The sequence below is a fragment of the Pseudomonas baltica genome (genome assembly GCF_031880315.1).
Taxonomy (GTDB): domain Bacteria; phylum Pseudomonadota; class Gammaproteobacteria; order Pseudomonadales; family Pseudomonadaceae; genus Aquipseudomonas.
This window is the reverse complement of record NZ_CP134771.1, coordinates 228,738-344,080: the sequence shown is the minus strand read 5'-3', so window position 1 is coordinate 344,080 and position 115,343 is coordinate 228,738. Positions and strand designations below refer to the sequence as shown.

Here is a 115,343-nt window from a genome sequence, read left to right as displayed (position 1 = left end):
TCGTTGATATCGATCGGCCGGGTGTCCAGTGGCTGCTGGCGGGCGAAGGCGAGCATGCGATGGGTGAGGGCGGCAGCGCTGGTGGCGGAACTCAAGGCGGCATCGGCATAGCGCAGCACCGAATCGGTTCGTGAGGCTTCGACGCGCTTCTTGATCAATTCAATGCCGGTGATGATGCCGGTCAGCAGGTTGTTGAAGTCATGAGCGATGCCGCCGGTGAGCTTGCCCAGAGCGTCCATCTTTTGCACCTGCAACAACTGCGCTTCAGTGCGCACGCGCTCGGCCACTTCCACGGCCAGCAGGGTGTTGGCCGTGGCCAGTTGCTTGCGCTGCTGGCGTTCGCGTTGCCGATGCTCGGTGACGTCTTCGATGAACACCAGGCTGTGCCCAGGCGTGCGATAGGGCGATACCTGCCATTCGGTTTCGCGCATCTGACCATCGACCTGCACAGCCAGGTTGCCACGCCAGCGTTCGTTGCTTTGCAGGCGCAGGCACAGGTCGTCGATCACCGCGTCCTGATGGGCCGCAAAGCGCTCGCGCAGGCGAATGGACTTGAGGTCATCCTGAAACAGCTGGCTGAAGGCGTAGTTGCATTCGATCACCTGCAGGTCTTCATCGATGACGGCGATGGGCGCCGCGATGTTGACGAAAATCTCGCGAAAGCGTGCCTCGCTGTCGCGCAGTGCCGACTCGGTATCGCGCACCCGCAACAGGGTCTTGAGCGTGGCCATCAGCACATCCGGATCGACCGGATGGATCAGATAAGCATCGGCGCCCGCCTCAAGGCCAGTGATGATGTCGCCGCTCTGGATCGAAGCCGCCGACACGTGGATGATCGGCAGCAGCGCAGTGGCCGGTGCCGCACGCAACTGGCGCACGATATCGAAGCCGCTCATGTCCGGCAGGTTGACGTCGAGGATCAGCGCATCGAGCGCCTCGACGGCGATCAGCTGCAGGCCATCGAGCCCGGTGCCGGCTTCGAGGATCTGGATGCCATGGCGTTCGAGACGGCGGCGCAGGGCGTAACGGGTGGCCGCGTTATCGTCGACGATGAGGACACGGGTGTCACGCATCATGGTCAGGCTCCAGAGCAAGCGCCAAGGGAATCACTACATAGAACACCGACCCCACGCCAGGGGTGCTTTCGACGCCCACGCGCCCGCCCAGCAACATCGCGAAGCGCTTGCACAGCGACAGGCCCAGGCCGGTGCCGCGCAGGCGCTTTTGCAGCGGTGAATCGATCTGGGAGAAATCCTCGAACAGGGTATTGTGCAATTCACCGGGGATGCCGATACCGGTGTCGCTGACCGCGAAGCGGATCTCCCGGTCGTTCTCCAGGCGCGCCGACACGCGCACCTCGCCGGCCTGGGTGAACTTCAGCGAGTTGGAAATGAAATTGCGCAGGATCTGCGCTACTTTCTTGTCGTCGGTGTAGAGCCGTGGCAGGCCCACGGGTTCTTCGAAGATCAGGTCCACCGCGCCGGCATCGACGATAGGCCGGAACATCCCGCGCAGGGCGGCGAACAGGTCGAGCATGTCGAACCAGGCCGGCGAAATGGAGATGCGCCCGGCCTCGATCTTGGCCAGATCGAGCAGGTCGTCGACCATGTCGCTGAGCTCGCGCGCCGAGGTGCTGATAAAGCCTACCTGCTTGTGCTGCTCGGGGCCCAGCGGGCCGTCCAGCTCATCGGCGAGCAGACTGGTGATGCTGAGGATCGACCCCAATGGGGTACGAAACTCGTGGCTCATGTACGACAGGAAGCGGCTCTTGAGGTCCGACGCCTGGCGCAGTTCTTCGGCCTGGTTGTCGAGCTCGGCATACAGCGCCAGCACGCCCTGGTTGGTTTCGTCGAGCTCGGCGCGAAGGGCCTCGGCCTCTGCCTGCAAGCGCTTGATGAGGGCGGCACTGGCGACTGGATCGAGTTCGGGAGTGTCAGACATCGGGTGCCTCCAGCGCAATAACCAAGACCGTCACGTCGTCGCGTCCCCGACAGAAGTCGCGGTGCAGGACGGTGGCGATGACGGCCGGGTGACGGTGCACCAGGCCGGGATAGTCCAAAAGATTCCAGCGCGATTGCAGACCGTCGCTGAACAGGATCAGCAGTTGACCCGCCGCGTGCGGAAAGTCGAAAGTTTGCGCACGCCGAAACTGCGCGCCAACGATGCCCGGATGCGATGCCATGCCGCGGCTCTTGTCAGGCGAGACCAGGCAGGCGCCGATATTGCCGATGCCGGTGAAGCGCAGCTTGCCGTCGTGCGCATCGAACTGGGCCACCGCCACAGCACCACCGCGGGTGCCGTTCATGGCCTGGTGCATGTCGTCGAACAGCAGCGCCGGGTTGCCGTGAGGGGCGCGGGCGAAGGCCTTGCAACCGGCCTGCGCGGCCAACTCGGCTTCCGGGCCGTGGCCCAGGCCATCGACCACCAGCGCGCTGAGCAGCGAACCATGGCGGCAGATCTGCCAGGCGTCACCGCAGGCCGGATCGTCGTGCAGCGAATGTTGACTGATGCCCACCGGCCAGTCGCCGCCGCGTTCGCGCTTGGCGAACAGACGCACCAGCACCACCGAGCCACGGGCATCGGCATAAACGTCGAATACCTCGGATTGGCGTAGCAGCGCCCCCAGGCCGATGCCTTGGGTGCCGCGGCTGGAAACACCGTCGGGCAGGCAGTCATGCAGGTCGAAACCCGGGCCGCGATCCACGGCGATCAGCTCGATCCCTGCCAGCGCAGGCAGCGCGCGCAGGTGAAGCTGGCCGTGGCCCGCGTGTTTGAGGGTATTGCTGGCCAGCTCGGTGGCGACCAGCGCCACACGCCCGCAGTCATGGGTGTCGAAGCCGGCGAGCTCGGCGAGCTTTTGCGCGGTACGGCGGGCTTCGCCGACCTGGGTCTCATCTTCCAGGGCCACGACCTGGGTCAGCGCGCTGTAAAGGGTCAAGTCCATCGGGCGATCGTCACACGAGTACCTTTGCCGGGAGCGGTGTCCAGCTCGAAGTCTTCGACCAGCCGGCGCGCACCGGTCAGGCCCAGGCCCAGACCACCGCCGGAGGTCCAGCCATCGGTCAGCGCCAGCTTGATGTCGGGGATGCCAGGGCCTTCGTCGCGAAACGTCAGGCGCAGGCCGACGCGCGGGCCGTCCTCGAGGATCTGCCAGTCCATGTCGCCACCGCCGCCGTAGACCACGGTGTTGCGGGCCAGCTCACTGACCGCCGTCACCAGCTTGGTCAGGTCGATCAGGCGCATGCCGCATTCCGTTGCCAGCTTGCGCGCGGTCTGGCGGGCCAGCACCACGTCCTGCTCGATGCGCACGGGCTGGGTGCCGCTGCTGCGTACATTCATGATTGCGCCACGCGTTCTTGCAGCAAGCGCATGCCGCGCTCGACGTTGAGCGCCGTGCTCACGCCAGGCAGCGTCATGCCCAGCTCCACCAGCGTGATGGCCACCGCCGGCTGCATGCCTACCAGCACGGTCTCGGCGTCCATGATCCGTGACAAGCCAGAGATGGTGCCGATCATGCGGCCAATGAACGAGTCGACCATGTCCAGCGCCGAGATATCGATCAGCACACCACGGGCCGAGGTCTTGCTGATGCGCTCGGACAGATCGTCCTGCAGTGTCAGCGCCAGCTGGTCATGCATGTCGACCTGGATGGTCACCAGCAGGTAAGCCCCCATTTGTAGAATCGGGATGCGGTCCATGGGCTCAGACCGCCTTGCTGACGGTCACGCCCAGGCGGCGCAGGGCAAGCGCCAGGGCGTCAGCGAGGTTGGCCTTGGTGACGACGCCTTGCAGGTCGAGGCCCAGGTGCACGATGGTCTGGGCGATCTGAGGGCGCACGCCGCTGATGATGCAGTCGGCGCCCATCAGGCGAATGGCGGTGACGGTCTTGAGCAGGTGCTGGGCCACTAGGGTGTCGACGGTCGGCACGCCAGTGATGTCGATGATGGCGATTTCCGAGCCGGTATCGACGATGCGCTGCAGCAGGGATTCCATCACCACTTGGGTACGCTGCGAGTCGAGCGTGCCGATCATCGGCAGCGCCAACACGCCGTCCCAGAGCTTGACCACCGGGGTGGAGAGCTCGAGCAGTTCTTCCTGCTGACGTTTGATCACCGCTTCGCGGGATTTCTGGAAGGTGCGGATAGTGTGCAGGCCCAGCGCGTCCAGCAGATCGGAAACTTGCAGCAGTTGGCTGGCCAGGGACGCAGGGTCGGCCTCGTATTCACGTTGCAGCGCTTCGAACAGCGGGCCCTTGAGCGCGAAGATGAAGTTGGCGGTCTGGTGGGAATCATGGCCCAGCAGTGCACGGCTATTGGAAAGCTTCTCGAGGAACGAACGGGCCTCGTCCCAGTTGCTGCTGGCTACGTTCAGAGACTCGCCATGCTCCAGGCCGCTGACCAGGGCGTGGAGGAAATCCCGGGTCTGCTGCTTGACCTCTTCTTCCTTGACGTTGCGCAGCGCACCACCGGCTTCTAGACCGGTCAGCCAGACGCTGGCAATCGCTGGTTGCTGTTTCTTGAAAGTGTCGACTGTACGGGCGTGCAGCGCAGCCATGGGTGAGCTCCTGGGCTTTCTGAATAGAGGTGGGCAACGTGGTGCGGAGTATCAAGCAAATTGACGGTGCCGTCGATTTGCACTTTTCAATTTGCCAAACGGTGCCTGATCGCTTATTTGGCAATTGAGGATAGCGCCCAGAAATCGTTCCGTTGGCAGCCGATAAAATCCATCGCTGAAGGCATGCTAATCTCGCCAGCAGATACCTGGCGCGGCTACAACTCTGTTGCGCTGCATGCGTGAACCCGCCCCACCGGGGCGCTATAAAAAGGACACCCCATGAGCTGGTCTGCCAAGCAATATACGATGTTCGAACAGCAACGCACGCGCCCGGTCCGCGATCTGGTCGCAGCCATCGCCACCCAGCACGTGCGCCAGGCGGTAGACCTGGGCTGCGGCCCCGGCAATTCGACCGAGGTGCTGGCCCAGCGTTTCCCTGGCGCGCAGGTCAGCGGCCTGGACAGTTCCGCCGACATGCTTGGCGATGCGCGCAAGCGCTTGCCGGCGCTGACGTTCGAGCTGGCGGACATTGCCGATTGGACAGCGCCCGAGCCAGTCGATGTGATTCTCGCCAACGCCTCGCTGCAATGGCTGCCCGACCACGCCACGCTTTATCCTCGGCTGGTGGGGCAGTTGGCGCCGGGCGGCACTCTCGCGGTGCAGACCCCGGACAACCTCGAAGAACCCTCCCATCGCCTGGCGCGGCAAGTGGCCGCCGAAGGGCCATGGGCTAGCAAGATCGGCAGCGTCAAACACCCCGATCGCCATGCGCCCAGCTTTTACTACCAACTGCTGGCCAGCCATTGCAGCAGCGTCGACGTCTGGCGCACGACCTACCTGCACCCCTTGGCCGGCGGCCATCAGGCCGTGGTGGATTGGTTCACGGGATCGGCGTTGCGCCCTTATCTGCAAAGGCTGGAGGAGGGCGAGCAGGTAGCCTTTCTCGAGGCCTACCTGACGCAGATCAAAGCCGCGTATCCAGCGCTGCCGGACGGTACGGTACTGTTGCCGTTTCCGCGGTTGTTTATCGTGGCGACGCGTTAAGTGCAGCGCGCGAGGGGTCGCAGTAGTGCTCCGAACGCATTGCGCTGGTGCGCTTGAACGCAGATGCGCAGATTAATGGCTGTTTTCGTCGGTCATGCGCGCCGCAATAAGGCGACTACGCAACTGGCGAAGATCGCTATAGCCTGTGGACGTATCATTAATTAGAATGTTTCTCATTCATATTCGATTGGTGCGCGTCCCCTCCATGAGCCACTCAGCTGCCGCCCTCGCTATTTTGTACCGCGACCACCACAGCTGGCTCGAAGGCTGGCTGCGGCGCCGGCTCGACAACCGCTGGGATGCCGCCGACCTCAGCCACGATACGTTCCTGCGCCTGCACGCCAGCGATCAGCCGCTCCACGAACTGCGCGAGCCACGCGCCTATCTGCTGACGCTGGGCAAACGTCTGCTGATCAACTTCTACCAACGGCGCAGCCTCGAGCGGGCCTATCTGGATGCCTTGGCCTTGCTGCCTGAGACCTGTGCGCCGTCGCCGGAGCAGCGCTGGCTCCTGCTCGAAGCGCTGCAAGCCCTGGATGCCTTGCTCGACGGCCTGCCTGGCGCCGTCCGCCGGGCGTTTCTGCTGGCGCAGCTCGAGGGCCTCAGCTACCGCGACATCGCCGCGCGACTGCGGGTCAGTGAGCGCACCATCAAACGCTACATGGCGCAGGCCTATGAGCACTGCCTGATGGCCGAGCTGTGAGTAGCCTCGCGCCCAGCACCGAGGCACGCCAGGTGGCCCGCGCCGCGGCGCAGTGGCTGGCATTGCTGGAATCGGGCGGGGCCAATGCGGGCGATCACGCGCGGTTGCAGCATTGGCGTGACAGCGACACCCGCCACGAACACGCCTGGCAAAAAGCCCAGCAATTGCGCGAGCGCTTCGCCGGATTGCCGCCGGCCCTGGCGTTGGCCAGCCTCGATCGGCCGGCGCTCGACCGCCGCCAACTGCTCAAGCGCACTTTGGCGGTGGCCGCTGTGGTGCCCAGCGCCTGGCTGGTAGCGCGGCAGATGCCTTGGGACAGCTGGACTGCCGATGTGCGCACCGCCACCGGCGAGCGGCGCTCGATTGCCTTGCTCGATGGCGCCAGCCTGCAGCTCAACACTGCCACGGCGGTCGATCTCGACCTCGCGGCGCGCTCGATCCGCCTCCTTGAAGGCGAAGTAGCGCTCAGCGTCCCGGGCCCGCAGACCACCACCGTGCTCACCTCGGCCGGTCAGGTGCGGGTCGATCAGGGTGACATCTGCGTGCGCCAGCTGGCGCACGGCTGCGAGGTCGCGGTGGTGCGCGGCAGCGCGCAATTAATGCCCTTGCACGGCGCATCGATGCTGCTCCAGGCCGGTGAACAAGTGCGCCTGCTGCCTCAGGGCGTCGGCCCGCTGAGCGCCTTCGATGGCCTGCAACTGGGCTGGCGCGACGGCGTGCTGACAGCCATGGACCAGCCACTCGGGGACTTCCTTGAGGAACTGAACCGCTATCGTCCCGGCGTACTACGCTGGTCACCGCCTGTCGCGGCGCTGCGGGTCACCGGCAGCTTCCGGCTGGACGATACCGATCGCATCCTGCGTCTGCTCAGCGCCAGCCTGCCTATCGAGGTGCAATCGCGCACCCGCTATTGGGTCACGGTGCAGATGCGCAACCCGGTGAGCTGATAGCGGTTAGCAACCTGCACTGCGCGCTCGCTTGACTGCCCGCCGGTCAGCGAACGGCGGTCCGATAATCGCACCGATTTCGCCGTAGATATTTTCCTCCGGCCTCAACTTGCGGCACGCTATGGGGCAAGACGACAAGCGCGCCCACCCGGCCGCCTGCCGTCGCTGCCGACACCCGCTCGGCTACGCTGATAACAAGAGCTGAAGACGTGGCCGAGTCTTGTTCATGGCCTGCGCCTCGATCCATTCATACTCCAGGAAAACCAGGAGCTCGCTTTGATCAATAAAACCTTTGAGTCCGTCGCTGCCGCGGTGGAAGGGATCGCCGACGGTTCGGTCATCATGGTGGGTGGCTTCGGCACCGCCGGGATGCCTTCGGAGCTGGTCGATGGCGTCATCGCCAGCGGCGCGCGCGACTTGACCATCATCAGCAACAATGCCGGCAACGGCGACCTGGGGCTGGCCGCGCTGCTCAAGGCCGGCAGCGTACGCAAGGTCATCTGCTCGTTCCCGCGCCAATCCGACTCTTATGTCTTCGACGAACTGTACCGTGCCGGCAAGGTAGAACTCGAAGTCGTGCCGCAGGGCAACCTGGCCGAGCGCATCCGGGCCGCCGGTTCGGGCATTGGTGCGTTCTTTTCGCCCACCGGCTTCGGCACCCTGCTGGCTGAAGGCAAGGAGACCCGCGTGATCGATGGTCGCAACTATGTGCTGGAAATGCCGTTGCACGCCGATGTGGCGCTGATCAAGGCCTACAAGGGCGACCGTTGGGGCAACCTGGTGTACCGCAAGGCAGCACGCAATTTCGGCCCGATCATGGCCATGGCGGCGAAGACCGCGATCGCCCAGGTCAACGAAATCGTCGAACTGGGTGAGCTGGATCCGGAGCACATCATCACTCCGGGCATCTTTGTCCAGCGTGTGGTAGCGGTGCAGAGCTACCCCACTTCTTCGTCCGCCAACGCTGTCTGAGGCCTGCCATGACTGTCACCAAGAAACTCTCGCGTAACGAAATGGCCCAGCGAGTGGCCGAAGACATCCTTGAAGGCGCCTACGTCAACCTCGGTATCGGTGTGCCGACGCTGGTGGCCAACTATCTGGGCGACAAGGAAGTGTTCCTGCACAGTGAAAACGGCGTGCTGGGCATGGGCCCCAGCCCGGCCGAAGGGCAAGAGGACGACGACCTGATCAACGCCGGCAAACAGCACGTGACGCTGCTGACCGGAGGTGCGTTTTTCCACCACGCCGACTCGTTCTCGATGATGCGCGGCGGCCATATCGACATCGCCGTGCTGGGCGCTTTTCAGGTGTCGGTCAAAGGTGATCTGGCCAACTGGCACACCGGCGCCGAAGGCTCGATCCCGGCAGTGGGCGGGGCGATGGATCTGGCCACCGGCGCGCGCCAGGTGTTCGTGATGATGGACCACCTGACCAAGACCGGCGAAAGCAAGCTGGTGCCCGAGTGTACCTATCCCCTGACCGGAATCGGCTGCGTGAGTCGTATCTATACCGATCTGGCGATTCTGGACGTGACCTCGGATGGCCTGAAGGTGCGCGAGATCGTCGCGGATATCAGCTTTGAAGCGCTACAAGAACTCAGTGGCGTGCCGTTGATCAAGTAACCGCAAAAACGCCGCTGCGTGGGCCCGCACTACTCCCTATGGGGCTGGGCTCGGTCCACGAAGCGGTCGCTGCGGTGTTGCGCGGCGGTCACAACCCCGCAAAAAAACGCTGCACCTGATCCGCCTTCAGCTCCGCCATCCCCCGATGACGCCACCTCGGCAGCTTGTCCTTGTCCACCAGCAGCGCGCGAATCCCTTCGACCAGGTCGCCGTGGTCAAACCACTGCTGGCCCAGATGCTGCTCCATATCGAAGCAGCCCTCGATCGACAGCCCGCGCCCGCGGCGCAGCATCTCCAGGGTCACCGCCATCGCCAAAGGGGAGCGAGTTTCCATCAGCGAGGCGATGCCATCGGCCCATTTGTGGCTATTGGCGACCGTCACTTGATGCAGCTGCTCGATCATGCTGCCGACATTCGGCTGCGAAAAGAAGTGGTCGATGGCCGGCCGCAGACGATCCAGCGGCGCATCGGGCAGGGTTTGCACGCCGAGCTTGCTCAGCACGTTCTGCAGGTCCTTGAGCGGCATGTCGGACCAACTGATGCGGTCCAGTCGGTCCTCCAGCATTTCCAGTTGATGCTGCGGCAAATACCAGTCGGCCAGCCCGCAGTACAAGGCATCCGCAGCTTCGATCTGCACGCCAGTGACGCCCAGATAGATGCCCAGCTCGCCGCAGATACGCGGCAGGAAATAACTGGCGCCCACATCCGGGAAGTAGCCGATGGCGACCTCTGGCATGCCCAGCCGACTGCTGTCGGTGACGATGCGCAGATCGCACCCTTGGGCCAGGCCCATGCCGCCCCCCAAGGTGTAGCCATGCATCACGCACAGCACCGGTTTGCGATAGTGATGCAGGGTCAGGTCGAGGGCGTATTCTTCCTGGAAAAAACTCACGTGCTGGGTGTCGCCCTGCAGGTGGCTGTCGTACAGCGCACGGATGTCGCCGCCAGCGCAGAACGCCTTGTCGCCTGAGCCCCGGAGCACCACCGCCTGAATATGACTGTCGAGGGCCCATGCGTCGAGAATGCCCTGCAGACTGCGCACCATCGCCAACGTCAGGGTGTTGAGCCCCTGCGGCCGATTGAGCGTCAGATAGCCGATATGATTGCGCACCTCACTGGTCACTTGCGCGTCCAGCAGGCTGGGGGCATTACCCAGAAGCGATGAAACCGGTGCCGTCATGACTGACTCCCTGTTTGTTATTGGATGGCTGCACGGTGGCTATCGATGCTAACAGGGGATTTTTGCCCCTATCAATCGGTAAACGTGCAGCGCGCCAAAGCGTTTATACCGTGTGCTCGGCCGGTATAAATCGGTAGACATGAGGGGCGCGGCGTTGGTTCGAAGAAATACGGTATGTTGGAGCACCTCCTCGCGGCTCGATCTGTTCGGCGGCGAAGAGGCCGGTGCGGCTATCGTCGAGCCTCAGGCCAGACTATTGCCTTTGGCCTCGGCCAGGTAGGTACCGGCCGGCGGATTGCGCCCGAAGTAGCCGCTCACGCCGTCGAAGATCGCCGTGGCGACGCTCTGCCGGTGGCGCATGTCCATCAGCCGTTGGCAGTCGCGGGCGTTGGAGATAAAGCCGGTCTCTACCAGAATCGAAGGGATGTCCGGCGATTTGAGCACCGCAAAGCCTGCCTGCTCGACACGCTCGCCATGCACCCCGGCGACCTTGCCGACGCTGTCGAGCACGATGCCGCCCAGGTCGAGGCTGGCGCTGATGGTGGAGTTGAGCGACATGTCGAGGATCACGTTGGCGACCATCGGGTCCTTGTCCTTGAGATTGAGCAGCTGTTTGCTGCCGATCAGATCGGCGCTGTTCTCCTGGTCGGCCATCCAGCGCGCCATGGTCGAGGTAGCGCCGTGTTCCGACAACGCGAACACCGAAGCACCCGAGGCGGTGCGGCGTGGTGCGGCGTCGGCATGCACCGACACGAACATGTCGGCGTTGTATTTGCGGGCCACGTCGACGCGCTTGCGCAGCGGAATGAAGATATCGTCGTTGCGCACCAGGCGGGCCTTGTAGCCTTTCTGGCGGTTGATGCGCGCGGCCAGCATCTGCGCGATCGACAGCGCTACGTGTTTTTCCTGCTCGCCGTTGGCCCCTAGCGCGCCGGGGTCCTTGCCGCCATGGCCGGCGTCGACCACCACGATGATGTCCCGCTGGCCGGGCCGGCGGTTGATCTCGGGCTGCGTGGTCTGCGCGACCACGGCTGGGGCGGCCGGCTCGGTCACGGCTGCGACGGTAGCCGGCGCGGACTTGGGCTTGAAGTCCAGCACCAGGCGGTGGCCCGCTTCGCCGGAAGGCGGCAGCACAAAGCTGCTGCTGTCCACCGGCTCGACGAACTCCAGCACCAGCCGCGTATCGCCGTTACCGCGGTCGCTGCTGCGGATGGCCTTGAGGGGCGCCCCGACCAACGAGGCATCGTTGAGCGCCTTGGCCAGGCGGGTGCCGTGCAGATCGATGATCATCCGCGGCGGGGCATCCAGGTCGAAAGTTTGATAGCGCACGTCGCCGCTGAGATCCAGCACCAGGCGCATCTTGCCGTCGTGTCGCCAGCCGCGGGCCGCCAACACGGTTTGCGCCGCCTGGGCAAGAAAAGGAGCGGGCAGGGTGACACCCGCAAGCAGGAAAGTCAGCAATCGGCGCCGGTGCATGGAGAAACCTTCCATAAGCATTATTTCGAGCTTTGAATATTAGCGGTAACAAAGAGTTAAGAGACAAAGCTGAGAGAAATTTCATGTTGCGGGGTTAAAGGCGGTTTGTTGCGCGGCTGAGGGCGAAAACTTCAGGTAGCGGGGGGGCGCTATGGTGCCCGGCGCAGGGGCCGGGCACCCTTGACTACATCGTCTGCGCGGCATTGACCCCCGCCGCCGAGAGCTTGATGGGATAGTTGACCGTCGGCGCGCCGCTTTCCTTGGCGCTGACATGCCCGTGCTGGATCAGACCGCGGTTCTGCAGGGCGTCGAGGGTTTCGAACACCGCCGTCTCGCCGCGATAATTGTCGAGGATCTCCTTGCCCAGGCCTTGTGGATGAGCGTGCAGGAGTCGAGTGAGCACTTCTTTCTCAAGCTCTTTATCAATGGTCATGTCTACCTCTGATGCAGTGATTGAATACATGCAATGCCTGCCAGCGCCGTGTGCCATCAAGCAGCGGCGACTGCAGGTTGCATGACAGCTGTGACTGGCTGGCGGCGCGAGGATTCCATCGGTCTGCTCGACGGTTCCCCCATGACCACTCATCCCATTGCCGGGCACCCTGACGATTCGGCTGGCTCCAAAGCGAACAGGCCCGATACGTGCGGCCGGCAAGCGAGGTGTGTATGGACATCAATCCCCATTACAAAAGCGGTATCCAGTCAGCCGATTCGGCAGTGCCGCTGGCAGACGACCTTTACCCGGTGATCGGCCCGGCAGACAGCGCCGAGCGTACCGGCGAGAAGCAGCCGATCAGCAGCGAAGCGGTGCGGGTGTTGCGTATCGACTACCTGCTCAAGCACGAGCCCCATCACCACGACGTGCAATGGGAGGCGACCTCGATGACCACAGCGGAGGCGGCCTTGCATCTGTTGATGCTGCATTTTGGTGACGGCGAAAACAGCCTGCTGATGCCCAACGCCGAAGCTAGCGCCGAGCAGGTGCTGGCCCAGGCTGCGGTGATGGGCATCACCGATGTGCGCGTGCACGCGTTGTAAGGGCGCCCTTGTAGCGCGGGGCCTCGCCCCCGAAGTCGGCACTCCTGCCGGCGCCATCGGGGCAAGCGCCCTCGCGACACAGTGGGTCAGGGAATCAACCGCGCCTCACGCAACTGAGTGAAGACATCGAAGAAGGCATCATCGGTGGCCTGGTAATCCAGAAAGCCCAGCTTGCGGCTCTTGGACATGTCAGTGACCACTTCGATCGGCCGGCCGAGGTCAGCGTCGGTGTGCCAAGGCGAGATCAAACGAGTGATATCCGCTTCCTGCAGTCCGTACTGGCTGGCCATGGTCTTCCACACCTCGGCGTCGTTGGCCATCTGCTGCTCCAACGGTTGGGTTTCGCTAGGCAGGGCCGCCGGGTGAATATCGAACCACTGCGCGATACGGCCCCACATCCATTGCCAGCGGAACACGTCGCCATTGACGATGTTGAAGGCCTGATTGGCGGCGGCCGGCGTCGTCGCCGCCCATAGCAGTTGCCGGGCGAGCTGCCGGGCATCGGTCATGTCGGTCAGGCTGTTCCACTGCGCTGCAGATCCGGGGAACACGAACGGCCGGCCGGTGTGCTTGCAGATCGAGGCATGCACGGCCAGCGTCGTGGCCATGTTCATGGCATTGCCTACCGCCACGCCGATGATGGTGTGGGGCCGATGCACGCTCCAGGTAAAACCGTCACGCGCGGCCGCCGCGAAGACTTCGTCCTCCTGCGCGTAGTAGAAATTCTCGACGTCGAGGCGGCCCTGTTCTTCGCGAAACGGCGTCTGCGGCAGGGCGCCTTTGCCGTAGGCCTCGAACGGGCCAAGGTAGTGCTTGAGACCGGTCACCAGCGCTACGTGGCGCACCGAGCCGTCCACCGCCAGGGCGTCCAGCACATTGCGTATGTGAGCGGCGTTGACGCGGATATTCTCGGCTTCGGTAGCCTGGCGCGACCAGGTCGCCAGGTACACGTAAGTCGGCGCCAGGCCCTTGAGTGCGGATTTGAGGGCTTCGGGATCGTTGAGGTCGGCGACCACCGGGGTCACACCTTGCTGCTCGGTGGGCGTGCGCGAAAGCCCGGCCACCTGCCAGCCGCGATCGAGCAACAAACGGGAAATGGCGCTGCCGACGATGCCGGTGACGCCGACGACCAATGCTGATTCAGACATACACAAAACCTCCGTGGCGACGAGGGTGGCCGTTGCAGGCCCACCGCGCCGCGGGGTGCAAAAAAAGGGGATAAAGCTTACAGGCCCATGTCGATGGTTTCTGGATCAGGCCCCAGGCGGCCGGTCTGGCGAATACCGTCGATGGCCTTGAGCTCTTCGCTGCTGAGCTCGAAATCGAACACGTCGATATTGGCCGCGATGCGCTCGGCATTCGACGACCGCGGGATTACCACATGGCCATGCTGCAAGTGCCAGCGCAGAACAACGTGGGCTGGTGTCTTGCCGTGGCGCTTGGCGATGTCGGCGAACAGCGGCAGCTTGAGCAGCTCGCCGCCTTGACCCAACGGGCTCCAGGATTCACTGACGATGCCCTTGGCGCGGCACCAGGCGTGCAGGTCGGTCTGGGCGAAGTCGGGGTGAGTCTCGATCTGGTTCACCGAGGGCGTGACGCCAGTGTCTTCGATGATGTGTTCCAGGTGATCGACATTGAAGTTGGACACGCCGATCGAGCGTACGCGGCCTTCTTCCTGCAGCCGCACAAAGGCCTTCCAGGTGTCGCGGTAGGTGCCTTTTTTCGGGATGGCCCAGTGGATCAGGTACAGGTCCAGGGTCTCGAGGCCCAGGCGCTCAAGGCTGGCGTCGAAGGCGCGCAGGGTGTTGTCGTAGCCCTGATCCTCGTTCCACAGCTTGGTGGTGATAAAGATCTGCTCGCGGGGCAGGCCGCTTTCAGCCACCGCGCGGCCGACGCCGGCTTCGTTGCCGTAGATTTTCGCGGTGTCGATGTGCCGATAACCCGCCTTGAGCGCGGCGGTGGACGACGCATAAGCCTGATCGTCGTCGAGCTGCCAGACGCCAAGGCCGAGCTGGGGGATTTTCACGCCGTCGTTGAGGGTAATCAGGGGGGCGGATGCCATGGGAGTCTCCTCGATGAATAAAGGGTGCCCAGTGTTCGAGGGGGCTGACACGATAAAGTTGCGAAAAGCTCGACGCAGAGGCTCGGCGTTTGTCATGGGCATGGCCGCTATGAATAAACTGCACTGGCTCGCCTTAATCCCCGCTGGCAAACCGATAGCCATTGCGCCCCCGACGCTTGGCTTCGTACATCGCGTTATCCGCCTGGGTGAGCAAGGATGCCGCGGCAACGCCCCCGGTTGGAGGGCTCAGGGCGATGCCCAGGCTGGTGCCGATCTTCACGGCGCCCAGGCTCAACGCGAAAGGTGTCGCGATCGCCTCGCACAGGTTTTCGGCAATGCGCCCGGCAGTCTCCGGATTCGGCACCCCGTGGGCCACCACCACGAACTCGTCGCCCGCCAGACGGCAGACGAAATCGCCTTTGCGCACTGTCTGCTCGAGGCGCGTGGCGACCTGCTTGAGCAGCTCGTCACCGGCGTCGTGGCCGTGCTGGTCGTTAACCGCCTTGAAGCCATCGAGATCGAGAAAGAACAGCGCGAACGGTTCGGGCGAACGGACAGCGTTGCCGATCGCGTGCTCCAGGTGCTCATGCAAGGCACGTCGATTGGGCAGTTCAGTGAGCGGGTCGAGCATGGCCTTGTCGCGCAGGTTGCGCTCCACCCGCGTGCGGTCGGTGACGTCCTGCGACATCACGTAAAAGCCCACCACTTCACCGTTGCGCACATCTGGCACGTAGGTCGCGGTCCAGATTCGACCCTGCTCAAGGTTGTAGATAAGGCCGTCATGGACCACCCGCTCGCCGGCCAGGGCGCGCTGGAAGTTCGGCAGCAGCTCGCTGAACAGTTCCGGATCCAGCACCTCCTTGACGTACTTGCCACGCAGCGTCGCCGGATCGATACCGAATACCTGGCGATACACGTCGTTGTTGAACAGGTAGCGCAGGTCGCGGTCGACGTGGGCGATCAGGATCGGCATGTTATCGGCGATCGCCTGCAGGGTCTCGCGGCTGGCGGTAAGTTCGCGGGTGCGCTCGACAACCTTGCTTTCCAACTCCTCCTGGTAATTGTGCAAGACTTCTTCGCCGCGTTTGCGATCGGTGATGTCGAGGATGACCGCGATGAAGTGGTCAGGCTCACCTTGCTCGGTACGCACCAGCGAGACGTTGATCTCGACCCAGACCAGTGAGCCATCACGGCGGATATAGCGCTTTTCCATGGCATAGGTGGTGTTTCGGCCGAACAATAGATCGGCCACGTGAAGCAGGTCTTTTTCGAGGTCGTCCGGGTGGGTGATTGCTGCGAAGGTGAGCTTGAGCAGCTCGTCTTCCGAGTAACCAGTGATGGCGCACAGCTTGGGGTTGACTGCATTGAAGCGCCCCTGCAGATCGACGATCGCCTTGCCGCTGGGCGTCTGCTGGAACACCAGGGCGAAGCGCGTCTCGCTGAGCACCTTGGCCTGGCGGTCGCCCTCCCAGGCCGCGCGCATATCCAGGGCTGCGCTGCGGTGCAACAGGTCGCGTTCCACCACCCTGGCCAGGTCCTTGAACGCGGCCAGGGCCTTGGCCGTCAGGTCGCGAGGGCGGGTGTCGATCGCACACAAGGTGCCCAGCACCAGGCCGTCGTCACTGCGCAGCGGTACCCCGGCATAAAAGCGGATATGCGGGGAACCGACCACCAGCGGGTTGTCGCTGAAGCGCGGGTCCTGGGTGGCGTCTTTGATCAGCAGGATGTCCTGGACATGCAGGGCGTGGGCGCAGAACGCCACGTCCCGCGAGGTTTCGCACACCTCCAGGCCGATCTTGGACTTGAACCACTGGCAATTCTCGTCCACCAGCGACACCAACGTGATGGGCACCTGCAGCAGTTCGGCGCAAACCCGGGTAATGCGATCGAAGTCTTCCTCCGGCGGCGTATCCAGCACCCCGAGGCTGCGCAGCAGGCGCAAGCGGGCTTCTTCATTGGTCGGATGGGGCGCGATCAACATGTTCGGTCTCGGCGGCGATGCCAGTGGTTTTTGGCGGTTATCTACAAGGTATCGGAAAGTACTCCGCAAGCTGAAGGCCCTGCGGGAAATTGCCGGAAAATACGTTGCAACCGCTGCCACGTGAGTGCCATTGGTCGGGAACTGGCGCAGCCGACTGAATTATTTTTCATCTGCCTTGACGGGTTTCAGCCAAAAGCTTGGCGGTACCGCTGCCCGCAAAGGCGCGGCGGGATTGAGTTGGCTTTTCAGGCCCGGAATAGGCCCTTGATAGCGCAATAATGGCCCTTACAGAATTCGCCAAATTAACGGCGTCATCTTTATGGCCGTACCGTTTCAGCTCCAGTCAGGAGCGCCGATAACAGCATTGACCAAGCGGTGGGCACCTCAGCCTGACCGTTCAACGGCTAATCGCGCCCCCTTTGGAGTCAAGCATGATCACTCTCGATACCTGGAACCTGAGCATCCCCGTCGGCACCCCCTCGGTGACCATCAATACCCCGCAGCTGGTCAGTGGTTACACCGACGGTTACTTCAAGTCGGGCGACACGTTGTTCTTCTGGGCACCGGTGACCGGCAGCAAGACCGCCAACGCCGTGTACCCACGTACCGAACTGCGTGAAACCAAAGCCGATGGCAGCGTCAACAACTGGCAATACGGCGCCGCCGACAACATGCTGCGCGCTGCGGTAGCCGTCAATCAGGTGCCTTCGACCGGCAAGATCGTCATCGGCCAGATCCACTGCTTCGGCAGCACCGAGCCGATGCTCAAACTCGAATACCAGTACAAGGATGCCAAGCGCCTGGGCAACCTGGTGGTCAAGTACCGTGTCACCCCAACCGCGGAGCCTGAAGTGATTACCGTCGCGCAGATGGTGCCGATGAACCAGCGCTTCACCTACACCATCCACCTGACGCCTGCGGGCAACCTGACGGTCAACGCCTTCAATTACCAGTGGAGCACCAAGGTCGACAGCACCTGGGCACCCAAAGCCCTGTATTTCAAGGCCGGCGTGTATACCCAGGACAACACCGGCTACGCCACTGAAGGCGGCGCGGCGACGTTCTACAAATTGACTGCAGAGCACGCCAAGAAGAGCTGATGCCACCCCATGTAGCGAGGGGGCTTGCCCCCGATTGGCCGAGCCGGCGTAGCAAGGGCTGAATGATCGGTTTTTTCGGGGGCAAGCGCCCTCGCTACAGTTGCTGGCGGGGGATACGCTCTGATCGGGTTATCATGCCCGAGCCTGACTTGACCCCGGAGCCGTCCCCCTGATGTACAGCCTCAACCATTACCGCACCACCCCGGCCGAACCGATCAAAAGCCAGATCCTGCAGTTGGTGGTCGACAACCTCACCGACATCAGCAGCGTCGCCATCGCGCCAAGCAACCCGCTGTACAACCTCTATCAATACGGTGTGGGCTTCGAGGTCCACCTGTACCTCGACGGCATGGATGGCGCCAAGGGCATCCCCGCCGAGCTGATCACCGCCTGCGACCCCGACGACCCGGACACCGTGCTCGGCTTCGCCCTGTACCTGCCGGTCAAGGACGACGCCGATGCCTGCGCGCTGGCCTACCTGGCCGTGAGCAAGGGCCATCGCCGCCGCGGTATCGCGCGCCGCCTGCTCGCGGCCATGACCGCCCGCTATCCCCATGCCGAACTGGCCTGCCATCCGGGCAAAGTCCTGACGTTTGAAGCATTGGGCTTCGAGGTGCTCGGCGCGCGCGGCCCGCAAGTGCTGATGAACACCCGCGACCACGCGACCCACGGGCTGGTCCCACAGCTGGACATCGCGCCGATCTACCGCAGCGTCGAGGTCCAGCAGATTCATGCCTACCTGCTCAAGCAGCACGGCAAGCGCGCCATGGCCGATGCCGAGAAGCAACGTGACCGGTATCTGGACCAGCTGACGCGGCAGGCGGTGTTGTGCGTGCAGCAGCGGTCTGCGCAGTAGCGAGGGGGCTTGTTCCGATAATCGTTCGGGGGAATTGAGTTGTCCTGGCGGGCCAATGAGGGGTATGCGAGCTCGGTACAGTGCGTGCTAGACGCCTCTTGACCATTCGTCGGCGTCAAGTAACGTTTTCGACATGATTTGATACAAAACGTTGACGCCAGAATTGTGGCTCAATAATATCGCCGCCGTGATATTAAAGAGCCACTCAAGGACGTCTCGTGGATTTTGCCTCTGCCAGGATTGCATTGCTGCTTGTGCTGTCCGCTGCCCCCTTTACCGTCGATGCCGCGCCCACCCCTGGCGACCAAGACCTGATCCGCGACCGTCAGGACCGTCTGCTGCAAGACCAACAGCGGCGCCTCGAAGAGCTGCGTGACCTGCCCGGTAAAACCACCGCCCCGGTCGCCCCCGCAGCACCGGCCAGCAGCCGCTGCTTCACCATCCAAAGCATCGAACTCAGAGGCGCAGACGCGCTGTCTGCCGGTGAGCGCGAGACGCTCACCAAGCCCTACATCGGCCAGTGCCTGGGCGTCGCCCAGCTCAACGAGCTGCTCAAGGTCATCACCAACCTGTATATCGACAAAGGCCTGGTCACCTCCCGCGCCTACCTGCCGCAGCAGGACCTCGCCACTGGCCACCTGCAAGTCCTGATCGTCGAAGGCAAGCTCGAACACCTGCGCAGCGAGGCGGGCAGTGGTCTGTCGCCGCGCGAGCTGACCATGGCGTTCCCCGGCCACGAGGGCCAACGCCTCAATCTGCGCGAAGTCGAACAACTGCTGGATCAGGTCAACCGCTTGCCCTCCAACCAGGCGCAGATGGAGCTGGCGCCCGGCACCGAGGTCGGCGGCAGCGACGTACTGGTCAAAAACACCGAGCAGAAGCCCTGGCGCGCCAACCTGTCACGCAACAACGACGGCCAGAAGAGCACCGGCGAGCAGCAGTGGAACACCGGTTTCGAATGGGACAGCCCCTTGGGGCTGATGGATCAGCTGGCCCTGCGCGGCGGCCACGATGCGGTCAGCGATCACCAGCAACTGTCGAAAAACGCCATGCTCAACTACAGCCTGCCGCTGGGCTGGTGGACCTTCAACTACAGCTACAGCCAGAGCGACTACCGCTCCGTTGCGCAAGCCAACGGCTACTCGTTCGAGCAAAGCGGGGACAGCGAAACTCACACCCTGCATGCCGAACGGGTGATCCATCGCGACGCGGTGAGCAAGACCTCCCTGAGTGTCGGCTTCTCCCACATGCGCACCCGCAATTACGTCGAAGACAGCCTGCTCGGCGGCAGCAGCCCCAGCCTCAGCGAAGTGCAGTACGGCTTCAACCACGGCCGGCGCATCGGCTCGGCCTTCGTCAACCTCGACCTCGGCATGCAGCAAGGCGTCGGCGGCTTCGGCGCACAGAGCGAGGATCATTCCGGCCCCGGCGCACCCGATTCGCGCTACCGCAAATACACTGGCACCCTCAGCTACCTGCAGCCGTTCACCCTCTGGGGCGAGCGCCTCAGCTTCAGCAGCCTGGCCACCGGGCAGCGCAGCGAAGACGTGCTGTTCAGTGCCCAGCGCACCAGCCTCGGCGGCTCGTCCTCGGTGCGCGGCTACAAGGATCAATTCCTCAGTGGCGACAGCGGCGGTTACTGGCGCAATGACCTGCGCCTGACCCGCCCGGTCAACCTCGACTGGCTGCGCCCGGCCTTCAGCGAATACGGCGCCGCCATCGGCTACGACCAGGGCGTGATCCGCCACGACCGCTACAACGGCGACCAGCATGGGCGCCTGTCGAGCAACGCCTTCGAGCTGTTCGCGCGCGGCCAGCACGTTGCCGTCAGCGCGACCTACGCCCACTCCCTGGAACGCCCTGCGGGACTGATCGAGCGCGAATCGCCGATCTACTTTCGCCTCGATTTCTTCCTTTAACGCTGTTCGGAAACTTTCAACATGGACGTTAACCAATTCGACCTGCTCGCCCGCCAGCCCTCGGCCGCCCTGATCGAGCGCGAGCGCTTCTGGGGCCTGCCCAAGCGCGGGCTGGCGTTCTTGCTGGCCAACGCCATGTTCTGGCAACCGCTGTGGGCGCAGGCCGAGGGCATCGTCGTCGCCACCCCCAACACGACCCTGGGCCAGGCCGGCAACGGTGTGCCGATCGTCAACATCGCCGCGCCCAACGCCAGCGGCCTGTCGCATAACCAATACCAGCAGTACAACGTCGGCAGTCAGGGGGTGATCCTCAACAACGCCAGCGGCCGTACCCAGAGCACCCAACTGGGCGGCATCATCGTCGGCAACCCCAACTTCAAGGGGCAGGCCGCCAGCACCATCCTCAACGAAGTGACCGGTGCCAACGCCAGCCAGCTCAATGGCTACACCGAAGTCGCCGGTCAGGCAGCGCGCGTCATCGTCGCCAACCCCTACGGCGTCACCTGCAACGGCTGCGGCTTCATCAACACCCCGCGCGTGACCCTGACCACCGGCAAGCCGGTGCTGAGCAATGGCGCGCTGGACCACTTCAACGTGCAGAACGGCAGCGTCACGGTCGAAGGCGCCGGGCTCAACGCCGACAACGTCGATCAGTTCGAGATCATCACCCGCAGCGCCAAAATCAACGCCGAGCTGCACGCCAAGAACCTCACCCTCGTCACCGGGCGCAACGACGTCAACGCGCAGACCCTCAACCCCACCGCGCTGGCCGACGACGGCAGCGACGCGCCACAATTGGCCATCGACAGTTCAGCGCTGGGCGGCATGTACGCCGGTGCGATCAAACTGGTGGGCACCGAGAAGGGCGTGGGCGTGCGTCTGGCCGGCAATCTGGCGGCCAGCGCCGAGGACATTCAGATCGACGCCAACGGCCACCTGAGCATGGCCCAGGCCTCGGCCAATGGCGCCGTCAAGGTGCAAGCGGCAAGCCTGGAGGCCCAGGGGGCGATCTACGGACAGAACGTCGAGGTGCAAACGGTCGGCGCGCTGGCGGTGCAGCAGAACGTGGCGGCGCGCGATCGCATCAGCCTCAGCAGTGGCGGGCAGCTGACTAACAACGCTATCGTCGAAGCCGGTGTCAATGCCGACAACAGCCGCAATGCCAACGGCGATGTGGTGCTCAGGGCGCAGAATCTGCGCAACGCCGGGAGTGTGGTGGCCAGTCGGGACCTGACTGCGACGCTCACCCAGGCGCTGGACAACAGCGGCCACCAGCTGAACGCCGGGCGCACGCTGAACGCAAGCGCTGGTGCTGCCTTGAATAACCAGAACGGCACGTTGAGCGGCAACGCCCTGCAACTGGACGCTGGCGACCTCAATAACGCCGACGGCGTGATTGCCAGCCAGGCCGACCTCAACGCCACCGTCGCTGCGCTGAACAACCAGCAAGGCCGAGTCACCGCCCAGGGCAACCTGACGCTCAAAGCCAGCGACCTCGATAACCGCACTGGCGGCCTGGTAGGTGCGACAAAAGCGCTGAGCCTGGCTATCACTAACGGCATCGATAACCGCGCCGGGGAAATCTCCAGCCAGGCGGGCGTGACAGTCAAAGCCAGCCAATTGACCAACAGCGATGCCGGCAAGCTGCTTTCCGGCACCGCGCTGGCCCTCGACATCGCCCGTGTGATCAACCAGAACAACGGTTTGATCTACGCCGGCACCGCGTTGCGCCTAGACGGCGGGCAGCTGGACAACAGCCACGGCACACTGAGCGGACAGACCGATGTGGTCGTCCACCTGACCGGCGCGCTGGACAACGGCAACGGCCTGATCAGCAGCGAAGGCGCGCTGAACGCCGCTGCCAGTCACGTGAACAACGCCGCCGGCAAACTCTCCAGTGCCGGCGCACTCAGCGTCGCCAGCGATGGCGATGTGAACAACCAGCAAGGCTCGATCAGCACCGACAGCGGCCTGACCCTCAGCAGCGCCAGCCTCGACAACCGCAACAGCGGCATGATCTCCGGCAAGGGCGCGACCGCCGTCACCACCGGGGCCTTCGATAACAGCCACAGCGGCAAGCTGACCAGCAGCGATCGCCTCGACCTCACTGCCGGCCAGGTCACCAATCAGGATCAAGGCCGCATCGCCGCCGCCAAGGCACTCCAGGCCAGCGTCACCGGCCTCGATCAGCGCGGCGGTCAACTGTTCAGCAATACCCGCCTGACGCTCGACCTCAACCATGGCCAGCTCGACAACCAGAACGGCCTGATCAACGCGCCTGGCGCCTTGCTGCTCAACAACCTGGCAGCGGTCAACAACCAGAACGGCGAAATCTCCAGTGCGTCGGCGTTCCAGTTCAATGCCGACAGCCTGGATAACAGCGCTGGCAAGCTGCTGAGCAATCAAGCGCTCGTGGTGCGAGTCGCCCGGGCACTCAGCAACGTCAAAGGGGTGATCTCGGCGGCGGCGCTGGATGCCAAGGCCGCCAGCCTGGACAACACCGAGGGTGAACTCAGCAGCCGCAGCGGCCTGGACCTGGATGTCACCGGCACCCTGACCAACCGCACTGCGACCCTGATCGCCGACGGCGACCTGCGCCTCCATGCCGCCCGCGTCGACAACAGCAACGGCCAGATCGCCAGCCAAAAAAGTCTGTCTGCAACCATCGGCGCGCTGCAGCAGCCCGGTGGTCAGCTGATCGCCTTGACCACCCTGAGCCTCACCGGTACGAGCCTCGACAACACCCAGGCCGGCCTGATCGGCGCCCACGGCGCGATGGTGCTCAACGTCGCCAGCATCGACAACCGCGGCGGCGAGATCTCCAGCCAGGGCGACATCAGCCTGACCGGCGAACAGCTCGACAACAGCGATGCCGGCCGCATCATCGCCCAGCAAGGCCTGGCGCTGGCTATCGACCAAACCCTTAACCGCAATGCCGGGGTGTTGTCCGGCAGCACCGGCCTGACAGTGACGGGTACCCGCCTGGACAACAGCGGCGCCAGCTTGCTGAGCCAACACGGCATTGATGTGCGCCTCGACGGCGATCTGCTCAACACGCTTGGCCTGATCAGCAGTGAAGGCACGCTGCAGGTGCGCGCCGGCACGCTGGCCAACAATGGCGGCAGCCTGTCCAGCGCGGACGCATTGACCGTCGACAGCACCGGCGCGATCACCAACCAAGGCGGCCGGCTGGTGACCGATGCCACGCTGGTGCTCAGCAGCACGCGCTTGGACAACACGCAAAAAGGCCTGGTGAGCGCTAAAGGTGCGGTGTCGATCGACACCGGTGATTTTGACAACAGCCATGACGGCCGGGTGAGCAGTGCCGATGGCCTGCAACTGCACGCAGCGCAGTTGACCAACCGCGATGGCGGTAGCATTGGTGCCGACAAATCGCTGCGCGCTGACGTCATCGGCCTTGATCAACAAGGCGGCGAACTGTTCAGCAATGCCGACCTGACCCTCGACCTCAACCACGGCCAACTCGACAACCGCAGCGGCCTGATCAACGCCACCGGCGCGTTACTGCTGAACAACCTCGCCGACGTCAACAACCAGAACGGCGAGATCTCCAGCGGCCAGGCCTATACCTTCAGCGCCGACAGCCTCGACAACGGCAACGGCAAACTGCTCAGCAACCAGGCGCTGACGGTGCGCGTGGCGCACGCGCTGGCCAACGTCAGAGGCATGATCGCCGCCGCCAGTGTCGATGCCGCTGCTGGCAGCCTCGACAACAGCGCCGGTACCCTGACCAGCCGCAGCGACCTGACCCTCAACGTCACCGGCCTGCTCGGCAACCAGAACGACGGCCTGATCAACGCCACCCAAGCGCTCACCGTCAAAGCCACCGGCATCGACAACGCCGGCGGCTCCTTGCTCGGCGCCACCGCACTGAACCTCGATTTCAACGGCGCCGACCTCGACAACCGCAACGGCCTCATCACCACCCGCAGCCCGCTGACCCTCAGCCACCTGCGCGACCTGAAAAATGCTAATGGCGAAATCTCCAGCAGCCAAAGCTTCAGCCTCAGCGGCCGTACCCTGGATAACAGCAGCGGCAAGTTGATCAGCAATCAGGTGCTGACCGTGAGTGCCGATTCGGTGCTCAACGCGCTGGGCTTGATCTCCGGTTGGCAAGGGCTGAGCGTCAGCGGTGGCAGCCTCGACAACCGCAACAGCGGGACCCTGTCGAGCCGCAACGCCGAGGTAAATGTCAGCCTTGCCGGCGCGCTGCTCAACGGCAACTCGGGGGCGCTGGTCAGCCAGCAAGCAATGAGCGTCAGCGCGGTCAGCGTCGACAACCAAGGCGGGATTCTGTCCAGTGGAGCAGGGCAGACCTTGACCGTCAGCGGCCTGTTGAACAACGGCCAGAACGGCCTGATCGACAGTGGCGCGGGGTTGCTGATCAACGCCGGTAATGTGAGCAACGCCGCTGGCACGATCAACGCGCAACAGGACTTGAGCCTGGCCGCGACCGACTTCGACAACAGCGCAGGCAGCCTCGCCAGCAACGGCGGCGTGACCCTCGACTTGCTCGGCAAACTGATCAACACCAATGCCAAGCTCGCCAGCGCTGGCAACCTGTTGCTCAAGCGCGCTACCCAGGTCGATAACCAAGGCGGCGAACTGACCAGCCAACGGGCGATTACCCTGTTTACCGGCGGGCTGGACAACAGCAACCGCGGCACGCTGGCCGCCAACGACGCGTTGCTGATCACCGCCAGCGGCGCGCTGCAAAACGCCAATGACGGCCTGATCTACAGCAAGAATGCCAACCTCAAACTGCAAGCCGCCAGCCTGGCCAACGGCAAAGGCACACTGCAAAGCCAAGGCGCGCTGGACCTCACGGTTACCGGCGATGTCGACAGCCTCAGCGGCAAGATTCTCGCGCAAAGCGGAGCGTTGAACGTCACCGCCACTAACGTCGACAACCGCGGTGGGGTGCTGGCCAGCCTGCAGCAAGCTTTTACGGCGCGCATTACCGGCGTGCTGAAAAACGGTTATGACCTTGATCACAAGGGCGGCATCACTCAGGCGCAGAGCCTGGATATTCGGGCGCTGGCGGGTTTCAACAATTACGGCGGGCGGGTGTCGGCGCAATCCGGTGATGCGCTGATCAATACCGGTGATTTTGATAACCGTAATGGCGGGTTGTATGCCAAGCAGCGGGTCAGCGTTACCGGCAACAACTTTGATAACAGCGGCGACAATGACGGGCAGATTGGCGGGCAGCAGATTGATTTGAGTTTGAGCGGGGCGCTGAACAATCGGCTGGGGGTAATTGAAAGCGACAGTACGCTGAGCATTGTTGCGGCGAGCATTGATAACCAGACTGGCAAGCTGCGAGCGTTGGGCGCCAGCGGTACCACGCTGTTGAATGTCAGCGGCCTGCTGAACAACAGCAACGGCACCCTAGAGACGGTCAACAGCAACCTGGCGCTCAACGTCGGCGCTCTGCAAAACGTCGGCGGTTCCATCCTGCACAGCGGCACCGGCACCTTTGGCCTGGGCCTCAATCTGTTGCAGAACGCGGGCGGCAACCTGGTCAGCAACGGCAGCCTGAGCATCAGCGGCGACAGCTGGACCAACACCAGCGTGCTGCAAGTCGGCGACCTCAACCTCAACGTAGGCACCTTCAACCAGTCTGCCACCGGCCAACTGTTGACCAACCGCACCTTTGTCGGCCGCGGTGGCAACTGGAACAACGACGGCCTGATCGCCAGCAATGGCAGCGCCGATCTGCAAATCGCGGGTACTTACAGCGGCGCGGGGAGCCTGACCAGCGTCGGCGACCTGACGTTCTCCGCCAATCAGGCCGACCTCAACGCCGCTACCTCGCGACTGAGTGGCGGCGGTAAAGGTGTGTTCTCGGTAGCCGGGACCCTGCGCAATCTCGGGCGCATCACCGCCGGAGGTGATTTGACCGCCAGCGCCGGTGCCATCAATAACTACGGGACTCTGGGCGGCGGCCAGAACGTCAGCCTGAGCACGCCCACATTGCTCAACGAGGGCGGGTTGATCTTCGCGGGTGGCGACCTGGCGTTGCACGCCAATGCACTCACCAACCACGCGGCCAATGTGTACGGCTTGGGTAATGTGAGCATTGGTGGGTACAACGGCGTGACGCGCTCGGCGAGTGTGTTGAATATCTCGGGTGGGATGGAGAGTGCCGGGGCGTTCGGGATTGATGCGGATGCGTTTGAGAACAGGACTGAGGGTGGGACTGGAACGGGCGAGCGGACGCTGACGTCGGGGCTTATTGCCGTCAGATGTGAAGATTGTGTGGGCGATAACTACGACCTGACGATCATCGCCCGGGAAACGTTTGAAGGTGCTGACGCCGACACCAGTGCGTCCTCGACGCTGTCTGTAGGCAGAGACTTCGTCTTTCACGGTGGAACCTTCCTCAATAGCAAAAGCACGATTGCAGCCAGCGGCAATATCACTATCCAGGCCGATAGCCTGCAGAACGTCGGTTCGGTAGGTGGCAGCATTGAGCGCACACGCACCTATAAAACGCCGGATATCACGGATGGCACGGCCAATCGGCTGATGTCCAGTGTGGTGTTGCCGTATAACCAGCGCAACAATCCAGATTTTCCGGTCGTGTATTACATCGACGATTCCGGCGCGCTACGTACTGCGAATGCAGTATCCCGAAAAGTTCGTCTGGGCGGGCGGGACAATGGCTGGGTTGAAAATGTCGCGCTTACCGACACCGTAACCGGGACAGCAGTTCGTGCCATTCAAGGGCCTGGGGGGGCCGGAGGCTACGGACTGGCAATGTCTGGCCTTAGCTATGGTTTCGAGGGCAAGATCCCCTCGCAATACGACGCCAACAATCTGCTGGCACTTCCCACCGCCATCACCCAATACACCTTGGTCAGCGACGTAGAAGTCGCCAAAGACAGCACCGGTGCCGCCAGCACCGGCACCGTGCGCAACGCCGTCATCCAGGCCGGCGGCAAGGTGGCCATCACCGCCAGCCAGAACCTCACCAACAGCGTGATCCACGAGGATTACGGTTACAGCGTAGGCACCAATCAAGTCCAGAACACCCAAGCCGCCGCTGGCGCGCGGGTGGTCATCAGGGTCAACGCACAGCTGCCCCCCGACCTGGCACAACAACAGATCGACCCCACCGCGTTGCCCGGCTTCAGCCTGCCCACCGGTCAGAACGGCCTGTTCCGCCTCAGCGGCCAGACCAGCACCCAGCCAGGCGCAGCGGCAAACGACTGGTCCATAGGCGGGGCAAGCATCACCACCGCGCAACGTGATCAAGCCATCCCTGGCCTGCAGTCCCGCGACATTCGCATCAGCGCTACCGATGACACCGTCGTGGGCGGCTATCAACTTGCGGCTGTCGACCGTGAGGGCTCCGCCGTCGCGGGCAGCGCCACCCACATCCAAACGGCCTCAAGTTCGGCGCAGAACATCGCGCGCGTCCAAGGCCTGCCCAGCTCCGCCGCCAAACCAAGCACCGGCAAATACCTGATCGAAACCAACCCCGCGCTCACCGACCTCAAGCAATTCATGAGCTCGGACTACCTGCTCGCGGCTCTCGGCTACGACCCCGACACCAGCGCCAAACGCCTGGGCGACGGCCTCTACGAGCAACGCCTGATCCAGCAAGCCGTCACCGCACGCACCGGCCAAGCCTTTATCGACGGCCAGACCTCCAACGAGGCGATGTACCAATACCTGATGAACAACGCCGTCGCCGAAAAGGACGCCCTCAACCTGTCCATCGGCGTCGGCCTCAGCAGCGCCCAAGTCGCGTCCCTGACCCACGACATCGTCTGGCTCGAAGAGCACGAAGTGAACGGCGAAAAGGTCCTGGTGCCCGTGGTCTATCTGGCCCAGGCCGACGGCCGCCTCGGGCCGACCGGCGCACTCATCGCCGGTAGCGACGTCAGCCTCACCGCCGGCCAGAACCTCGATAACGCCGGCACCCTGAAAGCCACCGGCAACCTCAGCGCCACCGCTGGCCAGGACCTGGTCAACAGCGGCCTGATCGACGCTGGCGGCCGCCTGGATGCCCTGGCGATCAACAACGTCACCAACAAGGCCGGCGGCATCATTGCTGGGCGCGACGTGGCGGTCACCGCCGTCACCGGTGATGTGGTCAACGAACGGACCGTGGTCGCGCTGGACAGCACCGCCCGCGGCCAACTGCACAAGGACTATGTCGACAGCGCCTCGCGTATCGAGGCGGCCAATGATCTGAGCATTTCTGCTGGGCGAGACATCAACAACGTCGGCAGCGCCCTGCAAAGCGGCCGTGATCTGACCCTGACCGCCGGGCGCGATGTGAATATCGCCGCTACGCAGGTCACCAACAGCCAGGTGTTGAACAGCAAGCACACCAGCAGTGATATCACGCGGCTCGGCTCGACCGTAGACGCGGGCCGCGATGTGGCTGTGCAGGGCGGCCGGGATATCAATGTGATCGCCAGTCAGGTGGCCGCGAAGGGTGATGTGGCGATGACGGCCACCGAGAACTTGACGGTGAGTTCGGCGGCGGATGAGGAGCATGCGTACAGCAAATCGAAAAAGGTAACTAGTCAGCGCGATCAAGTGACTCAAGTATCAAGCGATATCAGCGCTGGAAGCGATGTTGTCCTGAGTGCAGGTACCGACCTGGGCATCGTTGCCAGCCACGTCACTGCGGGCAAAGCGGTCGATATCGACGCGGGCCAGGACGTGACCATCGCGTCGGCCATGGACGAGAAGTCTTCGTTCTACTTCAAGAAGAAAAAAGGGTCGTTTGGCCGCAGCAGCAGCCAGCAAAAGGAAAGCTACGACAGTACCAATGTCGCCTCGGTCATCACCGCGGGCAGCGATCTGACCATCAACACATCGGGTACCGCTGATGGCGGCGTCAGCCTCGATGGCGGCCGTGACGTCAGCGTCATCGGCAGCCAGCTCAAGGCCGGTCACGATGTGATGGTCGGTGGCACCGGTGACGTGGCGATTCTGTCCGGTACTGAAGAGCATGGCTCGTACAACAAGAAGACCAAATCGGGCTTCCTGGGCCTCTCGAAGAGTGGCAAGAGCCAGCTGAAAACCACGGCTTCGCAAGTGGCCAGTGATGTGGACGGCGGCAACGACGTGGTCGTGGTTGCCGGCAACGATGTGCGCGTGCGCGCCAGTAATGTCACCGCTGCCAATGATGCCGAGCTGCACGCCGGTCTGATCAACAGCAGCGGTGATATCAACTTGGTGGCCGCCAGCGATACGGCCTATAGCAAGAGTGAGCAGTACAGTACACGCACCGGCATCATGGGTACAAAGGGGGGTATCAGCTTCAGCGCTGCTCAGAAGGCCGGCGCTTTGGCCCAGAGCACAACCAATGTAGGAAGCCAGGTCAGCGCCGAGCAGGATGCGACCCTCAACGCCGCTCGGGACATCAACATCGTCGGTAGCGGCGTCAGCGCCGGGCGCAACATCACCTTGGGCGCGGGGCAGGACGTCAATGTCATCGCGGGTATCTCGACGGCGCAGAGCGACACTTGGGAGAAGACCAAGTCCGTCGGCGTCAAGGTCAGTGCGGACCGCAACGGCTTCACCGCCTTCGCTGGCCAGCAAGCCATAAAGGAAACTGCGAACGGTGCCCAACAAACCGCAGCCGCCAGCCAACTAAGTGCCGGTCAGGACCTGAGCGTGAGCGCCGGCCGCGACATCCTGCAGCAGGGCTCCGATGCCTATGCCGGGAATGACATTGCCTACCAGGCTGGTCGCAACATCGTCATCGATGCCGCCAGCGAACACAGCGAGCAAACCGCCAGTAAAAGCGTCAGTACCAACGGCATCTCCGGCACCATCAACCACAACCTGGGCAACACTCGCGATGCGTTGAGCGGCGCAGGCAAAGGTGAAGACGGTGTCAGCAAAGCGTCGAGCACGCTTAAGGCAGTGGACGCCATATCGCAGTTCCTCAACGGCCCGACCATGGACGGCCATATTGGCAACACCAGCCAGAGCCAGACCGTCACCCAGACCATCGACAGCCAACGCGGCTCGATCGTGCAGGCGGGCAACGATGTGTCGATGGTCGCTGGCAATGACGTGACCGTGCGCGGCAGTGGTCTCAACGCCGGTCGTGATATCAGCATCGGTGGCCGCGACGTGACCATTGATGTCGCCAAAGGTGCGCAAGGGACCGACAGCGAAGAGACCCAGAGCAAAGGCGGTGTCATCGGTGGCACCACTGGCGGCTTCAAGATCGGGGTGGGCGGTAGTACCGGCATCGCTACCGGCAACTCTAGCCAAGGTACTTCGACGCCGAGCGCCCTGAACGCCGTCCGCGACATCAACCTAGTTGCCAGCAACGACCTGAGTTTGATCGGCGCCCAGGTGCAAGCACAGCGTGACATCAACCTCAACGCGGGCAACGACCTGACCATCAAGGCTGCGCAGAACGATTCCAGCAGCCAGGATGCCCGCCACAACGGCGGCGGCAGCGCCGGTATCGCCGTCGGCCAGCAAGGCATCGGCGTTTACGCCAGTGTCGATATCGGCCGCGGCAACCTCGACCGTGAAGGCGCGCAACAGCAGGAAGCCCACCTCAATGCTGGCGACCAGCTGAACTTCACCAGCGGCCGCGACACCACCATCAGCGGTGCGACCCTGCGTGGCGATAGCGTCAACGGGGACGTGGGCCGCAACCTGACCGTCAGTTCGGCGCTGGACACCGGCAAGGTCAGCGGCAAGAAGTTCGACGTGAGTGCCACCGTCGTGGTGGGACTGGGAGGTGGCAGTGCCAGTGGCTCTGTGGGCTATGGCCAAACAACGGGCTCGACCAAATGGGTCGAGCAGCAGACGTCCATAACCGCTGCCAATGATGTGAACATCCGTACCCAGGATCACACCCAGCTTGATGGAGCATTGATCGCATCGGATGCCGGGAAGCTGTTGCTCGATACCGGCACCCTGGGCTTCAGCGATATCGCGGGCAAGGATACCGAGCACGCCTATTACCTGAATGTTGGCGGGAGCTATGCCACTGGTGGCGCGAGCGCCCAGCAGGACAGCAGTCAGGTCGGCAAGGGTAAAACCGGCGAAGCCGGCTGGAGTGCCTCGGGTTACAAGTACGACAAGGATCGCCAGCAGATCGTCCGCGCGACGGTAGGTGCGGGGAATGTTGTGGTGCGTGGGGATGAGCAGACTGGGGCGGATTCTACGGCTGGGCTGAATCGGGATGTCAGTAAGGCGTATGAGATTACCAAGGATGAAGAACACCGCACTGATTTATATGTGACGAAGTCTTCAGTTGATGCGGTGATGGATGTGCCGGGGACTTTGAAGCGGTGGGAAGATGATGCCAAGAATTATGGTTCGGCGCAAATCAATGAGCTTCTTGGTAATCTGAATCGACTGCGTGCGCCGCTGGTGACGATAGATGATGTTCCTCAGCAAGCAAAAGCAGCTCTAGGAAATGAAAAGGCACTGGCGCTGACAAAAAAATTACTGGAAAACGGTTTGTCCAGTTCTGTCCTAGGCACCTGGCGCCCAGAGGTTTACTCATCGCTGGACGCGGTCTTCACAAGCTTTGGCAAGCTGCAGCAATGTGCTGGAAAGTGCCCAGAAGCCGTGGATCCACTGCCAGGAACATCAACATCCACCACAGTTTTGGATAAAAACGGGAATCCGTCGATTCAACTGGATAACACCTACATACATAACAACCTTTATCAAGATGCACTGATAAATGTTGCCAAATTCAGTGTCATGGTGCCAAAAGAGCAAATTGCAGCTGGGATGTTGGCGGTCCAAGTCGCCCTGGGACCGGTAACAGCCGCTGCTGGATATCTGGGTTCCGTCGTATTCGAACATACGCTAGGCCCAACCGCCGAGCGGTTGGTGGAGAATGGAGCGACGAAGATTGTAAACGTGCTGACGGATCAGGACGTTGAGCTGGTAGTCGAGAATAACGAAGAGGGGAAACAGGAATACGCCAAGTCAGGCAACGATGGTATGAATGGCTCGGCGGAAGTGATCGGCGCAAAATTTTTGATATCAGGCGCCATTGCTGCGGTCGCTGGTATGGCCGCAGCAGGGATTGGTGCGCTTTGGGCGAAGAGCGGAGCGGGGAAAACCGTGACGATTTCGCCCGAGATGAAGGCAGACCCTTATCATCCGGATTGGAAGGAGTATAATGGCTCCGATCGTGGGGTAGGGGCGGATGTTGTTGGTGCAAAAGAGGTAGCAAGCCCAGATGCGACGGGCGGGAAGAAAGTTGGTCCAGAGACCGACCTAGCCCCCGAAGTAAATCTGCATTCAGATGGAAGCTATCGAACCCCTGACGGAAAATTTGCTAGCCCGAAGGGTCTAGCTCCTCCGGGAACAGTTAAGGCAGATGAGTTTGCTAAGCATTTAGAAGCAAATGGAATGGAAGTTGTAGGCACTGAGATGGTCGTTAAAGGGCCTCTCGGTGATCGTAGGTATGACATTGTAGTCCGTGACGCAAATGGTAAATTACACGGTCTTGAGGTGAAAAGCGGAACTGCTAGTAAGACCAGCTATCAAGAATTCACCGATTATTTTGTCAATCAGTTTGGGGCGCAAGGGAAGGGACGGCTAAAAGGCGAAGTCATCGAAAGCGCTACAACAGTTTATGTGCCGTGAAGGTGAGGAATATGAAGCTCGAAGCCGAAAATAGTCCCGTATTAATTGACGTCAACCAGGCGCAGCTTGTAAAAGTGTTAAAAAAATTAAAAAGCTACGGTCCAAGCTCATACGCATGCATAACTGACGACGACGGTAATTATGTGCAAGTGGCAGGAGGCAGATTCACTTGCTTTATTGAAAGATATGACGCAAAAAGTAAAGCTCTGTTTAGAGGATATCATTCAAATTCTAGCACGAACTTTGAAGATGGGAGCTTGCTGTCGTTTGGTGCAGGGCGTGTTCAATTAAAGAAAGATGAGTGGTTTAATATTGACGATGTGATCGAAGTTTTCTCCCGATTCAATCAGAATCAGCCTTTACCAGAAAATATTTACTGGCGCGAGGTAAAGATTTTGAATCAGAGCGACAGTTGATGAGTTGGTGCAAAAGGCATTCCAAGCATAACCCGCAGTACCGAAATAACGGAGCTGTTTAGCTCTTCCAGTACTAGGAGCGGTATTCAAATTGGAGACCGCTCGCTCATTGAGGTTCCAAACACAGGAAATGCAAAAATATTTTCTGGTGCAACAGATGTGGAAGTTAAGCAGTATTTTTCGGAATTGACAGGCTCGACAGGCTTGCCTTCTCCTCGTACTATTCCTGGGAAAGGGGATATATATGTTGTTAATACGCCTGAAGGAAATTTCACGCTTCGGAATTTTTCCTCTTCATCTGGTCAGACTGGTCCAGCCTGGACTATCGATGTGCCTAAAGCCGCCACAGGCACGACGTATAATCCAGAAATAAAATTCCTGATTGGAAATCCATAATGGATACTAAGTTTGTTGAAGAAATAGTGCGTGATTCATTTGGTCTGTGGATATCGGCACTTTTCAGCGCCATTGGTTCATGGAATCCTGAGCTATCGTTCTCTCAGCAAAAAGATGCTTTTTTTTCTGTGATCGAATATCTGCTTGTTACCGGAAAAATAAAATTTATCGCGCCAAATGCGGATTGCTATATTTCTTCGGATAATCCGCACCCCAGGTTTTCGATTAATGATGAAGAGTCTCACTGGAGTTTGGATGCGAAGCAGATCGTGTCTTACTTGAAAGATAAGTGGCCGGAAGGTGTTGTGAGTGAAAGTGACGAAGCACTCACACTGTATTTTTATGAAGTGCCAGGCATCATTTGGGTGGACGAAAACGGCTGTTTGTTTGCTTCATAATTTGTTGGTGCAAAAGCAACTGGCGCTGCCGGTAAGGTAGATGATCTTGCGTCAACTAAGGTCAAGTGGGTTGATGAGAATGCAGGTATGAGTTCGCGTGCCCGTGATTACAATGACTCAGCAACGGGTGCTCGCTCCAATCCTGCAACCCAATCTGGCCAAGCTCCTGCGCTAGAAAGAACAATGCCGGATGGATCAATAAGGTTGGTTAAATTCGATGGTGTGGATGGTGAAGTTTTAGTTGATCGCAAGATTTCGGTTGTAACGACGAGCAAATAGAAGGACCAGGCGCTTAGGCAGTCTGACGTGTTAAGTCAGAATGCTTTAACTGCGCGCTGGGAAGTACCTACACAGGCTCAAGCAAATAGAGCTCAGAAAATGTTTGATGAGCTGGGCATTAAAAATATTTCAGTGAAGGTGATTCGTGAGCCAGGAAATCAATAAGCACGTTGCGCGAGCCATTGTTGAGCTTGCTATATTTCTTGAGTTTTCGGGGGATGATGCATTAAATCCAGATGCTGCAATGCAGGGGCTTGAACAATTAGCTTCGACATTGCAAATGATGGACTTGGAATCTAAATCATCTTTGTGCTCACAGTTTAAAAGCATCGCAATAGAGTATTCAGATGAGCAGGCAGAGTTTGTGGAAAGCTTGGGCGAAGCGCTGGGGTTGATCGAGGAGTAGTTTGCTCATCAGTAAAAGCCCCAGATTTTACTGACATGCAATGAGTTTGTATCACACTGACACCGGCCTTGCGCCGGTGTTTTTGCACCCTATATGTACCCTGATTGCACTCTTTTCCAGGATCACACCCAGCTTGATGGAGCATTGATCGCATCGGATGCCGGGAAGCTGTTGCTCGATACCGGCACGCTGGGCTTCAGCGATATCGCGGGCAAGGATACCGAGCACGCCTATTACCTGAATGTTGGCGGGAGCTATGCCACTGGTGGCGCGAGCGCCCAGCAGGACAGCAGTCAGGTCGGCAAGGGTAAAACCGGCGAAGCCGGCTGGAGTGCCTCGGGTTACAAGTACGACAAGGATCGCCAGCAGATCGTCCGCGCGACGGTAGGTGCGGGGAATGTTGTGGTGCGTGGGGGTGACGATTTCGCCCGAGATGAAGGCAGACCCTTATCATCCGGGTTGGAAGGAGTATAATGGCTCCGATCGTGGGGTAGGGGCGGATGTTGTTGGGGCAAAAGGCGCAGGTGAAGTTGCCTCTATAGGTGGAAAGACCTGTGTTTATAACTGTGTTGTTGATGGCGTGACTCGTTATGTCGGAATAACCGACGACATAGCTAAGCGCGGTCAAGCTCACCTCAGAGAAAAAGGCATCACGATTGACAGAATAGAGGGTTTACAGAACCTTTCACGTGCTGACGCACGGGCAGTAGAGCAAACACTGATCGACTACCATGGCCTTGGTAAAGATGGCGGCACGTTGATCAATAAGATTAACTCTATATCGTCTGTCAAAAACCCGACTAATTATGAGCAGGGTTTGATTCGCGGCGCCGAGCTGCTGAAAAGAGCTGGATATGAAGGATTTTAAATGGCTAAGAAGGTAAAGCTGGGCGACATTTTGCAGGTGTTAACCTCGCAGGGTGTCGCATATGCCCAGGTTACTCATAAGCATCCGGAATTTGGTTTTTTAATACGTATTTTCCCCGGGTTTCATAATGAAAAACCAAAAGATTTTTCGGTTGTTGTTGATGGTGAACCACAATTTTCCGCATTTTTTGTTGTTCAAAGTGCGGTAAATCAGGGCCTTCTATCCGTTGTGGCAAATGTTCCGGTTCCCGAAAAGTTACAAGTGTTTCCTACGTTCCGTTCCAGGAATGGCGGGCCGGGAGGCTCTATTTGGCTATGGAATGGAAGCGAAGCGCTTCGGCTGGAGAGAGAGATTAGCTCGGAAGAACTGAAGCATTCCACAAGAGGAATTATCAGTGCGCCATTGCTTGTTGAGCGTATTGAAAAGAATTACAGAGCCGAGACCCATGAGGTTTGGTGAGTTGTAGAAGTTTCAACTTGATCTGACACTTTCGACACCGGCCTTGTGCCGGTGTTTTTGCACCTTATATGTACCCGAATCGTCGTAGGAAAAGGCGGCGAAATGTATTACACAGCTGACCACTACAAAACCTTCATCCCGATAAAAATTGAGGCCTGTCGAAAATGTTGCCATTCAAGTTTGTGGACATCCCGCCTTCATATGACGCGGCCGAGGTTTTTTATGTGCGGATTGACCCGTCCATTGGGATTGCAGAGGAATTGATAAGAGCGCTGTATTACCTACTTTGGTTGCCAGGGTATTTTGGATTTAACTGGGATGCCTTATACGATTGCTTAAGAGATCTTAGCTGGATTCCATGCCACAAAATCGTCCTTGTACATGTGACTCTTCCAGAATTGCCAAGAGATGATCTACAGGTATACCTTGAGATTTTACGTGACGCGGTCTCTAATTGGGTTGGTGACCAAGGGCACGAGATAGAAGTAGTCTTCAGAGAAATTGATAGGCTTACGGTCGAGGATCTGCTGGAAAAATAGCTTAAGCCACTTGTGCAAAAGAGGCCGCCGCCGCCTATGAATAGCAAGATTATCTGAACGTGCGATGTAAGTTCGCTGGGAGCTAAACGTTGGTAGCGGTAGGAATATTGCTGTTGCTGAGTATTCAATTGATGGACAAAGCGCTGAGCTTGTAGGGGTAAGCGGGCTAGCGAAGCGCCTTGGAACGGTCGATGTCCCTGAAAAACAGGTCTTCGACACAATACAAACTGGTAAAGATCCAAGGATAATGGACTCAGAGTATAAAAATTGTCGAGTTTGGCAGATAAGCTAACCCCCTCGTCACAAGGGGTCGTAAATATTTACTCAGACCTCCCAGTTTGCGTTTCGTGCAGCGGGGTTATAAGTCAGTTTCAACAAAGGTTCCCCGGTGTGATTGTTAACGTAGAAACAGGAAAGCCAAGATGAAAAACGTTCGGGACATTTTTCATGAGTTAGTGCTGCGGGGAGTAATTTTAAATTCTACTCTTGTTGGTTGCTCAGAAGTGGAGATTGCATCAATCGAGCAAAATTTTGGTTGTAAAGTTCCTTTGGCATATCGTGAGTTTTTGACGATTGCGGGGCGTTCGGCTGGTAAGATTTTTTGTGGTGTTGATATATTTTATCCGAGATTACTTAGCCTAAAGGTTGAGGCGGATGAGTTGCTTGATGAGTTAGGTCTGTCCGATTTGCTGCCTACGGATGCTAAGGTATTCTGCATGCATCAAGGATATGAAATTAATTATTTCCTACCGATTTCTGACGATCCGCCAGTATTTCAGTTTTTTGAAGGCCAGAATTCGATGACTAAAACTTGGGATGGCTTTTCAAGCTTCTTAATTGCATCAATAGGCAATCATCTTTTACAATGGCCAGACTTAAATTAACAAGGTTCAAGGTGTTATTTAGAATGCGATAAAGTGCAAAAGCAACATCGATTGAGTTTTTGCCGAAAGTTACGCGGAATAGTGCGGGGCAGATAGAGGCCAACATTACTTAGGGCCGCGCTATAAAGACCCTTGATTCTAATGGTTATAAAAAGACAATTTCTCAGGATGGCTCAGTTACTGTGTTAACTAATGGAGAGAAGTCCTATCGATTCTATGCATCTTCAACGTCCACAGGGCAGCCCTCCGCGTCGTTGACTATAGAAGGGGGGCAAACTATCAGGACTACAAAAGGCTCAAGGAACAGCAGCGATTACTAGAACATTCCTGATTGTCGCATTCGTTACTACACACACGAGGTTCATGCTAGGACAGCAGGACCGACTTGAGGTGCTTATTTCGCCACGGAGTTTGATTCTAGAACGGGCAGTACGAGGCAGTGGATGGAGAGCTACGACCATTCAGGAGAAATAATTCGTGTCCACCTGAAAAGTATTAATGGGCAGTCGGTTGATGCTCAACACCGCCCTCCGACCGGAGCAGAGCTAAAGAGTTGGGAGCAGCTATGAGTATGGAAGACTTGGTGGCTGATAGGCTTGGAAGAATAGCTGCTGATGGGTTTGATATTTTTAAGATAGCAAAAGAGGCGCTTAAAATTTATCAAGATCCGAATTTTTCTCTCACGAAGAATTTAGATACTGCGTTGTTGTCACTAATGGCAATGGTCGAAGGGCCAGAGTTTGAGATGGCAGAAAACGAGTTTCATGAATTTTTATCTGATATTCGACGGATGTAATTTTCAATATACCTATTTTGATCAGGCACTATCTACACCGGCCTTGGCCGGTGTTTTTGCACCCCAGGCGCCATTGCTGCGGTCGCTGGTACGGCCGCAGCAGGGATTGGTGCGCTTTGGGCGAAGAGCGGAGCGGGGAAAACCGTCACGGTTTCGCCCGAGATGAAGGCAGACCCTTATCATCCGGGTTGGAAGGAGTATAATAGTTCCGATCGTGGTGTAGGGGCGGATGTCGTTGGTGCAAAAGCGACAGGAAGCGGAGCGAATTTTGCCGACCAAGCCAAGCTTGATGACCAGTTTGCACGTCATGGCAGTGACTTTGGCGCGAAAAATAAGCTTGAGTACCAAGCACAAGCTGATAAGTTCTTAACAGCCCCGAAGCCTGCGGGCGTGCTTGAAAAAGCAAGACCTAATGGAGATATCGTACGCTACAACCCTGGCACCGATGAATTTGGGGTCGTATCAAGTGGGGGAAGTATTCGCACGTACTAAAAACCTAACCCAGCAGTGCATGGTAAGGGTTCAAACTTGACTATTTTAATGCTCAATAGTAATCAAAAATATGTATGTCCGGTATGCCAATATCCTGATCTTAATGAGCCGGCGTATGACAGTTTTGGCTGTGCCTCGTACAATATTTGCCCATGCTGCGGGACTGAATTTGGGTATGATGACTCGACAGCCGCTCATTCCGATTTACGTGGAAAGTGGGTTTCTGAGGGGATGCAGTGGTGGAGCAAGCATCAACTCAAACCTAATGATTGGGATCCGATCAGGCAGCTAAAAAATAATTAACTGCTTTATTTTTGGTGCAAAAGTAATTTCAATTACGATTGAACCAAAGATTGCCGACCAATGGGTAAACGGGGTTGGACGGAAAGCTCTATATAGTCTGTAATCGATAAACCAGTCAAAACGGTTGTTACGAAAGATACTCGCTTTGGTACTGTGTCGGGGAGCCGCCTTAACGATCCAGCTACTGGGTATATCGCTAAGGATGGTTCTTGTGTGGTAAGAAATGATCGCACGGGAGCGATTGTCCAAGTCTCCAATAAAAAAGATCCTGAGTGGGTTGCACCATGGGACTGATTGCAGTTGAAGTGTCCGTTGAGGATTTAACTATTACACCTACATTGATGTGGAGTGGCATTCCTTTGTTTGATGTTGGCGATGGAATTAGGCTGGTCGAATACTGCAAAAATAACAATATTGCAATTCTTGGTATTGAGGGTTTTAAAGTCAAGGGAAACAAGAGGATTCCAGACATGGATTGTGTTGTTGACTTTTCTTCGTCATTAAATGAAATGAATTTCGCTTTGAAGTCGATAGGCGCGAGTCGAGCAATTATTGAAAGTATGAGTGGTAGTGATATTTTGATGGAGTTTGCGTTCGTTAGAGTTTAGATGGTGCAAAGGGCGCAATTGATCTAAGTGCACAAGCCTCTCTATCCGTAAGTAAGATTGCTGCTGGCAATGGTGATGCTGCGAAAGCATATAGAGAACAACAAAAAGCGTTGCTTCAACAAGGAAAGTTGCAAGAGGCAGTTGATATGGATATTAATGATATAAGAAGAAAGTTTGGGACTAAGTACGACGAGGCTATAGAACAAATGCAAGATCATGTAAAAGCTCTCAATCCTAACGACTTCATGCCAAAATAGGAGCTATTATGGATTTCGTTTTCAAAATTGGTTACGGCTTAGAAATATTCCAAAAAAAATACGATAGAGGCTACGTAAGGAAAGCTATAGGAGGTCAATGGAAAACCCATCCCAAAAGTGAGTTTACGGAAAACTCAATAGATACCTTCGGTGACATCGTCGCGAGAGCTTTTTATGATGCAAGTGATATTCTGACCGGTATAGAATTTAGTGCTTTAAAGGCAAAGTTCTGGATTAACAATTGTCAGTTTCTAGGGAAAACAATTGGGCAAGTAAAGTCTAGATTGTCCATTATGGAAATAGATTTTGAAGAGGAGGAGGATGAGACGGGAATTAACATATTAAACAATGCGGTCAGATTTTATGCCCCAGAAATGGATGATTTGGTGGATTTAGCTAAAATAGTATCTATCTATGTATGCATTGAGACTATCGACGGAGAATAGAGTATGCACGGGCCCCACGTAAAATTAGTGCAACATCTTGATCTCCGGTAAGGTGCTGCAATAGCTTATACAGGACTCAGCATTACAAACCAAGGAAGATCCTGATGATCACGCTGTTCTGCAAATCCGCTGCATTCCTTCTTAATCGCCCTCATTTACGGCGGTGCATCACCGCCCACAGACAAGATGCAGACCGAGCTCGCGAACTACCCCCTTCCTAAGCCAGCTGTCGCTGACAAAGGACTGGTCTATGTCATACGACCCAGCAACGTCGGGATGGCGGTGCGCTTCTACGTGTTCCTCGATAACAAGGAACCGGCTTCGCAAATGGGCTACAACCGTCGCAACCAATACATTTATTTTTACGTCGCCCCGGGCCAGCACGTTATCAGTTCCAAAGCCGAGAACTGGTCGGACCTGACTGTTTCGGTCAAAGCGGGGCAAATCGTTTACCTCAAGCAGGAAGTCGACATGGGCTCCGTGATGTCTCGCAATACCCTGAAGATGTCGAGGGCCGGTATTTGATCAAGGATGCGGCGCTGGCGACAATTGCCAAAGAAGACAAGTAAACCGCTTTATTGATGAGCGCCTTTTAGCAGCGAGTCAGGAGCCTGTACCCCCAGCCACGCTCCTTGCCGCCTACAGATGGCCGGCAAACCCCCAGTCTGCATGGCCGCACTTGGATCGCCAATACGATCTTTGTGCTCGGCAGCCAATGTGTTGGGATGGGCCGGCAGAACGCTCCTGATTCACGCCTAAAAAAGCCGGCATCGATGCCGGTTTATCGTAAGCGATCCACCACCTACACCTTCAAGACCTTTGGTTAACACCTGATGCTGTGCTCCCGGTTTCTTTCAGGAGCCAGCACCATGATGCGACCCAACGCCAAAGTCGAAAAGGTATACCTCTATCCCAAACCTGTGGATTTTCGAAATCCTCGATGGCCCATCGCAAAGCGCTCGAACCCAACGCCCATCGGCTAGTAGTACGCGTCTTCCGCTTTCATCCGACTGATCTGGCAAATAGTCAGCAAGGAGATTCCCATCAACAACAGAGCCACAATCAAAGCCCCCGTCATCATGTAGAACCCCGGAACCAAGCCAGGCAACTGATCCACAGTGCTGCTGATCGATGGTAGCCAACGGCAATACCGCAGCTGAATGGGGCTGCCGACATCGTATTGAATGCCAGTGCTGTAGCGTGGATCGAAGTATTCCCCTTCGTGCGACCTTGCCGAGTCGTCGCTATACCGATACTGGACAATGCCCGTCTGCGAGTTTCCTGGAGGCAGTTCCACCAACGTCACCATGCCCGTGGTTTCGGAGGCGTCTACCAGCAGTGCGGCATAACGAATGCCATCATTTTTGGCCATTACGGCGATGAACAGCGCGACGATACAAGCGATGGTGAGCATCAGGACACGGTTATAGAGATGGTCGCGCGCGGCTTCACGGGGATAGAACATGTGACGATCCTTCGTAGCTGAGAATTGATATTTAACCGATATAGATCGACTGGGGTATCAAAATCTTGAGAGCCCCTCGCATCGCCGATTGCTTGTAGGCCCATAAACCTCATCTAGCCAAAGATGGGCGGCGCGTTTACGAATGCAGTTGCGGCAGTTCCACGGCAGCAAGGCTTCGTAATCTTCAGCCGATGTCGCCAGTGGCAGCCGTTCTAATGCGTGGCGCAGCCACGCATATGGCTCTTGGCGGTTGGCTTTAGCCGTCTCGACCAAGCTGTAAAGTTGAGCACTGGCGGTCGCGCCCTTGTGCGTGTCGCTAAACAGCCAGTTCTTTCTTCCGATCACGAAGGGGCGGATCGCGCGTTCAGCGGCGTTGTTGTCGAGCGGCAGGTAGCCTTCCTCGACGTATCGCTCCAGCTTGCTTCAGTTACTGGTGAGGTAACTGATGGCTTTGCCCAGGGCATTCTGAGCGGTGACCTGTGGCTGCGTCTTTTCGATCCAACTTTTCAACTGAGCCAGTATCGGCAGGCTTTGTTCGTGACGACCGATCTTACGTTCAGTGTCGCCGAAAGCTTTTAGGTCGCGTTCGATGCCGTAAAGCTTGTTGATCAGATTCAGAGCAATATCTGCGCGCCCCGTTTTACCTTTGGGCTGCACTTTCTGTGCTTCAACGAATTTGCGACGCGCATGAGCCCAGCATCCTAAACGCTCAACTCCAGCTTGAGCGCCCAGTGCGTTGTAACCGGCATAATCATCGGTCATGCCGTAACCGCGATAGCCTTCGAGCAGGCGCGTCGGTACCTCCTGCGCTCGACTGGTGGAGTAGTCAAAAAGGATCACCGGCTTATCCGGTGGGCCGCCGGTTTGCACCCACATCCATGACTGGCTGCTTGGCTCGCGGTCAGGCTCATTCAACACTTGTACCCGCGTTTCATCACAGTGGATGACGCGGCTGGCCAACAGACTATCGCGCATCAGATTCAGTAGCGGCTGTAAGTGCGCGCCGCACTGGATGACCCAGCGAGCCAAGGTTTGGCGCGGGATATCGATGCCGTGGCGACCTAATACTTTTTCAAACCGATGAAGCGGCAAGCCATCTACATATTTGGTGGTCAGCAACATCGCCAGAACGCTCGGGCTGGCCATACTTTTTTCAATCAATTGAGCTGGCTTGTCCGCAGTGACCGGAGCGGCTTCGCAGTCGCGGCAACCATAGACTTTGCGGACGTATTTGATGACACGGATCTGCATCGGGACGATTTCAAGCTGCTCGCTGATCTCCTCGCCGATGGCGTGCTTGCGGCAGCCGCAAGTGCAAGTCAGCTCATGTTCGGGCAGTTCGTGGATGACCTCGATGCGCGCAAGGTCAGCGGGCAACGGCTTGCGCTTGCCACGGCGCTTGGCGGGTGCGACGACCTCTTCTTCAGTGGTCTCGCACGCCAACTCAACCTCGTGCTCCGCTTCATTGAACAACGCCATTTGAGGCGTTGCCGGATCCACGGCCTGCTCTGATTTTCGGCCAAACAGGCGCTGCCTTAGCAGTGCAACTTGTTCTTCGAGCACGCCCATCCTGGATTGCATCTTCGCAAGCATCTGCTTGAGCAACTCGGGATCATCAGGAGGGTTGTCGGGCACGAAATTCATGCCCTGGATTATACCGAATCAGGCCACGAATCGTGGCGTCAAAACCTGATGAGGACGGTTACGCCAGAGGTCAAAGCCGTCGAGCATCCAGTTGAGTTCCTGAACAGTCAGGACAATCGCTTCGTCCGTAAGCGTCCAGCCCAGCCACCTATGATTCCCCTCCGCCTCTCGCCACGCTGTGCCCTTCCACGAAGGAGCACACATGAAACCACCCGCCGGACTCACCGCACGGCGCGCATTCTGGGCCGAACATGTCCAGGCATGGCGCAACAGCGGCATGACCCAAGTTGCCTACTGCGAGCGGCACAAGATCAACACCAAATCATTTGGCTATTGGTTTCGAAGTCGCGAGCTGGAAAACGAGACCCTGACGATAGTGCCCATCGCCGTACGTGAAGTTGCCACGGCAAGCGAGCTGAAGCTAAGACATCCAAGCGGCTGGGAGCTGATATTGCCGTGCACGATAGATCCGGCGTGGCTGGCCCATCTGCTCCAGGAGATGCGCTGATGCTATTGCCTGCACAGGTCTGGCTGATTCTTGAACCGATGGACATGCGCCTTGGCATCGATGGTCTTTCGTCGCGCGTCCAACACGCGCTGGGAAGATCGCCGTGCGACGGCACCGCTTATGCTTTTCGTAATCGCCGAGGCAACCGCCTCAAGCTTCTTCAATGGGACGGCACCGGTGTCTGGCTTAGCCAGCGCCGTCTGCATGAAGGCACTTTTGTATGGCCTGTCCCTGGCGAAACAGTCTTCACATTGACCCAGGCGCAATGGCAGTGGCTGATCACTGGCGTTGACTGGCAACGATTGGAAGCTCGTCCGATGAGTGACTGGAGAGTGTAGAGAAATACTCTTTCATATCGTTCGCAGATAACGATAGTGTGGATTTTTTCAGTAAAATCCACGGATGCCAGTCGCCGATGAAATCGCCGCCCTCAATCTTGATCCCGCCCTGCGGGAGAGGATCATGGCCGCGCTTTCACAGCAGGTCGATGTCGATAAGCTACGTGCCCAGGCTCAACATGACGCGTTGAAAATCCAGGCATTGACCCTCGAACTTGCTCATTACAAGCGTATTCGGTTCGGCGTCAGAAACGAGGCGTTGTCGCCCGAGCAGCGAGACTTATTTCAAGAAACCGCCGATGCCGACTGCGCCGCCATTGAAGTAGAAGTCGAGGCACTCGTGCCTCAACAGCGAGCGCAGCGCTCTCGCGCCGGCCGTCAACCACTGCCGGAACATCTGCCACGTATTGAACATCGCCACAAGCCCGAGGCCTGCCGTTGCCCTGAATGCGGTGGTGAATGGGTAAAAGTGGGCGAAGACATCACCGAGCAACTGGATGTCGAGCCTGCCAAGTTCTTCGTGCATCGCCATATCCGTAGCAAATACGCCTGCCGACCCTGCGAACGTATTGTTTCAGCACAAGTGCCTCCCGCCATCATCGACGGCGGCCTGGCGGCTCCGGGACTGATTACCTGGGTGTTGATCAGCAAGTACCTCGATCATCTCCCGTTGTATCGCCTTGAACAGATCGCCCAGCGTGCGGGCGTCACACTGGCACGATCAACCTTGGCCGACTGGGTTGGCCGCTATGGATTTGCGCTGCAACCGCTGGCGGATCGATTGGCCGAGTTGTTGCGCCAACGCCTGATCCTGCATGCTGACGAAACACCGGTACAGCAACTTGACCCTGGCAAAGGCAAAACCAAGCGAGCCTATTTGTGGGTTTATCGCAGTAACGACCTGGATCCCGGGCCGGGGATTACCGTATTTGATTACCAGACCGGGCGCAGCGGTGCGCATGCACGCGCTTTTCTGGATGACTGGAAAGGTCATTTGGTCGTTGACGATTATGCGGGCTACAAAGCGCTATTTACTCAGGGCGTTACCGAAGTGGGTTGTATGGCACATGCACGGCGCAAGTTTTTTGAATTGCATGCGGCCAATCAAAGCGCGGTGGCTGCCGAGGCTTTACTACGGATCGCTCAATTGTACGAAATCGAATCACGGGGAAAAATGTTGACCTGTGATGCACGCAAACATCTGCGCACCAGCGAGGCGCTGGCCAAGCTGCAAGACATGCATGAGTGGATGCTATCGACCCGCCAAGGGGTAGCGAACGGCAGCAGCTTGGCCAAGGCGATGGACTACAGCCTCAAGCGCTGGGTGGCGTTGTCACGCTATGCCCGCAGCGGTGATTTACCTATCGATAACAACGCAGTTGAAAATGTGATCAGGCCTATAGCGGTGGGTAAGAAGAACTGGTTGTTTACTGGCTCTGAGCGAGCGGGATGCCGCGCAGCTGCGATCCAGAGCTTGCTGGCGACGGCGAAACTTAATGGGCTTGCCCCGTCGGCATGGCTGCGCGATACGTTGGAAAAGCTCCCGACATGGCCCAACAGCAGGATTGATGAGTTGTTGCCGTTGCGATGAGCGGCTGTTTGCAAGGAGGCTGGGCTGGACGCTTACCTTCGTCCGTCACGTCGGGCGACGTTTTGAAGCGTTCGGACTCAAGGCGCTTGAGCCAAAGGCAGAAGCCGTTTCGCTCCCAGTACAAGATCTTCACGCGGTTACGCGGCTTGTTGAGGAAAACAAAAAGGACTGGGTCAAAGACCGCGACCTTGATATCCAGCTCGACTAACGCAGCCAGGCCATCGATGGATTTTCGAAAGTCGACGGGCTTGGGGTAGAGATAGACTTTTTCGACTTTTGCATCGGGTCGCATCATGGCGAACGGGCTCCTGAGAGAATCGGGAGCACAGCATCGAGCATCAGATAAGCGCTTGGAATGTGGGGTTCATGGAGCGCTTACGGTTTATCAATCTAGGGAGCTGTTCAATCTGTGCCTTGATCCCTCGGAGCAGCGACCACATTACGTGCGTTAGCAAACCACCCCAACGCCGCCGCTCCAATCATCGTCATCACCACCGCCAGCAGCAAAATCACCCACTGCACCCCCAACGGCGCAGCGAGTACAGCCACCAGCAACCCGGCCAGCGGTTGCGAAAGATTATTCAGCAAGGTGATCACTCCCACCGTCTTGCCGAAATCCCGGGTTGGAATCACTCGCTGTCGAATGGTGCGTATATACACGTTGAACATCTTGTCGAACCCGACGATCAGCACAAACCCCACCACATAGCCCCCCAAGCTCGGGCTCAGTGCGGTGATGAATGCGCCTGCGGCAATCATCGAATAGGCGACCGCACCCATTACTCGCTGGGGCAACGCGACTCGGGCGAGGAGGAACAGAATCACGATGGTCGTCACCGCACCTGCCGCTTGCAGCACCGCGTAATCACCTTGCGCGGCGTCGTAGTGCCCGACCACCATCGCCGCTGAAGTGGTCAGGGTGACGCCGACGATCAAGTTGACCCCTACGGCCAGGGTGATGATCTTCTGCAGTTCGGCCAACGAGCGAATATGCCCGATAGAAATCCGCAGGGGCTGCAGCCAGATGTCCCGATGCTGCTCGAATACCTCCAGGCGGATGCGGCTGAGGCGTTGCCATACCCACATGCTCGCGTCGGCCAGCAGAAACAGCCCCGCCACCCACAGCACCACCCAGTGCCAGGCCCATACCTCGAGCAGCAGCGCTGCCAAGAGCGGTCCGAGCACCAGGCCGGTCTGGTCGGCGATCTGCGAGTAGGAGAGTGTTTTGGTGTAGCTGTAGTGCTGGAAAATATGCGGCATCAGCACTTCACGGGCCATGATGCCTTGGGTGGTCAGTACCCCGCACAGTGCCGACAGCGCGACCAGCCAGGCGATGCCGCCCAAGCATGCAAAAAGGATCAGCGTGAGCACGCAGAGCAACGCGCGGTAGACCTGGCTGATGTGGAGGAGCCTGATCGGTGAGAACTTGTCGCACAGCGCTCCGCACAAGGGAAACGCGAGGAAGCGTGGCAGCGATTCGGCGAAAAACGCCAGCCCTGCCCAGGCCGCGCTTTGGGTGCTCTGGAACACTACGAGCGGCACGATGAACAGCAGGATCTGATCGGCCAGCCGCGAGAGAAACAGCGAGGTGAAAAAAGCGAGGTAATCCTTGCGCATGCCTGCTTCCTGTCAGGGGGGAGAGCATCTATTCATCGTGAGCGAACGCTGCCTGGCTGTGCAGCTTAGCCATGATTGGGCGACAGGGGCACAGTGCGAGCCTTCAGGCTCGAGCGTACGGTGTGGCAAGGGCCGGTTTCATCTTCCCGGCCGGGGGTTATACCCGGTTTTCCATCGCTGCGAGCAAGTCGCAGGCTTCTTCGAGCAGCAGGTCGAACACTTCGCAGGTGCGGGAGAGGTCGGCGGGGTCGGCGCTGGTGAACGTGCCGGTGGTCAGCAGGCGCGCGAGGTGGTGAGCAGCCTGGACGCGGCGGGTGGCGTCTTCGTACAGTTCGACGACGGGGAGGGCGGTGTTGGAAGCGATGTGCGGGTTGTAGGCGGCCATGGTCACTCCATACGGATAAACAATGCCACACCTAGGAAGGGTGGCAGTTGTGAGAGGGTTCGCGGACCGGACACACCTAAGCAAAAACCGGCACACCCGAGGGTGTCCTTCTCACAACCGCCATAACACGATTGCACGTTCGCAGCAGCGCCATCCGAAGATGGCGCCGATGGACTTAGGGTAGTGTTCGGACCGCGACGTCCGTTCGCTGATTTGGCAGCGAGCGGCGACTATAGAGGCCCAAGTCACATCGGCAAAGAACGCAATCGCTACAAAATATTAGCAATATTTACCACTCGGTCCAGAATCCCGCGCCTTACTCGGCCACCATCAAATCCGGCCGACTGGTCTCCAGCGCCGCCTCGCTGATCTTGCCCTGCATCGAACCCGTCAACATGCCCTGGCTGGCAGCCTGCATCTCCTTGAGCGCCGGCTCTTCGGCAACACTCGCTCGGAGGTATCCAGCACCCGCTTGCCGGCGGCCGCATCGCTGCTTTCCGGCTGCCAGGCAGCGTGTTGCGCGTTCCAATAGCTGCGGCCGGACGTAGATGCCGTTGGCGTGCTCCAGTTCGATCGCAGGGTCCCGCTGCAACGTCTGCGCCAGCTGCTGCGGTGTCTGATGCAGGCTCTTTGGCGCTAATGCGCCGTAGGGAGCTCGGCGGCCTGGGCAATAACGTCAAGCCGATAGTGACTGAAAATAATCCATGCAAAGGTGGCTGTTTAATGGCACTTGGGCGACAATTGCCGTCCGCTTCAACCCCCCGACACTCACGTTACTGGTCGGATCGCCATCAAGCCCCGCCTGCCTTGGCCGATACATCTTTTTGAGTGGAACCTGCGATTCCGCGTCGGCGCGTGTCCGCCGTTTTACCCGAGACTGCCTTCATGACTAGCCTTTCCGACGACGACCGCGCCCAGGTGCTTTATGAGGCCACGGTGCAGTATTGGCAGCACATCCTCACGATTGTCCGGTTCGCCTTCTCGATCCATGTGGTGCTGTTGGTGCTGTTCCTGTTCATACAGGTGCCCGTGATGTTCCTGGGCAATGCCGTGAGTGTGCTGGTGTACGTGTGGTGTTTTCGGGAGATCAAGCGCAAGCGCTTTCAGCTGGCGGGCTTGTTGATGGGCATCGAGATCGTTGGCCACGCCATGCTGGCGACCTGGGTGCTGGGCTGGGAGAGCAATTTTTTTCTGTTCGTGTTCTGTGTGGTGCCGGTGGTCGCCTTCAGCTTCCAGCGGGCCAGGGCGCGGCGGGTGTGTTTGAACCTGGCGATCATGCTGGTGGTGGTCGGCGGCTTTGCCGGGCGTCGGCATATGGGCGGCGGCGCGCAGATCAGCCCGCAGCTCATGGACACCTTCGGGGTGCTCAATGCCTTGGCGGCCACGGCGTTGTTACTGCGCTCGGCGGCGCTGTCGGTGAGTTTCAGTTTGCAGATGCAGATGAGCCTGTTCCAGACCGCGCACTGCGACAGCCTGACCAACCTCTATACCCGTCGGCGGATCATGCAGCGCGTGCGGCAGTTGGGCGCGCAGCGGCATCAGCAGGAGGTGTCGGTGCTGATGCTCGATATCGACCACTTCAAGCTGATCAACGATGCTCATGGCCACGACGTCGGCGACGTGGTGCTGCAGCGCGTGGCACAGGCGATCACCGCCAGTGTGCGCACCACTGACATGGCGGCGCGCTGGGGCGGCGAGGAGTTTCTGGTGTTGATGCCGGGCACTTCGACTGCGGACGCGCAAGGGGTGGCCGAACGCGTGCTGGCCTGCATCCGAGCCGACGCCGGCGAGGTCACGGAGATGGGCGAGGGGCTGGCGCAGCCGTTGCAGGTGACGGCCACCTTGGCGGTGGCGACCCTGCAGCCCGGCGAGACGTTTCGCGAGGCGTTGAGTCGGGTCGATCACTTGTTGTATGAAGGCAAGCGGGCGGGCAGGGACCGGGTGATGGTGGCGGCGTGAGCAAGGAATGTGCAGACAATAAGGAGATTGCCCCCGCAGGGTGTTCAGCCCCATCCGCATCAGGCTAAATACCGGTTTGCCCGGCATCGCTCGGGCCCACCTGTCAGAGGCGTGTGTGTCGCTCCCAGAAAACCCTGCTGTCGTTTCCTCTGCCATCTCCTCCCCGGCGCCCAGTCGGCTGTGGCTGATGCTGTCGTTGATGGTGGCGATGGTGCTCGCCGCATTGGACCAGAGCATCGTGGCCACTGCGCTGCCGCGTATCGCGCGGGAAATGGACGGCCTCGAGGCGATGAGCTGGGTGGTGACGATCTTCCTGCTGACCTCGACCATCAGTACGCCGTTGTACGGAAAGCTGTCGGACCTCTATGGCCAGCGCCGATTGTTCTTGATCAGCATCGGTGTGTTCGTCGGCGCCTCGGCCCTGTGCGGGCTGGCCAGCAGCATGGGCCAGTTGATTGCGTTTCGCGGTTTGCAGGGGCTGGGCGCCGGCGGGTTGATGACGTTGTCACAGATCGTCCTCGGGCGGGCTGTGGAGCCGTCTCAGCGCGGACGCTATCAGGGGCTGTTTTCGGCGGCGTTCGCCATCAGCAGTGCGGCGGGGCCGTTGCTGGGCGGGTTTATCACTGCGCATTTCACTTGGCGCTGGGTGTTCTATATCAATGTGCCGCTGGGCGCGCTGGCCATGCTCGGGTTGATGCTCAATGTGCCGGCGTTGGCGCGCCAGGCCCGCGCGGCCATCGACTACAAGGGTGCCTTGGTGCTGTGCGTGGCGACTTCGGCGCTGTTGCTGCTGACCCACGCCTCGTCGCTGGCCCAGCAATTGGGCAACGCGGTGATGGTGTTGCTGGGGGTGATCGCCTTTGTCGGCTTCGGCCTGCTGTATCGCATCGAGCGCCGCGCTGAAGAACCGATCATCGACCCCGCGCTGTTCGCCAACCGCCGTTACAGCGTGGCGGTGGCGGCCATGGCGGGGATGTCGTTCGCGATGATGGGCTCGCTGGTGTTCATGCCGCTGTACTTCCAGGCGGTGCTGCACCAAACGCCGACCGAATCCGGTTTCATGACCTTGCCCCAAGTGGCGATGCTGCTGATCAGTTCGTTGATCGGCGGCTGGCTGTCGTCCAAACGGCAGAATTTCGTGCAGTTGCTGGTGGCGGGCGTTGCCCTCGAGTGCCTGGGCCTGACCTTGCTGCTGGTGTGGGCGCATCTGCAGATGGGCGCGGCGTATTTTTTCGTGACCATGGGGGTGCTCGGCATCGGCATGGGCATCGGCATGCCCAACGCCACGGTAATCGTGCAGAACTCGGTGCCCACGGCGGTGATGGGCGCGGCAACGGCGGGCATGTCGTTTTGCCGGTCGCTGGGCGGCGCGTTGGGCGTGGCGGCTGCCGGCGGCATCATGAGCTTTACCCTCAATCGCGAACTGGCGTTGCTGCCGGAGCAGTTTCAGCACATCAACCTGCTGGAAGGGCTGGGCGAAGTCAGTGGCTCGCCGACGCAGATGGCGCAGTTGACCGAGCTCTACCGGGGCGCGATCGAGGCGAGTCTGGGGACGGGTGGTGTGGTGATGTTCGTGGCACTGTTGTTGACCATCGGTTTGCTGCGAGCCAAACCGGCGAGTGCAACTGCTCACCGGTAGCGCAGCCCGCACGCTATAGAAGATGTGTACGCTTGAAATAGGGGCCTTGATCGGTAATGGTAGCGGGCACTGATCGCCTAGGGCCGCGCTGCCATGCTTATCGAACCTGTCACTCTGGATTTCCCCCAAGCCGATCTGGATGACCTGCGCGAGCGTCTGGCGCGCACGCGTTTGCCGGGGACCTTGCCGGGGCAGGGCTGGAGCGAGGGCATGGACCTCGATGTGCTGAGCGACCTGCTCGGCTATTGGGCGACCACATTCGATTGGCCGGCGCAGCAGGCGCGGCTCAATGAGTTGCCGCACTATCAGGCGACTATCGGCGAGCAGCGCATTCATTTTATCCATCAACCAGGCACCGGTCCCGCACCCTTGCCGCTGGTGCTCAGCCATGGCTGGCCGGGTTCGTTCCTGGAGATGGGCACTTCGCCGCGTTGGAGCAGCCGCAGTTGCTGGCGGAGGATATCCGCGCATTTTTCCGCCCGCTGCGCTAAGGGCGGAATTTGTTCTGCTGATCGTTGAAGTGGTGGCGTATTGCCTGCAAGCGTGCGATGGTTCAGGCCCCTAAATTTGCCATCAAGAGCAGGTTCAACCATGGGCTACCCCGCCAGCGTGCTGTGTTTCGTCGTTTTATCGATCGCTTCATCCTTCGCCGTTGCTACCGACCCCACCGCCGATCCGGGCAAGGCCTTGCAGAAGGCCGAGACCCTGGAGCAAAACGCTGCTTCACCCGAGCCCGCAGCGCCAGTGCCGAAGGCGCAAAGCCTGACCAAGGCCGAGGTGCAGGCGGTGGACCCCAAGGGCAAGGAATCGGTGGACGATGCCATTACCTGCCTGTCGCGCACCCTTTATTGGGAGGCCAAGGGCGGTAGCCCAGCGGATATGGAAGCCGTGGCCGAGGTGGTGCTCAATCGCCTGGGCCATGAAGGGTTCGCCGACACCGTGTGCGGTGTGGTCAAGCAGGATGCGCACAAGAAGAACTGCCAATTCTCGTGGTGGTGCGATGGCCGCCCTGATCAGGTCGTGGAGGAGGATCAGTACGTGGATGCCAAGGAGGTGGCGCGCAGGGCGTTGAATCAGCAGTTGAAGGACCGCACCAACGGCGCGCTGTATTTTCACGACAAGCGCCTGTCGCCCGAGAGCTTCAAGCGCTATGTGCGCACGGCGCAGACCGACAAGTTCGTGTTTTACAAGCCGCGCAAGGACGATGGGAAGTAAGTGACGCGACAATGAGCGCTTGCGGTGGTAGTGCCAGGTGCCGCGGGTGCTCCTAGGGTTTTGGGCCGGTGCAGCCAACCCAACAGGCAGCGGCTGATCACAACCCAGCGAGCGCATCCTTGAGATTGATCTCAGGCGCGAGGGTGTCTTGCAGGGTGAGTTGCGCTTCGAGTTCATCGAGATGTTCGAGCATTACCGCGATGGCCTGGGCCTGATCGCCGGCTTCCAGCGCCGTGATGATGTGCTGATGCTCGTCCGAGGCACAGGACGGCACGTCGTTGCGTTGATACAAGGCGACGATCAGCGAGCTGCGGACCATCAGGTTGGCGAGGATTTCACCGAGCACGCTGTTGCCGCAGATTTCCCCGAGCAGCAGGTGGAATTCACTGAGCACGCGCACGATCGCCCGACGATCGGTGGCGCTGGTGGCCTTGCGCTCATCTCTCATGTGCCGTGCGACGCGCTCGCGCTGCGCATGCATGATCGCCGGGGTGATGCACTCGACGATCGCCCGCTCGATGGCCCGACGCGCCGCGAAGACTTCTCGCGCCTCTCGGGCGCTGGGCTGCGACACCATCGCGCCGCGGTTGGGCTCTATGGTGACGATGCGTTGCATGGCCAGGCGCTGCAAGGCGACCTGAACGTGATTGCGGTTGGCGTGCAGCGTTTCGACGATCTGCGCCTCCACCAGTCGGGTGCCTGGGCGCAGTCGGTGCTGGGCGATGGCCTTGGACAGGACATCGACGATGCGCTGGACTTCGAGCTGCTTGGCGGTAACGATCGGGGAACTCATGTTTTCCTCTGGGACGGCCTTCACAACGAGCCGGCGGCGTGCAATCGCGCATTATCCGTCAGGCGTAGCTGGAGGCTCAAGTTCCACGCCCATGGCGCTGGCCACAAGCATGGGATCAATGGCGGTACCAGCGTCTTCGCCCCCATTCAGTGCGCCACTGCTCAGCCAAGGCTTTGCATCTGCACCGGATGAGGGCACAATCGCGGCCCTTATTTTCTTGCCGGGATCTATTTCCCTGCCCAGGCACACTTGCCGTCTCGCGATTGGAGTTGTACCGGATGCATGAACAGGCCCCCAGCGTTGAGCAACGCTACGAATCGACCCCGACCACACTGAGTCGCTGGGACCGTCAGGACACGACCTGGATGCTCGGCCTGTTCGGCACTGCCATCGGCGCGGGGACCTTGTTCCTGCCGATCAACGCCGGCCTGGGGGGCTTCTGGCCGTTGCTGATCCTGACGGTGCTGGCATTGCCGATGACCTTCTACGCGCACCGCGGGTTGACGCGCTTCGTGTTGTCCGGGCGCGAAGGCGGGGATATCACCGCAGTGGTCGAAGAGCACTTCGGGCTCAAGGCCGGCGCCTTGATCACGCTGCTGTATTTTTGCGCGATCTTCCCGATCCTGCTGATCTATAGCGTGGCCCTGACCAATACCGTAGGCAGCTTTCTGGAGCACCAGTTGCATATCGCGCCGCCGCCACGCGCGGTGCTGGCGTTGGTGCTGATCCTCGGTCTGCTGGCCATCGTGCGGTGCGGCGAGCAGGCCACGGTCAAGGTCATGAGCCTGTTGGTTTACCCATTTATCGTGGCCTTGGCGCTGCTGGCGCTGTTTTTGGTGCCGCACTGGACCGGCGGCATTCTCGCCACTGCCGGCGAACTGCCCTCAGGCTCCGCCTTTTTGCACACCTTGTGGCTGGCGATTCCGGTGATGGTGTTCTCGTTCAACCATTCACCGATCATCTCCTCGTTCGCCGTCGACCAGAAGCGCCGTCACGGCCAGCATGCCGATGAGCGCAGCGGCCAGATCCTCGGCCGCGCGCACGTATTGATGGTGGCGATGGTGATGTTCTTCGTGTTCAGCTGCGTGCTGACCCTGAACCCGGCGCAGCTGGCCGAAGCCAAGGCGCAGAACCTGTCGATCCTGTCGTACCTGGCCAATCACTTCAACAACCCGACCATTGAGTTCGCGGCGCCGCTGATTGCCTTCGTGGCCATCGCCAAGTCGTTCCTGGGGCACTACATTGGCGCCAGTGAAGGCTTCAAGGGCTTGATCCACAAGAGCGGCCGCCGCCCGGGCGCCAAGGCGCTGGACCGCATGACGGCGGCGTTCATGCTGGTGGTGTGCTGGATCGTGGCCACGCTGAACCCGAGCATCCTCGGCATGATCGAGACCTTGGGCGGCCCGGTGATTGCGGCGATCCTGTTCCTGATGCCGATGTACGCGATCCGCAAGGTGCCGGCGATGCGGCAGTACAGCGGGGCGATGTCCAATGTGTTTGTAGTCGCGGTCGGGTTGGTGGCGATTTCGGCTTTGGTGTATTCGTTGTTGTCTTGATAGCGCCTGGCTCGAGATCGCTTTCGCGGGCAAGCCTTGCTCCCATAGGTGCAGGCCTCCGATCTACTGTGGGAGACTCGCTGGCCTCTTCGCGGGCGAGTTCAGCTCAATCCTGAGGATGCGGCGCATGCAGATGCATCGCCGCCGCCTTGAGCAACTCCTTGGTATATGGATGCTGCGGCGCGTCGAACAGGTCATGGCTGGCGCCTTGCTCCACCACCTTGCCGTCCTTGATCACGATCACGTCGTGGGCCAGGGCGCGGACCACCGCCAGGTCGTGGCTGATGAACAGATAGGTCAGGCCGTGGCGTTCCTGCAACTGGCGCAGCAGCGCGACCACTTGTTTCTGCACCGTGCGATCCAGCGCTGAAGTCGGCTCGTCGAGCAATATCAGCGCTGGCTTGAGCACCAGTGCCCGGGCGATCGCGATGCGCTGGCGTTGCCCACCGGAGAATTCATGGGGGTAGCGGTGGCGGGTTTCGGGATCGAGCCCGACCTCGCGCAGCACCTGCACCACTTGCGCGTCACAGGCACCGGCCTTCATGTCACTGTGCACTTCGAGGCCCTCGCTGATGATCTGCGCCACCGACATGCGTGGGCTGAGGCTGCCGAACGGGTCTTGAAACACCACCTGCATCTTTTTGCGCCATGGCCGCATCTGCTTCTGATCAAGGCTGTGCAGGGCCTGGCCCTGGAAGTAGATCTCGCCCTCGGCATCCAGCAGTCGCAGGATCGCCTGACCCAGGGTCGATTTGCCCGAACCGGACTCGCCGACGATGCCCAGTGTCTTGCCGCGCTGGACGCTGAGGCTGATGCCGTCGACCGCCTTGACGTGTTGCCAGGGCTTGCGAAACAGCCCGCCGCCGAGCGCGTACCAGACCTTCAGATGATTGACCTGCAGCACCACCTCGCGCTCATCGCGCGGCAGCGCTTCGCCAGCAGGCTCGGCATCGATGAGCATGCGGCTGTAAGGGTGCTGGGGATGCTCGAACAAGGTGTGGCACTCGGCCTGCTCGACGATCTCGCCGGCCTTCATCACGCACACCCGCTGGGCGATGCTGCGCACCAGATTGAGATCGTGGCTGATCAGCAGCAGGGACATGCCCAGACGCCGCTGCAGGGCCTTGAGCAGGTGCAGGATCTTGCGCTGCACGGTCACGTCGAGGGCGGTGGTGGGCTCGTCGGCGATCAGCAGGTCCGGCTCGCAGGCCAGTGCCATGGCGATCATGACCCGTTGCCGCTGGCCTCCGGACAGTTCGTGGGGATAGGCCTTGAGGCGCTGCTCGGGGTTGTGGATGCCTACCAGTTCCAATAGCTCGAGGATCCGTGCGCGAGCGGCTTTGCCGGCCAGGCCGCGGTGAACCAGCAGCGTTTCGCCGATCTGCTTTTGCACGCTGTGCAAGGGGTTGAGCGAGGTCATGGGCTCCTGAAAGATCATCGCCACGCGGTTGCCGCGGATCTCCTGCAGAGTACGGGCGCTGGCGCCGAGCAGCTCCTGCCCGCGGTAACGGATGCTGCCGGTGCTGTGCTGGCCATTTTCAGCCAACAGCTGGAGGATCGAGTTAGCCGTTACCGACTTGCCCGAACCCGATTCGCCCACCAGCGCCAGGCACTCGCCGGCGTGGATATCCAGGCACAGATTGCGCACCACGGTGTGGCCGTTGAAGGCCACGCACAGGTCGCGGATCTCGATGAGATTGGCGCTCGGGTCGGTGTTGGCGTGCTGTTTCACGAGGGCGATATCCTGATCTAGGCGCGGGGGTCGAAGGCGTCGCGCAACGCCTCGCCGATAAATACCAATAGCGACAACAGCACCGCCAGGGTAAAGAACGCAGTGAACCCCAGCCACGGCGCCTGCAGGTTGTTCTTGCCTTGGGCGATCAACTCGCCGAGCGACGCGCTGCCGGCGGGCATGCCGAAGCCGAGAAAATCCAGCGCGGTGAGGGTCGAGATCGCGCCGGTCAGAATGAACGGCAGGTAGCTCAGCGTGGCGTTCATGGCGTTGGGCAAGATATGCCGCACGATGATCTTGCGATTGCTCAGCCCCAGCGCGCGCGCCGCCTTGACGTACTCCAGGTTGCGCCCGCGCAGGAACTCGGCGCGCACCACGTCCACCAGGGTCAACCAGCTGAACAGTGCCATGATCCCCAGCAACCACCAGAAGTCCGGCTCCACGAAACCGGACAGGATGATGAGCAGATACAGCACCGGCAGCCCCGACCAGACTTCCAGCACGCGCTGGCCGAACAGGTCGACCCAACCGCCATAGAAGCCTTGCAGAGCACCGGCGGCAATGCCGATCAGCGAGCTGATCACGGTCAGGGCGATGGCGAACAGAATCGACACCCGCGCGCCATAGATCACCCGGGCCAGCACGTCACGGGCCTGATCGTCGGTGCCCAGCCAGTTCACCGCAGTGGGTGGGCTCGGGGAGGGGCGGCTCAGCTCGTAGTTGGGCGTGTCGGCACTGAACGGAATCGGTGGGAATACCATCCAGCCGCCGCCCTGGGTGACCAGTTGGCGCACGTAGTCGCTGCGGTAATCGGGTTGAAACGGCAACAGGCCACCGATCTCCTGCTCGGTGTAGCGTTTGAAGACGGGAAAGTAATAGGTGTCGTGGAGCTTCATCACCAGCGGCTTGTCGTTGGCGACGAGCTCGCCGCCCAGGCTCACGCCGAACAGGAGGACGAACAGCCACAGCGACCACCAACCGCGACGGTTGTGCTTGAAACGCTCGAGGCGCCGGCGCGCCAGCGGGGAGAGCTGGAACAAAGAGGGGCGCGACATCAGGCGTTCCTCGCGGCGAAGTCGATACGCGGATCGACCAGGGTGTAGCAGATGTCGCCCACCAGTTTGATCAGCAGCCCGAACAGGGTGAAGATGAACAACGTGCCGAACACCACGGGGTAATCCCGGGCGACGGCCGCCTCGTAGCTCAGGCGGCCGAGGCCGTCGAGGGAAAAGATCACCTCGATCAGCAGGGAGCCGGCGAAGAACACGCTGATGAACGCCTGGGGCAGGCCGGCGACCACCAGCAGCATGGCGTTGCGCAAGACGTGGCCATACAGCACGCGCTGTTCGCTCACGCCCTTGGCGCGGGCAGTGACCACGTACTGGCGGGTGATCTCGTTGAGGAAGGAGTTCTTGGTCAGAATGGTCAAGGCCGCGAAGCCGCCGATCACCAGCGAGGTCACCGGCAGCACCAGGTGCCAGAAATAATCGGCGATTTTGCCCAGCAGGGTCAGTTGCTCGAAGTTGTCCGAGACCAGCCCACGCACCGGGAACCAATCGACCCCGGTGCCACCGCAGAACACCACGATCAACAGCATGGCGAACAGAAACGCCGGCATGGCGTAGCCGATGATGATCGCCGAGCTGGTCCACACGTCGAAGTGGCTGCCGTGGCGCACCGCCTTGCGAATCCCCAGGGGAATCGACACCAGATAGGTGATCAGCGTGGCCCAGAACCCCAGCGACAGGGTCACCGGCATCTTGTCGAGGATCAATTGGGTGACCGTGGCGCCGCGAAAGAAACTCTTGCCGAAATCCAGCACCGCGTAGTGCTTGAGCATCAGCCACAGGCGTTCGGGTGCGGGCTTGTCGAAGCCGTATTGACGTTCGATATCGGCGATCAGTTTCGGGTCGAGGCCGCGACTGGCCCGTGACGTTTGCGCGCTATCACCGCCGCTGCTGCCGACGCTCGTGCCGCCCAGGCCCTGCAAGCGGGCGATGGCCTGTTCGACCGGGCCGCCAGGTGCTGCCTGAATGATGACGAAATTGACCAGCAGGATGATCAGCAACGTCGGGATGATGAGCAGCAGCCGGCGCAGGATGTAGTTCAGCATCAGCGTGCTCCTTTTGTGCGTTCGGCCATCTGTGCATTGCTCAGCGGCGTGGGGCTGACCTCCCACCAGGTTTCTGGCGCGGCATCGTTACTGGCCTGGATTTTTGGAATGCCGAAGCGGTTCCACCACACCGTCGAGGTGCCTGGCGGGTAATAGTTGGGAATCCAGTAGTAATTCCATTGCAGCACCCGATCGAGCGCGTGGGCGTAGGTGGCCATGACCGGTTGAGTGGTAGCGCTGACCAGGCCCTTGAGCAATTGATCGACCGCTGGGTCCTGCAGTGCCATGTAGTTGCTCGAACCGGGATCGTTGGCGCCCTGCGAGCCATAGTAGTTGAGCAGCTCCATGCCCGGCGAGGACGACACCGGATAGCCGGTGACGATCATGTCGTAGTCGCGCGCCATCAGGCGGTTGAGGTATTGCGACGGGTCGATCCGGCGGATCTCGAACGTGATGCCGATCTGCGCGAGGATGCGCTTGTACGGTAACAACAGGCGCTCCATGCCGCCTTGGGCATTGAGAAAGGTAAAGCTCAATGGTTCGCCCTGGGCGTTGACCAGCTTGTCGCCCTTGGGCTGCCAGCCGGCATCTTCGAGCAGCTTGAGGGCTTGGAGCTGCTTGTCGCGGATAAATCCGGTGCCATCGGTTTTTGGCGCCTGGAACACCTGGCTGAAGACCTCATCGGGGACCTTGCCGCGCAGCGGTTCGAGAATTTTCAACTCGTCGGCGCTCGGCGGCGCGCTGGCGGCCAGCGCGCTGTTGGAGAAGAAACTCTGCTGGCGCAGGTACATATTGCGCATCATCTGGCGGTTGCTCCACTCGAAATCCCAGAGCATGGCCAGCGCCTGGCGCACCCGGCGGTCCTTGAACAGCGGGCGGTTGAGGTTGAACACGTAGCCTTGGGCCGATTGCAGGCCCTTGGTTGCCAGATGCGCGCGTTGCAGGCGACCGTCGTCGAGCGCGTCGCTGTTGTAGCCGATGGTGTAGCCGGTGGCGGAAAACTCGCGGTTGTAGTCATAGCCGCCGCCGCGCAGGACCTGGCGGGCGACGTCGATATCGCCGAAGAACTCCACCCCGAAATGGTCGAAGTTGTACATGCCGCGGCTGACGGGCAGGTCCTTGCCCCACCAGTCCGGGTTGCGCTCGAACGTGATGCTGCGGCCGTTGTCGACCTTGCCGACCCGATACGGGCCGCTGCCCAGCGGCGCCTCGAAGCCGCCGCCACCGGCGAAGTCGCGGTCTTTCCACCAATGCTCGGGGAGCACCGGCAGGGTCGCGAGGTCCAGGGGCAGGGTGCGGCTGTCGTTGTTCTTGAGGTCGAAACGCACTTGCCGATCGCTCTCGACCACCACGGCTTTGACGTCGGCGAACTGCGTGCGGTAGCGCAGGCTACCTTGGGTGATCAACAGATTGAAGGTGTAGCGCACGTCTTCGGCGGTGATCGGCGTGCCGTCGGCAAATGTTGCCCGTGGGTCGAGGATGAAGCGCAGCCACAGGCCGTCTTTGTCACGTTCGATGCCCTGGGCCACCAGGCCATAGACGGTATAGGGCTCGTCGAGGGAGCGCACCGCGAGGGGGGAATAGACCAGGCCGTCGATTTCGCTGACGCCGATGCCTTTGTCCAGATAGGGCAGCAGATGGTCGAACTGGCCGATTTCCATGGCCGAACGGCGCAGGCTGCCGCCCTTCGGCGCATTGGGATTGACGTAGTCGAAATGATCGAAGCCTGCGGGGTATTTGGCCGGCTCGCCGTAGACGGTCAAGGCGTGCAGGGGAGCGGCGATGGCAGGCGTCAGGGCCAGCAGGAGGACGGTGAACAGTGTGTGGGTAAAAACCGATCGCATTGTCTGCCTTGATTGGACGTTGACGGTGGCTGCCGGACACATCCGGACACAGAAGCTGCGACACCCATCATGCACGTCTAAGGCGACAAACGAAACGGCCCGCATCGAGGCGGGCCGTTTTTATTGCCAGTGCAGGATCAGTCCTGACGGCTGGTCACTTCCAGCAGGTGGTAACCGAACTGGGTCTTGACCGGGCCTTGCACGACGTTGATCGGCGCGCTGAAGACCACGGTGTCGAATTCCTTGACCATCTGGCCTGGGCCGAACGAACCCAGGTCACCGCCTTGGCGGCTGGAGGGGCAGGAGGAATTGGCTTTGGCGATTTCGGCGAAATCGGCACCGCCTTCGATCTGGCTTTTCAGCTCGTTGCATTTGTCTTCGGTGGAAACCAGGATGTGGCGGGCAGTGGCTTTGGCCATGGGGAGTTACTCCTTTCAGTTAAGGGGACAAGCCTACCGGATCGGGCGGCTGAATTACAGCCGCGAGAGAGCATGGTGTCTGTGCGAGATGGGTTGCTGCGCATGGCGCAATTGCAGACAAGCCTTGCTCCCACCGTGCACATAGCGCCACCGCCGTACATTTGTGGGAGCGAGCCTTGCCCGTGAAGAGGCCGGCCCGTCCAGCAAAGATCCCGCAGGCATCACGCCATCCGGATCACTGCCTGATCAACCAGCGATAGCCGTTCAGCGGCCTGGCGCAACAGCACTTCAGTCGCCTCCCAGCCCAGGCAGCCGTCGGTGATCGAGACGCCGTAGCGCAGATTTGCACTGAGCGGCTGGCATCCTTCAAACAGATTGCTTTCGAGCATCGTGCCGACCAGCGAACGATCGCCTTGCAGGCGTTGCGCCAGTACTTCGTTGAACACCTGCGGTTGGCGCAGCGGGTCTTTACCACTGTTGGCGTGGCTGCAGTCGACCACCATGCGGACCGGCAGCTTGGCCTTGATCAGCGCTTCGCGCACTGTGCCGACACTGTGGGCATCGTAGTTGGGGCCGCGATGGCCGCCGCGCAATACCACGTGGCCATCGCCATTGCCGTGGGTTTCGATGATCGCCGGATGGCCGCTGGCATCGACGCCAAAATGGCGGTGCGCATGAGCGGCGCTGCGAATTGCATCACAGGCAACGGCAATCCCGCCGTCGGTGCCGTTCTTGAAGCCTACCGGCATGCTCAGGCCGCTGGCCATTTCCCGGTGGATTTGCGATTCGGTGGTGCGCGCGCCGATGGCGACCCAGCTCAGCAGATCTTCGAAATAGGCCGCCGCCATGGGTTGCAGCAGCTCGGTGGCGATCGGCAGACCGAGGCGCAGCATGTCGAGCATCAGTTCGCGCGACAGGCTGAGGCCGCCGACCATGTCGTCACTGCCGTCCAGGCGCGGGTCGTAGGCCAGGCCTTTCCAGCCGACAGTGGTGCGCGGCTTTTCGACGTAGGCGCGCATCACCAGCAACAGTTGATCGTCGACCTCGCGGGCCAGCTTCGCCAGATGGCGGGCGTATTCGCGGGTGGCTTCAGGGTCGTGCAGAGAGCAGGGGCCGACGATCACCAGCAGGCGCGAGTCGCGGCCTTCAAGTATCGCGCGTACCGCGTCGCGATGGCGGGTGACCTGGCTGGACAGGTGCGAGTCCAGTGGCAGTTGCTGCTTGAGGCTCTGCGCAGTGGGCAGACGCTGGCTCAGGCTGGTGTTGGCGGCCACGGCAGGGGCCTGGGGGTGCAGCTGGGTAGTGAGGGTATGCATGTTCGGTCCTTCGGCTGGCGGCAGGCGGGTGGGCCTGCGTGCAGCGCTTATCGGGTTGTTCGACACATCTGTGCCATATGTTCCGGGTTGCCGCCCGATGAGGTGCGTTCGCTGGCGGCGAGTTGGGCCGAACGCAGGGTGCTAAATCGCCAGGCGGTCGAGGTGCAGTAACGGTGGCAGGTGGTGTAGTTCATGGTGAATCTCCGTAATCGACAGGTATGAAAGGCTGTAAAAAACAAAACCCCCAGTCGGGTGGCCGACTGGGGGTTGAGGGGTTCTCAATGTCCGGCGGCCCTGGGGAGGTGCGCGCCGATGGGTATCAGTCGCGCAAGTGGCTAAACCAATACCCATAATAATAAGAAGCGCAGCCGACCTGAGCGCCCACAGCCACGCCCGTCACCACGCCAGCGGCGTTGCGTACGGTGTGCATGGAATGTGCGTGGGGAGTCGTCATTGGGGCTGCATCTCGTTGATTGCAGCCGAGCTTACTGCAGTGCGGGGCGTCGAAGCAATAGTGGCTTGCAACGGCCCGCGCGGCGACAAACAATGATTGCCAAGCGGGCTCGGCCTGCTGCCTTGAATAAAACTGCCATCATGGGCTAAAGAGGTGCCATGAGCCTGCAATTGATCCCGGCCACATCGCTGGCCGACCTGGCATTCGCGCGAGCGCTGGCGCGGCGCAACATGCTGCCGTATTACGGCGAGTTCGGCCTGTTGTGGGTCGACGATGCCTTCGATGAATGTTGGCAATGGCGGGACAATCGCCTGATCGAGGACGACACCGGGCTGCTGGGTTTCATCAGCCTCAGCGTCGATCAGCGTGCGCTGTTCATCCGCGAATTGCAGATGGTCGAGTCGGCGCGCGGGCGCGGGGTGGGCGGGCTGGTGCTCGAATGGGTGCATGCATTGGCCGTGCAGCGAGGTTTGCCATTGGTGCGCTTGACAGTGTTCAAGAGCAATCCGGCGCAACGGCTCTATCGTCGGCATGGTTTCGAGCAGGTCGGCGAAGATGAGTGCTTCCTGCGCATGGAGCGCCAGGTCGCCGCCAAGGCCGGTGCGCGTCGACCGTGACTGCTGTCCCGTGGCGCGGTGTGGCGCGTCACGGGACAGCCGTTGCCTTCACCCCTCAGGGCGGTAGGGCGATTCAGGGGGGATGACGCCATGCTTCATCCCCAGCAGCACGGCGACCTTGTGCGCTTCACCACGCCTGCCTTTCTTGCGTCCGGCCAGTACCTGATAGGTGGTAGCCGGGTCGACCCCGTGTTCCCTGGCAAATGCCTGTACCGATTTACCCTGGTACTCCAGCCAAGCCTTTGCTTGTGCAGCAGTCCGTATACCGTGCATAGTTCAAATCCGTTTATATCGATTTATTTGTGTTTAGATTTTCACCCTTTTGGGGTGGTCGATAAGGGATTATACATTCAAATGATTGGAATTGGTTCCCGTCTCAGGGAAGAACGCGAGAGGCTCAAGTTGACCCAGCGTGCGTTCGGCGACATCGGTGGCGTGGAGCCGAACGCTCAGGGCAAGTATGAAAGTGGCGAGCGAGCCCCCAAGGCCGACTATCTGGCGGCCGTTGCGGCTCAGGGGGTCGATGTGCTGTACGTCCTCACCGGCCGCCGCGAGCCGCTCGCCGCCGACCGCCACGACCCCAGCGAAAGCCAGTTGCTGACAGCCTATCGACTGATGCCCAACCAGGCCCGCAGCGGTCTGGTGCTGTTGGCGGGCAGCGTGATGGAACTCGCGACAGCGGACAGGCACAAAGCCTGAATGCATGTCCGACATGCATTTTTCTGGCTGGGCAGCAGGGCGCCATTAGCGACTTTCGTGACGCTTTCAGCTAGGTCTAACGACAGATGTTTGTTAATGTAGCGGTCTGATTGCGAAAGCGTAACGAGGAGTGTCTGCTTGATTAGGGTCCTGGTGGTCGACGATCACGATCTGGTTCGCACAGGCATCACTCGGATGCTGGCGGACATAGACGGATTGCAGGTAGTGGGGCAGGCCGAATCCGGTGAGGAAGCCCTGCGCCATGCGCGCGAGCTCAAGCCCGACGTGGTGCTGATGGACGTCAAGATGCCTGGCATCGGCGGCCTCGAAGCCACCCGCAAGCTGCAGCGTAGCTACCCTGACATCAAAGTGGTTGCGGTGACCGTCTGCGAGGAAGATCCATTCCCCACGCGGCTGCTGCAAGCGGGTGCTGCCGGCTACCTGACCAAAGGCGCCGGGCTCGACGAGATGATCCAGGCCATTCGTCTGGTGTTCGCCGGCCAGCGCTATATCAGCCCGCAGATCGCCCAGCAATTGGCGCTCAAGTCATTCCAGCCGCAGACCACGGCGTCGCCTTTCGACCTGCTGTCGGAGCGCGAGATCCAGATCGCGCTGATGATCGTCGGCTGCCAGAAGGTGCAGATCATCTCGGACAAGCTCAACCTGTCGCCCAAGACCGTGAATACCTACCGTTATCGGATTTTCGAAAAGCTCTCGGTGACCAGTGACGTGGAGCTGACCCTGCTGGCCGTGCGACACGGCATGGTCGACGCCAGCGCCTGACTCTATGACAACGCCATTCGATCCCAGCGCCTTTCTGGCCACTTGCAGCGGGCGCCCGGGCGTCTACCAGATGTTCGATGCCGACGCGCGTCTGCTCTACGTCGGCAAGGCCAAGAACCTCAAGAAGCGCCTCGCCAGCTATTTTCGCAAGGCTGGCCTGGCGCCCAAGACGGCAGCCTTGGTCGGGCATATCGCTCAGGTCGACACGACCATCGTCGCCAACGAGACCGAGGCGCTGCTGCTCGAACAGACACTCATCAAAGAGTGGCGACCGCCCTATAACATCCTGCTGCGTGACGATAAGTCCTATCCCTATGTGTTTCTCTCGGATGGGGCCTTCCCGCGGCTGAGCATCCATCGCGGCGCGAAGAAGGCCAAGGGTCGCTATTTCGGGCCTTACCCTAGCGCGGGCGCGATCCGTGAAAGCCTCAGCCTGTTGCAAAAGACCTTTTTCGTCCGGCAGTGCGAAGACAGCTACTACAAGAACCGCACGCGACCTTGTCTGCAATATCAGATCAAACGCTGCAAGGCGCCTTGCGTAGGCCTGGCCGAACCTGCCGATTACGCCGAAGATGTGCGTCACTCGGTGATGTTCCTCGAAGGTCGCAGCCATCAGTTGACCAATGAACTGGTGGTCGACATGGAAAAGGCTTCCATGGCTCTGGATTTCGAGAAGGCCGCCGAGTTGCGCGATCAGGTCGCCCAGTTGCGGCGCATCCAGGATCAGCAGACCATGGAGGGCGGCACCGGCGATATCGACGTGGTCGCCGCCTTCGTCAACCCGGGCGGCGCTTGTGTGCATTTGATCAGCGTGCGCGGCGGGCGCGTATTGGGCAGCAAGAACTTCTTCCCGCAGGTGGGCATCGAGGAGGAGGTGGCCGAGGTCATGTCCGCCTTTTTGGCCCAGTATTATCTGGGCAATGCCGAGCGCGAGCTGCCCAGCGAATTGATCGTCAACGTGGTGCACGAAGACTTCGAGGCGCTGGTGACAGCCATCGACACCCTGCGCGGACGCGAGCTGAGCATCAGTCATCGGGTGCGCGGCACTCGGGCGCGCTGGCAGCAACTGGCAGTGACCAACGCCGAACAGGCGCTGGGCGCACGCCTTGCCAACCGGCAGCACGTTGCCGCGCGCTTCGAGGCCTTGGCTGAAGTGCTCGATCTGGATGAGCCGCCACAGCGGCTTGAATGCTATGACATCAGTCATTCCAGTGGGGAGGCGACAGTGGCGTCTTGCGTGGTATTTGGTCCCGAAGGGCCGATCAAGGCCGATTATCGCCGCTACAATATCGAAGGTGTCACGCCCGGCGATGACTACGCAGCGATGCACCAGGCGCTCACGCGCCGCTTCAAGCGCGCCAAGGAAGGCGAGGGCAAGCTGCCCGATGTACTGCTGGTCGACGGTGGCAAAGGCCAGCTCAACATGGCGCGTGATGTACTTCGAGAACTCGACGTGCCAGACCTGATCCTGCTGGGCGTGGCCAAGGGCACCACTCGCAAGGCCGGCTTCGAAACCCTGTACCTCAATGATGTGGCGCACGAATTCACCTTGAAGGGTGATTCGCCCGCCTTGCACCTGATCCAACAGATTCGCGATGAAGCACACCGATTTGCCATCACTGGCCACCGTGCCCGGCGCGGCAAGACCCGCCGTACCTCCACCCTGGAAGGAGTGGCTGGGGTAGGGCCAAAGCGCCGCCGCGATCTGCTCAAGCATTTCGGCGGATTGCAGGAGCTGAGCCGTGCCAGTATCGAGGAAATCGCTAAAGCGCCAGGAATCAGTAAAAAGCTCGCAGAGTCGATTTATGCAAACCTGCACAGCGAGTAGAATGCCCTCTCACCTTGTAGCCAATTGTGCCAATGAATATCCCCAACCTGATTACCGTGCTGCGCGTCGTCCTGATCCCGATCTTCATTCTGTTGTTCTACATGCCTTACCACTGGAGCTACGCTGCTGCGAGTTCGGTGTTCGCCTTTGCTGCCGCCACCGACTGGCTGGATGGCTATCTGGCCCGCCGGCTGGAGCAAAGCACGCCGTTCGGTGCCTTTCTCGACCCGGTGGCAGACAAGCTCATGGTTGCCGTGGCCCTGGTATTGCTGGTGCAGGCCCATGCCAACGTATGGCTGACGCTGCCAGCGGCGGTGATCATCGGTCGCGAGATCGTGGTCTCGGCATTGCGTGAGTGGATGGCAGAAATCGGGGCGCGGGCGCACGTCGCCGTGTCCAACCTGGGCAAGTGGAAGACTGCGGCGCAGATGGGCGCTCTAGTGATTCTGCTGGCCAATCCGCCCGCGTTCAGCTTCTGGGTGGTGGCCGGTTATGCGCTGTTGCTCGTCGCGGCAGGGCTGACGATCTGGTCCATGCTCAAGTACTTGCGAGCGGCCTGGCCGCATCTGCGCACCACCACGGAAAATAATTAAAACTATTTTGAATCAAGGGGTTGACGCGCTCCTCCGATTCGATAGAATGGCGCCCGTCAACACGACGCGGGAATAGCTCAGTTGGTAGAGCACGACCTTGCCAAGGTCGGGGTCGCGAGTTCGAGTCTCGTTTCCCGCTCCAAATTATGATCTGCAGAGTTCCATTGAAGTCTGTAAGTCATTGAAATCAGGACCTTCGGGTCCTTTTTTCGTTCCAGCGAAATCTGCTGAAAACCACCGCCAGCAAGTCTTTTTAAGTCCATTTTTGAGTCCAGAGTAAAAACGGCGGATTTCACATCGGTTTTTTGCTGGAGGAGCGCACGCGGCGAGCGAAACATCAGGTCCTGACCCTACGTTCAGGAGTTCGATCATGGCGCTTTCAGACCTCACTATTCGGCAAGCTAAAGCCACTGGCAGCCACTACACCATCAATGATATCGATGGACTGTCCCTTGCGGTTTCCGGCGTGGGCGGTAAGTCCTGGCACTTTCGCTACTATTGGGCCGATAAGCAAAAGCGGATGTCTCTCGGAAGCTATCCCGAGGTGAGCCTGCGGGAGGCTCGCGCGCTACGCGATGGTGCACGTGTGCTGCTGAGCAAGGGCGTCAACCCGCGGCTTGATCGCAAACAGAAACGTCAGGCCGTCCAGCTCGCCGATCAGAACATCTTCAAAATCGTTTACGAGAAATGGCTCGATCATCGAGGCCTGGTGCTCAAGGAAGGCCGCCAGAGCACCCTGTCGCAGATTCGTCGCATCTTTACCAAGGATGTTCTGCCCATGATCGGCCGCAGGTCGATCTACGAGCTGCAGCGTCCCGACCTTCTTGATGTTGTCGCACAGATTGAGCGCCGTGGTGCGCTGACTGCGGCGGAGAAGGTCCGCACCTGGTTTCGCCAGCTGTTCCGCTATGCGCTCGTCGTTGTGCCAGGCCTGCAGCAAAATCCTGCGTTTGATCTGGATGTGGTGGCGCTGCCCCAGCCACCCGTTCGACATAATCCGTTTTTGCGGATGGAAGAATTGCCGAGCATGCTGCAGCAGCTGCGCAACTACCCGGGCAGGCTGCAGACGCAATTGGGACTTCGACTCCTGCTGTTGACCGGCGTGCGTACTGGGGAGCTCCGACTTGCCACGCCGGATCAGTTTGATCTGTCGGCGGCTCTGTGGATCATCCCGCCGGAGGTGGTGAAGCAGCTGCAACTTGGGATGCGTAAGGCTGGCAAGCGAGCTAGTGATATCCCTCCATATCTCGTCCCACTATCTGAACAGGCCCTGGAGGTGGTGCGCTATCTTCTGGATCATCTGAGGCCGGCACAGCGATACCTGCTGGCGCATAACAGCAATCTGACCAAGCGCATCAGCGAGAACACGCTAAACGCGGCGCTAAAGCGGATTGGCTATGCGGATCAACTGACGGGGCATGGCATTCGCGGAACCCTCTCGACGGCACTGAACGAAATCGGGTACCCGAAGATTTGGGTGGATGCACAGTTGTCACACACGGACCCCAACAAAGTGAGCTCTGCCTACAATCACGCCGAGTATGTCAGCCAGCGGCGTCGCATGATGCAGGATTGGGCTGATCGGCTCGATCTGTTCGAGCAGAACCGATTTGAGGTCGCGAGCAAGCATCTGACGGTTCGAATCGAGGCGGTACCGCGGACTGCAGCAGGAGAGGGCAATCTAGCCTCGGCCGCAGAAGCTGGAGAGATGCTCGTGCCGGCCAATTCCGAGGCCGCTCCCGTGCCGAAACTGGTTGCGGGGAAACAACGTATCTCGGCTATCACAGGGCCGATGGCGAGCAATCTAGGTACGATTTCGGATCAACGGGAGAAGCTTGAGATCTACAACTCACCACACAACTTGCCGGCCGGAGTTTTCGCTAAGCTATCGGGCAGGTCGCGCCGCTGGATCAGTTACGAGATCAAAGCGAAAAGGGTGTTGGCCCTGGCTTTTGGTAATCTAGGCCACCGGATTCCCGACTGGCACCTGGACCCTACCAAGCATAAGCTCGTGCAAAAGGTCTTGAGCAAATTTCCCCAGGCTGACGCGTGGGAGTTGTACAAAGCTCTTACGAGGTCGGAGGATGCTCTCGAGGGACAGTCGGCTGTCAGTAAGGTGGCCGCAGCGACTATCGAAGAGGTATTTGCAGTCCTCTCTCAAAGCCTAGGAGAATCGCCAGGTCTGCATTAGATAAGGGTTTTCGCTCGACCTCATGTATGGGGTGCAAGGGGTCGAGTGTTCGAATCACTCCGTCCCGACCATTTATTCTGAAGAAATCCAAGCGCTTAGCTGTTCTTGGGTTTTTTTACGTGCGGGAGTTATGTCCCTCCCGCGATTTTGCCCCCACTTTTTGCCCCACCCAGATTTTCGGCCTTTAAACGGCATCCGTGGCTGTTACTCGCAGCGGCCACTTTCGACCTACCGCGAGCGGCTCCGAAAAGCAGCATCCGGCGATCAGGTCGACAGCTACTCCCCACCCACGCCAGGCTAGCCACTAGGAAAGTCCGTGTGACGTGACCATCAGTCACGTCGAACCCTTCACACAAAATCCCCGTGACTGTGCCCGATTCATCGAGCAGGGGCTCGTAAATGAAGTCCAAAAATCGCTGCCCGGAGGCGGCTCCTAGGTAGCTAAGCGAGATGGGGGCGCAGATAAAACCAAGCGCTGTCCTGTCTGGTAAACCTGATCGAGCCATTCATAAAAGCCTTGGCCGGCAAGCTCAGGAAATGCCTCGTAGATCGTTTTGTAGTGGTCAACTGATCCCGGACACTGAATTGAGTTTTTCCTCAGCGACCGCAGGCGCTAGCCCTTCGTTGAACTGATGCGGTCGCCGCCAGTTGTATCGCCCCATTAGGAATCGGCCGATATCCTGTTGCGCTAGCGCAGCGCTCATGTAGCCCACCGTCGGTATCCATTCTGTTTTCAGACTGCGAAACAGCCGCTCCATCGGCGCGTTATCGTGGCAGTTGCCGCGCCGACTCATGCTCTGTGTGAAGCGGTATCGCCATAGTCTTTGGCGGAAACTTCGGCTGCCATATTGGCTGCCCTGGTCGCTATGAAACAGTACGTTTTGCGGCCTGCCACGCTGCTCGTAAGCCATGTCCAGTGCCTTGATTACCAGGTCGGCGTCGGGCTTGGGTGAGAACGCCCAACCCACAACACGGCGGGCACAAAGGTCGATGACAGCTGCTAGATAGTGCCATCGACCTTCGGCCCAAACGTATGTGATGTCACCGCACCAGACCTTGTTTGGGGATGCGACGGTGAATCCTCGATCAAGCACGTTCGGAATATCAGGTCGCTCCACGGTCGCCTTTTTATAGGCATGCGAACCGGGCTGTTTGCTGATCAGGTTCATCTCGCGCATCAACTCGCGCACCTTGAATCGCCCGATCTGCATGCCGTCCTCTTTCATCATCAGCATGATGCTCCGGCTGCCCGCAGCGCTTCGGCTTTGCGTAAACAGCTCGTTCACGCGGCTGCGCAAAACCACCCGTTCGGCATCTGGATACCGGCGTTTTCGGCAGTACGCGTAGTAGCAAGATCGGGTTACTTCAAATACCGAGCACAACAGATCAATCGGCTCTTGAGCCCGCAATTGATCGATTAACGCGAACGCTCGTGTTCCTCGGCCATCAAGAGCGCGGTGGCCTTTTTTAAAATCGATTTCTCTCGTTCTAGCCGATTGATACGGGCTTCGAGTTCCTGGATTTTTTGCTGCTCAGGTGTCAACGCCTTGCTGGTCGGCGTGACGCCGCCACGTTCTTGCTGGAGCTGGTTCACCCAACGACGCAAGGCCGACTCAACCAGCCCAAGCGAACGGGATGCCTCGTTATGGCTGTAGCCTTGGTCGAGCACCAGGCACGCAGCCTCGCGCTTGAACTCAGGGGTAAAGGTACGACGTTGCTTGGTCATCAGACACCTCTCTGTGGCGAGCATTCTCACCTAAATGGGTGTCCGGAATCATTAGACCACTACAAGTTGACCACTACACTGGATACCCAGTCGGTCAACCATATTTCGGTAGCGAGCAAACTCCTCACGCATGCGTGCATCAATTTTTTCCGGCGTCAGGGGCCTGGCGATAAGCATTAGGCCTTTCATGACGTCTGAATATTGTGCAGAGGCCTGCATTCTTGTGACGGCCGTCCGTAATGTCGTCAGTGCCGACTCAGGGGTTGCGCTCTGAGTGAACCATCCGAACCAGGCCGTCAAATCCATGGAGGAAATACCCTGCTCTGCCAGAGGGACGACTTCGGGCCAGTAGGTAAACCGTTGAGCGCTGGTAATGCCGATCGTCCTTATCGGAGCTTCAAGCCTCGGGCTTATGCCCGGATTAGGGACGACAAATGCTGCAGCCAGCGTTTCGCTTCGAAGATCATTCAGCAAGTCCCCAGTCCCTTGATAAGAAACACTGCTCAAAGACGCCCCGGTGCTGTTCGCCAAGGCTGCGACGGCCAGCTGACCAATCGATCCATTAATGGATATGCCAATACTGCGAAAATCGGGGTTGTCATTTACCCATATCAAGTACTTCGCCAGATTTGTCACTGTTTTGGGGACGATAGGTCCTACCACCATTAGGTAAGGGAAATCACCCAGGCTGGCGATGGGTTTGAGATCATGGAGGGGATCGAAGCCTACGTCACTGTGAAGGCTGGGCATAAGGGTCAAAGATGCAGAGATGGCTTGCAGCAGGACAGTCCCATCTGGAATGGCTTTGACGGCGGCAATACTTGCGGTGCGGGTGCTACGGCCTTCAAGGTTGGTCAAAATGTACCGCAGGCCGCCCTGAGCGGCGACTAATGGTAGCAAAGCGTTGGCCAGCTTGCTTCCGGAGGCTCCTGGGGGATAGCCGTAAAGCAGTCGGCCTGTGGGATTGATCGCATTACTCATTACCCGACCGCTGATGCCTGCACTCAGAATTACGCCGGCGGATCCTGCGATAAATGACCTTCGACTGATCAAGGGAGCCCCCTTATATTTGTATTGTAGGTGGTATTAACCAATGCTATCGGCCGCCGATGCTATATCTGGAGGTCGGGTCCATACAGGGTAAGCGGATGGCGAACACACCTTCCGAACTACTGCATTAAGGGCGATTGTGTCCGCGTAAATTTAAGCGGACGCAATTACCCTTAATGTCAGGATCGTCATGCGCCAACGTAAGTCTTATCCGAAATCCTTCAAGTCTCAGGTCGTCAAAGAATGTCAGCAGCCCGGTGTTTCGGTCGCGGCCATTGCGATGAGCCACGGCATCAACGCCAATGTAGTTCGTCGATGGCTGCCCCTTTTTAGCGATCAGCAAGCCAGCACGCTGCCTGCGTTCATTCCGTTGAAAGTGGAACCAAAGCGAAAGGTCGAAGCGCTAGCGACCGTCGAGCTATCACTGGGTCAGCAAACCCTCACCGTCAAATGGCCCATCTCCGATCCTGAAGGCTGTGCCCGTTTTGTCCGTGGTCTCACTCAATGATCCGTATCGACGCCATCTGGCTCTCCACCGAGCCCATGGATATGCGCGCCGGTACCGAGACCGCATTGGCCAGAGTAATTGCGGTGTTCGGTGCGGCGAAGCCGCACTGCGCTTATTTGTTTTCCAATCGTCGGGCCAATCGCATGAAAGTGCTGGTGCATGATGGGATTGGTGTTTGGCTGGCGGCACGCCGGTTGAACCAGGGGAAGTTCCAGTGGCCAGGCATTCGACAAGGTTGCGAGCTGGAACTTGATAGCGAGCAACTTCAGGCCCTGGTACTTGGGCTTGCGTGGCAGCGTGTTGGCGCTGGCGGTGCAATCACGATACTTTAAAAAGGCTGTAATTAACGTCTGAGCCTGCTGCCGCAGGCGGTCTGCTTTGATAAAATCCACGGCATGACTTCCTTGCCCAATCTCGACCAAATGCCCCCCGACCAACTGCGTGCACTCGCTGCGCAGTTGATGTCGCAGGTCGACACCATGGGCAGAAAGAGCCACCGCGATGACACCATCATCGAGCAGTTGACCCACGAGATCACAATCCTCAAACGGCATCGATTTGCCAAGCGCAGCGAGCAGATCAGTCCTGAGCAAGGCAGCTTGCTCGACGACCTGCTTAACACCGACCTTGAGGCTATCGACGCTGAGCTGACGGCACTGCTTCCGGCTTCTGCTCCAGAAGAGCCGCGCCAGAAACCCAAGCGCGCACCGCTGCCGCCGCAGTTCCCACGCACCGTCATTCATCATGAACCAGAAAGCATGCAGTGCACTTGCGGTTGCCACCTTCAGCGCGTCGGCGAGGATGTCAGCGAAAAGCTGGATTACACACCGGGCGTGTTCACCGTTGAACAGCATGTGCGTGGGAAATGGGCCTGCCGTCAGTGCGAAACGCTGATCCAGGCACCGGTGCCGGCCCAAGTGATCGATAAGGGCATCCCAACAGCAGGCCTGCTGGCTCATGTGATGGTGGCGAAGTTCGCTGACCACTTGCCGCTGTATCGGCAGGAGAAAATCTTCGGGCGCGCAGGTTTAGCGATCCCGCGCTCTACACTGGCCCAATGGGTCGGACAGACCGGCGTACAGCTTCAACCCCTGGTTGATGCCTTGCGAGAAGGCGTTTTGGCGCAGCGAGTTGTTCACGCCGACGAAACGCCGGTGCAGATGCTTTCGCCCGGGCTGAAGAAAACGCACCGCGCTTATGTCTGGGCTTACTGCACCACACCGTTTTCGGCGCTCAAGGCTGTGGTTTATGACTTCAGCCCGAGCCGCGCAGGTGAGCATGCGCGTGACTTCCTCGGCGCGTGGAACGGCAAGCTGGTATGCGATGACTTTGCTGGCTACAAGGCTGGATTCGAGAAGGGCATGACCGAAATCGGCTGCATGGCTCACGCCCGACGCAAGTTTTTCGATCTGCACGTGGCGAATAAAAGCCAGTTGGCCGAACAGGCGCTGCACTCGATTGGCGGCTTGTACGAAGTTGAACGCCAAGCGCGAAACATGAGTGACGAGGAGCGCTGTCGAATACGACAGGAAAAAGCAGCGCCATTGGCGAAAGCACTGCAAGACTGGATGCTGACCCAGCGCGATCTTGTGCCCAACGGATCAGCGACGGCCAAAGCCCTGGATTACAGCCTTAAACGCTGGGTAGCGCTGACGCGCTACCTGGAAGATGGGGCCGTCCCCATAGACAACAACCCAGTCGAAAACCAGATCAGACCGTGGGCACTTGGGCGCTCCAACTGGTTGTTTGCCGGATCGCTTCGCAGCGGCAAACGGGCGGCAGCAATCATGAGCTTGATCCAGTCAGCACGGATGAATGGGCATGATCCGTATGCCTATCTCAAAGATGTGCTGACGCGCTTGCCGACGCAGCGGGCGAGCGAGATTGAGCAGCTACTTCCGCATCAGTGGACACCTGCCTGATATGCGCAAGGTGTGTTCCCATCCGCTTATCCCGAGCTGTCTGTGAGTGGAAGGTGGATTTTCTAAAATGGCACGTGGCGGGATGACTACGAAATTCCTACCAGTGGACAGCTGTTAGAAAAATCAGGCGGGTACGCCAAGCACGATATGGGAAGCTTTGATCACTGCGGTCGCGCTGGCTCCCGGCTTGAGGCCCAACTCCTCTACAGCTTCGCGAGTGACGATAGAAAACACTTCAGCGCCGCCTGGGAGTTGAACTACCACCTCAGAATTGACCGCGCCTTCACTGACTCGGATGACCATCCCTTCCAGGCAATTACGCGCTGACAGACGAATATCACTGGAATCGGTCATCAGCATTACCCAGGGAGCTTTGATCAAAGCGACCGCTTCCTTCCCCACCGCTATACCCATGCTCTTGACGCTGGCCATAGTGATGACCGCCACCAATTGCTCACCACCCGCGAGGGTCAGCACTACTTCAGCATTGACGGCACCTTCCTGGAGTTCACTCACCGTACCTTTGAACACGTTGCGTGCACTGACTTTCATCGAACGACTTCCTTTTATCTGGGGGATTAAAAACTGTCGCTCATGATCGGAACTTGCGCTGTGTGAATACAACCATAGCGCGCAGAGAAAATTTACGCCTGAACGTATACCCAAGCCGTCAATCCTGATGCCAGCGCAACCGACACGCGTTTGTAATCTGCGACTTCATAGGCATCGGCAGCGGCAAGCTCTTGTTCGTCGATCTGGAAGACAGTGCCTGCTACTTTGTCTGCGTCGTTGTGGCTTGGGGTGATAATCGGGTGATGAGTCTTCCCGCTTGCTGCAAGCACGTCGGGGTCGGTGATCTCGACCCATGATTGCGAGTACCCAAGCATTTGATCAGCTTCACCAGTCAGTTCCCGGCCAAAATTTGCCCGTTGCACTGCTTTGTCTTGCAAAGTGCCGTACGAAAAGAGCAGCACGGGGAATTCGGTAGACGCTTTCATTACGTTCTCTTCAGTAAGGTTTAGATGTTCAAGCCAGTAAATCTTCATAGAACGCGCCGTAAGGCTTACTTGGATGGGCGATCTGGATCTCCAGAATCCACAGCCCGGCATTCGGACACTGCTCGAAGTCTCCAAGGTCACCGCCACGGTGAACTGCGTGCGGAAAATCGCTTACCCGATGGCCTTTGATATTGAGGTTCAACCGCCAGCCCATGGCGTTGGCCTGATCTTCGGCGTAGCGATACAGCTCAAGCCCGGCAACGCGTTCATTTTTCCAGAGTGCTTGAACCCGCTCAAACAGAGTCTTGGCTGCAATCGCACATGCCTTCATATCCGGATCTGCGCCCGTGACGAAGGTCTCGCCCGCATCCCCTTCGTGGCCCTGCCACACAGCACCCATGTCGATGAAAAAAATATCGTCTTCGCCGAGTACCGGGTCACCCTCAGACCGCTCTTTGAAAGTCTTCAGCGTGTTAGCGCCAAAGCGGATCAGCAATGGATGCCAGATTCGTTGCATCTCCAGCCCCGCCAGCACCTGCTTTCCAAGCTCTCTGGCCTCGGATTCCAGCATGCCAGGCTGAATCTGTTGCGATAGCAATCGGATCGCACGCCATGTCATTGATTGAGCGTGACGCATGGAGTCGATGCTGTAGGTCGTGCCGACGGCCTCTTTGGGTTGTGCGTTCAACGAGTTTCTCCTTGGATCTAAGGAGACGCTGAACAATTAACCCCGTTCGCACCGCCCCCGTTTCCAAGTCGTTTTTTTCAACCTGCCAACCTTGTTTTACGTTTCCGGGGCAGGTTTCTCCCCTCATTTTGCTGATCTACGGGCCAGTCCCGTCTTTCAGACGGATTTATCCCGCCGCCCGTTGCAAATACCGCTTGGCCAGCATCAGATTGGCCAACCCAAACAAACTGAACAACTGCGCCGTATTCTTTTCCAGCCCACGGTAGCGAACCTTGCGATGATTGAAGCGCACCTTGATTACCTGGAAGGGGTGCTCGACCTTGGCACGCAGTTGCGCCTTGGCATATTCAATTTTGCGCTTGACCCGATAGAGCACGCTGCCTTCGCCGTGCTGCTTGTAACTGCTTGGCCGTGCTGCAATCGACCAGATAACGTCCCGTTCAGCATGCTCCGGTCGCTTGGCCGCACCGGTGTATCCAGCGTCACCCGAAACATAGGTTTCGTCACCGTGCAGCAACTGATCAACCTGGGTGACATCCGCCACGTTAGCAGCCGTACCTATTACGCTGTGCACCAGCCCCGACGTGGCGTCGACACCAATGTGGGCCTTCATCCCAAAGTGCCACTGATTACCTTTTTTAGCCTGATGCATCTCGGGATCACGCTTGCCTTCTCGATTCTTGACCGAGGGCGGCGCGGCGATCAGGGTAGCGTCGACGATAGTGCCTTCCTTGAGCAGCAGACCTCGGCTGGCCAGATGCTGGTTAATCGTTTCAAACAGCACTCGTGTCAGCTGATGGGTTTCCAGCAAGCGACGAAATCGCAGTAGGGTGGTGGCATCCGGTGCCGACTCACGGCCCAGGTCGATGCCGATAAAACCACGAATGGCCTGGCTGTCGTAGACGGCATCTTCGGTACCTTCATCGGAGAAACCAAAACACTGCTGCACGACATACATGCGCAGCATGCGCGACAACCCGATCGCCGGGCGCCCGCGCTTGCCTGTGGTGTCGCTATAGAATGGAGCCACTTGCGCCTCAAGTTGTGCCCAGGGCACCAGCTGTTCAAGGTCAGCCAAGAAGCGGTCGCGACGAGTCTGCTTTTTCTTGCCGGTGTATTCGAGTTCGGAGAAGGTCTTCTGCACGCGCGTAACAGGCTCACGGAGAGGGGGGTGGTTGAAGGTGCTCAGTGTGCCAAGGCTACGGGCTGTTGGCTATTTTTGCAGCGGCTCCCTAAGTCTATCGTTATATTGATAACTATATAGCGATACGCGCGGTAACAGAAAGCAGCAGGCCTGTACGAAATGGAAACGCCTTGGTGGATCTGATCGGTGCAAGCGCAGCCATCGACCAAGGCGTCTAGGAATTCAACGCATTGCGCCTATGCCGATCAAGTGATCAACGTGTCGACTGAAGATTGCTCAACGCTGTCATTCGCTCCGTCAAGTCACCCAGCGCTAAAAGCGCGGCTCTGGAAAGCTGGCGATGGGACGCAACGCAGACTGACAACACCGGATGGCTGACGTGTATCCCGGTAAGCGGCACGAAAGCGATAGTGTTTTCCGCTACCTCACTGGCGACATCGAGCCATGAAAGAATACCAATCCCCACCCCTTGACGGATAAGCGAACGCATCATGCGCAAGTCATTGCAGGCCACTCGCTGCCTGACATCGAGTTGCAATTGGTTGTGCAACGCGCGTACGTGTTTGTGCACGACTAAAGGCTCGGCTGGGAAAATGACGGTCTCGTTCTGGGTTTCACTGAGTCGAACGCTCGACTTACGGGCCAGCGAATGGGAGATCGGCATAGCGATGCCCATTTTGATCTCCGTGCTGGCGCTTATGCTTAGATCTGCGCTGGCCACTGCATCCAGTACAAAGCCGAAATCGACCTCAGCTGCCGCGATCATTTGCGCGACTTTCTGGTTATCCGCCACTTTCATCCCGAAGGTCAGGCCGGGATATTCCTTCATCAACGCGGCCACCGCTTCGACAACGATGCCCTCACTGAGCGCATCGATTAGCCCAATGTCTACATGACCTCTTCGCAAACCCTGCATTTCGTCGATCTGCTCCCTTGTGCGGGCATAGTCCTTCTGCCAGCGGCGTGCATTGGTCAACAACAGCTCGCCTGCCGAGGTTAGTCTCAACCCGCTTGGCAGCCGCTCGAATAACGGGACGCCGAGTTCTTCTTCAGCCTTCAGGATCTGTCTGTCGATGGCCGATGCAGACACGTGCAGAACCTCCGCCGCGCGGCGGATGCTGCGGTGGTTGGCGACTTCCACGAAATACCGGGTGAAACGTGAGAACGGGAACATGTGTTGCCTTTTTTGCAACGCGATGATGAAAAAACGGTGTTTGAGTTCATCACGCCACAATTCTAAAGTCCATCGCAAATGCGCCTGAGAGCGCTTGGAATCGGGCCGTACCCCACAGCTGATGAGACTCTTCGATATGATCAAAGACCGCACACTCCCACTCAATTGCACCTTCATCGAAAGCGACTGGCGCATTCTGGCGGCACACTGGTATCCCATCGCGCAAAGCCTTGCCGTGCAAGCAGAGCCAATCAAGGCCATGCTGCTGGACGAGCCGTTGGTGATCTACCGAATCGACGATGATCTGGTGGTGGCACGAGACGTTTGCCCGCATCGTGGCGTGCCGCTGAGCATGGGCAAAAGCGATGGCCAGGGCGTGGTCTGTGCTTACCACGGCTTGCGCTTCGGTCATGGCGGTCGATGCAACAAAGTCCCTGCCAGTCCCAGCGCTGCTATCCCCTCTCGCATGCAGCTTTTTACCTACCCGGCAGTTGAACGCTATGGTCTAGTCTGGACGTGTCTCGATCCACAAGAAGACACCGTAGATATCCCGAAAATGCCACATTGGGATGAGCCCGAGTTTCAACAAATCGTATGCCCAAGCATCGACATCCAGGCGTTTGCCGGACGCCAGGTAGAAGGATTCCTGGATGTCGCGCATTTTGGCTTCGTTCACACCGAGACGTTTGGTGATCCTAACAACACGGAAATCACGCCATACCGTCCAGTCGAAACGCCAAAAGGCTTTGAAACCCATTATCGCAGCACCGTGGGCAACTACCCCATTGGGGTCGATGGCAGAGCACCTGACGGTTTTAACTGGTTGCGACATTTCGAAGTTCATCTACCGTTTACAGCCACGCTGACGGTGCATTTTCCGGATGACGGGCGCCTGGTTATCATGAATGCTGCGTCTCCAGTCTCGGCAAAGGTCACACGGATGTTTGCGCCTATTGCCCGTAATTTTGACAAAGATCTGCCTGTGGAGGATACGCACGCCTTCAACTTGCGGGTGTTCGAAGAAGACCGGCTGATTGTCGAATCGCAAAAACCCGAACGCCTTCCGCTGGATCCTGCGCTGGAGGTTCACATACCCGCCGACATGAGTTCGATTGCCTACCGCAGAGGGCTACGCAGTCAGGGTCTTAGCCAGTTCTTTTTGAGCTGAGGAATAGGCCATGACACGATTGAAGGTCAAAGTGACTGAAATGGCGGCGCAAGGCGCTTCAAACATCAGTATTCGTCTGGAGCCGATCTACGGCCAGACACTGCCCGGCTTCGAAGCCGGTGCGCATGTCGATGTCTTCCTGGCCAACGGATTGATTCGGCAATACTCAATCGCCAGTGCCCCGTTCATGGACGATCACTACGAGCTTTGCGTAAAACTTGATTCGGCATCGCGTGGTGGCTCGCGATTCGTACATGAGCATCTGGCGGTGGGGGACGAGCTTGAAATATCCCTACCGCGCAATCTGTTCGCGTTGCAACCAGCCCGGCACTACATATTAATCGCGGCAGGAATTGGTATTACGCCGTTAATTTCGATGGCGGCAGAGCTAGACCGAAAGCAGCTGTCCTTTTCACTGCATTACTACACACGCACCTTGGCGGATGTGGCATTCGGCGAGAGGCTGGCAAGCTATCTGGGTACGTCACAAGTGCATCTTCATCAAAGCTATGCCGGACGTAGTCCACGACAATATCTACCAGAGGATCTGCAACGTCCTAGCGCTGAGCAACTCGTATATCTCTGTGGCCCCGCTGAGTTCATGGTGCATGTGGAACAAAGTGCGAAGCTGTCTGGATGGGCCCCTGAGCGCATTATCAAGGAGGCATTTTCACCCACCGCTGTAATAGCTGACGTGGGGGCCGACACATTTGAAATCGAACTGAAGTCGACCGGTGCCGTGTACACGGTACATGGTGAACAATCCATCGCCCGCGTATTGCTCGATGCAGGTGTGGATGTGCCAGTTTCCTGCGAGCAGGGGATGTGCGGCGCATGCCTGACTGGCGTACTTTCTGGGGAGCCCGAACACCTAGACATGGTGATGACTGATGAGGAACATGCGTTGAACAACCGGATGACGCTTTGTTGTTCGAGAAGCCGCTCAGATCGCTTGGTGCTGGATTTGTAGCTTTTTCATTAGCTATCCGGACGTGGGTTTGACGAATGTCTTTGTAGTGTTGGGAGTGACCTGCGTAAGTCGGTACAGCTCGTTGTAGCAGGTTGCCTCATCGTGCCTTGCGGGTTCCTGCGGTGACAACCAGATCAGATCGTTGACAAGGAACGGTTGCGGAAAATTCATTTCATGTGTGCGTTGTCTCTGTGCTGCGCGTCGTTCCTAGCGACCAGGGCACTAGCGGGCGAGCCCTCCACTAGCCTGAATGTGTCGGGAGCGGAGGATATCGATTCGACCCACCATCTAATATGGGCAAGTATCCAGAGAGTAAACCTGCGCCGTAGTTCCGATTCATTGCTGGTTAAGTCGAATGCAAACGACTGGTCAAGTCATGCAATTACGCAAAAGGTTAGGTGTGGTCGCCATCCGCTTACCATACAGGAGCGCGTCGAGGAGGTCTGACCTGCTGGGCGATCCTGTTCGCCAAGGTCGACACGAAAACTATTAACCGGCACAACGTTGCCTGAGCGACAGATATTGATCATAGATCTTCAATATCTTGGCTGAGCGCAAAGCGCTGCGCTGCGCCATCTTGCGCCAGCCATTGCATCAGCTCTTGGCCGGTCAGGGGATGCGCTATGAAGAAACCTTGGCCTTCACTGCAACCCCACGCTTTAACGGTGTCGAAGTTCGCCTGATTTTCGATTCCCTCGACCACCACTTTGTAACCCAGGCGTTGAGCCAAATCGATGAGTGTAGTCACCAGTCGCCGATCTTTCTCTTGGCTCTGAATGTCCTTTATCAAGGATCTGTCTAGTTTTACCGCAGTGGCAGGCAGCTCCTTTAAATAGGTCCAGTTGCTGTAACCGGTGCCGAAATCGTCGATTGAGATATCGATACCTAATGCGCGCAAGCGCTCCAGTTGGAGCCGGACCTCGGCGAGGTTCTTGATCAGCGCACCTTCGGTAAATTCGATTTCCAATGCCGAACCTTCCAGTTGGAAGCGTTCAAGGAATTCGAACAGCTTGTCGGTAAAAGCCGGGCCCTCAAGATCGCTGGGGCTGATATTGATAGCCACCTTGAAGTGATAGCCGTTTTCCCGCCACTGCTTGGCTTGTTTGATTGCGGCCTCGACGACCCAGAGGCTCAAGAGCCGTATAAGCTCGGTTTTTTCCGCCAGGGGCACAAACTCGGCAGGCCCGATCGGCCCCAGGGTCGGGTGCGTCCAGCGCAATAATGCCTCTACGGCGCAGCATGTACCCGTCTCGAAGTTGATCCTGGGCTGGAAGACTAGATTCAGTTGCTCCCGGTCCTCTAGCGCAGAGGACAGAGAACTTAGCAGCCTGAATGCCCTTTGCTGGGCAACATCGAGTTCACCCTGATACATGGACCAACCGATACCGAGGTCTCGGGCGTTGTCGGCTGCGCTCACCGCCAGCCGGACCCAGTCGCGCTCATTGAGGCTGATCGTATCTAGTTGCAATGCGCCCATGCCCATCTGAGTTCGGATCGGTATGCCGTTGTGTATGACCGGCATCGCAAAGGCCGCCGATAACATGGAGAACAAAGTCGATAGGCACTCTTCGCGTGATTTGATGAACGCGAATCGCGTCAAGCCGATTCTGTACAGTACGCAATCCTGACCGATCAACGCGCTCAGGCGGCGGCCTATTTCTTTGACCAGATGTTGAGGAAACGAATAACCCAGCGCCTTCACGATATCGTTCAGAAATAGCGGCGAGAGGAAATCCACTGCAATCAGCAGGGGCTCTTCACCTGCGCTTAAGTGCCTATGGATGTCGTCTTCCAGGCGAACTCTGTTCATCAGGCCGGTGGGCCGATCAATAAACGATGTAGTGCGCAGTTCATGCAGCCTGTAGACCACCAATTCGCCCAGTTGATGCAAGGTCGCCCGTTGTCTGGCAGACATGGGGTCGCGCGGTTGCCTGTCGATGATGCACAGGCTCCCAAGTGCAAGACCATCGGGGGTGCGTAATGGCACTCCCGCGTAATATCTGATCTCCGGCTCGCCCGTCACCAGCACGTTATGCCTGAACCTAGGGTCAAGGAGAGCGTTCGGTACCTCAAGAAACTCATCGACCAATATGGTGTGGCCGCAGAATGAAATATCTCGAGGGGTCGAGGAAACAGCAATGCCCACCTTGGCCAGGAACCATTGTTGCTGTTCTTCGAGTATGGAAATCAGCGATATCGGTACGCCGAAGCTTTCGGCGGCCAAGGCCACGATACGGTCCAGTACTTCGTCTTGGACCGTGTCGAGGTAGCACAGCTCAGTTACCCGCTGGGCACGGGGTATCTCGTTGTCAGGGTAGGGGGCGGCAAAATGTGTAATCACTGATCTTCACCCAGCGAGTTGTTCGCCACGAGGGGAGCCTTGCGCGCAGTGGAAAGCAAATTAAAGATAGGTCACCGTGAGCCTTCGGGCATCACAGATTGTCTGGACGCCCTGTGTGAATGATCAGTCGGTAGCCTGTCGAGAAAATTGTTCTACTGCAGCTACTACGCTATTAGCACCTCGCTGTATCTCTTTGATTACCCCGTCAGCATCGCTGGCCAGGGATAACGCGGTCTCTGCCTGCTGTTTACTGTGCCCAATAACGCTCACCGCGCTGGATGCCAAGCTCTGGTTCTTGTTGACCACGTCTACAATTTCAGCAGTTGCTTTAGAGGTGCGTGAGGCCAGCTGTCTAACCTCATCGGCCACCACGGCGAATCCTCGACCTAGCTCCCCGGCACGTGCCGCTTCGATGGCGGCATTCAGGGCTAGGAGGTTGGTCTGGTCTGCGATGCCACTAATGGTTTTGACGATGGTCCCGATCACCTGGCTTTGAGCGTCCAATGCTTGAATGCCGTGTGTTGCATCCTCCATCAAACCCGACAGCTGATTCAAAACACTTACGGTATTTTGGATCACCTCGAGGCCCTGCCGCGCACTGATACCTGTGCGAACTGATGTGTCATGGGCCATATCAGCGGCTTCAGCCACTGCGTTCTCGCGTTTAACCTGGTCGCTAACGATCGTAGCAAGCTTAACGATCTTGTATAGCTTGCCATTGGCGTCCAAGACAGGGTTATAGGAAGCTTCCAACCAGACTTCCCGCCCATGGTTGTCTATTCGGCAAAATCGGCCAGCTACATAGGTGCCGCGTCGCAGAGTTTCCCAGAAGTCCTCATACTCGGCCGACTGAGCGTAGCCTGCCAGGCAAAACATCTGGTGATGCTTGCCTTGAATTTTTGCGAGCGTATAACCCATGCCATCAAGGAAATGTTGGTTAGCGGTTTGCACCATTCCCTCCAGTGAAAACTCAATCACGGCAGTGGAGCGCATCAAGGCGCCTACCAGTGCTTCATTTTCGCGTGACGCCTCGATGGTTCGCGTCAGGACGCTGGAGTAGATGGCGATACCTTCTAGCTGCCCTTTTTCATCCGAGAACGGCATTACCATCGTTCTCAGCCAAACGTCGAGGCCTTCGCGACTACGCAGCCGCAGGGAGCCGCTAAAATGCTTGCCATTGGCGATGGCGGCGAGAGCCCGCCGCTGATGGACATCGTTAGCAAGCTCTGGAGGACTCAAGTCGCGCAATAGGCGTCCATTCAACTGCGCTTGGGTAAACCCCAGCTCCGTTTCGAACAAGGCATTCGCCTGTAGAACAACGCCTTTTGCATCCAATGTGACTGCAACGGTCTCCCGATCAAGGGTTTCCTTGACATGCTCCAACACTGCGAGCCGTTGCTCTAAATGCCGAACTTTTTCTTTCAGTCGAGTGTTGAACATCATAGTGTCCACGAGGAGATTGACAAGCTATCGGCTTGGAAACCGACAGCTTGAGGCATGACTCGTCGTTGGAGGCTTCACAAAGGGCGATGCTAGAAATACCCGCCTCTGCATGCATAATTCCTTTACTTTCAAGCAACAGGGATCAGGTGTGAAGCGATGGCAGCTTGCCCGACCCCATCCAAACCTTGAATCAGTCGACCCTCTACTCGGTTGCGTCCGTCGGATTTAGCGCAGTAAAGAAGTCGATCTGCCTCTGCTAAGGCGTAGCTACGGCCATCCTTGATAGGCGCGCTAATCGCCACAACGCCCGAACTGATGGTCACATTGCCCACCGGGCTTGCCGAGTGGTCTATGAGTGCATTTACAATAGACAACCTGACTTTTTCGGCGACGCTCAAAGCGCCGGCCAGATCCGTTTCAGGCAACACGTTGTATTGCTTGAACCAGTCAATGTCCAACAAGATGATTGCGATGACTGAGTTATTTCGGCTAGCCCGCCCCCACTCCTTTTCAAAAGCGGTATCGAAGCAGCGTCGGTTGGCTAGATGCGTCAAGCTATCAGTCTGGGCGATGACCTCCAGCTCGTTTCTTGCAGTATTGAGTCCAGCTTCCGCAGTGATCAACTGCTGGATTTGCCGATACAACAGAGCGCCCAGCGAAGCCAGGGCCAGGATGATCATGCCGATTAGAGCCATGGATCGATAGGCGTAGGCCCACCAAGGTGCGAAGACAGGCTGGCAGGACACACCAGCAGCCGCGACTATGGGCAGTCCGGATACCCGGCGATACGCGTAAATGCGTTCCACCCCGTCTACCACCGATTTGATCACGGCGGTGCCGCTATCGCCGTGTGGAAGATAGCGGGTGAAAATATCGCCTTTGGCCACATTCGTTGTCGTCAGTGCGCTAAGGGTAGGCCGTCTAGCCAGCAGGTCACCGTTGTTCAGGGCGAGGAAAATAACGCCCTTGTCATCCACATCCATGCGTTCGAAGAATGCTTGAAAATAGGCAACAGGCACCGTCGCCAAAGCCACGCCCGCGAACGTGCCATCAGGAGCATTGATACGCCGGCTGATCGGGATGACCATATCTCCTGTACTACGGCTTTCCACAATGGATCCGATGTGAATGGCTTCATCAGCATTGTCGCGGTGATAGAGGAAGTACGCGCGGTCACTGTTGTTTTTCGACTGTATGCCTTCAGAAAAGGAATTCGCGACCCAGTTGCCTTGAGCATCGTAGATGAAAAGCCCCTGAATGCCCTCTACGTTCAATAGGTCTTGAGCCATCAGCTTCGCCAATCGAACTTGCTGATCACCCGCTACGCCATCATGTTCCACGCGCTCGACGAGATCACGCAGCGTATTATCTGCTTGGCGTACAGTGTCCTGAGCTTGCTGTTCAGCAGCTCGAACGATATTGGATACTGAAATCTTAGCAGTAGCGACCCGTTCACGCCTGGACTGGTTCATCTGCCATGTGGTTGCCAGAATCAACGATAGGCAGACCAGGGCAATGAAGCCAATCACTGTCCTTGTAAGCACTGACGGGGCGAGCCTCGTTGACATAAGGTAGAGGGGCTTCATAAAGTCGTCATCAATTTGGCGGTTGGATGACTAATGCAGTTTTCGTACCCGTACCCCAATGTAGCTACCGTAAATACAAGGTCTCGATGAGTTCTGATCCAAAAAAGGATTGATTCAGATAAAAAATACCGGCGGCAAGCAGGACCGTACGATGTGACCATCAACTCAACTAGGTACAGTTTTGAGGTCATCGCGGCTGATGAGGCTGCACGTAGCCGCGTGATCGATGACTCTCAAATTATGGGTGTGGCGGGCCGGAATTTTTTGTGTGGGACATCATCAACTATTCTCATGCGCCGGCGTTCATTACCCTGACCAAAGACGGCGAACCGTATCACCCAGCGGGTTGAATAGAGCAGTGGTGGCCTGTTCAAGGAAAAAGGGCGTCGTGTCCCTGGTGCATTTAGCTAGGCAGCCCCAAAAAAAGCCACCTTTTCGGTAAGGCGATTGGCTAACTGCGATAGCTCTGTACTTGCCGCTGCCACTTGCCGCGACCCAGTGGCTGACTGTACTGTTGATTCGTGAATTCGATTAATATTTTGAGCCACGTCATCAGCAACAGTGGTCTGTTGCACCGAAGCGCTAGCGATTTGAGCATTCATATGGTTGATAGCCCCTACCTGTTCTCTGATCTTGGCCAAAGCATTTTGGGCATTCCGTGTTTTGACTACGGTCTCAGTGACGAGGTCGCAACTGCTGCGCATAGTTTGCGCGGCGGTATCGGTCCCGGATTGAAGCGTGCTGATCATCTCTCGAATTTCTTCAGTCGACTCTTGAGTACGGTTTGCCAATGAACGCACTTCATCGGCTACGACTGCGAATCCGCGTCCATGTTCGCCTGCCCTGGCCGCTTCAATGGCGGCGTTCAAGGCTAGTAGGTTCGTTTGGGTGGCAATGGAGTTGATGACGCCTATTACCGACTCGATTTGTTCACCATGCTTGGACACTTGGTCAACGGTGTCCGTGGTTTGCTGCAAAGCCACAGCCAGCTTCTCTATTGATAGCGTAGTGCTGGCAACCAATTGGTTACCCCTCTCCACCTCGATATCAGCCTGGAGTGAGGCCTCTGCCGCTTGCGCGGCGTAGCCGGACACCTCGTTCACAGTGGCAGCCATTTGAGTAATAGCCGCAGCCACTTGCTCCGCTTCGCGCGTTTGCAGGCCGATGTGGTCATTATTGGCGGATGAGGTTACGGACAATTGGACTGAAGAGTGGTTGACCTCCTGCGCTGCCATTCGAACCTGCTGTATTGTCTCTGCCAAATGGATCAGTGCGTTTTTCAACACGCCCATAACGCTGTTAGGGTAAGCCGTGGTAATGGATTGGTTAAGATCGCCCGCCGCCAACCGCTCGATGGCCAATGCCACCTCGGTAGGCTCCCCACCGAGAGTGGATTTAACGAAGCGAATAATCACGACCGATAGAACGATACTAAGCAACAGCGCGATGCCGGTCGCGACGATCATCAAGGTGCTGAATTGGCTCGCGGTGGCCTGAACCGCTCCGAGCTTACCGTTGATAGACGCCTCCTCGTAGTCGATTAGGGAATTGACCCGTTTAAGCCACTCAGTGTAATCCTCGGATGTTTCTTGCAATAGAAAAGCTTGGGCACCCGGAATGTCACCCGATACGCGCAGTGCAATCAAGGCTTGGGTGGATTTGAGAGTTTTTTGCTCAATGACCTTTATAGCGCTCAACAGCTGTTGCTCCGACGTCGTCATGCTTGAGCTCTTGAACAGTTGGTCCATTGGGGCCGCCGAGTCGGTGTAGGCAACCTCCAAGGCTTTCACCTCGGCCAGATGCTTCGTTAGGGCAACCTCATTAGTGACCAGTACGGCATCGCGGATCGCAATCGCACGGTTATGCACGCTGCCCCGAAAATTGATGGCGTAACGTTGGACCTTTGCCGCATTTTGGCTCACGTCGCTTAGCGTGGAGTCGATAAAAGAAACGCGCTGGATACCGATGGCGGTTATGACCACGAGCAGTGCCAGAATCATAGTAAAGCTAAGGCCAATGCGCGTGGCTAGCGAAAGCGGAGTTTTCATCGGAAGCTCGCAATATGCCCATACTGGTAGTGGGCAAAGTGGTGGTCGAATGCAGAAATCACGTTGGAGACCTAGTTCAAGCAGCGGTGAGGTTAGTCGCCAAGGTATAATGGCTATATGCCATTTCTTGGTATCTAGGTCTTTATGTTATATCGGCCAAACGTCCACGACCTTTAAGCCCCTTCCGGAGACTGTAGCAGTCCGGATACGGTGCTGTTGAAGCCGATCATGGCACCGCCAAGGCCCACCAGCTAAGCGCACCCGCATCGTCGAACTGAAGCGTAACTACGAGCTCAAGTGAGCCCTCGCAATCACCACGGAAAAGTTGCTGCACCCACAAGTCCGCCCACTCGCGGGCTTTGGCAGTACCAGGGCGCTGGTTCCACGTCAGTGCTATCCGAGGACGATATGAAGAACACCATCACTGCTCTGCTCGCGTTTCAGGATTTTTAGCCTTACGTACAACTGACGAAGCTCAACTGTAAGCGTCCAGCCCAACCACCTATGATTCCCATCCGCCCCTCGCCACGCTGTGCCCTTCCACGAAGGAGCACCCATGAAACCACCCGCCGGACTCACCGCACGCCGCGCATTCTGGGCTGAACATGTTCAAGCATGGCGCCACAGCGGTATGACCCAAGTTGCCTACTGCTTGCAGCATCAGATCAACACCAAATCATTCGGCTACTGGTTTCGAAGTCGCGAGCCGGAAAGCGAGACTTTGACGATGGTGCCCATCGCCGTACGTGAAGTTGCCCCGATAGGCGAGCTGAAACTAAGGCACCCCGGCGGCTGGGAGCTGTTATTGCCGTGCACTATAGATCCGGCGTGGCTGGCCCATCTGCTTCAGGAGATGCGCTGATGCTATTGCCTGCACAGGTCTGGCTGATTCTTGAACCAATGGACATGCGCCTTGGCATCGATGGTCTTTCGTCGCGCGTCCAACACGCGCTGGGAAGATCGCCGTGCGACGGCACCGCTTATGCTTTTCGTAATCGCCGAGGCAACCGCCTCAAACTTCTTCAATGGGATGGTACCGGTGTCTGGCTCAGCCAGCGCCGGCTGCATGAAGGCGCGTTTGTATGGCCTGCCCCCGGCGAAACGGTCTTCACACTGACCCAGGCGCAATGGCAGTGGCTGATCACTGGCGTTGACTGGCAACGCCTGGAAGCTCGCCCAATGAGTGACTGGAAAGTGTAGAAAAACTTTCGTTTCTATCGTTCGCAGATAACGATCGAGTGGATTTTTTCAGTAAAATCCACGGATGCCAATCGCCGATGAAATCGCCGCCCTCAATCTTGATCCCGCCCTGCGGGATCAGATCATGGCCGCGTTTTCGCAACAGGCCAATGTCGATAGGCTAAGGGCCCAGACTCAGCATGACGCCTTGAGAATCCAGGCACTGACCCTCGAACTTGCGCACTACAAGCGTATCCGGTTCGGCGTCAGAAACGAGGCGTTGTCACCCGAGCAGCGCGATCTTTTTCAAGAAACTGCCGATGCCGACTGCGCAGCCATTGAAGTGGAAGTCGACGCCCTGGTGCCTCAACCACGAGCGCAGCGTGCTCGTGCCGGTCGTCAACCACTGCCAGAACATCTGCCACGTATTGAACATCGCCACGAGCCGGAAGCCTGCCATTGCCCTGAATGCGGTGGTGAATGGGTAAAAGCGGGCGAAGACATCACCGAGCAACTGGATGTCGAGCCTGCCAAGTTCTTCGTGCATCGCCATATTCGTAGCAAATATGCTTGCCGCCCCTGCGAACGTATTGTTTCAGCAGAAGTGCCCCCCGCTATCATCGACGGCGGCCTCGCGGCGCCGGGCCTGGTTACCTGGGTGTTGATCAGCAAGTACCTCGACCATCTCCCGTTGTATCGTCTTGAACAGATCGCTCAGCGCGCGGGCGTCACACTGGCACGATCAACCTTGGCCGACTGGGTTGGCCGCTATGGATCTGCACTGCAACCACTGGCGGATCGACTGGCCGAGTTGTTGCGCCAACGCCTGATCCTGCATGCTGACGAAACACCGGTACAGCAACTTGATCCTGGCAAAGGCAAAACCAAGCGAGCCTATTTGTGGGTCTATCGCAGCAACGACCTGGAACCCGGGCCGGGGATTACCGTTTTTGATTACCAGACCGGACGCAGCGGAGCGCATGCACGCGCTTTTCTGGATGACTGGAAAGGTCACTTGGTCGTTGACGACTACGCAGGTTACAAAGCGCTATTTACTCAGGGCGTGACCGAAGTGGGCTGTATGGCCCATGCACGTCGCAAGTTTTTTGAATTGCATGCGGCCAACCAAAGTACAGTCGCGGCAGAGGCCTTGCAACGAATCGCTCAGCTGTACGAAATCGAATCGCGGGGAAAAATGTTGACCTGTGATGCACGCCAGCACCTGCGCACCCGCGAGGCTCTGGCCAAGCTGCAAGATATGCATGAGTGGTTGCTATCAACCCGCACAGGGGTAGCGAACGGCAGCAGCTTGGCCAAGGCGATGGACTACAGCCTCAAGCGCTGGGTGGCATTGTCACGCTATGCCCGCAGCGGTGACTTACCCATCGATAACAATGCGGTCGAAAACGTTATCAGGCCCATAGCAGTGGGTAAGAAAAACTGGTTGTTTACTGGCTCTGAGCGAGCGGGATGCCGTGCAGCTGCGATCCAGAGCTTGCTGGCGACGGCGAAACTTAATGGGCTAGAGCCGTCAGCATGGCTGCGCGATACATTGGAAAAGCTCCCGACATGGCCCAACAGTAGGATTGATGAGTTGTTGCCGTTGGGGTGACCGGCTCGATGCAAGTGGCTGGGCTGGACGCTTACGCTCAACTTCACCAATAATCTGGCTTGTATGCAGGTTTTTTCAGGGTAGGCACACGCTCTGGGAACTGGTGGTTGGCAAGCTCATCGTTCGTAATGACGTGTCGCATCCAGTGTGCGTGTTGCTTCAGCGATCCAGGGACCGTTCTTTTTACACCTTCACGATGGGGCAAGATCACTCCAAGGCGTAGCTCGGGAAAATCATCACGCAACGCACGCAGAGCCGGCGTCATATCGGTGTCAGCGGATACAAGGACGATCTGTTGAATCCGTTTTTCCTCGGGGAGCGTCATTTGCCGGACGGCGAGCCGATACATGCTTATCGCAATATGGACATCAGTTTGCTTCTCTTCGAGCTTCCAGATCTCGACCTGCTCAGCACGTGAGGGAGGGGTTTTTTTGTCAATGAAACGCGGTGCCTTACCGGATTCGATCTGGTGCAACCCCATTAGCACCTCCACGCCTTTTGCTTTCAAAGCGCGGATGTAGGTGTCCTGAGCGTGCTGCGAAGCGATGCCACGGGTTGCCAGTGCAGGCTTTACGCCAGATGTGAAGAAGCTTATGCCATGCAGCGTGTTGGCTGGATCTTCGACATGAAGGATATGGGCTAGAAGGGAAGGGAGGTTGAGCCATTTGTACGGACTGTTTGCAAGCAGCCCGTAAAAGAGGTTATAGCCGTCGACAAAGCAAGCTGTACGCAAGATTTCCTGTCCTTGAAAACGAAAAAACCGGCACTAGGCCGGTTTCTTCACCCTAACGGCCAGCGTAACTTAATCGCTGCGTACAGGGCTGAGTAGTCGAATGATTATGTCGAAAGATGACAGATGCGTCAACCGAAAGGTCATCCGAATCGCGTTACGAACAAGGGGAGAAAGACTGAAATGAATGCGCTCATCAGTATTTCACCTTGTAGGTTGGTGAATCCTCCGGCCGGTTCTGCCGCCGATCGTAGATCTTGGTCGTGCTGATGTTGGCATGGCCCAGCCATGCCTGGACCTTGGCGATGTCCGCCTCGTGCTCCAGGGCATTGGTCGCGGCCGTGGCCCTGAGCCCATGTACGCCCAGTCCAGCCACCTGAATCCCCGCCTTTTTGGCGTAAGCCTCGACCACAGTGTAGATGCCGTTGGCCGAAACGCCGGCACCGGTCGATCGGCCGCGCAGCGGTCTGAACATCGGTACCTTCTTGTCGTCCGCATGGTGCCCTGAGCGTTCCAGGTACAGATGGATGCGCCCGGCCGCCACCGGGTGCAGGGGCAGGTAGCGGATCTTGCCACCCTTGCCGTAGATCTTCAGGTGCTGGATGCCGCGGCGCTCCTGGATGTCGCTCACCTGCAGCAGCGCCGCTTCTTCGCGGCGCAGGCCGTGGTAGAGCAGCACGGCCAGAATGGCGCGATCGCGCAGCCCCTTGAGCGTGGTTTCATCTGGCGCCTCGAGCAGGTCCTTGGCCTGGTGATCACCCAGGGCAGGGGTCTTGCCTTCGTTGCTTTCGATCTTCGGTCGTTTGACCCCGTGCACAGGGTTGCCGCCGGCGACCGCATTATTTTCCAGGAGGTGATCGAAGAGGCTGGTTAATGCCGCCAGTTTGCGTCGGATGGTGGCTCTGGCCAGGCCGCGCTTTTCTAAATCGGCGCGCCAGGCCAACACGTGCGATCGGGTGACTACGCGAAACTCGTCCGCCGAGGCGAGACCGACGAAACTGCAGAAGTCTTCCAAGTCATTTTGATAGGCACGACGAGTGCGCGGGTTGTCCAGGTTGGCAAACCACTCGACCGCGGCTGGCACCCGAGCCAAATTCTGAAATTCGACTGCCGTGAGCCTGCGCGGGTCGTGGGGGCCGACTTTCGTCACTTCCTGCATGTATAGCCCTCAATCGGATCATCGGCGATCACGTATCGCCATCTGAGTCACCATAGCGACGCCAGTACCCAGCAGCGTACACGATTAGGAAAAAGTCGCAATAATTGGTGATAACGTATTTCTTACACCGGCAAGTAGAGGCCAGCCTAGCCAGCTAGCCTGATTGATTGCGGGCAAACCTGCTCTGTCTCAGATGACCGCGTCGACCTCTGGAAGAACGTCTCTCGGCATGAACAGCGAAAAAGTTGTGCCGTGGCCTTCCTGGCTCTCAACCGTAAGGCATCCTCCCGCCTGGAGGACATACCCGTAGACCATCGTCAGGCCGAGACCTGTGCCTTTTCCCTCTTTTTTGGTTGTAAAGAAGGGTTCGAAGATCCGCTCGATAAGCGCCACAGGCATTCCGGTGCCCGTGTCAGACACCTGAATTCGCACACACGATTGACCGGTTACCAGTAGGGAGCCCTTGGCAGCCATCTGTTCACTGACATCTACATTGGAGGTGCGAATCGAAATGGTGCCCCCTGCTGGCATCGCATCCCGGGCGTTGACCATCAGATTGAACACGGCGCTTTCCAGTTGGTGTGGATCGACCTTCGTCAGCCAAAGGTTGGACGCCAAATCAGTCTTATACAAGACCTTTGATCCCAAGCTTCCACGAGCAAGCTCAATTAGCGAAGTGATTAACGGATTCACATTGATCACTTCTGAACCCAGCTTGTGCCGTCTGGAAAAAGCCATAAGCCGGGCTGTCATCGCACTCGCGGTCTGGGACGCGCGCAGTGCATTGGCCAGATGCTTCTTTGCATGGTCGGGCTTATCGTTTTTAAGGTAATGCTCAGCAAGACTTGCCGAGCCCGTTACGGCCGTCAGCATGTTGTTGAAGTCATGCGCGATGCCCGTGGTGAGCTGGCCTACGATTTCCATCTTCTGAGCCTGAAACCGATCGCTGATCATCTGGACCCTCTCTTCCTCACGCTGCCTAAGGAAAGTGACGTCCTGCACGCAATTAACGAAGCCGATCTGGTCTCCACCTTCGTCAAAAAGAGGCGTGACGTTTGCAATAACGTTGCGACGGCTACCGTCACGCCGCTCAACGATCACATCGACATTCAGTGCGGGCTCACCTGTGGCCAGAACCTGCACCATTGGCGTCTGGTCATGGGGCAGGTAGGTGCCGTCACCTGCATAAAGTCTGTGAGAGCCGCAGAACTTCACTTCGGGATCGCCCTTGACTGGGGTCTCTCCCCAGATCTCTGCTGCTTTGAGGTTGTAAGCAACAACGACGGCATCTCGATCGCAGATATAGAGCCCGACGGGAAGGTGTTCAATCAGATCCTGGCTGTAACGAGCGTTCCAAGGACCTTGTGTAATCCGGCGATCAGAATTAAGCGCCATGGTATACCTGTGCGTTGAGAAGCATGCAGCCGGATGGCCGACCTGCATTGTCTCAATTTCCTGCAGTAATCGGGAAGCAAGAATCATCCAAACTTTGCGATAGCGATTAGCCCGTGCGTACAATCCACCTGGGTGCGTAAAGCAATGTGCTGAACCGCAGGTTAAATTCCAATATCGGTCGGGCCGCCGGTGAGGAATACCTGTGCCCGCGCCAAATACGCCCGCCTCAACTGTTATCCCCCGCCCGCAGATCCTCACCAGCCGGGCATTAGCTGCGGTCGAGCGATTCAGTCATATCGAAGCCCTCAGTGGCGTCGTTCTTGTACTAGCCGCTATCGCTGCATTGCTCTGGGCCAACAGCTCGCCCAGCCTTTCCTATGAAACCTTCTGGCACACCCCAGTCGCCATCACCATCGGTTCCTTTAGCGTGGGTCAGTCGCTGCACTTCTTGGTCAATGACGGCTTAATGACCATCTTCTTTCTCGTCGTCGGAATGGAGATTCGTCAAGAAATCCAAGACGGCGCTCTGTCGAACGCAAAGCTGGCAACGCTCCCGTTAGGTGCGGCACTGGGGGGTGTGCTAGTCCCTGCAGGAATCTACCTTGCTTACAACATGGGTACGGCGTCTGCACACGGTTGGGCAGTGCCGACCGCAACCGATATCGCGTTCGCCGTGGGAGTTCTTGCTCTGCTGGGCAAATCAATTCCAGCCAACTTGCGAGTCTTTCTGCTGGCTCTTGCAATCATCGACGACATTGCTGCAATCCTCATCACCGCGCTGTTCTACACCGCAAGCCTGCATCTTGTGGGGCTGGCGATCGCAGGCACAGGTCTCGCGCTTGTCTTTGTGATGCAAAGGATGGGAATCGGCTCGGCCTGGCTCTACCTGATACCGGGCGCGATTGTCTGGGGAGGCCTTCTAAAGCTCGGTGTACATCCAACACTGGCCGGCGTGATCCTTGGGCTTGTAACACCTGTATGGTCGGCACCTTCTCGGGAGCGGCCACTCGAAATCATGTCTCAGGCATTCCGAGATCTCACGCACCGGGTAGACCAGGGCGAGAAAAAGGTATCAGCACCACTCAAGCAAATCCGGCTTGCAGAGCGTGAAGTGATGCCTCCTGTACAACGAGTTCAGGAGGCTCTCCATCCGTGGGTCGCTTTCGTGATCGTGCCGCTTTTCGCACTGGCGAACGCTGGGGTCAATTTCCATGGCGCTCAGCTGAGCGATGCAGCTGTGGTTCCGGTCGTCTATGGCGTCGTAATGGCGTTGGTATTTGGTAAGCCCATCGGCGTGGTGCTCGCTACGTTCATCTTGGTTCGCACGGGCCTTTGCAAACTGCCGGAACAGGTGACTTGGCGCGGGGTGATACTTGTAGGCCTACTCGCCGGTATTGGCTTCACGATGTCGATTTTCATCGCGGGCCTTGCCTATGACGACGACCGTTTATTGGCAGCAGCGAAGCTGAGCGTGCTGTGCGCTTCCTGTGCGTCTGCAGTGGTGGGTTTGCTGTGGGGCTTGTTCAACTTCAGAAAGCCGGCCAGTCGTTAGTTGGTACAGATATCATCCAACTCACCCTCACGTAACAGCGGAGTTTCGCAATGGTTGCTCGGTGGCAATGGCTGTTGATTCGCAGGACCAGACGTCTGTGGTTCAGAGCGGGACTGTTTTCCCTACTGGGCGTTGTGACGGCGTTGCTGGCTGTTTGGCGGCGCTCAGCCTGGTTTTTGAAAGCCTCTACAGGCGCTGGACGAGGGGCGACGCGACTGATACGTCAATACAGGCATTTCTCGTAGACGACGCAGATTTCTCTTCAATTCTGGCCGGGAAGCGTCATCCCCTCAGCATCATTCGAGATCAAGACAAAAGCTGCTGGTGGGAAGACTTTTGGGATGCAGCTCAATCTTCCAAACAGAATTATTGGCCAGGATGGGCGAGTATTACAGCTCACATTCAAAACGTTGTAGAGGGTAGGCCCTCATTAAAGGCTCAACGTGAGAAATTACGAGGTAATCCTCAATATGCGAATGATGAGGAGTAATTGATTCGCTTAGGCTTAATCCGTACCCCTTCCTCCATGCCGTGCTAGGGGATTCGCTTGTAAAATGTAGCGGAAGCAGGATCGTTACGCAGACGGCACCATTCCGCTAGCTAGCTAGCTAGCCTGTACTTGTACGGCAAATTGCCGTACATTACCTGTCGGAGGAAAAAATTATGCCCGTAGCTGTCCATACTGCTCGCCTTGAGGCCAGAATCAGCACTGACCTGCATTCGATGCTAAAACGTGCCGCCGAGCTTCAGGGGCGGACTATGACTGATTTTGTTGTGTCGGCTGTTCAAGACGCCGCGCAACGTGCCATCGAGCAGGCCGACCTAATTCGGCTCTCGCTGGCCGACCAGGAGTGCTTTGCACAAGCGCTGTTGTCACCGCCGCCCCCAGCCCCGGCTCTGAAGCGCGCATTTGCGCGCCGCAGCAATCTATTGCGCTCTGAATGAGCGGCGCACCGTTCCGGCTAATGCCGCTCGATGCTACACATGACCGTGCCGGGTTTAATAGCGATTCTGAACCATTGAATCGCTATCTACGTGAGCAAGTGACTCAAGATGTCCGACGTCGAGTGGCCGCATGCTTCGTGGCCTTAGCGAGCGACCAACGCATCGCGGGCTATTACACATTGGCATCTGCAAGCCTATTGCTGGCCGATCTCCCAGCCAGTACCGGCAAAAAGCTGCCGCGCTATCCAACCGTGCCCGCCGTTCGCATGGGCCGCTTGGCTGTCGATCAGGCATTCAAGGGGCAAGGCCTTGGCGGTGCGCTGCTGGCTGACGCACTCGACCGTGCCATTCGATCGGAGATTGCAGCCTTCGCCTTGATGGTGGACGGCAAAGACGAGGCGGCAGCGGATTTCTATCGACATCACGGCTTCATTGCCCTGCCAGACGCGCCGCTTACCCTCTTTTTGCCGCTGGTAACTATCCCACGCTCTTGAAGCTTACAGTTGAAAATCTGAGCAATAACCGACCCTCGCTTCGCTCAAACTCTTCACGAGTCTTGGTGTTGATTTTCCGCAGCTCCAGCACGAATTCGCATGATCGTCTGACGAGAGGTACAAAAGTCTTTGGCGAGTTGGGATACCGACGTGCCGGATTCCAATAATGTCAGTACCTCGATTCTGCTTTTTTCGGAGAGGCTCCCCTTTCTACCTAGCTTGGTCCCTTGTGAGCGCGCCCGGGCCAACCCCGCATTGGTGCGCTCGATCAGCAGGTCTTTCTCGAACTCGGCCATGGCTGAAATTACACCCATAGTCATCTTGCCAGTGGGGCTGGTCAGGTCCATCCCTCCCAAAGCGAGGCAGTAGACCTTTACGCCGTCTTTACCGAGTCGTTCTACCGTAGCCCGTACATCCATCGCGTTACGGCCAAGGCGATCGAGTTTTGTCACTATGAGCACATCACCAGGTTCAAGACGATCCAGCAGCTTGGCAAAAAAAGGCCGTTCGCCTGCTGCGCTGCTTCCGCTGATACATTCGAGAACTACGCGCCTGGGGTTCACATCGAAACCGGCTGCTTTCACTTCCAACACTTGGTTAGCGGTATTTTGGTCCGGTGTGCTCACGCGGGCATAAAGGAAAGTACGGGACACAGAAAGGCACCTGAAGTGTACGAATAGGTATGCTTTCAATCGTACACTGTCCGAATTTGGGAAAGGCTATTTTTTGTACATGCCTGTTTTTGGGTGTCCGAAAACGATCGTTTTCGGACACATATCAGACGACGCGGTGATCAGCGGCCGCAACCCAAAGCGGACGCAGTGGGCATAGGGCACTCTCCGCCCTTATTGAGCGCAGCATGGCTCTCACGAGCTGGCACCTAGGCTGATCCGCCTCGTGACAGCAGATACAAATCTTGTTGCCGTCAGGGTCTCGAAAGTAGGCGCCGTAGTAGTCAGGGTGGTAGTGGCGCCTCAACCCGGGTTCTCCTTCACATATGCCGCCAGTCGCCAGAGCTGTTGTGCAGCCCTTTTTCACAGCCTCTCGATCTGATGCAAGGAGAGCCACCATGTGACCATTTCCCGGGTCGCTTGCTTTGCCGTCAAAAGGCTTGCCTATGACAAAGATCGGGCGAGGCGAGTCTTTGGCAATCCAGCCTGCCCAAGGTTTGCCTGCGTCGTAAAACTTGAGTGTGAGACCGAGGTCGGCCATCAGCTTCGAGTAGAAGGTATAGGCGCGATCAAAATCACCGATACCTAAGAAAACGTGAGAGGTCATGTGGCACCCGCAACGGATATGAACCCGGAAGGATCGAGCAGTCGTACATCTCGTTCATTGGCGCAGAGCACCTGTTGGGGCAAGCGCCTTGCAAGCTTAGATCTATCCAGAGGAACTGTTCTAAATTGCCCAGTTAGCCGCGAATGGCGAACGACCGCTTCTTCGATTGCTGCCTGTGAACTGAAGCGCGCACTGCGAGGTCTCGGACCCATGAGGTGTTGACGGATGCAAGGGCTGTGCGCGCTCCGTTGAAGATCCGTGACCTTCACAGACTGCTTGCTGGAGTACCTCAGGCTCCGAACGCACCGTCGATCGTATGCATCGCCCCTGTCACAAAGCCCGCTTCCGATCCTGCCAACGGGAACTCTCAAATAGCTACGTCAAGCTTATGTAGTGCGTACTGTGATATCTTCTGATATCTGTAGCTATCTTTCTGATTCGCATCGCCTGCTTCTAGATATCTTTTAGATACCCAGTGCTATTCTATGGATATCTATCGATACCTGTTGATACCTGTTGATACCTGTTGATACCTGTTGATACCTGTTGATACCTATGGGTATCTATTGATATCTATGGGTATCTGTGTATGATGGTGCCATGGCTATCATAAGATAGCTTTAGATAACTATGGATATCCGGAGATATCGGTATGCCCACGATACCTTTTATTAGCCCCAAAGGTGGGGTAGGTAAAACCACGTCATGCCTGGCACTTGCGACACAGCTAGCTGCAAGAGGCGTCGGGGTGACAGTCATCGATGCTGACCCCAACTACCCGATCGCTAAATGGGCTGACGGAGGAAACAGTCCCTCTAAGGAAATTCTGAAAAAGACTTCCTGATTTGGCAGAATCCCCGGACACCAATCGCCGAGCTTTTCGATGATGAAGCAAATGACCTTCGCCGACGCCGAGTACGCCGGTAAGCGCAAGCAGACCCGTAAGGAATTGTTCCTGATCGAGATGGATCGGGTCGTGCCCTGGAAGGGTTTGATCGCTCTGATCGAACCCCATTACCCGAAGGGCGAAGGCGGTCGTCCGGCGTATCCGTTGATGGCGATGCTGCGGGTTCATCTCATGCAGAACTGGTTTGGTTACAGTGATCCGGCGATGGAAGAGGCGCTGTACGAGACGACGATCTTGCGCCAGTTTTCCGGCCTGAGCCTGGAGCGAATCCCGGACGAAACCACCATTCTCAACTTCCGTCGCCTGCTGGAAAAACACGAGTTGGCCACTGGCATTCTCGGCGTGATCAATGGCTATCTGGGCGAGCGTGGCCTGTCACTGCGACAAGGCACCATCGTCGATGCCACGCTGATTCATGCGCCCACTTCGACAAAGAACAAGGACAGTAAACGCGACCCGGAAATGCACCAAACGAAGAAGGGCAACCAGTATTACTTCGGCGCCAAAGCGCACATTGGTGTCGACGATGACTCGGGGCTGGTGCACAGCGTGGTGGTCACTGCGGCCAACGTGGCGGACGTGACCCAAGTCGACAAACTGCTACACGGTTCTGAGAACGTGGTCTGCGCCGATGCAGGCTATACCGGTGTCGAGAAGCGCAAAGAGCATGCTGGACGCCAAGTCATCTGGCAGGTTGCAGCCCGGCGCAGCACCTACAAGAAGCACGGAAAACGCAGCGTGTTGTACAAAGCAATACGCAAGATCGAGAGAGCCAAGGCTCAGGTTCGCTCCAAGGTTGAGCATCCATTTCGGGTGATCAAGCGTCAGTTTGGTTATACGAAAGTGCGCTTCCGAGGCTTGGTGAAAAACACTGCTCAGATGGTGACGTTGTTCGCCCTGTCGAACCTGTGGATGGCACGTCGACAGTTGCTTTCTGGCGCGGGAGAGGTGCGCCCGTAATGAGGGAAATAGCCGCTGCAAGGTGCTTGCTGCGGAAAAAATGCATGAAATAAGCGGCAGACTTGATCGATTTTGAACGGCTGCCGTTTTTTGAAACCGCTATGGCTCAGCAGTTGAGAAATAGCTGCCTACTTCAGACCATCCCTAATATGACTGTCATCTCCGGTGTCACAGAAAACAACATCGCGAGCAAAATTCGCGAAGCTGCCAATCGTGATCCGTTCGTGATTGTGGACCTAGAAGGTACTGCGGCGAAAATTGTGGTTTTAGCACTGCAGGAGGCAGATTTTGTGGTTGTTCCTATGCAGGGGTCATTGTTGGACGCGGAGCAGTGTAGTGGTCAAGCAATCCCGGACACCTCGATAAGTAGTTTTTGCGCTTTCTGCCGTTCGTACTGATTCGGCGGCAGATAGCCTAGAGTCGAGTGCAGCCGACCATCGTTGTAAAACCTCACCATGTAGTCAGCGACATCCTTCATCGCCTCGCTGTGGTTGGCGTAGTCTCGGCGCCAAACCCGTTCCATTTTCAGGTTCAGAAAAAAGCGCTCCATCACTGCGTTATCCCAGCAGTTGCCTTTCCCGCTCATGCTGCATCGCATGCCATGGCGAGCCAAAAGGCTTTGGTATGCAGCGCCAGCGTACTGACTGCCGCGGTCGGAATGTGCAATGAGTCCGGGCCCCGGCTGACGCTGTGCAATAGCTAGCTGCAGCGCGCTACAAACCAACTCTGAGCGCATGTGCGGCGCCATGGCCCAGCCCACGATCTTGCGGGAACACAAGTCCATAACGGCTGCCAGATAAAGCCAGCCGCTTCGGGTTCGGATGTAGGTGATGTCCGCCACCCAGGAATGGTTGATGGTCTTCGGATTGAAATGTCGGTTGAGCAAATTTTCGGCTACCGGCAAGTTGTGGTTACTGTCAGTTGTATGCACGAACTTGCGCTTCCAGGCTGGCTTCAAACCATGCTCTCTCATTAGTCGGCGGACTTTGAAACGGCCAATCACAACGCCTTCGTTGCGCAATGCGCTGCGTAGCCTACGACTGCCGTAGCAGCGATCATTGGCCGAGAACAAGGCTTTGAGCTTGACCGCCACAGGGCAAGCCAGGGGCGTTTTTCGGGCGCGCTGACTTGCCTCATAAAACCCGGAACGACTGATCCGCAACACCCGGCACACACGTGCAACCGGGAAGGCCTTGCGTTGTAATTGACGGACCAGTTTATGGATCACTTCAATTCGCGGGCAAAGAAGGCCGTAGCTTTTTTTAGAATATCGTTATCCATCTTCAACTCGCGGATCTGCTGCTCGAGCTGGCGGATACGCTGTTGCTCCGACGTCAACGGCTTCCCGATCCCGGCGCCGCCCAACTGCTCGGCCTCGTACTGCTGAACCCAGCGACGAACCGCCGTCTCGCCTAGATCCAGATCTCGGCAAACCTGACCAACACTCATGTCCTGGTCTTTGATCATCTTCACGACTTCCAGCTTGAAGCTGGCATCGAACTTTCTGTATTTCTTGCTCATAGGTACTCCTTGATAGGTGGAGTTTGTAGTGGTCAACTGATCCCGGACACTGAATTGAGTTTTTCCTCAGCGACCGCAGGCGCTAGCCCTTCGTTGAACTGATGCGGTCGCCGCCAGTTGTATCGCCCCATTAGGAATCGGCCGATATCCTGTTGCGCTAGCGCAGCGCTCATGTAGCCCACCGTCGGTATCCATTCTGTTTTCAGACTGCGAAACAGCCGCTCCATCGGCGCGTTATCGTGGCAGTTGCCGCGCCGACTCATGCTCTGTGTGAAGCGGTATCGCCATAGTCTTTGGCGGAAACTTCGGCTGCCATATTGGCTGCCCTGGTCGCTATGAAACAGTACGTTTTGCGGCCTGCCACGCTGCTCGTAAGCCATGTCCAGTGCCTTGATTACCAGGTCGGCGTCGGGCTTGGGTGAGAACGCCCAACCCACAACACGGCGGGCACAAAGGTCGATGACAGCTGCTAGATAGTGCCATCGACCTTCGGCCCAAACGTATGTGATGTCACCGCACCAGACCTTGTTTGGGGATGCGACGGTGAATCCTCGATCAAGCACGTTCGGAATATCAGGTCGCTCCACGGTCGCCTTTTTATAGGCATGCGAACCGGGCTGTTTGCTGATCAGGTTCATCTCGCGCATCAACTCGCGCACCTTGAATCGCCCGATCTGCATGCCGTCCTCTTTCATCATCAGCATGATGCTCCGGCTGCCCGCAGCGCTTCGGCTTTGCGTAAACAGCTCGTTCACGCGGCTGCGCAAAACCACCCGTTCGGCATCTGGATACCGGCGTTTTCGGCAGTACGCGTAGTAGCAAGATCGGGTTACTTCAAATACCGAGCACAACAGATCAATCGGCTCTTGAGCCCGCAATTGATCGATTAACGCGAACGCTCGTGTTCCTCGGCCATCAAGAGCGCGGTGGCCTTTTTTAAAATCGATTTCTCTCGTTCCAGGCGGTTGATTCGGGCTTCCAGTTCCTGGATTTTCTGCTGCTCGGGTGTCAGCGCTTTGCTTGTCGGTGTGGCACCGGCTCGTTCCTGCTGGAGCTGGTTGACCCACCGGCGCAAGGCCGACTCTACCAACCCAAGCGACTGGGCTGCATCAGCGTGGCTGTAGCCCTGGTCAAGCACCAAGCTGGCAGCTTCGCGCTTGAATGCGGGGGTGAAGGTACGTCGTTGTCTGCTCATCGAACACCTCTGTGTGGCGAGCATTCTCACCTAAATGGGTGTCCGGAATCATTAGACCACTACAGTTTCACCTATCAAGGTGTCCGGGGCCATTAGACCAGCTCACAGGCGGGGAGGGCGGTTTCTTTGATACATGATCAAGAGTTGGCAATGAGAAGGCACCTGCCAGCCTATAGCCTACCGTTCTCAATTTTGTTAACGCGCACGCCACCAGCCTATCAAACCCGAACCATGGCCAATTTACGTAGGAGTCTTGTAGAAAAGCAGATTCCCCTGTTCGAGACGGTAATGACAGAACGCGAGGCTTTTCGTGCGATGTTCTCTTTTCAGCAGCCTTTGGGGGAATTAAACGCGTCTGAGGTACCTGGCATAGATAAGGCCATAGCAAACGCTGACGCTTTCGCAGCAGAGCTCGTAGCAAAACTCCATCCAGCAGGAGGTGAGAGTGATGACTGATAAGCGAATCGACCCATTCGCGAACCTCGGTAATTTCAAGCCAAAAGGGGAAGAGCAGCGTCCGGCCGACATTGAAGTTATCGAAAAGATATCTAAAGATAACAATTTTCCATCCAGGGCCGCTCCAGAGGTAAAAACTGGAAAACGTGCGCGTTTCAACTCCGGTTCACCCAAGAAACAACTCAACATCAAGGTGACAGAAGCTTGTCATGATCGCTTCTATGAAATGGCTGAAAGCCGTGGCATTCGAGTCCTTGGGGATTTGGTCAGCTTGGCTCTGGATGCGCTCGAAGAAAGGGATTCTCTAGCGAAGCAGTAATGTTCTTAAACCATTTTCCGTGAACATCAAGTAGGGCCTGCTGATATCCTTGTCAGTAGGCCCCGGCCTGACTCTCTCCAGATCGAGCACGATTCCCGTGCAATCTGACAGAGAGGCCGCATGACAACCCGCCGCGCTACTTCGCTCCGCTTTGAACAATTCAAACACCTGATCCGCGTTGCGTCCGTTGCTGGCCGCTTACCAGAGCGCGACGTAATGCTTTTATGGCTGACCCACACCACGGGCATTCGTGTTACCGAGCTGGCCTTGCTGGATGTGTAAGATGTTCTGTACCCCAGTGGTGCAGTCAAACCCGAGGTGTACTTGCAGGCTGACATCACCAAGGGTTGTCGACCGCGCAATGTGTACCTAACCCATGCCCGCTGCGTTGCCACGCCCGATGCGTGACTTGCCGTGCGCCTACAACGCCGCTGGGGCTTCTCCGGCGACGATGGCCTGCGCCACCCTACGGGCGCTAAGACCCGGATAACTCGCCCCCAGGCGGCTACGCCACCTGCCGGCTCAACCCGGCGCGCGTGCGCGCGGACTCAGAAAATTGTATGGTGCCGATGAGATCGCCCTGTGCCTTCGGTGAAGGCATGCGTTTTGCTGATTCCGTACCTGTTCATAAGGATTCGTCGATTGACTAAAGGAGTAACTATCGTGCCCTTGAGTCCGCTGCCCACTGACATGCGCGAATCCATGTTGGCCACGCTGAACGATCACTATGTGCTGTACCCACAGCGCGTTCGTTATTTCTGCTACCTCTGCAAAGAGCAGTTGGACGGTCGATCCAGATCTGCCTTGGTCAAGCGTCTTGACCAGATTATGCGGGTAGCGCTGCAACAAACTGAGGAATGGCACAGCCATTTCAGAACGTGGATAAGTGAAGCAGTTGAACATCAGGCGTTTCACACTAGCGATCACGATTTTTTTCTGCTCCATCTGGAAAAATGCAAGCCACGTCGTGGAGAGAAACGTGCTGCCATCAGGACTCGACGAATCAAGCAAATCGAAAACTAGGCGCTGCCATGCAGTGCGTCACTACTTGAACAAGCCATGGGTCTAAACGCCATCGGCAAAAAAATCTAGCATTTCATGGACCCAAATGCCGCTGACCTACTCCCCCTTGCAGCTATGGAACAAGCACTGGTTGTTGGACGGTGTCCAAGTGAGCTGCAGGCTTTGCAACCAGTCGCGTCCTGTCCTCGATCTTGGAGCATTCGTGCATGCCCCTGAATGCACCATGTCTCGATTTTCTGGCCAATACCCCATCCAGGATCTGTGCTCTATCGTCGAGAGAAGAGCCAAGGACCGGTTGTTCTAGGCTTTGAATCGTACGCTCGCAGGCACTGTACCTGACGTTCTGATAGGCAGAGCTTTCTCCAAATTGGCAAGAGTAGATTTATCAATTACTGTTCATTCATACAGCTAAGGGCCAGGCATGGCCAAAAAGCAGGCTTCAACGCCACCCCCTCCGAAGCCCTATGAGCTGCTGGCGATGCGGTTGCAGCGCACGATCTGGCGATGGTCTTCAGGGGGGCTGTAGCCTGTTCGGGGCTGAAATCCGTGAAAATTATACCCCTTCAGTTTCCCCTTTCGGGTAAAAACAGGGCTTTATGAGGTGAAACACCTCATAACAACAGTAATGCCCGCGCATTTCGTGCCTACGGCCGGCGTGGCAGCGGCGTACTCACGACCGTGCCAAAGCCCGTCTAAGCGGCCCAGGGCGAAGAAGCCCGCCTTGGCCTACGGACCTAAGACCCGGATAAATCGCCCCAGGCGGCTACGCCACCTGCCGGCTGAACCGGGCGCGTGCGCGTGGCCTTGATAAGAAAATAGCGCCTTACACTACGTCTTGTGCCTTCAATGAAGGCATGCATTTCAGACCTCCATCTGCTGTATTCTGGGACTAGGCACGGCCTAAGTAGGGGCGTCGAGTAGTTGGCTAGGTGCAGTTATGAACAAGAAGCGTGAACCGTCGGTTGGGCCTCCACGAAAATTGCCATCCGCATGCCGGATGGCTTTCGTGAACAGCTCAGTGACAAGGCCAAGCGAGGTCACCGCAGTTTGAACGCAGAAATCTTAGTGCGAATAGCTTCCGGGCTGGATCAGCCTGTGCATGATTCAGCGCCAACGCTGGACCAGACCGATCTAAGGCCATCTGATGAAAAAATACTTACCGCGTTTCGTCTACTCGAGCCCAGTAAGCAACAGGCGCTGTTGTCGCTGATGAACGAGATGGCTGGCACCAGCGAAATCCTGATTCCGATCGCCGGCTAGCCTGCGCTTACGCCAAGCTGGCACTGTCCGGATTATTCCTTCCTGTTTATCCATACAGCTAAGGGTAAGCACGGCCAACAGCAGGCTTCAGCGCTACCACCTCCGAAGCCTGTGGGCTGCTGACGATACAGTTCAAGGGGACGATTAACAGTCCTGCAATGTAGCGTTCGAGATCAGCGCTCTTGGAGCGATTGCTTGGTGATCGCGAAGACGACTGGGACACCATCCTCAAGGCACTGGACCACATCGATAACGTCACCGTGACATACAAAGACGATGGTGATTTCCCCTATCGTTTGATTGATGTTTTACTGAGCCATCAGTGCGCCGTTTTAGGCGTTTGGCCTAATTTACAGGAGACGGCCATGCGCTTGTCCCATTTCTTGATCGAAAACATAAAACCCATTGTCCATGAATGGGAAAATTTCGCACGTACGCTGCCAACCACTGGCAAACCTCTTGATGCCGAGGCGCTGCGTGATCACGCCGAGAGGATGATTCGGACTATCGCGGCCGATCTGAATACCGAGCAATCTGCTGAACAGCAAATCGAAAAATCATACGGTCACGGTCCTTCACGCAAGGATAGCGCGGCCACATCTCATGCCGTCGGCCGGTTGATAACTGGATTTTCAATCAACCAGGTTGTGGCGGAGTTTCGAGCCTTGCGTGCGAGCGTGATGCGTCTATGGATGAACCAAGCCAAGCAGGACGAATAATTTGAGGTGGACGACGTCATTTGCTTCAACGAAGCCATCGACCAAGCTCTCGTTGAATCCATCGCCAGCTACACAGAGGCAGTCCAAGCTTCACATAATATCTTCCTAGGCGCGCTGGGTCATGATCTGCGGGCACCACTGAGCGCCATTTTATTGAGCGCTGATAGACTGCTGCGCACTGACGCCTTGGGAACCAAAGCCACCAAGGCTGCTGCGCAGATACATACAAGCGTGGGGCGTGCCTCGGCTATCGTAGGCGATCTCCTTGATTTCACCCGTGCGCAGTTGGGCCCTGGAATACCCGTCCATCGAACATTGATCAACATCGCGCCCGTGTGTGAGCGAATTGTCGATGAATGTCGAGCGGTCCATCCTGATGCGAATTTGGTATTGGACTCGACGGGTAATGTAGAAGGACATTTTGATGGGGCTCGTCTCGAGCAGGTATTTTCTAATCTGATAGGCAATGCGCTGCAGCACGGTAAGGCGAAGTCACCGGTGAAAATCACTCTTGGGACAAAGGGCGATTCACTGGAGTTTCGTGTTCATAACTATGGGCACGCCATTCCTAGCGAGCGCCTCCCTGAGGTCTTCAATCCGATGGGTCAATATTGTCTACAAGACACCCAGGATCGCGGTCCACAAGCGAGCCTTGGGCTGGGCTTGTATATCGCAGCTCAGATCGTGGCATCTCATGATGGCGTCATCGAGGTAACCTCAGACGAGAAGCGCGGAACGGAGTTCGTGGTGAATATCCCTATCGTTGAAAAAAATGCCGTCTGATCCAATGCCGATGGGAGGGTTGCCAGTCTCTTGCCTCCGATAACACGGTGCTGCGCATTCTCAATCGCGTCAGAGGTCGTCTAAGCGGTTTGGGACGATGCAGTGCCGAAGCCTCACCGAGCACCATTTTCATTGCACGGTACACCTGTGTAATGCTTGATTTTATTGGTTCTCCCCATGGTCTTTCCCACTCATCGGCCTGAAGGCTCGAAATCGCATACTGAGTGTCTATTCAGTTACATAGGTCTGATTGTTCAGGCTGCACCTCAAAGACTCACCATCATCACGACAGGATCTGGCGTATGAGTTCCATTATCCTTGTTGAGGATGAACAAGTCATATTGACAATCATGACCGATGTCCTGGAAATGGACGGGCATAAAGTGAAAACGTTTTGCGAAGCTGATTCAGCCTGGAATCACATCCAGCTCTATGGTTTCGACGCCGATTTGCTTATTACCGATCTTAGAATGCCAGGGACAATCGACGGGCTTCAGCTTGTCCACAATGTGCACGGCCTAGTACCGCTTGTGCCCGTAGTTGTGGCATCTGGATTCCATGCCGCTGCTGATAGCTTGGACGGCGAGCACGTGTATTGGCTGCAGAAGCCATTCGGTCTCGAGCAGTTGTTGGAGCTTTGTCACAAGCTCACTCCCCATAGCTGAGATAGCGAAGTGGAACGTCCGCACGCTTGGCAGCGTGCCGTTCACTGTTCTATTCAGGCAAGTCTGGGAAAGACGGCCGGCACCTACAACTGTTTGGCTGAATTTTTTCCTCGGTTCTAAAGCTTGAACTGCCCAACCAGCGTGTTAAACGACATCGCCAGCCGGGATAACTCTTGGCTCGATGCGCTGGTTTGGTTGGCTCCTGCAGCCGTCTGCGTAGATAGATCCTGGATGTTCACCAGGTTGCGGTCTACTTCACGGGCTACCTGAGCCTGCTCCTCTGCAGCGCTGGCAATCACCAGGTTGCGCTCGTTGATCTGGTTAACGCCTTCGCTGATTCGTTCAAGCGCCAGACCTGCCTCTGTGGCTAGCGCCTGTGTGTTTTGCACGAGCGTTCGACTTTTACCCATTGCCTGCACTGCTTCGTCGGCTCCATTACGTACCCGATCAATCATGGCTTCAATTTCACCTGTTGACGCTTGGGTGCGGTGGGCCAATGCTCGGACTTCGTCGGCCACAACCGCGAAACCACGGCCTTGCTCACCCGCCCTTGCGGCCTCGATCGCAGCATTGAGGGCCAACAGGTTGGTCTGTTCGGCAATGCCACGAATGACCTCCAGAACCTTGGTGATGTCATGGATCTGTCCTGCCAACGCCTCCACGCGCTGGGTGGAGTCTGTAATTTCCACGGTCACAGTGTCGATGGCCGTCACTGCTTGCTGCACCTGTTTCTGGCCCTTTGAGGCGTCTTCAGCGGTCTGACTGGATATCTGCGACGTGCTGGCTGCATTACGCGCAACTTCCTCAACGGCAGCAGTCATCTCATTGACTGCCGTGGCCGCTTGCTGAATTTCGTCGTTTTGTGTCACAAGTCCGCGCGTACTGTTCTCAGTGACGGCCGTCAGCTCCTCTGCTGCAGAGGCCAGTTGGTCTGACGCATTGGCGATCTGCTGCACCGTGCCTTTAAGGTTGCTTTGCATGTCGGAGAGCGATTGCAAAAGCTGTCCAGTTTCATCAGTCCCTCGAACTTCGATGGGGTGGGTCAAATCGCCCTTTGCGACCCGGCCGGCGCCTTCCACCGATCGATAAATGGGACGTGTAATCATGGCCGTGACAATCATGCCGAGCGCAACCGCGCAAACGATGGCAATCAGGCATCCAATGATCAGTATCCAGGTAACCTCAACGTTTGTGCTCGCCGCGGCTTGAGTCGTCTCGTTAGCCTGGCGAGCGTTTGACTCGGTCATGATTTTTATTTCTCTGACCACTTTTTTGTATGCTGGCGTCACGCTGTCGATAGCGATCTTCCTGGCCAGCCCTACTTCGCCGTTTTTGAGTGCCGTGAAACCAGAGTCAATCGCCGCAATGTAAGCGGGCCAATCACGTTCAAAATCATCGCCGGCAGCACGTTCATCAGGTGCCAAAGGAGTTGCGCGATAAGTCTTGAACGAGTTTTGGGACTCAATTTGATTATCGCGATAAGACTGGAGGACAGCATTGATATCGTCTGTGCTGGCATTCACAGCAGTCAGTACGATGGCCTTGAAAAAGTCACGGTTGGTGGCAATGGCATTTGCCTTGATCAGGTCAGTTTTTTGTATCGAGACCAGATTGTTGCTAACGATGTCCTGCGTTTGCCCGTACAGCTTGGCAATACCCGACTGGCCGAGGGCCGCCACAATTACGGTGATCAATGCGCACAAACCGAATGCGATCAGTAGCTTGGGCTTCAGTTTGAGATGTGTCAGCCATGACATGGACGGTACTCGACAGTAGTTTTTAGGGTGAACGCTAAAAAAACATCGGCCTAGTGGGAGCTAACTTTAAATCTATGCGACCACTGGACGGTATATTTCCAAAAAAGGTCCCTGTTGCATGCCGTGTTCCGATAAACCACACCCAGGTCATCGGTCTACGCGATTTTGACCGGAGTCACTCCGGTCAATTTTTCACGAGAAAGGCCAAGACGTCTTCGACCAGGCTACTCAAGTGTCGAGCACTTTGTGTGATTCACCGATGTGAGATCTCGCTCACGCGCTCGAGAGCTTGGGTTCCTGCCAATGCTTGATACGATGAGTCAAATGGGCCTGTTCCCACATCCACTTATCAATGAATCGATATGGGTCGCCAGGACCTGCAGTGGGAAAGGTTTGACCAGCACGACCATACCAGGCGCCAAGTCCCTACTCCCCAGCACTGCGCTTTCCGCGTAGCCGGTGATAAAAAGGACCTTTAGATCCGGGCGAAAAACACGGGCCGCATCGGCCACCTGGCGTCCATTGAGGCCACCAGGAAGCCCGACATCGGTGACCAGCAAGTCGATGCGCATGTCGGATTGCAATATTTTCAGCCCGGCAACGCCGTCTTCCGCCTCGATCACCGAGTATCCAAGGTCCTTGAGAACGTCTGTGATCAACAACCGCACGGAGGGCTCATCGTCTAGTACCAGCACCGTAGCGCCCAGATCAGCAGCCGACAATGAGCTTACGTTCTCATGTGTAGGCTCAGTTCTGATCCCTGCATGGTCACGCGGCAGATAAATGCAAACCGTCGTACCTTGCCCTAGTTCAGAATGGATCTGGACCAGGCCACCTGACTGCTTCGCAAATCCGTAGATCATCGACAAGCCTAGTCCCGTGCCTGCCCCAGTGGGTTTGGTGGTGAAAAACGGCTCGAATGCCCGCGCGATAATCTGTGGAGACATGCCAGTGCCGGTGTCTTTCACACACAGTGAAAGGTATTGCCCTTCAGGTATCTGATGGTGCTCAGCGAATGTTTTATCGAGGCATTTGTTGGCTGTGTTGATAAGGATTCTGCCGCCTTGCGGCATGGCATCTCGCGCGTTGATGCACAGGTTCAGCAGCGCGTTCTCCAACTGCGAAGCATCCACTCGAGATACCCAGAGGTCGGGGGAATGTTGCACCTGAAGAGAAATGGCAGGGCCTACGCTGCGCTGAATCAGCTCCTGCATTCCGTCCACTAGGCCGCCCACATCGGTGGGCTTGGGATCGAGGGTCTGGCGACGAGAGAAAGCCAGGAGCCGATGGGTCAGCTCAGCGGCGCGCTTGGACGCATGTAGAGCCACTTTGATATAGCGTTCAACATCAGTGATCCGATCCTGTTTCAGACGATCCTGCATCAATTCCAGCGAACCGGAGATCCCTGCCAGCAGATTATTGAAGTCATGCGCCAAGCCGCCGGTCAACTGGCCTACCGCTTCCATTTTTTGGGATTGCCGCAGTTTTTCCTCAGTTTTCATGAGCTCCGCAGATCGTTCGGCAACGTGTTGCTCAAGCGTTTCATTGAGACGGCGCAATTCGGTGATCGCGAGGTCGCGCTCTGCCTCAAGAGTGCGTCGTCCCTCCATATCAATAAGGACACCGGGAAAGCTCAGAGGAGTGCCATCTGAGGCATGATCAACGCGACCATTTGCCTCCAACCAATAGTATTGGCCGTCGCTTCGTCGTACCCGGTATTGCTGCGCGAAAGCACTGCCTGCAACGATGGCTTCTTCAATGGCTTTAGCGAGCCTTTCTTGATCGTCCGGATGCACTGTCGCGACAATTTGGGCAAGTGGGATACCTTCTCTACCGAGCGCAGGATCTAAACCAAATGCGTTGGCAAACGCCTCATCAACCTTGAAACTATCCGTGGGTAAATCCCAGTCCCAGGTGCCGATGATGGCGCCTGCCGCCAGTGCCAATTGCACCCGGCGCATGCTTTCGCGTAGGTTCTCTTCACTGATGCGCAAACGTTCTGCCGCCGCGCGTTGTTCGGTGATATCGATGACAAAGCCTGGAAAGCTGACAGCCTGACCACCCTGATCGAACCCAACACTGCCATTGGCGTCGAGCCAATAATAGTACCCATCCGCACGTTTGACTCGGTATTGGTGCCGGTAGGTACCACCGCGCACTACGGCTTCCATAATTGCGGCGTCCAACCCAGGCCGGTCCTCGGGGTGCACATTCTTGAGCACACTATCGATGGGGACCTCTTTGTGAATGAAGCTCGGGTCCAGTCCAAAAGCTACCGTGAACCCCAAGTCAACAGAGAAACTGTCTCGGGTTGGGTGCCAACTCCAGGTTCCGACCACTCCCCCTGCGGCCAGCGCATGGCGGACATGCTCAAGGTCACGTGCTGCTGAAATAGCGCTTGCTTCCGAGGCCTCAGCTCGCGCTAGCCGAGTGCGAAGCGCGGCAATCTCGGCTTGTAGCGAAGGAACTTCGTTACCGGTACTCATGCGCATTCACCTCGCGGTGAACAAGCTGGATAAGTGTCCAATTTTGATCCAGACGTATCGAGCGCCCAGAGGCTACCCATGAAGAGGTGCTTAGGCAGGTTGAGATGCACGCGTTTGCCGCCATGGAGCCTCACGTCTGGGTTGTAATGAAGGAAAGATGGCCAGCATACAGGGGCCATCAAGGGCCGTCATCGCTGTGGATGGCGGCAGGATCAGCGTAGTTCGGATCTTTAATTGTCAGGATGCTCTGGATGAAGTTTTACAATGAACCATTGGGCAGCTTGCACGTGAAAAAGGATGCCGACGCTGGGTTTATTCGCTAAAGAACTGTTCAAAAATACAGTATTTGGACAGCTTTAGTGGCGAAAAAATCTACCCAGCCAAACTGCCTGATTCCTATGAGCTATTGGGTACGTGGCTGCAACGTGCGATCAACAGTCCTGCAGCATAGCAAGCCAAATCGGCGTTGCTGCAGCGATTGCCCGATGATCGGGCAGAGGACTGGGATCAGCTCATGGCAGAGCTGGGCCACACGGTCTGATGGTCGATCGCGAGCTGACCGAGCGCGAAGACGCCCGCCTGACCACCCGCCTCAAAGCCGCGCGGTTGCGCCACAACGCCTGCCTGGAAGGCATCGACTACCGCAGCCCGCGTGGCCTGGACAAGGTCATGATCCTGCAACTGGGCAGTGGCCAGTGGCTGCGTTATGGCCTGAACTTGATCATCGGCGGGCCTACTGGCGTAGGCAAAACCTGGCTCGCCTGCGCGCTGGCCCACAAGGCCTGCCGCAACGGCTACAGCGTGCGTTACCAGCGCCTGCCGCGTTTGATGGAGGACCTGGGCCTGGCCCATGGCGACGGCCGCTTCGCCAAACTGATGGCCGGCTACGCCAAGACCGACCTGCTGATCCTGAACGACTGGGGCCTGGCACCGTTTACCGCCGCCCAACGGCGCGACATGCTTGAGCTGCTGGATGACCGCTACGGCAACCGCTCGACGCTGGTCACCAGCCAGATGCCGGTGGACAAATGGCATGCGCTGATCGGCGATCCGACCCTGGGCGACGCGATCCTCGACCGTCTGGTGCACAACGCTTATCGGATCGAACTGAAGGGCGAATCGATGCGCAGGCGCGTAACGAAATTGACGTCGGCAGGGGCTTCAGACTAACAATGCGAACCTGCGTCACTGCGCTCCGACTGCTTGGCCGGATGAGCGTGGAATAGGTGACCGGATGGTGTGGAATGCGCAATCTGCTTCCCATGTATAACCGCGTCGAGGTTTTTCCGCCTGCAAGATACTAAGGCGTAACGCGTCAATCGATCCTACTGAAAATCCATCCCCAGAAACCGGGAGTAAGTCTGTGGATAAGGCGGTTTAAACCCACTGATACCTTGCCCTCGTTGGGGGCAAGATAGTGGGTTAAACTTTAACCGTTCCGATTGATCACTGTAGACGAATTTTCACAGCCCTCAGACCTCACTATCCACGTTAGGCACGGATTTGCATGGCTTCACTCGATTTTCGGTATCCCCAGTCGCTCAACCGCATTTCGGTAGCGATCAAACTCCTCATGCATGCGTGCAGTCATTTTTTCCGGCGTCAGGGGCCTGGCGACAAGCATCAGGGCTTTCATGACGTCTGAATATTGTGCAGAGGCCTGCATTCTTATGACGGCAGTCCGTAATGTCGTCAGTGCGGACTCAGGGGTTGCGCCCTGAGTGAACCATCCGAACCAGGCCGTCAAATCCATGGAGGAAATACCCTGCTCTGCCAGAGGAACGACTTCGGGCCAGTAGGTAAAGCGTTGAGCGCTGGTAGTGCCGATCGGCCGTATCGGAGCTTCAAGCCTCGGGCTTATGCCTGGATTAGGGACGACAAATGCTGCAGCCAGCGTCTCGCTTCGAAGATCATTCAGCAAGTCCTCAGTCCCTTGGTAAGAAACACTGCTCAAAGATGCCCCCGTGCTGTTCGCCAAGGCTGCGACGGCCAGCTGACCAATCGATCCGTTAATGGATATGCCAATACTGCGAAAGTCAGGGTTGTCATTTACCCATACCAAGTACTTCGCCAGATTTGTCACTGTCTTGGGGACGACAGGTCCTACCACCATTAGGTAAGGGAAATCACCCAGGCTGGCGATGGGTTTGAGATCATGGAGGGGATCGAAGCCCACGTCACTGTGAAGGCTGGGCATCAGGGTCAAAGATGCAGAGATGGCTTGCAG

Annotated in this window: 102 protein-coding genes, 1 tRNA gene and 11 pseudogenes (2 of these 114 cut by a window edge); 63 read left to right on the top strand and 51 right to left on the bottom strand. The window is 58.0% G+C overall.

Translation table 11 applies throughout. The annotated features are described in order from the left end of the window. The 6 genes in view from REH34_RS01630 to REH34_RS01605 are tightly spaced (at most 4 nt apart) and all read right to left on the bottom strand, a layout consistent with a single transcriptional unit that may run on beyond the window. Positions 1–1,076, bottom strand: the 5' portion of a protein-coding gene (locus REH34_RS01630) for a response regulator (protein ID WP_311970504.1). 865 nt of this gene lie to the left of the window's left edge; the window shows 1,076 of its 1,941 coding nt (coding positions 1–1,076); its start codon is at positions 1,074–1,076; its stop codon lies beyond the left edge, outside the window. Beyond that, complete coding sequence (locus tag REH34_RS01625; protein WP_226504494.1) at positions 1,066–1,941, bottom strand: sensor histidine kinase KdpD; 876 nt, start codon at positions 1,939–1,941, stop codon at positions 1,066–1,068. Before REH34_RS01625 ends, REH34_RS01630 begins: the two co-directional genes overlap by 11 nt. After that, the gene (locus tag REH34_RS01620) at positions 1,934–2,938 is read right to left on the bottom strand and encodes an ATP-binding protein (RefSeq protein WP_409373367.1); all 1,005 of its coding nucleotides are present in this window, start codon (positions 2,936–2,938) and stop codon (positions 1,934–1,936) included. The genes REH34_RS01625 and REH34_RS01620 overlap by 8 nt, the downstream gene beginning before the upstream one ends. Next, the gene (locus tag REH34_RS01615) at positions 2,935–3,339 is read right to left on the bottom strand and encodes an anti-sigma regulatory factor (protein WP_311970502.1); all 405 of its coding nucleotides are present in this window, start codon (positions 3,337–3,339) and stop codon (positions 2,935–2,937) included. The genes REH34_RS01620 and REH34_RS01615 overlap by 4 nt, the downstream gene beginning before the upstream one ends. Then, on the bottom strand, positions 3,336–3,698 hold the full coding sequence (locus REH34_RS01610; protein ID WP_226504491.1) for an STAS domain-containing protein: 363 nt from the start codon (positions 3,696–3,698) through the stop codon (positions 3,336–3,338). The genes REH34_RS01615 and REH34_RS01610 overlap by 4 nt, the downstream gene beginning before the upstream one ends. A 4-nt stretch (positions 3,699–3,702) precedes the next feature. After that, a complete protein-coding gene (locus REH34_RS01605; RefSeq protein ID WP_226504490.1) occupies positions 3,703–4,554 on the bottom strand; it encodes an STAS domain-containing protein in 852 nt (283 codons plus the stop codon). A gap of 279 nt (positions 4,555–4,833) precedes the next feature. Here REH34_RS01605 and tam point away from each other — a divergent pair, with 279 nt between their 5' ends. The 5 genes from tam to REH34_RS01580 all read left to right on the top strand — a co-directional run bounded on the left by tam (position 4,834) and on the right by REH34_RS01580 (position 8,870). Then, complete coding sequence (gene tam, locus REH34_RS01600) at positions 4,834–5,598, top strand: trans-aconitate 2-methyltransferase (protein WP_311970501.1); 765 nt, start codon at positions 4,834–4,836, stop codon at positions 5,596–5,598. 205 nt (positions 5,599–5,803) lie between these two features. Then, positions 5,804–6,301: a sigma-70 family RNA polymerase sigma factor gene (locus tag REH34_RS01595; RefSeq protein ID WP_226504488.1), complete on the top strand. Its 498-nt coding sequence runs from the start codon at positions 5,804–5,806 to the stop codon at positions 6,299–6,301. Then, positions 6,298–7,248, top strand: coding sequence for a FecR domain-containing protein (locus REH34_RS01590; RefSeq protein ID WP_311970500.1), 951 nt, complete (start codon positions 6,298–6,300; stop codon positions 7,246–7,248). The genes REH34_RS01595 and REH34_RS01590 overlap by 4 nt, the downstream gene beginning before the upstream one ends. Before the next feature lie 276 nt (positions 7,249–7,524). Then, complete coding sequence (locus REH34_RS01585; protein ID WP_226504486.1) at positions 7,525–8,220, top strand: 3-oxoacid CoA-transferase subunit A; 696 nt, start codon at positions 7,525–7,527, stop codon at positions 8,218–8,220. A gap of 8 nt (positions 8,221–8,228) precedes the next feature. Next, positions 8,229–8,870, top strand: a complete 642-nt coding sequence (locus REH34_RS01580; protein WP_311970499.1) for a 3-oxoacid CoA-transferase subunit B — start codon at positions 8,229–8,231, stop codon at positions 8,868–8,870. Positions 8,871–8,958: 88 nt separating this feature from the next. Here the strand turns inward: REH34_RS01580 and REH34_RS01575 are convergent, their stop codons facing one another. The 3 genes from REH34_RS01575 to REH34_RS01565 all read right to left on the bottom strand — a co-directional run bounded on the left by REH34_RS01575 (position 8,959) and on the right by REH34_RS01565 (position 11,959). Further along, the gene (locus REH34_RS01575) at positions 8,959–10,050 is read right to left on the bottom strand and encodes an enoyl-CoA hydratase/isomerase family protein (protein ID WP_226504484.1); all 1,092 of its coding nucleotides are present in this window, start codon (positions 10,048–10,050) and stop codon (positions 8,959–8,961) included. 243 nt (positions 10,051–10,293) lie between these two features. After that, a complete protein-coding gene (locus REH34_RS01570) occupies positions 10,294–11,526 on the bottom strand; it encodes an N-acetylmuramoyl-L-alanine amidase (protein WP_226504483.1) in 1,233 nt (410 codons plus the stop codon). A gap of 184 nt (positions 11,527–11,710) precedes the next feature. Then, entirely contained in the window at positions 11,711–11,959 is a 249-nt protein-coding gene (locus REH34_RS01565) for a hypothetical protein (protein WP_226504482.1), read from the bottom strand. A gap of 233 nt (positions 11,960–12,192) precedes the next feature. On the opposite strand from REH34_RS01565, the gene REH34_RS01560 reads away from it, so the two are divergent. Continuing rightward, complete coding sequence (locus tag REH34_RS01560; RefSeq protein WP_226504909.1) at positions 12,193–12,564, top strand: hypothetical protein; 372 nt, start codon at positions 12,193–12,195, stop codon at positions 12,562–12,564. An 86-nt stretch (positions 12,565–12,650) separates the two neighbouring features. On the opposite strand, the gene REH34_RS01555 is transcribed toward REH34_RS01560, so the two are convergent. The 3 genes from REH34_RS01555 to REH34_RS01545 all read right to left on the bottom strand — a co-directional run bounded on the left by REH34_RS01555 (position 12,651) and on the right by REH34_RS01545 (position 16,607). Then, complete coding sequence (locus REH34_RS01555; RefSeq protein ID WP_311970497.1) at positions 12,651–13,712, bottom strand: SDR family oxidoreductase; 1,062 nt, start codon at positions 13,710–13,712, stop codon at positions 12,651–12,653. Between the two features lie 77 nt (positions 13,713–13,789). Next, positions 13,790–14,626, bottom strand: a complete 837-nt coding sequence (locus REH34_RS01550; protein WP_311970496.1) for an aldo/keto reductase — start codon at positions 14,624–14,626, stop codon at positions 13,790–13,792. 133 nt (positions 14,627–14,759) lie between these two features. Beyond that, the gene (locus REH34_RS01545; protein ID WP_311970495.1) at positions 14,760–16,607 is read right to left on the bottom strand and encodes a diguanylate cyclase domain-containing protein; all 1,848 of its coding nucleotides are present in this window, start codon (positions 16,605–16,607) and stop codon (positions 14,760–14,762) included. Positions 16,608–17,038: 431 nt separating this feature from the next. Here REH34_RS01545 and REH34_RS01540 point away from each other — a divergent pair, with 431 nt between their 5' ends. The 20 genes and pseudogenes from REH34_RS01540 to REH34_RS01450 all read left to right on the top strand — a co-directional run bounded on the left by REH34_RS01540 (position 17,039) and on the right by REH34_RS01450 (position 41,225). Next, on the top strand, positions 17,039–17,707 hold the full coding sequence (locus tag REH34_RS01540) for a polysaccharide lyase family 7 protein (protein WP_311970494.1): 669 nt from the start codon (positions 17,039–17,041) through the stop codon (positions 17,705–17,707). A 172-nt stretch (positions 17,708–17,879) separates the two neighbouring features. Further along, positions 17,880–18,563, top strand: coding sequence for a GNAT family N-acetyltransferase (locus tag REH34_RS01535; RefSeq protein WP_311970493.1), 684 nt, complete (start codon positions 17,880–17,882; stop codon positions 18,561–18,563). Positions 18,564–18,781: 218 nt separating this feature from the next. After that, entirely contained in the window at positions 18,782–20,482 is a 1,701-nt protein-coding gene (locus REH34_RS01530; protein ID WP_311970492.1) for a ShlB/FhaC/HecB family hemolysin secretion/activation protein, read from the top strand. 21 nt (positions 20,483–20,503) lie between these two features. After that, positions 20,504–33,109 carry a hemagglutinin repeat-containing protein gene (locus REH34_RS01525; protein ID WP_311970491.1) on the top strand — a complete coding sequence of 4,202 codons (12,606 nt, stop codon included), beginning with the start codon at positions 20,504–20,506 and terminating at the stop codon, positions 33,107–33,109. A gap of 11 nt (positions 33,110–33,120) precedes the next feature. Beyond that, positions 33,121–33,525 carry a hypothetical protein gene (locus tag REH34_RS01520; protein ID WP_010428178.1) on the top strand — a complete coding sequence of 135 codons (405 nt, stop codon included), beginning with the start codon at positions 33,121–33,123 and terminating at the stop codon, positions 33,523–33,525. Positions 33,526–33,684: 159 nt separating this feature from the next. Further along, positions 33,685–33,921 carry a hypothetical protein gene (locus REH34_RS01515; protein ID WP_311970490.1) on the top strand — a complete coding sequence of 79 codons (237 nt, stop codon included), beginning with the start codon at positions 33,685–33,687 and terminating at the stop codon, positions 33,919–33,921. Further along, positions 33,921–34,319 carry a hypothetical protein gene (locus REH34_RS01510; RefSeq protein ID WP_311970489.1) on the top strand — a complete coding sequence of 133 codons (399 nt, stop codon included), beginning with the start codon at positions 33,921–33,923 and terminating at the stop codon, positions 34,317–34,319. Before REH34_RS01515 ends, REH34_RS01510 begins: the two co-directional genes overlap by 1 nt. A 424-nt stretch (positions 34,320–34,743) precedes the next feature. Beyond that, positions 34,744–35,004 (top strand): hypothetical protein, encoded by a 261-nt coding sequence (locus REH34_RS01505; protein WP_078731018.1) that lies wholly within the window; start codon positions 34,744–34,746, stop codon positions 35,002–35,004. A gap of 117 nt (positions 35,005–35,121) precedes the next feature. Continuing rightward, positions 35,122–35,439, top strand: a pseudogene (locus REH34_RS01500) (adhesin); the annotation flags it as partial. Further along, positions 35,420–35,872: a hypothetical protein gene (locus REH34_RS01495; protein WP_311970487.1), complete on the top strand. Its 453-nt coding sequence runs from the start codon at positions 35,420–35,422 to the stop codon at positions 35,870–35,872. The pseudogene REH34_RS01500 and the gene REH34_RS01495, both read left to right, overlap by 20 nt. Next, positions 35,873–36,331 carry a hypothetical protein gene (locus REH34_RS01490; protein ID WP_311970486.1) on the top strand — a complete coding sequence of 153 codons (459 nt, stop codon included), beginning with the start codon at positions 35,873–35,875 and terminating at the stop codon, positions 36,329–36,331. Between the two features lie 164 nt (positions 36,332–36,495). Continuing rightward, entirely contained in the window at positions 36,496–36,870 is a 375-nt protein-coding gene (locus tag REH34_RS01485) for a barstar family protein (protein ID WP_311970485.1), read from the top strand. 267 nt (positions 36,871–37,137) lie between these two features. Further along, positions 37,138–37,296, top strand: coding sequence for a deaminase domain-containing protein (locus REH34_RS30070; RefSeq protein WP_409373222.1), 159 nt, complete (start codon positions 37,138–37,140; stop codon positions 37,294–37,296). Then, positions 37,293–37,754 (top strand): SMI1/KNR4 family protein, encoded by a 462-nt coding sequence (locus tag REH34_RS01480; protein ID WP_311970484.1) that lies wholly within the window; start codon positions 37,293–37,295, stop codon positions 37,752–37,754. The genes REH34_RS30070 and REH34_RS01480 overlap by 4 nt, the downstream gene beginning before the upstream one ends. 565 nt (positions 37,755–38,319) lie before the next feature. Beyond that, positions 38,320–38,550 carry a hypothetical protein gene (locus tag REH34_RS01475; protein ID WP_311970483.1) on the top strand — a complete coding sequence of 77 codons (231 nt, stop codon included), beginning with the start codon at positions 38,320–38,322 and terminating at the stop codon, positions 38,548–38,550. A 162-nt stretch (positions 38,551–38,712) separates the two neighbouring features. Continuing rightward, positions 38,713–39,042: a hypothetical protein gene (locus REH34_RS01470; protein WP_311970482.1), complete on the top strand. Its 330-nt coding sequence runs from the start codon at positions 38,713–38,715 to the stop codon at positions 39,040–39,042. Between the two features lie 456 nt (positions 39,043–39,498). After that, positions 39,499–39,639 (top strand): colicin E5-related ribonuclease, encoded by a 141-nt coding sequence (locus REH34_RS01465; RefSeq protein WP_311970481.1) that lies wholly within the window; start codon positions 39,499–39,501, stop codon positions 39,637–39,639. Next, a complete protein-coding gene (locus tag REH34_RS01460; protein ID WP_311970480.1) occupies positions 39,630–39,953 on the top strand; it encodes a hypothetical protein in 324 nt (107 codons plus the stop codon). Before REH34_RS01465 ends, REH34_RS01460 begins: the two co-directional genes overlap by 10 nt. Before the next feature lie 265 nt (positions 39,954–40,218). Next, entirely contained in the window at positions 40,219–40,656 is a 438-nt protein-coding gene (locus REH34_RS01455; RefSeq protein WP_311970479.1) for a hypothetical protein, read from the top strand. A 186-nt stretch (positions 40,657–40,842) separates the two neighbouring features. Continuing rightward, positions 40,843–41,225: pseudogene (locus REH34_RS01450) on the top strand (DUF2846 domain-containing protein). Between the two features lie 410 nt (positions 41,226–41,635). On the opposite strand, the gene REH34_RS01445 reads toward REH34_RS01450, so the two are convergent. Continuing rightward, positions 41,636–42,121, bottom strand: coding sequence for a hypothetical protein (locus REH34_RS01445; RefSeq protein ID WP_311970478.1), 486 nt, complete (start codon positions 42,119–42,121; stop codon positions 41,636–41,638). A gap of 153 nt (positions 42,122–42,274) precedes the next feature. Next, positions 42,275–43,714, bottom strand: a pseudogene (tnpC, locus tag REH34_RS01440) (IS66 family transposase); the annotation flags it as partial. A 253-nt stretch (positions 43,715–43,967) separates the two neighbouring features. Here tnpC (REH34_RS01440) and tnpA (REH34_RS01435) point away from each other — a divergent pair. The 3 genes from tnpA (REH34_RS01435) (at position 43,968) to tnpC (REH34_RS01425) (ending at position 46,202) form a co-directional block, all read left to right on the top strand. Beyond that, positions 43,968–44,273 carry an IS66 family insertion sequence element accessory protein TnpA gene (tnpA, locus tag REH34_RS01435; protein ID WP_311970368.1) on the top strand — a complete coding sequence of 102 codons (306 nt, stop codon included), beginning with the start codon at positions 43,968–43,970 and terminating at the stop codon, positions 44,271–44,273. Further along, the gene (gene tnpB, locus REH34_RS01430; RefSeq protein WP_311968880.1) at positions 44,273–44,611 is read left to right on the top strand and encodes an IS66 family insertion sequence element accessory protein TnpB; all 339 of its coding nucleotides are present in this window, start codon (positions 44,273–44,275) and stop codon (positions 44,609–44,611) included. Before tnpA (REH34_RS01435) ends, tnpB (REH34_RS01430) begins: the two co-directional genes overlap by 1 nt. A 64-nt stretch (positions 44,612–44,675) precedes the next feature. Then, positions 44,676–46,202: an IS66 family transposase gene (gene tnpC / locus REH34_RS01425; protein ID WP_311968881.1), complete on the top strand. Its 1,527-nt coding sequence runs from the start codon at positions 44,676–44,678 to the stop codon at positions 46,200–46,202. Here the strand turns inward: tnpC (REH34_RS01425) and tnpB (REH34_RS01420) are convergent. From tnpB (REH34_RS01420) to REH34_RS01405, 4 genes are all read right to left on the bottom strand, one after another. Further along, the gene (tnpB, locus tag REH34_RS01420; protein ID WP_311972201.1) at positions 46,105–46,494 is read right to left on the bottom strand and encodes an IS66 family insertion sequence element accessory protein TnpB; all 390 of its coding nucleotides are present in this window, start codon (positions 46,492–46,494) and stop codon (positions 46,105–46,107) included. The two genes, tnpC (REH34_RS01425) and tnpB (REH34_RS01420), sit on opposite strands and share 98 nt — an antisense overlap. 110 nt (positions 46,495–46,604) lie before the next feature. Beyond that, positions 46,605–47,819 (bottom strand): MFS transporter, encoded by a 1,215-nt coding sequence (locus tag REH34_RS01415; protein WP_311970477.1) that lies wholly within the window; start codon positions 47,817–47,819, stop codon positions 46,605–46,607. Between the two features lie 157 nt (positions 47,820–47,976). After that, positions 47,977–48,204 (bottom strand): hypothetical protein, encoded by a 228-nt coding sequence (locus REH34_RS01410; RefSeq protein WP_226502803.1) that lies wholly within the window; start codon positions 48,202–48,204, stop codon positions 47,977–47,979. A 316-nt stretch (positions 48,205–48,520) separates the two neighbouring features. After that, the gene (locus REH34_RS01405) at positions 48,521–48,796 is read right to left on the bottom strand and encodes a hypothetical protein (protein WP_311970476.1); all 276 of its coding nucleotides are present in this window, start codon (positions 48,794–48,796) and stop codon (positions 48,521–48,523) included. A gap of 293 nt (positions 48,797–49,089) precedes the next feature. On the opposite strand from REH34_RS01405, the gene REH34_RS01400 reads away from it, so the two are divergent. From REH34_RS01400 to REH34_RS01385, 4 genes are all read left to right on the top strand, one after another. Then, positions 49,090–50,163, top strand: coding sequence for a GGDEF domain-containing protein (locus tag REH34_RS01400; protein ID WP_311970475.1), 1,074 nt, complete (start codon positions 49,090–49,092; stop codon positions 50,161–50,163). Positions 50,164–50,278: 115 nt separating this feature from the next. Continuing rightward, positions 50,279–51,802 carry a DHA2 family efflux MFS transporter permease subunit gene (locus REH34_RS01395; protein WP_311970474.1) on the top strand — a complete coding sequence of 508 codons (1,524 nt, stop codon included), beginning with the start codon at positions 50,279–50,281 and terminating at the stop codon, positions 51,800–51,802. Positions 51,803–51,895: 93 nt separating this feature from the next. Continuing rightward, on the top strand, positions 51,896–52,321 hold the full coding sequence (locus REH34_RS01390) for an epoxide hydrolase N-terminal domain-containing protein (protein WP_311970473.1): 426 nt from the start codon (positions 51,896–51,898) through the stop codon (positions 52,319–52,321). Positions 52,322–52,393: 72 nt separating this feature from the next. Beyond that, positions 52,394–53,017, top strand: a complete 624-nt coding sequence (locus REH34_RS01385) for a cell wall hydrolase (RefSeq protein ID WP_226502799.1) — start codon at positions 52,394–52,396, stop codon at positions 53,015–53,017. Between the two features lie 97 nt (positions 53,018–53,114). On the opposite strand, the gene REH34_RS01380 is transcribed toward REH34_RS01385, so the two are convergent. Beyond that, complete coding sequence (locus REH34_RS01380) at positions 53,115–53,810, bottom strand: GntR family transcriptional regulator (protein WP_311970472.1); 696 nt, start codon at positions 53,808–53,810, stop codon at positions 53,115–53,117. Positions 53,811–54,088: 278 nt separating this feature from the next. On the opposite strand from REH34_RS01380, the gene REH34_RS01375 reads away from it, so the two are divergent. Continuing rightward, a complete protein-coding gene (locus REH34_RS01375; RefSeq protein ID WP_226502797.1) occupies positions 54,089–55,366 on the top strand; it encodes a serine/threonine transporter in 1,278 nt (425 codons plus the stop codon). 106 nt (positions 55,367–55,472) lie between these two features. On the opposite strand, the gene REH34_RS01370 is transcribed toward REH34_RS01375, so the two are convergent. The 7 genes from REH34_RS01370 to REH34_RS01340 form a co-directional block, all read right to left on the bottom strand. Continuing rightward, the gene (locus tag REH34_RS01370; protein ID WP_226502796.1) at positions 55,473–57,098 is read right to left on the bottom strand and encodes an ABC transporter ATP-binding protein; all 1,626 of its coding nucleotides are present in this window, start codon (positions 57,096–57,098) and stop codon (positions 55,473–55,475) included. A gap of 17 nt (positions 57,099–57,115) precedes the next feature. Next, on the bottom strand, positions 57,116–58,138 hold the full coding sequence (locus REH34_RS01365) for an ABC transporter permease (RefSeq protein ID WP_311972200.1): 1,023 nt from the start codon (positions 58,136–58,138) through the stop codon (positions 57,116–57,118). 14 nt (positions 58,139–58,152) lie between these two features. Then, a complete protein-coding gene (locus REH34_RS01360; RefSeq protein WP_226502795.1) occupies positions 58,153–59,211 on the bottom strand; it encodes a microcin C ABC transporter permease YejB in 1,059 nt (352 codons plus the stop codon). Beyond that, positions 59,211–61,055 (bottom strand): extracellular solute-binding protein, encoded by a 1,845-nt coding sequence (locus REH34_RS01355; RefSeq protein WP_311970471.1) that lies wholly within the window; start codon positions 61,053–61,055, stop codon positions 59,211–59,213. The genes REH34_RS01360 and REH34_RS01355 overlap by 1 nt, the downstream gene beginning before the upstream one ends. A 137-nt stretch (positions 61,056–61,192) precedes the next feature. Next, positions 61,193–61,474, bottom strand: coding sequence for a peptidylprolyl isomerase (locus tag REH34_RS01350; RefSeq protein WP_226502793.1), 282 nt, complete (start codon positions 61,472–61,474; stop codon positions 61,193–61,195). Positions 61,475–61,695: 221 nt separating this feature from the next. Then, the gene (locus tag REH34_RS01345; protein ID WP_226502792.1) at positions 61,696–62,790 is read right to left on the bottom strand and encodes a 3-deoxy-7-phosphoheptulonate synthase; all 1,095 of its coding nucleotides are present in this window, start codon (positions 62,788–62,790) and stop codon (positions 61,696–61,698) included. A gap of 47 nt (positions 62,791–62,837) precedes the next feature. Then, positions 62,838–62,984, bottom strand: a complete 147-nt coding sequence (locus tag REH34_RS01340) for a hypothetical protein (RefSeq protein ID WP_226502791.1) — start codon at positions 62,982–62,984, stop codon at positions 62,838–62,840. Between the two features lie 418 nt (positions 62,985–63,402). On the opposite strand from REH34_RS01340, the gene REH34_RS01335 reads away from it, so the two are divergent. Then, positions 63,403–63,861 (top strand): N-acetyltransferase, encoded by a 459-nt coding sequence (locus REH34_RS01335; protein ID WP_226502790.1) that lies wholly within the window; start codon positions 63,403–63,405, stop codon positions 63,859–63,861. A gap of 48 nt (positions 63,862–63,909) precedes the next feature. On the opposite strand, the gene REH34_RS01330 is transcribed toward REH34_RS01335, so the two are convergent. Then, positions 63,910–64,134 carry a DNA-binding protein gene (locus REH34_RS01330; RefSeq protein ID WP_226502789.1) on the bottom strand — a complete coding sequence of 75 codons (225 nt, stop codon included), beginning with the start codon at positions 64,132–64,134 and terminating at the stop codon, positions 63,910–63,912. An 81-nt stretch (positions 64,135–64,215) separates the two neighbouring features. Here REH34_RS01330 and REH34_RS01325 point away from each other — a divergent pair, with 81 nt between their 5' ends. From REH34_RS01325 to REH34_RS01300, 6 genes are all read left to right on the top strand, one after another. Continuing rightward, the gene (locus REH34_RS01325) at positions 64,216–64,560 is read left to right on the top strand and encodes a helix-turn-helix domain-containing protein (RefSeq protein WP_226502788.1); all 345 of its coding nucleotides are present in this window, start codon (positions 64,216–64,218) and stop codon (positions 64,558–64,560) included. Between the two features lie 138 nt (positions 64,561–64,698). Further along, positions 64,699–65,343: a UvrY/SirA/GacA family response regulator transcription factor gene (gene uvrY / locus REH34_RS01320; RefSeq protein WP_226502787.1), complete on the top strand. Its 645-nt coding sequence runs from the start codon at positions 64,699–64,701 to the stop codon at positions 65,341–65,343. A 4-nt stretch (positions 65,344–65,347) separates the two neighbouring features. Further along, a complete protein-coding gene (gene uvrC / locus REH34_RS01315) occupies positions 65,348–67,171 on the top strand; it encodes an excinuclease ABC subunit UvrC (protein WP_311970470.1) in 1,824 nt (607 codons plus the stop codon). 32 nt (positions 67,172–67,203) lie between these two features. Further along, positions 67,204–67,764 (top strand): CDP-diacylglycerol--glycerol-3-phosphate 3-phosphatidyltransferase, encoded by a 561-nt coding sequence (pgsA, locus tag REH34_RS01310; RefSeq protein WP_226502785.1) that lies wholly within the window; start codon positions 67,204–67,206, stop codon positions 67,762–67,764. A 66-nt stretch (positions 67,765–67,830) separates the two neighbouring features. Beyond that, positions 67,831–67,906 (top strand) — tRNA-Gly (locus REH34_RS01305). Between the two features lie 228 nt (positions 67,907–68,134). After that, positions 68,135–69,955 (top strand): integrase arm-type DNA-binding domain-containing protein, encoded by a 1,821-nt coding sequence (locus REH34_RS01300; RefSeq protein ID WP_311970469.1) that lies wholly within the window; start codon positions 68,135–68,137, stop codon positions 69,953–69,955. Between the two features lie 563 nt (positions 69,956–70,518). Here REH34_RS01300 and REH34_RS01295 read toward each other — a convergent pair. Together REH34_RS01295 and REH34_RS01290 are read right to left on the bottom strand one after the other, a co-directional pair. Next, positions 70,519–71,681, bottom strand: a protein-coding gene (locus REH34_RS01295) for an IS3 family transposase (protein ID WP_311970468.1) whose coding sequence is annotated in 2 segments (ribosomal slippage) — positions 70,519–71,426 and positions 71,426–71,681 — 1,164 coding nt in all. Because the reading frame shifts where the segments join, the coding sequence is not laid out codon by codon here. A 51-nt stretch (positions 71,682–71,732) separates the two neighbouring features. Beyond that, the gene (locus REH34_RS01290; RefSeq protein ID WP_311970467.1) at positions 71,733–72,662 is read right to left on the bottom strand and encodes a tripartite tricarboxylate transporter substrate-binding protein; all 930 of its coding nucleotides are present in this window, start codon (positions 72,660–72,662) and stop codon (positions 71,733–71,735) included. A gap of 259 nt (positions 72,663–72,921) precedes the next feature. On the opposite strand from REH34_RS01290, the gene tnpA (REH34_RS01285) reads away from it, so the two are divergent. From tnpA (REH34_RS01285) to tnpC (REH34_RS01275), 3 genes are all read left to right on the top strand, one after another. After that, the gene (gene tnpA / locus REH34_RS01285) at positions 72,922–73,239 is read left to right on the top strand and encodes an IS66-like element accessory protein TnpA (protein ID WP_154951035.1); all 318 of its coding nucleotides are present in this window, start codon (positions 72,922–72,924) and stop codon (positions 73,237–73,239) included. Further along, entirely contained in the window at positions 73,236–73,571 is a 336-nt protein-coding gene (gene tnpB / locus REH34_RS01280; RefSeq protein WP_154951037.1) for an IS66 family insertion sequence element accessory protein TnpB, read from the top strand. The genes tnpA (REH34_RS01285) and tnpB (REH34_RS01280) overlap by 4 nt, the downstream gene beginning before the upstream one ends. 63 nt (positions 73,572–73,634) lie before the next feature. Further along, the gene (gene tnpC, locus REH34_RS01275; RefSeq protein WP_311970466.1) at positions 73,635–75,161 is read left to right on the top strand and encodes an IS66 family transposase; all 1,527 of its coding nucleotides are present in this window, start codon (positions 73,635–73,637) and stop codon (positions 75,159–75,161) included. A gap of 123 nt (positions 75,162–75,284) precedes the next feature. On the opposite strand, the gene REH34_RS01270 is transcribed toward tnpC (REH34_RS01275), so the two are convergent. The 5 genes from REH34_RS01270 to REH34_RS01250 all read right to left on the bottom strand — a co-directional run bounded on the left by REH34_RS01270 (position 75,285) and on the right by REH34_RS01250 (position 79,225). Further along, positions 75,285–75,713: a molybdopterin-binding protein gene (locus REH34_RS01270; RefSeq protein WP_122708953.1), complete on the bottom strand. Its 429-nt coding sequence runs from the start codon at positions 75,711–75,713 to the stop codon at positions 75,285–75,287. Between the two features lie 92 nt (positions 75,714–75,805). Then, positions 75,806–76,159 (bottom strand): gamma-glutamylcyclotransferase family protein, encoded by a 354-nt coding sequence (locus REH34_RS01265; RefSeq protein WP_122708954.1) that lies wholly within the window; start codon positions 76,157–76,159, stop codon positions 75,806–75,808. A 28-nt stretch (positions 76,160–76,187) separates the two neighbouring features. Further along, positions 76,188–76,847, bottom strand: coding sequence for a M24 family metallopeptidase (locus tag REH34_RS01260; RefSeq protein ID WP_122708955.1), 660 nt, complete (start codon positions 76,845–76,847; stop codon positions 76,188–76,190). Positions 76,848–77,013: 166 nt separating this feature from the next. Then, positions 77,014–77,991, bottom strand: a complete 978-nt coding sequence (locus REH34_RS01255; RefSeq protein ID WP_095178734.1) for an IS5-like element IS52 family transposase — start codon at positions 77,989–77,991, stop codon at positions 77,014–77,016. A 253-nt stretch (positions 77,992–78,244) separates the two neighbouring features. After that, on the bottom strand, positions 78,245–79,225 hold the full coding sequence (locus tag REH34_RS01250; RefSeq protein ID WP_240055811.1) for a LysR family transcriptional regulator: 981 nt from the start codon (positions 79,223–79,225) through the stop codon (positions 78,245–78,247). Between the two features lie 76 nt (positions 79,226–79,301). Between REH34_RS01250 and REH34_RS01245 the strand changes: the two genes are divergently transcribed. Further along, positions 79,302–80,333: an aromatic ring-hydroxylating dioxygenase subunit alpha gene (locus REH34_RS01245; RefSeq protein WP_154951041.1), complete on the top strand. Its 1,032-nt coding sequence runs from the start codon at positions 79,302–79,304 to the stop codon at positions 80,331–80,333. A gap of 10 nt (positions 80,334–80,343) precedes the next feature. Beyond that, on the top strand, positions 80,344–81,303 hold the full coding sequence (locus tag REH34_RS01240) for a PDR/VanB family oxidoreductase (RefSeq protein ID WP_154951044.1): 960 nt from the start codon (positions 80,344–80,346) through the stop codon (positions 81,301–81,303). 526 nt (positions 81,304–81,829) lie between these two features. On the opposite strand, the gene REH34_RS01235 is transcribed toward REH34_RS01240, so the two are convergent. The 6 genes and pseudogenes from REH34_RS01235 to REH34_RS30050 all read right to left on the bottom strand — a co-directional run. Continuing rightward, positions 81,830–83,644, bottom strand: coding sequence for a sensor domain-containing phosphodiesterase (locus REH34_RS01235; protein ID WP_311970465.1), 1,815 nt, complete (start codon positions 83,642–83,644; stop codon positions 81,830–81,832). A 123-nt stretch (positions 83,645–83,767) separates the two neighbouring features. After that, positions 83,768–84,187: pseudogene (locus REH34_RS30065) on the bottom strand (methyl-accepting chemotaxis protein); the annotation flags it as partial. A gap of 159 nt (positions 84,188–84,346) precedes the next feature. Next, positions 84,347–85,084 (bottom strand): annotated as a pseudogene (locus tag REH34_RS30060) (PAS domain-containing protein); the annotation flags it as partial. A 131-nt stretch (positions 85,085–85,215) separates the two neighbouring features. Beyond that, positions 85,216–86,673: a diguanylate cyclase gene (locus REH34_RS01225; protein WP_311970463.1), complete on the bottom strand. Its 1,458-nt coding sequence runs from the start codon at positions 86,671–86,673 to the stop codon at positions 85,216–85,218. A gap of 407 nt (positions 86,674–87,080) precedes the next feature. Next, positions 87,081–87,599 (bottom strand): annotated as a pseudogene (locus tag REH34_RS30055) (methyl-accepting chemotaxis protein); the annotation flags it as partial. Positions 87,600–88,211: 612 nt separating this feature from the next. After that, positions 88,212–88,721, bottom strand: a pseudogene (locus REH34_RS30050) (MCP four helix bundle domain-containing protein); the annotation flags it as partial. A 556-nt stretch (positions 88,722–89,277) separates the two neighbouring features. Between REH34_RS30050 and tnpA (REH34_RS01215) the strand changes: the two are divergent. From tnpA (REH34_RS01215) to tnpC (REH34_RS01205), 3 genes are all read left to right on the top strand, one after another. Beyond that, positions 89,278–89,583, top strand: a complete 306-nt coding sequence (tnpA, locus tag REH34_RS01215) for an IS66 family insertion sequence element accessory protein TnpA (RefSeq protein WP_311970461.1) — start codon at positions 89,278–89,280, stop codon at positions 89,581–89,583. Then, on the top strand, positions 89,583–89,921 hold the full coding sequence (gene tnpB / locus REH34_RS01210) for an IS66 family insertion sequence element accessory protein TnpB (RefSeq protein ID WP_311970460.1): 339 nt from the start codon (positions 89,583–89,585) through the stop codon (positions 89,919–89,921). The genes tnpA (REH34_RS01215) and tnpB (REH34_RS01210) overlap by 1 nt, the downstream gene beginning before the upstream one ends. Positions 89,922–89,985: 64 nt before the next feature. Then, positions 89,986–91,512, top strand: coding sequence for an IS66 family transposase (gene tnpC, locus REH34_RS01205; RefSeq protein WP_311970459.1), 1,527 nt, complete (start codon positions 89,986–89,988; stop codon positions 91,510–91,512). 43 nt (positions 91,513–91,555) lie between these two features. Here the strand turns inward: tnpC (REH34_RS01205) and REH34_RS01200 are convergent, their stop codons facing one another. From REH34_RS01200 to REH34_RS01190, 3 genes are all read right to left on the bottom strand, one after another. Next, positions 91,556–92,245, bottom strand: a complete 690-nt coding sequence (locus REH34_RS01200) for an NYN domain-containing protein (protein WP_311970458.1) — start codon at positions 92,243–92,245, stop codon at positions 91,556–91,558. Positions 92,246–92,438: 193 nt separating this feature from the next. Next, positions 92,439–93,401, bottom strand: a complete 963-nt coding sequence (locus tag REH34_RS01195) for a tyrosine-type recombinase/integrase (RefSeq protein WP_311970457.1) — start codon at positions 93,399–93,401, stop codon at positions 92,439–92,441. 189 nt (positions 93,402–93,590) lie between these two features. Continuing rightward, on the bottom strand, positions 93,591–94,796 hold the full coding sequence (locus REH34_RS01190) for an ATP-binding protein (protein WP_311970456.1): 1,206 nt from the start codon (positions 94,794–94,796) through the stop codon (positions 93,591–93,593). A gap of 202 nt (positions 94,797–94,998) precedes the next feature. Between REH34_RS01190 and nhaA the strand changes: the two genes are divergently transcribed. The 3 genes from nhaA (at position 94,999) to REH34_RS01175 (ending at position 97,787) form a co-directional block, all read left to right on the top strand. Then, positions 94,999–96,348, top strand: a complete 1,350-nt coding sequence (nhaA, locus tag REH34_RS01185) for a Na+/H+ antiporter NhaA (protein ID WP_311970455.1) — start codon at positions 94,999–95,001, stop codon at positions 96,346–96,348. Positions 96,349–97,011: 663 nt separating this feature from the next. Then, complete coding sequence (locus REH34_RS01180) at positions 97,012–97,293, top strand: DUF1778 domain-containing protein (protein WP_311970454.1); 282 nt, start codon at positions 97,012–97,014, stop codon at positions 97,291–97,293. Beyond that, positions 97,290–97,787 carry a GNAT family N-acetyltransferase gene (locus REH34_RS01175; protein ID WP_311970453.1) on the top strand — a complete coding sequence of 166 codons (498 nt, stop codon included), beginning with the start codon at positions 97,290–97,292 and terminating at the stop codon, positions 97,785–97,787. Before REH34_RS01180 ends, REH34_RS01175 begins: the two co-directional genes overlap by 4 nt. A gap of 53 nt (positions 97,788–97,840) precedes the next feature. On the opposite strand, the gene REH34_RS01170 is transcribed toward REH34_RS01175, so the two are convergent. Then, positions 97,841–98,440, bottom strand: a complete 600-nt coding sequence (locus REH34_RS01170) for a recombinase family protein (RefSeq protein ID WP_311970452.1) — start codon at positions 98,438–98,440, stop codon at positions 97,841–97,843. Between the two features lie 124 nt (positions 98,441–98,564). Continuing rightward, complete coding sequence (locus REH34_RS01165; RefSeq protein WP_311970451.1) at positions 98,565–99,065, bottom strand: VOC family protein; 501 nt, start codon at positions 99,063–99,065, stop codon at positions 98,565–98,567. 652 nt (positions 99,066–99,717) lie between these two features. Here REH34_RS01165 and REH34_RS01160 point away from each other — a divergent pair. The 3 genes from REH34_RS01160 to REH34_RS01150 all read left to right on the top strand — a co-directional run bounded on the left by REH34_RS01160 (position 99,718) and on the right by REH34_RS01150 (position 101,330). Further along, a complete protein-coding gene (locus REH34_RS01160; protein ID WP_311970450.1) occupies positions 99,718–99,909 on the top strand; it encodes a ParA family protein in 192 nt (63 codons plus the stop codon). Positions 99,910–99,951: 42 nt separating this feature from the next. Beyond that, positions 99,952–100,932, top strand: coding sequence for an IS5 family transposase (locus tag REH34_RS01155; RefSeq protein WP_311972103.1), 981 nt, complete (start codon positions 99,952–99,954; stop codon positions 100,930–100,932). A gap of 62 nt (positions 100,933–100,994) precedes the next feature. Next, positions 100,995–101,330 carry a division plane positioning ATPase MipZ gene (locus REH34_RS01150; RefSeq protein WP_311970449.1) on the top strand — a complete coding sequence of 112 codons (336 nt, stop codon included), beginning with the start codon at positions 100,995–100,997 and terminating at the stop codon, positions 101,328–101,330. Here the strand turns inward: REH34_RS01150 and REH34_RS01145 are convergent. Next, positions 101,273–102,453, bottom strand: a protein-coding gene (locus REH34_RS01145; RefSeq protein WP_311970448.1) for an IS3 family transposase whose coding sequence is annotated in 2 segments (ribosomal slippage) — positions 101,273–102,198 and positions 102,198–102,453 — 1,182 coding nt in all. Because the reading frame shifts where the segments join, the coding sequence is not laid out codon by codon here. The two genes, REH34_RS01150 and REH34_RS01145, sit on opposite strands and share 58 nt — an antisense overlap. Before the next feature lie 32 nt (positions 102,454–102,485). Further along, positions 102,486–103,648, bottom strand: a protein-coding gene (locus REH34_RS01140) for an IS3 family transposase (protein ID WP_311970447.1) whose coding sequence is annotated in 2 segments (ribosomal slippage) — positions 102,486–103,393 and positions 103,393–103,648 — 1,164 coding nt in all. Because the reading frame shifts where the segments join, the coding sequence is not laid out codon by codon here. Positions 103,649–104,096: 448 nt separating this feature from the next. On the opposite strand from REH34_RS01140, the gene REH34_RS01135 reads away from it, so the two are divergent. The 7 genes and pseudogenes from REH34_RS01135 (at position 104,097) to REH34_RS01105 (ending at position 108,873) form a co-directional block, all read left to right on the top strand. After that, a complete protein-coding gene (locus tag REH34_RS01135) occupies positions 104,097–104,423 on the top strand; it encodes a stability/partitioning determinant (RefSeq protein ID WP_311970446.1) in 327 nt (108 codons plus the stop codon). Positions 104,424–104,543: 120 nt separating this feature from the next. Then, positions 104,544–104,705 carry a hypothetical protein gene (locus REH34_RS01130; protein ID WP_311970445.1) on the top strand — a complete coding sequence of 54 codons (162 nt, stop codon included), beginning with the start codon at positions 104,544–104,546 and terminating at the stop codon, positions 104,703–104,705. Positions 104,706–105,086: 381 nt separating this feature from the next. Further along, positions 105,087–105,446, top strand: a complete 360-nt coding sequence (locus REH34_RS01125) for a hypothetical protein (RefSeq protein ID WP_311970444.1) — start codon at positions 105,087–105,089, stop codon at positions 105,444–105,446. 990 nt (positions 105,447–106,436) lie between these two features. Continuing rightward, entirely contained in the window at positions 106,437–106,706 is a 270-nt protein-coding gene (locus REH34_RS01120) for an Arc family DNA-binding protein (protein WP_311970443.1), read from the top strand. A gap of 176 nt (positions 106,707–106,882) precedes the next feature. Further along, positions 106,883–106,975, top strand: a pseudogene (locus tag REH34_RS01115) (hypothetical protein); the annotation flags it as partial. A gap of 96 nt (positions 106,976–107,071) precedes the next feature. Then, positions 107,072–108,208 (top strand): annotated as a pseudogene (locus REH34_RS01110) (ATP-binding protein). Positions 108,209–108,510: 302 nt separating this feature from the next. Then, entirely contained in the window at positions 108,511–108,873 is a 363-nt protein-coding gene (locus tag REH34_RS01105; RefSeq protein WP_311970442.1) for a response regulator, read from the top strand. Between the two features lie 116 nt (positions 108,874–108,989). Here REH34_RS01105 and REH34_RS30045 read toward each other — a convergent pair whose 3' ends face one another. From REH34_RS30045 to REH34_RS01095, 3 genes and pseudogenes are all read right to left on the bottom strand, one after another. Beyond that, positions 108,990–109,853, bottom strand: coding sequence for a methyl-accepting chemotaxis protein (locus REH34_RS30045; RefSeq protein WP_409373366.1), 864 nt, complete (start codon positions 109,851–109,853; stop codon positions 108,990–108,992). After that, positions 109,848–110,630: pseudogene (locus REH34_RS30040) on the bottom strand (MCP four helix bundle domain-containing protein); the annotation flags it as partial. The gene REH34_RS30045 and the pseudogene REH34_RS30040, both read right to left, overlap by 6 nt. A 320-nt stretch (positions 110,631–110,950) precedes the next feature. Next, the gene (locus REH34_RS01095; RefSeq protein WP_311970440.1) at positions 110,951–113,116 is read right to left on the bottom strand and encodes a PAS domain-containing protein; all 2,166 of its coding nucleotides are present in this window, start codon (positions 113,114–113,116) and stop codon (positions 110,951–110,953) included. A 534-nt stretch (positions 113,117–113,650) separates the two neighbouring features. Between REH34_RS01095 and istB the strand changes: the two are divergent. Then, positions 113,651–114,286 (top strand): annotated as a pseudogene (gene istB / locus REH34_RS01090) (IS21-like element helper ATPase IstB); the annotation flags it as partial. 343 nt (positions 114,287–114,629) lie between these two features. Here the strand turns inward: istB and REH34_RS01085 are convergent. Then, positions 114,630–115,343: the 3' portion of a tripartite tricarboxylate transporter substrate-binding protein gene (locus REH34_RS01085; RefSeq protein ID WP_311970439.1), read on the bottom strand. 201 nt of this gene lie beyond the right edge of the window; only the last 714 of its 915 coding nucleotides appear in the window; its start codon lies off the right edge, out of view; its stop codon occupies positions 114,630–114,632.

Excerpts from the sequence above, each read along its gene's own strand:
- REH34_RS01625 (WP_226504494.1), bottom strand. The coding sequence starts at position 1,941 with ATGTCTGACACTCCCGAACTCGATCCAGTCGCCAGTGCCGCCCTCATC.
- REH34_RS01615 (WP_311970502.1), bottom strand. The coding sequence starts at position 3,339 with ATGAATGTACGCAGCAGCGGCACCCAGCCCGTGCGCATCGAGCAGGAC.
- REH34_RS01610 (WP_226504491.1), bottom strand. The coding sequence starts at position 3,698 with ATGGACCGCATCCCGATTCTACAAATGGGGGCTTACCTGCTGGTGACC.
- REH34_RS01605 (WP_226504490.1), bottom strand. The coding sequence starts at position 4,554 with ATGGCTGCGCTGCACGCCCGTACAGTCGACACTTTCAAGAAACAGCAA.
- tam (WP_311970501.1), top strand. The coding sequence starts at position 4,834 with ATGAGCTGGTCTGCCAAGCAATATACGATGTTCGAACAGCAACGCACG.
- REH34_RS01595 (WP_226504488.1), top strand. The coding sequence starts at position 5,804 with ATGAGCCACTCAGCTGCCGCCCTCGCTATTTTGTACCGCGACCACCAC.
- REH34_RS01580 (WP_311970499.1), top strand. The coding sequence starts at position 8,229 with ATGACTGTCACCAAGAAACTCTCGCGTAACGAAATGGCCCAGCGAGTG.
- REH34_RS01575 (WP_226504484.1), bottom strand. The coding sequence starts at position 10,050 with ATGACGGCACCGGTTTCATCGCTTCTGGGTAATGCCCCCAGCCTGCTG.
- REH34_RS01570 (WP_226504483.1), bottom strand. The coding sequence starts at position 11,526 with ATGCACCGGCGCCGATTGCTGACTTTCCTGCTTGCGGGTGTCACCCTG.
- REH34_RS01565 (WP_226504482.1), bottom strand. The coding sequence starts at position 11,959 with ATGACCATTGATAAAGAGCTTGAGAAAGAAGTGCTCACTCGACTCCTG.
- REH34_RS01560 (WP_226504909.1), top strand. The coding sequence starts at position 12,193 with ATGGACATCAATCCCCATTACAAAAGCGGTATCCAGTCAGCCGATTCG.
- REH34_RS01555 (WP_311970497.1), bottom strand. The coding sequence starts at position 13,712 with ATGTCTGAATCAGCATTGGTCGTCGGCGTCACCGGCATCGTCGGCAGC.
- REH34_RS01550 (WP_311970496.1), bottom strand. The coding sequence starts at position 14,626 with ATGGCATCCGCCCCCCTGATTACCCTCAACGACGGCGTGAAAATCCCC.
- REH34_RS01545 (WP_311970495.1), bottom strand. The coding sequence starts at position 16,607 with ATGTTGATCGCGCCCCATCCGACCAATGAAGAAGCCCGCTTGCGCCTG.
- REH34_RS01540 (WP_311970494.1), top strand. The coding sequence starts at position 17,039 with ATGATCACTCTCGATACCTGGAACCTGAGCATCCCCGTCGGCACCCCC.
- REH34_RS01535 (WP_311970493.1), top strand. The coding sequence starts at position 17,880 with ATGTACAGCCTCAACCATTACCGCACCACCCCGGCCGAACCGATCAAA.
- REH34_RS01525 (WP_311970491.1), top strand. The coding sequence starts at position 20,504 with ATGGACGTTAACCAATTCGACCTGCTCGCCCGCCAGCCCTCGGCCGCC.
- REH34_RS01520 (WP_010428178.1), top strand. The coding sequence starts at position 33,121 with ATGAAGCTCGAAGCCGAAAATAGTCCCGTATTAATTGACGTCAACCAG.
- REH34_RS01510 (WP_311970489.1), top strand. The coding sequence starts at position 33,921 with ATGGATACTAAGTTTGTTGAAGAAATAGTGCGTGATTCATTTGGTCTG.
- REH34_RS01490 (WP_311970486.1), top strand. The coding sequence starts at position 35,873 with ATGGCTAAGAAGGTAAAGCTGGGCGACATTTTGCAGGTGTTAACCTCG.
- REH34_RS01485 (WP_311970485.1), top strand. The coding sequence starts at position 36,496 with ATGTTGCCATTCAAGTTTGTGGACATCCCGCCTTCATATGACGCGGCC.
- REH34_RS01480 (WP_311970484.1), top strand. The coding sequence starts at position 37,293 with ATGAAAAACGTTCGGGACATTTTTCATGAGTTAGTGCTGCGGGGAGTA.
- REH34_RS01475 (WP_311970483.1), top strand. The coding sequence starts at position 38,320 with ATGAGTATGGAAGACTTGGTGGCTGATAGGCTTGGAAGAATAGCTGCT.
- REH34_RS01470 (WP_311970482.1), top strand. The coding sequence starts at position 38,713 with ATGAAGGCAGACCCTTATCATCCGGGTTGGAAGGAGTATAATAGTTCC.
- REH34_RS01460 (WP_311970480.1), top strand. The coding sequence starts at position 39,630 with ATGGGACTGATTGCAGTTGAAGTGTCCGTTGAGGATTTAACTATTACA.
- REH34_RS01455 (WP_311970479.1), top strand. The coding sequence starts at position 40,219 with ATGGATTTCGTTTTCAAAATTGGTTACGGCTTAGAAATATTCCAAAAA.
- REH34_RS01445 (WP_311970478.1), bottom strand. The coding sequence starts at position 42,121 with ATGTTCTATCCCCGTGAAGCCGCGCGCGACCATCTCTATAACCGTGTC.
- tnpA (WP_311970368.1), top strand. The coding sequence starts at position 43,968 with ATGAAACCACCCGCCGGACTCACCGCACGGCGCGCATTCTGGGCCGAA.
- tnpB (WP_311968880.1), top strand. The coding sequence starts at position 44,273 with ATGCTATTGCCTGCACAGGTCTGGCTGATTCTTGAACCGATGGACATG.
- tnpC (WP_311968881.1), top strand. The coding sequence starts at position 44,676 with ATGCCAGTCGCCGATGAAATCGCCGCCCTCAATCTTGATCCCGCCCTG.
- tnpB (WP_311972201.1), bottom strand. The coding sequence starts at position 46,494 with ATGCGACCCGATGCAAAAGTCGAAAAAGTCTATCTCTACCCCAAGCCC.
- REH34_RS01415 (WP_311970477.1), bottom strand. The coding sequence starts at position 47,819 with ATGCGCAAGGATTACCTCGCTTTTTTCACCTCGCTGTTTCTCTCGCGG.
- REH34_RS01410 (WP_226502803.1), bottom strand. The coding sequence starts at position 48,204 with ATGGCCGCCTACAACCCGCACATCGCTTCCAACACCGCCCTCCCCGTC.
- REH34_RS01400 (WP_311970475.1), top strand. The coding sequence starts at position 49,090 with ATGACTAGCCTTTCCGACGACGACCGCGCCCAGGTGCTTTATGAGGCC.
- REH34_RS01390 (WP_311970473.1), top strand. The coding sequence starts at position 51,896 with ATGCTTATCGAACCTGTCACTCTGGATTTCCCCCAAGCCGATCTGGAT.
- REH34_RS01385 (WP_226502799.1), top strand. The coding sequence starts at position 52,394 with ATGGGCTACCCCGCCAGCGTGCTGTGTTTCGTCGTTTTATCGATCGCT.
- REH34_RS01380 (WP_311970472.1), bottom strand. The coding sequence starts at position 53,810 with ATGAGTTCCCCGATCGTTACCGCCAAGCAGCTCGAAGTCCAGCGCATC.
- REH34_RS01375 (WP_226502797.1), top strand. The coding sequence starts at position 54,089 with ATGCATGAACAGGCCCCCAGCGTTGAGCAACGCTACGAATCGACCCCG.
- REH34_RS01360 (WP_226502795.1), bottom strand. The coding sequence starts at position 59,211 with ATGCTGAACTACATCCTGCGCCGGCTGCTGCTCATCATCCCGACGTTG.
- REH34_RS01355 (WP_311970471.1), bottom strand. The coding sequence starts at position 61,055 with ATGCGATCGGTTTTTACCCACACACTGTTCACCGTCCTCCTGCTGGCC.
- REH34_RS01350 (WP_226502793.1), bottom strand. The coding sequence starts at position 61,474 with ATGGCCAAAGCCACTGCCCGCCACATCCTGGTTTCCACCGAAGACAAA.
- REH34_RS01345 (WP_226502792.1), bottom strand. The coding sequence starts at position 62,790 with ATGCATACCCTCACTACCCAGCTGCACCCCCAGGCCCCTGCCGTGGCC.
- REH34_RS01340 (WP_226502791.1), bottom strand. The coding sequence starts at position 62,984 with ATGAACTACACCACCTGCCACCGTTACTGCACCTCGACCGCCTGGCGA.
- REH34_RS01335 (WP_226502790.1), top strand. The coding sequence starts at position 63,403 with ATGAGCCTGCAATTGATCCCGGCCACATCGCTGGCCGACCTGGCATTC.
- REH34_RS01330 (WP_226502789.1), bottom strand. The coding sequence starts at position 64,134 with ATGCACGGTATACGGACTGCTGCACAAGCAAAGGCTTGGCTGGAGTAC.
- REH34_RS01325 (WP_226502788.1), top strand. The coding sequence starts at position 64,216 with ATGATTGGAATTGGTTCCCGTCTCAGGGAAGAACGCGAGAGGCTCAAG.
- uvrC (WP_311970470.1), top strand. The coding sequence starts at position 65,348 with ATGACAACGCCATTCGATCCCAGCGCCTTTCTGGCCACTTGCAGCGGG.
- pgsA (WP_226502785.1), top strand. The coding sequence starts at position 67,204 with ATGAATATCCCCAACCTGATTACCGTGCTGCGCGTCGTCCTGATCCCG.
- REH34_RS01300 (WP_311970469.1), top strand. The coding sequence starts at position 68,135 with ATGGCGCTTTCAGACCTCACTATTCGGCAAGCTAAAGCCACTGGCAGC.
- REH34_RS01290 (WP_311970467.1), bottom strand. The coding sequence starts at position 72,662 with ATGAGTAATGCGATCAATCCCACAGGCCGACTGCTTTACGGCTATCCC.
- tnpA (WP_154951035.1), top strand. The coding sequence starts at position 72,922 with ATGCGCCAACGTAAGTCTTATCCGAAATCCTTCAAGTCTCAGGTCGTC.
- tnpB (WP_154951037.1), top strand. The coding sequence starts at position 73,236 with ATGATCCGTATCGACGCCATCTGGCTCTCCACCGAGCCCATGGATATG.
- tnpC (WP_311970466.1), top strand. The coding sequence starts at position 73,635 with ATGACTTCCTTGCCCAATCTCGACCAAATGCCCCCCGACCAACTGCGT.
- REH34_RS01270 (WP_122708953.1), bottom strand. The coding sequence starts at position 75,713 with ATGAAAGTCAGTGCACGCAACGTGTTCAAAGGTACGGTGAGTGAACTC.
- REH34_RS01265 (WP_122708954.1), bottom strand. The coding sequence starts at position 76,159 with ATGAAAGCGTCTACCGAATTCCCCGTGCTGCTCTTTTCGTACGGCACT.
- REH34_RS01245 (WP_154951041.1), top strand. The coding sequence starts at position 79,302 with ATGATCAAAGACCGCACACTCCCACTCAATTGCACCTTCATCGAAAGC.
- REH34_RS01240 (WP_154951044.1), top strand. The coding sequence starts at position 80,344 with ATGACACGATTGAAGGTCAAAGTGACTGAAATGGCGGCGCAAGGCGCT.
- REH34_RS01225 (WP_311970463.1), bottom strand. The coding sequence starts at position 86,673 with ATGAAGCCCCTCTACCTTATGTCAACGAGGCTCGCCCCGTCAGTGCTT.
- tnpA (WP_311970461.1), top strand. The coding sequence starts at position 89,278 with ATGAAACCACCCGCCGGACTCACCGCACGCCGCGCATTCTGGGCTGAA.
- tnpB (WP_311970460.1), top strand. The coding sequence starts at position 89,583 with ATGCTATTGCCTGCACAGGTCTGGCTGATTCTTGAACCAATGGACATG.
- tnpC (WP_311970459.1), top strand. The coding sequence starts at position 89,986 with ATGCCAATCGCCGATGAAATCGCCGCCCTCAATCTTGATCCCGCCCTG.
- REH34_RS01195 (WP_311970457.1), bottom strand. The coding sequence starts at position 93,401 with ATGCAGGAAGTGACGAAAGTCGGCCCCCACGACCCGCGCAGGCTCACG.
- REH34_RS01190 (WP_311970456.1), bottom strand. The coding sequence starts at position 94,796 with ATGGCGCTTAATTCTGATCGCCGGATTACACAAGGTCCTTGGAACGCT.
- REH34_RS01180 (WP_311970454.1), top strand. The coding sequence starts at position 97,012 with ATGCCCGTAGCTGTCCATACTGCTCGCCTTGAGGCCAGAATCAGCACT.
- REH34_RS01175 (WP_311970453.1), top strand. The coding sequence starts at position 97,290 with ATGAGCGGCGCACCGTTCCGGCTAATGCCGCTCGATGCTACACATGAC.
- REH34_RS01165 (WP_311970451.1), bottom strand. The coding sequence starts at position 99,065 with ATGACCTCTCACGTTTTCTTAGGTATCGGTGATTTTGATCGCGCCTAT.
- REH34_RS01160 (WP_311970450.1), top strand. The coding sequence starts at position 99,718 with ATGCCCACGATACCTTTTATTAGCCCCAAAGGTGGGGTAGGTAAAACC.
- REH34_RS01155 (WP_311972103.1), top strand. The coding sequence starts at position 99,952 with ATGAAGCAAATGACCTTCGCCGACGCCGAGTACGCCGGTAAGCGCAAG.
- REH34_RS01135 (WP_311970446.1), top strand. The coding sequence starts at position 104,097 with ATGACTGATAAGCGAATCGACCCATTCGCGAACCTCGGTAATTTCAAG.
- REH34_RS01130 (WP_311970445.1), top strand. The coding sequence starts at position 104,544 with ATGACAACCCGCCGCGCTACTTCGCTCCGCTTTGAACAATTCAAACAC.
- REH34_RS01120 (WP_311970443.1), top strand. The coding sequence starts at position 106,437 with ATGCCGGATGGCTTTCGTGAACAGCTCAGTGACAAGGCCAAGCGAGGT.
- REH34_RS01105 (WP_311970442.1), top strand. The coding sequence starts at position 108,511 with ATGAGTTCCATTATCCTTGTTGAGGATGAACAAGTCATATTGACAATC.
- REH34_RS30045 (WP_409373366.1), bottom strand. The coding sequence starts at position 109,853 with ATGCAAAGCAACCTTAAAGGCACGGTGCAGCAGATCGCCAATGCGTCA.
- REH34_RS01095 (WP_311970440.1), bottom strand. The coding sequence starts at position 113,116 with ATGAGTACCGGTAACGAAGTTCCTTCGCTACAAGCCGAGATTGCCGCG.